General features: G+C 44.0%; 86 protein-coding genes and 1 pseudogene (2 of these 87 cut by a window edge). 65 read left to right on the forward strand and 22 right to left on the reverse strand.

Annotated features, from left to right (window positions below; all coding sequences use genetic code 11):
- Together ACT89M_RS03905 and ACT89M_RS03910 are read right to left on the reverse strand one after the other, a co-directional pair.
- Positions 1-236, reverse strand: the beginning of a protein-coding gene (locus tag ACT89M_RS03905; protein WP_308723319.1) for an MFS transporter. 1,120 nt of this gene lie to the left of the window's left edge; the window shows 236 of its 1,356 coding nt (coding positions 1-236); its start codon is at positions 234-236; its stop codon lies beyond the left edge, outside the window.
- A 507-nt stretch (positions 237-743) separates the two neighbouring features.
- Positions 744-898: pseudogene (locus tag ACT89M_RS03910) on the reverse strand (IS256 family transposase); the annotation flags it as partial.
- A gap of 251 nt (positions 899-1,149) precedes the next feature.
- On the opposite strand from ACT89M_RS03910, the gene ACT89M_RS03915 reads away from it, so the two are divergent.
- The 14 genes from ACT89M_RS03915 (at position 1,150) to ACT89M_RS03980 (ending at position 15,005) form a co-directional block, all read left to right on the forward strand.
- Complete coding sequence (locus ACT89M_RS03915; protein WP_487345000.1) at positions 1,150-1,365, forward strand: phosphopantetheine-binding protein; 216 nt, start codon at positions 1,150-1,152, stop codon at positions 1,363-1,365.
- Positions 1,362-2,855, forward strand: coding sequence for a class I adenylate-forming enzyme family protein (locus ACT89M_RS03920; protein ID WP_308723317.1), 1,494 nt, complete (start codon positions 1,362-1,364; stop codon positions 2,853-2,855). Before ACT89M_RS03915 ends, ACT89M_RS03920 begins: the two co-directional genes overlap by 4 nt.
- A 49-nt stretch (positions 2,856-2,904) precedes the next feature.
- Entirely contained in the window at positions 2,905-3,957 is a 1,053-nt protein-coding gene (locus ACT89M_RS03925; RefSeq protein ID WP_308723316.1) for a hypothetical protein, read from the forward strand.
- A 378-nt stretch (positions 3,958-4,335) separates the two neighbouring features.
- The gene (locus ACT89M_RS03930) at positions 4,336-4,587 is read left to right on the forward strand and encodes an acyl carrier protein (RefSeq protein ID WP_090923305.1); all 252 of its coding nucleotides are present in this window, start codon (positions 4,336-4,338) and stop codon (positions 4,585-4,587) included.
- Positions 4,584-5,942 (forward strand): ATP-grasp domain-containing protein, encoded by a 1,359-nt coding sequence (locus ACT89M_RS03935; protein ID WP_308723315.1) that lies wholly within the window; start codon positions 4,584-4,586, stop codon positions 5,940-5,942. The genes ACT89M_RS03930 and ACT89M_RS03935 overlap by 4 nt, the downstream gene beginning before the upstream one ends.
- Positions 5,942-7,102 (forward strand): UDP-glucuronosyltransferase, encoded by a 1,161-nt coding sequence (locus tag ACT89M_RS03940; RefSeq protein ID WP_308723314.1) that lies wholly within the window; start codon positions 5,942-5,944, stop codon positions 7,100-7,102. Before ACT89M_RS03935 ends, ACT89M_RS03940 begins: the two co-directional genes overlap by 1 nt.
- Before the next feature lie 27 nt (positions 7,103-7,129).
- Positions 7,130-8,218, forward strand: a complete 1,089-nt coding sequence (locus tag ACT89M_RS03945) for a radical SAM/SPASM domain-containing protein (protein WP_154891619.1) — start codon at positions 7,130-7,132, stop codon at positions 8,216-8,218.
- 42 nt (positions 8,219-8,260) lie between these two features.
- Positions 8,261-9,439, forward strand: a complete 1,179-nt coding sequence (locus ACT89M_RS03950; protein ID WP_308723313.1) for a radical SAM/SPASM domain-containing protein — start codon at positions 8,261-8,263, stop codon at positions 9,437-9,439.
- Positions 9,440-9,471: 32 nt separating this feature from the next.
- Positions 9,472-10,476 carry an ABC transporter ATP-binding protein gene (locus tag ACT89M_RS03955; RefSeq protein WP_308723312.1) on the forward strand — a complete coding sequence of 335 codons (1,005 nt, stop codon included), beginning with the start codon at positions 9,472-9,474 and terminating at the stop codon, positions 10,474-10,476.
- The gene (locus ACT89M_RS03960; RefSeq protein ID WP_308723311.1) at positions 10,454-11,263 is read left to right on the forward strand and encodes an ABC transporter permease; all 810 of its coding nucleotides are present in this window, start codon (positions 10,454-10,456) and stop codon (positions 11,261-11,263) included. Before ACT89M_RS03955 ends, ACT89M_RS03960 begins: the two co-directional genes overlap by 23 nt.
- 4 nt (positions 11,264-11,267) lie before the next feature.
- Entirely contained in the window at positions 11,268-12,080 is an 813-nt protein-coding gene (locus ACT89M_RS03965) for an ABC transporter permease (protein WP_154891621.1), read from the forward strand.
- 38 nt (positions 12,081-12,118) lie between these two features.
- On the forward strand, positions 12,119-12,967 hold the full coding sequence (locus tag ACT89M_RS03970) for an FkbM family methyltransferase (RefSeq protein ID WP_308723310.1): 849 nt from the start codon (positions 12,119-12,121) through the stop codon (positions 12,965-12,967).
- Between the two features lie 5 nt (positions 12,968-12,972).
- Positions 12,973-13,926 (forward strand): methyltransferase domain-containing protein, encoded by a 954-nt coding sequence (locus tag ACT89M_RS03975; protein WP_308723309.1) that lies wholly within the window; start codon positions 12,973-12,975, stop codon positions 13,924-13,926.
- A gap of 44 nt (positions 13,927-13,970) precedes the next feature.
- Positions 13,971-15,005 (forward strand): hypothetical protein, encoded by a 1,035-nt coding sequence (locus tag ACT89M_RS03980; RefSeq protein WP_308723308.1) that lies wholly within the window; start codon positions 13,971-13,973, stop codon positions 15,003-15,005.
- Positions 15,006-15,161: 156 nt separating this feature from the next.
- Here ACT89M_RS03980 and ACT89M_RS03985 read toward each other — a convergent pair whose 3' ends face one another.
- Positions 15,162-16,097 carry a ketopantoate reductase family protein gene (locus ACT89M_RS03985; RefSeq protein WP_308723307.1) on the reverse strand — a complete coding sequence of 312 codons (936 nt, stop codon included), beginning with the start codon at positions 16,095-16,097 and terminating at the stop codon, positions 15,162-15,164.
- A gap of 158 nt (positions 16,098-16,255) precedes the next feature.
- Between ACT89M_RS03985 and ACT89M_RS03990 the strand changes: the two genes are divergently transcribed.
- From ACT89M_RS03990 to ACT89M_RS04065, 16 genes are all read left to right on the forward strand, one after another.
- Positions 16,256-16,831, forward strand: coding sequence for a TetR/AcrR family transcriptional regulator (locus tag ACT89M_RS03990; RefSeq protein WP_154891626.1), 576 nt, complete (start codon positions 16,256-16,258; stop codon positions 16,829-16,831).
- A 108-nt stretch (positions 16,832-16,939) separates the two neighbouring features.
- Entirely contained in the window at positions 16,940-17,173 is a 234-nt protein-coding gene (locus ACT89M_RS03995; protein ID WP_261769601.1) for a CPCC family cysteine-rich protein, read from the forward strand.
- A 339-nt stretch (positions 17,174-17,512) separates the two neighbouring features.
- Positions 17,513-20,035 carry an NHL repeat-containing protein gene (locus tag ACT89M_RS04000; RefSeq protein ID WP_154891627.1) on the forward strand — a complete coding sequence of 841 codons (2,523 nt, stop codon included), beginning with the start codon at positions 17,513-17,515 and terminating at the stop codon, positions 20,033-20,035.
- A 17-nt stretch (positions 20,036-20,052) separates the two neighbouring features.
- A complete protein-coding gene (locus ACT89M_RS04005; protein ID WP_154891628.1) occupies positions 20,053-21,390 on the forward strand; it encodes a Gfo/Idh/MocA family oxidoreductase in 1,338 nt (445 codons plus the stop codon).
- An 87-nt stretch (positions 21,391-21,477) separates the two neighbouring features.
- The gene (locus ACT89M_RS04010) at positions 21,478-22,308 is read left to right on the forward strand and encodes a hypothetical protein (RefSeq protein ID WP_308723306.1); all 831 of its coding nucleotides are present in this window, start codon (positions 21,478-21,480) and stop codon (positions 22,306-22,308) included.
- Complete coding sequence (locus ACT89M_RS04015) at positions 22,308-23,456, forward strand: rhamnan synthesis F family protein (RefSeq protein ID WP_308723305.1); 1,149 nt, start codon at positions 22,308-22,310, stop codon at positions 23,454-23,456. The genes ACT89M_RS04010 and ACT89M_RS04015 overlap by 1 nt, the downstream gene beginning before the upstream one ends.
- Positions 23,457-23,483: 27 nt before the next feature.
- On the forward strand, positions 23,484-24,728 hold the full coding sequence (locus ACT89M_RS04020) for a rhamnan synthesis F family protein (RefSeq protein ID WP_186809819.1): 1,245 nt from the start codon (positions 23,484-23,486) through the stop codon (positions 24,726-24,728).
- A gap of 52 nt (positions 24,729-24,780) precedes the next feature.
- Positions 24,781-26,346 carry a CDP-glycerol glycerophosphotransferase family protein gene (locus ACT89M_RS04025; protein WP_154891632.1) on the forward strand — a complete coding sequence of 522 codons (1,566 nt, stop codon included), beginning with the start codon at positions 24,781-24,783 and terminating at the stop codon, positions 26,344-26,346.
- A 5-nt stretch (positions 26,347-26,351) separates the two neighbouring features.
- Positions 26,352-27,719, forward strand: coding sequence for a glycosyltransferase family 2 protein (locus ACT89M_RS04030; RefSeq protein WP_154891633.1), 1,368 nt, complete (start codon positions 26,352-26,354; stop codon positions 27,717-27,719).
- Positions 27,720-27,761: 42 nt separating this feature from the next.
- On the forward strand, positions 27,762-30,170 hold the full coding sequence (locus ACT89M_RS04035; RefSeq protein WP_308723303.1) for an adenylyltransferase/cytidyltransferase family protein: 2,409 nt from the start codon (positions 27,762-27,764) through the stop codon (positions 30,168-30,170).
- Positions 30,171-30,240: 70 nt separating this feature from the next.
- On the forward strand, positions 30,241-31,341 hold the full coding sequence (gene glf / locus ACT89M_RS04040; RefSeq protein WP_154891634.1) for a UDP-galactopyranose mutase: 1,101 nt from the start codon (positions 30,241-30,243) through the stop codon (positions 31,339-31,341).
- Between the two features lie 38 nt (positions 31,342-31,379).
- On the forward strand, positions 31,380-32,693 hold the full coding sequence (locus ACT89M_RS04045; protein ID WP_154891635.1) for a metallophosphoesterase family protein: 1,314 nt from the start codon (positions 31,380-31,382) through the stop codon (positions 32,691-32,693).
- Positions 32,690-33,418: a glycerophosphodiester phosphodiesterase gene (locus tag ACT89M_RS04050; RefSeq protein WP_154891636.1), complete on the forward strand. Its 729-nt coding sequence runs from the start codon at positions 32,690-32,692 to the stop codon at positions 33,416-33,418. Before ACT89M_RS04045 ends, ACT89M_RS04050 begins: the two co-directional genes overlap by 4 nt.
- A complete protein-coding gene (locus tag ACT89M_RS04055; RefSeq protein ID WP_308723302.1) occupies positions 33,408-34,256 on the forward strand; it encodes a LicD family protein in 849 nt (282 codons plus the stop codon). The genes ACT89M_RS04050 and ACT89M_RS04055 overlap by 11 nt, the downstream gene beginning before the upstream one ends.
- A gap of 17 nt (positions 34,257-34,273) precedes the next feature.
- Positions 34,274-35,122, forward strand: coding sequence for a TylF/MycF/NovP-related O-methyltransferase (locus tag ACT89M_RS04060; RefSeq protein ID WP_154891638.1), 849 nt, complete (start codon positions 34,274-34,276; stop codon positions 35,120-35,122).
- A 71-nt stretch (positions 35,123-35,193) separates the two neighbouring features.
- On the forward strand, positions 35,194-36,336 hold the full coding sequence (locus tag ACT89M_RS04065) for a LicD family protein (RefSeq protein WP_154891639.1): 1,143 nt from the start codon (positions 35,194-35,196) through the stop codon (positions 36,334-36,336).
- Between the two features lie 102 nt (positions 36,337-36,438).
- On the opposite strand, the gene ACT89M_RS04070 is transcribed toward ACT89M_RS04065, so the two are convergent.
- Both ACT89M_RS04070 and ACT89M_RS04075 read right to left on the reverse strand, forming a co-directional pair.
- A complete protein-coding gene (locus ACT89M_RS04070) occupies positions 36,439-38,205 on the reverse strand; it encodes a leucine-rich repeat domain-containing protein (RefSeq protein WP_487345001.1) in 1,767 nt (588 codons plus the stop codon).
- A gap of 369 nt (positions 38,206-38,574) precedes the next feature.
- A complete protein-coding gene (locus ACT89M_RS04075) occupies positions 38,575-39,459 on the reverse strand; it encodes a GNAT family N-acetyltransferase (RefSeq protein ID WP_154891641.1) in 885 nt (294 codons plus the stop codon).
- A gap of 245 nt (positions 39,460-39,704) precedes the next feature.
- Here ACT89M_RS04075 and ACT89M_RS04080 point away from each other — a divergent pair, with 245 nt between their 5' ends.
- Positions 39,705-41,669 (forward strand): ABC1 kinase family protein, encoded by a 1,965-nt coding sequence (locus ACT89M_RS04080; RefSeq protein WP_308723300.1) that lies wholly within the window; start codon positions 39,705-39,707, stop codon positions 41,667-41,669.
- 225 nt (positions 41,670-41,894) lie between these two features.
- Here ACT89M_RS04080 and ACT89M_RS04085 read toward each other — a convergent pair whose 3' ends face one another.
- Both ACT89M_RS04085 and ACT89M_RS04090 read right to left on the reverse strand, forming a co-directional pair.
- A complete protein-coding gene (locus ACT89M_RS04085; protein ID WP_154891643.1) occupies positions 41,895-42,101 on the reverse strand; it encodes a DUF2536 family protein in 207 nt (68 codons plus the stop codon).
- A gap of 110 nt (positions 42,102-42,211) precedes the next feature.
- Complete coding sequence (locus ACT89M_RS04090; protein WP_253497336.1) at positions 42,212-42,691, reverse strand: DinB family protein; 480 nt, start codon at positions 42,689-42,691, stop codon at positions 42,212-42,214.
- 209 nt (positions 42,692-42,900) lie between these two features.
- On the opposite strand from ACT89M_RS04090, the gene ACT89M_RS04095 reads away from it, so the two are divergent.
- The 4 genes from ACT89M_RS04095 to ACT89M_RS04110 all read left to right on the forward strand — a co-directional run bounded on the left by ACT89M_RS04095 (position 42,901) and on the right by ACT89M_RS04110 (position 53,734).
- Positions 42,901-43,893: a tRNA dihydrouridine synthase gene (locus tag ACT89M_RS04095; protein ID WP_308723299.1), complete on the forward strand. Its 993-nt coding sequence runs from the start codon at positions 42,901-42,903 to the stop codon at positions 43,891-43,893.
- Positions 43,894-44,207: 314 nt separating this feature from the next.
- A complete protein-coding gene (locus ACT89M_RS04100; RefSeq protein ID WP_308723298.1) occupies positions 44,208-47,288 on the forward strand; it encodes a hybrid sensor histidine kinase/response regulator in 3,081 nt (1,026 codons plus the stop codon).
- A gap of 26 nt (positions 47,289-47,314) precedes the next feature.
- The gene (locus tag ACT89M_RS04105) at positions 47,315-48,439 is read left to right on the forward strand and encodes a response regulator (protein ID WP_186809820.1); all 1,125 of its coding nucleotides are present in this window, start codon (positions 47,315-47,317) and stop codon (positions 48,437-48,439) included.
- Positions 48,440-48,778: 339 nt separating this feature from the next.
- Positions 48,779-53,734 (forward strand): S-layer homology domain-containing protein, encoded by a 4,956-nt coding sequence (locus ACT89M_RS04110; protein ID WP_308723297.1) that lies wholly within the window; start codon positions 48,779-48,781, stop codon positions 53,732-53,734.
- Positions 53,735-53,828: 94 nt separating this feature from the next.
- Here ACT89M_RS04110 and ACT89M_RS04115 read toward each other — a convergent pair whose 3' ends face one another.
- Together ACT89M_RS04115 and ACT89M_RS04120 are read right to left on the reverse strand one after the other, a co-directional pair.
- Positions 53,829-54,515 carry a response regulator transcription factor gene (locus ACT89M_RS04115; protein ID WP_090923222.1) on the reverse strand — a complete coding sequence of 229 codons (687 nt, stop codon included), beginning with the start codon at positions 54,513-54,515 and terminating at the stop codon, positions 53,829-53,831.
- A 4-nt stretch (positions 54,516-54,519) separates the two neighbouring features.
- Positions 54,520-56,670 carry an ATP-binding protein gene (locus tag ACT89M_RS04120; protein ID WP_308723296.1) on the reverse strand — a complete coding sequence of 717 codons (2,151 nt, stop codon included), beginning with the start codon at positions 56,668-56,670 and terminating at the stop codon, positions 54,520-54,522.
- 229 nt (positions 56,671-56,899) lie between these two features.
- Here ACT89M_RS04120 and ACT89M_RS04125 point away from each other — a divergent pair, with 229 nt between their 5' ends.
- The 5 genes from ACT89M_RS04125 to hemG all read left to right on the forward strand — a co-directional run bounded on the left by ACT89M_RS04125 (position 56,900) and on the right by hemG (position 63,342).
- Positions 56,900-57,469: an SF0329 family protein gene (locus tag ACT89M_RS04125; protein ID WP_090923218.1), complete on the forward strand. Its 570-nt coding sequence runs from the start codon at positions 56,900-56,902 to the stop codon at positions 57,467-57,469.
- 496 nt (positions 57,470-57,965) lie between these two features.
- Positions 57,966-59,075 carry a winged helix-turn-helix domain-containing protein gene (locus ACT89M_RS04130; protein ID WP_253497262.1) on the forward strand — a complete coding sequence of 370 codons (1,110 nt, stop codon included), beginning with the start codon at positions 57,966-57,968 and terminating at the stop codon, positions 59,073-59,075.
- A 147-nt stretch (positions 59,076-59,222) separates the two neighbouring features.
- On the forward strand, positions 59,223-60,383 hold the full coding sequence (locus tag ACT89M_RS04135; RefSeq protein ID WP_154891652.1) for a cobalamin-independent methionine synthase II family protein: 1,161 nt from the start codon (positions 59,223-59,225) through the stop codon (positions 60,381-60,383).
- Positions 60,384-60,570: 187 nt separating this feature from the next.
- Positions 60,571-61,761: a TIGR04053 family radical SAM/SPASM domain-containing protein gene (locus tag ACT89M_RS04140; protein ID WP_373323307.1), complete on the forward strand. Its 1,191-nt coding sequence runs from the start codon at positions 60,571-60,573 to the stop codon at positions 61,759-61,761.
- A gap of 24 nt (positions 61,762-61,785) precedes the next feature.
- Complete coding sequence (gene hemG / locus ACT89M_RS04145) at positions 61,786-63,342, forward strand: protoporphyrinogen oxidase (protein ID WP_308723295.1); 1,557 nt, start codon at positions 61,786-61,788, stop codon at positions 63,340-63,342.
- 139 nt (positions 63,343-63,481) lie between these two features.
- Here hemG and ACT89M_RS04150 read toward each other — a convergent pair whose 3' ends face one another.
- Together ACT89M_RS04150 and ACT89M_RS04155 are read right to left on the reverse strand one after the other, a co-directional pair.
- Positions 63,482-64,084: a GNAT family N-acetyltransferase gene (locus ACT89M_RS04150; RefSeq protein ID WP_154891654.1), complete on the reverse strand. Its 603-nt coding sequence runs from the start codon at positions 64,082-64,084 to the stop codon at positions 63,482-63,484.
- 115 nt (positions 64,085-64,199) lie between these two features.
- A complete protein-coding gene (locus ACT89M_RS04155) occupies positions 64,200-65,030 on the reverse strand; it encodes a TVP38/TMEM64 family protein (RefSeq protein WP_308723294.1) in 831 nt (276 codons plus the stop codon).
- Positions 65,031-65,190: 160 nt separating this feature from the next.
- Between ACT89M_RS04155 and ACT89M_RS04160 the strand changes: the two genes are divergently transcribed.
- The 4 genes from ACT89M_RS04160 to ACT89M_RS04175 all read left to right on the forward strand — a co-directional run bounded on the left by ACT89M_RS04160 (position 65,191) and on the right by ACT89M_RS04175 (position 71,421).
- On the forward strand, positions 65,191-65,889 hold the full coding sequence (locus ACT89M_RS04160; protein ID WP_154891656.1) for a response regulator transcription factor: 699 nt from the start codon (positions 65,191-65,193) through the stop codon (positions 65,887-65,889).
- Positions 65,882-67,207, forward strand: a complete 1,326-nt coding sequence (locus tag ACT89M_RS04165) for a sensor histidine kinase (RefSeq protein WP_186809821.1) — start codon at positions 65,882-65,884, stop codon at positions 67,205-67,207. The genes ACT89M_RS04160 and ACT89M_RS04165 overlap by 8 nt, the downstream gene beginning before the upstream one ends.
- Positions 67,208-67,384: 177 nt before the next feature.
- Positions 67,385-70,765, forward strand: coding sequence for a HEAT repeat domain-containing protein (locus ACT89M_RS04170; RefSeq protein WP_308723293.1), 3,381 nt, complete (start codon positions 67,385-67,387; stop codon positions 70,763-70,765).
- A gap of 77 nt (positions 70,766-70,842) precedes the next feature.
- Positions 70,843-71,421, forward strand: coding sequence for a DUF4256 domain-containing protein (locus ACT89M_RS04175; RefSeq protein ID WP_154891659.1), 579 nt, complete (start codon positions 70,843-70,845; stop codon positions 71,419-71,421).
- 121 nt (positions 71,422-71,542) lie between these two features.
- On the opposite strand, the gene ACT89M_RS04180 is transcribed toward ACT89M_RS04175, so the two are convergent.
- Positions 71,543-72,379, reverse strand: coding sequence for a MerR family transcriptional regulator (locus ACT89M_RS04180; RefSeq protein ID WP_090923194.1), 837 nt, complete (start codon positions 72,377-72,379; stop codon positions 71,543-71,545).
- A 130-nt stretch (positions 72,380-72,509) separates the two neighbouring features.
- Here ACT89M_RS04180 and ACT89M_RS04185 point away from each other — a divergent pair, with 130 nt between their 5' ends.
- A complete protein-coding gene (locus tag ACT89M_RS04185; protein WP_308723292.1) occupies positions 72,510-74,246 on the forward strand; it encodes an ABC transporter ATP-binding protein in 1,737 nt (578 codons plus the stop codon).
- Positions 74,239-76,056: an ABC transporter ATP-binding protein gene (locus ACT89M_RS04190; protein ID WP_090923190.1), complete on the forward strand. Its 1,818-nt coding sequence runs from the start codon at positions 74,239-74,241 to the stop codon at positions 76,054-76,056. The genes ACT89M_RS04185 and ACT89M_RS04190 overlap by 8 nt, the downstream gene beginning before the upstream one ends.
- A gap of 215 nt (positions 76,057-76,271) precedes the next feature.
- Here ACT89M_RS04190 and ACT89M_RS04195 read toward each other — a convergent pair whose 3' ends face one another.
- Positions 76,272-77,807 carry a carboxylesterase/lipase family protein gene (locus tag ACT89M_RS04195; RefSeq protein WP_308723291.1) on the reverse strand — a complete coding sequence of 512 codons (1,536 nt, stop codon included), beginning with the start codon at positions 77,805-77,807 and terminating at the stop codon, positions 76,272-76,274.
- Between the two features lie 198 nt (positions 77,808-78,005).
- On the opposite strand from ACT89M_RS04195, the gene ACT89M_RS04200 reads away from it, so the two are divergent.
- Positions 78,006-78,842, forward strand: coding sequence for a helix-turn-helix domain-containing protein (locus ACT89M_RS04200; protein ID WP_308723290.1), 837 nt, complete (start codon positions 78,006-78,008; stop codon positions 78,840-78,842).
- Here ACT89M_RS04200 and ACT89M_RS04205 read toward each other — a convergent pair.
- The gene (locus tag ACT89M_RS04205) at positions 78,839-79,042 is read right to left on the reverse strand and encodes a hypothetical protein (protein ID WP_154985214.1); all 204 of its coding nucleotides are present in this window, start codon (positions 79,040-79,042) and stop codon (positions 78,839-78,841) included. The two genes, ACT89M_RS04200 and ACT89M_RS04205, sit on opposite strands and share 4 nt — an antisense overlap.
- On the reverse strand, positions 79,043-80,212 hold the full coding sequence (locus tag ACT89M_RS04210; RefSeq protein ID WP_308723289.1) for a glycoside hydrolase family 27 protein: 1,170 nt from the start codon (positions 80,210-80,212) through the stop codon (positions 79,043-79,045). It abuts the gene before it with no gap.
- Positions 80,213-80,495: 283 nt separating this feature from the next.
- Between ACT89M_RS04210 and ACT89M_RS04215 the strand changes: the two genes are divergently transcribed.
- A complete protein-coding gene (locus tag ACT89M_RS04215) occupies positions 80,496-81,668 on the forward strand; it encodes a DUF4317 domain-containing protein (RefSeq protein WP_090923180.1) in 1,173 nt (390 codons plus the stop codon).
- 95 nt (positions 81,669-81,763) lie between these two features.
- Here the strand turns inward: ACT89M_RS04215 and ACT89M_RS04220 are convergent, their stop codons facing one another.
- Positions 81,764-82,882, reverse strand: a complete 1,119-nt coding sequence (locus tag ACT89M_RS04220; RefSeq protein ID WP_154891665.1) for a response regulator — start codon at positions 82,880-82,882, stop codon at positions 81,764-81,766.
- Positions 82,879-86,016 (reverse strand): ATP-binding protein, encoded by a 3,138-nt coding sequence (locus ACT89M_RS04225; RefSeq protein ID WP_253497219.1) that lies wholly within the window; start codon positions 86,014-86,016, stop codon positions 82,879-82,881. The genes ACT89M_RS04220 and ACT89M_RS04225 overlap by 4 nt, the downstream gene beginning before the upstream one ends.
- A gap of 276 nt (positions 86,017-86,292) precedes the next feature.
- Between ACT89M_RS04225 and ACT89M_RS04230 the strand changes: the two genes are divergently transcribed.
- Complete coding sequence (locus ACT89M_RS04230) at positions 86,293-90,189, forward strand: S-layer homology domain-containing protein (protein ID WP_308723288.1); 3,897 nt, start codon at positions 86,293-86,295, stop codon at positions 90,187-90,189.
- 101 nt (positions 90,190-90,290) lie between these two features.
- On the opposite strand, the gene ACT89M_RS04235 is transcribed toward ACT89M_RS04230, so the two are convergent.
- Positions 90,291-91,265 (reverse strand): AraC family transcriptional regulator, encoded by a 975-nt coding sequence (locus ACT89M_RS04235; RefSeq protein ID WP_090923168.1) that lies wholly within the window; start codon positions 91,263-91,265, stop codon positions 90,291-90,293.
- A 177-nt stretch (positions 91,266-91,442) separates the two neighbouring features.
- Between ACT89M_RS04235 and ACT89M_RS04240 the strand changes: the two genes are divergently transcribed.
- The 9 genes from ACT89M_RS04240 (at position 91,443) to ACT89M_RS04280 (ending at position 104,659) form a co-directional block, all read left to right on the forward strand.
- Positions 91,443-92,471 (forward strand): glycoside hydrolase family 88/105 protein, encoded by a 1,029-nt coding sequence (locus ACT89M_RS04240; protein WP_090923166.1) that lies wholly within the window; start codon positions 91,443-91,445, stop codon positions 92,469-92,471.
- 2 nt (positions 92,472-92,473) lie between these two features.
- Complete coding sequence (gene gnpA / locus ACT89M_RS04245) at positions 92,474-94,651, forward strand: 1,3-beta-galactosyl-N-acetylhexosamine phosphorylase (protein ID WP_308723287.1); 2,178 nt, start codon at positions 92,474-92,476, stop codon at positions 94,649-94,651.
- Positions 94,652-94,856: 205 nt separating this feature from the next.
- The gene (locus tag ACT89M_RS04250; protein WP_154891668.1) at positions 94,857-95,564 is read left to right on the forward strand and encodes a DNA alkylation repair protein; all 708 of its coding nucleotides are present in this window, start codon (positions 94,857-94,859) and stop codon (positions 95,562-95,564) included.
- Positions 95,565-95,645: 81 nt separating this feature from the next.
- Positions 95,646-97,448 (forward strand): sensor histidine kinase, encoded by a 1,803-nt coding sequence (locus ACT89M_RS04255; protein ID WP_186809824.1) that lies wholly within the window; start codon positions 95,646-95,648, stop codon positions 97,446-97,448.
- An 11-nt stretch (positions 97,449-97,459) separates the two neighbouring features.
- The gene (locus ACT89M_RS04260; RefSeq protein ID WP_154891670.1) at positions 97,460-99,064 is read left to right on the forward strand and encodes a response regulator transcription factor; all 1,605 of its coding nucleotides are present in this window, start codon (positions 97,460-97,462) and stop codon (positions 99,062-99,064) included.
- 152 nt (positions 99,065-99,216) lie between these two features.
- Complete coding sequence (locus ACT89M_RS04265; protein WP_308723286.1) at positions 99,217-100,890, forward strand: extracellular solute-binding protein; 1,674 nt, start codon at positions 99,217-99,219, stop codon at positions 100,888-100,890.
- Between the two features lie 305 nt (positions 100,891-101,195).
- The gene (locus ACT89M_RS04270) at positions 101,196-102,170 is read left to right on the forward strand and encodes an ABC transporter permease (protein WP_308723285.1); all 975 of its coding nucleotides are present in this window, start codon (positions 101,196-101,198) and stop codon (positions 102,168-102,170) included.
- 15 nt (positions 102,171-102,185) lie between these two features.
- Positions 102,186-103,085, forward strand: a complete 900-nt coding sequence (locus ACT89M_RS04275; RefSeq protein WP_186375587.1) for a carbohydrate ABC transporter permease — start codon at positions 102,186-102,188, stop codon at positions 103,083-103,085.
- Positions 103,082-104,659: a glycoside hydrolase family 43 protein gene (locus ACT89M_RS04280; RefSeq protein WP_154891671.1), complete on the forward strand. Its 1,578-nt coding sequence runs from the start codon at positions 103,082-103,084 to the stop codon at positions 104,657-104,659. The genes ACT89M_RS04275 and ACT89M_RS04280 overlap by 4 nt, the downstream gene beginning before the upstream one ends.
- 111 nt (positions 104,660-104,770) lie before the next feature.
- Here the strand turns inward: ACT89M_RS04280 and ACT89M_RS04285 are convergent, their stop codons facing one another.
- Positions 104,771-105,490, reverse strand: a complete 720-nt coding sequence (locus tag ACT89M_RS04285; RefSeq protein WP_154891672.1) for a suppressor of fused domain protein — start codon at positions 105,488-105,490, stop codon at positions 104,771-104,773.
- A 132-nt stretch (positions 105,491-105,622) separates the two neighbouring features.
- Between ACT89M_RS04285 and ACT89M_RS04290 the strand changes: the two genes are divergently transcribed.
- From ACT89M_RS04290 to ACT89M_RS04300, 3 genes are all read left to right on the forward strand, one after another.
- The gene (locus ACT89M_RS04290; RefSeq protein ID WP_154891673.1) at positions 105,623-105,952 is read left to right on the forward strand and encodes an ArsR/SmtB family transcription factor; all 330 of its coding nucleotides are present in this window, start codon (positions 105,623-105,625) and stop codon (positions 105,950-105,952) included.
- 183 nt (positions 105,953-106,135) lie between these two features.
- Positions 106,136-107,908: a SulP family inorganic anion transporter gene (locus ACT89M_RS04295; RefSeq protein WP_308723284.1), complete on the forward strand. Its 1,773-nt coding sequence runs from the start codon at positions 106,136-106,138 to the stop codon at positions 107,906-107,908.
- A 75-nt stretch (positions 107,909-107,983) separates the two neighbouring features.
- Entirely contained in the window at positions 107,984-109,024 is a 1,041-nt protein-coding gene (locus tag ACT89M_RS04300; RefSeq protein WP_154891675.1) for a phosphotransferase, read from the forward strand.
- A 145-nt stretch (positions 109,025-109,169) separates the two neighbouring features.
- Here ACT89M_RS04300 and ACT89M_RS04305 read toward each other — a convergent pair whose 3' ends face one another.
- Both ACT89M_RS04305 and ACT89M_RS04310 read right to left on the reverse strand, forming a co-directional pair.
- Positions 109,170-110,162, reverse strand: coding sequence for a DUF4003 family protein (locus ACT89M_RS04305; protein WP_154891676.1), 993 nt, complete (start codon positions 110,160-110,162; stop codon positions 109,170-109,172).
- Positions 110,163-110,190: 28 nt separating this feature from the next.
- A complete protein-coding gene (locus ACT89M_RS04310; protein ID WP_318294980.1) occupies positions 110,191-110,574 on the reverse strand; it encodes a DUF6713 family protein in 384 nt (127 codons plus the stop codon).
- Positions 110,575-110,862: 288 nt separating this feature from the next.
- Here ACT89M_RS04310 and ACT89M_RS04315 point away from each other — a divergent pair, with 288 nt between their 5' ends.
- Together ACT89M_RS04315 and ACT89M_RS04320 are read left to right on the forward strand one after the other, a co-directional pair.
- Positions 110,863-112,239, forward strand: a complete 1,377-nt coding sequence (locus ACT89M_RS04315; protein ID WP_154891678.1) for an amino acid permease — start codon at positions 110,863-110,865, stop codon at positions 112,237-112,239.
- Between the two features lie 177 nt (positions 112,240-112,416).
- Complete coding sequence (locus ACT89M_RS04320) at positions 112,417-113,319, forward strand: SDR family oxidoreductase (protein WP_090923140.1); 903 nt, start codon at positions 112,417-112,419, stop codon at positions 113,317-113,319.
- Positions 113,320-113,440: 121 nt separating this feature from the next.
- Here the strand turns inward: ACT89M_RS04320 and ACT89M_RS04325 are convergent, their stop codons facing one another.
- Positions 113,441-114,199 (reverse strand): GNAT family N-acetyltransferase, encoded by a 759-nt coding sequence (locus ACT89M_RS04325; protein ID WP_154891679.1) that lies wholly within the window; start codon positions 114,197-114,199, stop codon positions 113,441-113,443.
- 163 nt (positions 114,200-114,362) lie between these two features.
- Here ACT89M_RS04325 and ACT89M_RS04330 point away from each other — a divergent pair, with 163 nt between their 5' ends.
- Positions 114,363-115,022 carry a M48 family metallopeptidase gene (locus tag ACT89M_RS04330; RefSeq protein WP_373323306.1) on the forward strand — a complete coding sequence of 220 codons (660 nt, stop codon included), beginning with the start codon at positions 114,363-114,365 and terminating at the stop codon, positions 115,020-115,022.
- 141 nt (positions 115,023-115,163) lie between these two features.
- Positions 115,164-115,343 carry the beginning of an iron chaperone gene (locus ACT89M_RS04335; RefSeq protein WP_308723283.1) on the forward strand. It continues 195 nt past the right edge of the window, so only the first 180 of its 375 coding nucleotides appear in the window; the start codon lies at positions 115,164-115,166; its stop codon lies beyond the right edge, outside the window.

Genomic DNA, 115,343 nt, shown 5'->3' on the forward strand with positions numbered 1-115,343 from the left:
AACAAAGCTGCGGGAAGACCGGAAAGGCTGTCGCTGCCTAGCATGTCCTGCGCAAGCAGCGCTCCAACAGTAAGCCCGGCAGCCAGCCCCGCTCCTCCGAATATTTGTGATACCACAACAAGCCATAACGTTTTTTTATACAGCTTCTTCTGCTTCTCTGGCGATTTTACATACTCATTTACTCTGTCAGAGCGGCTTTTTTGCCGTTTCGGAGCCACTGATGTGTGGTGATTCATATGCATCCTCCTTTTCGGCACCCCTGCCGCTATCTAGATCATCTTTAATCCAATGTCTGAATTATAGCGATACATGCCATCTCTCTTCAATCCCTCAAAGTTGGGATAGCTATTCCAACCCTTTTAGTGATTCGATCATAGCGATCCGGGACATTTTTCATTTTAACAGCAGGTTAGCACATTATGGTGAGCATAATAGCTTAATAATTTGAGCGTAGCGAGCTCTCGGTTTCTTCGAAGATTTTAATGGAAGATTGTTGTAGATAGTGCCAAACGAAAGAAACACGATTGCATTAACCGAAGGTGATCTCCCATCAAGCAAAGACAAAATTCCTGAGGGCATCAAAGGGCTTTTTCAAAACTGTTGACAATTGGCATATATGTAATTATATTTAATATATCAATCAATTAGTGCTGTAAATCACTAGTGTAAACGCTCTCCAAGCAAAATTTTACGCAATATAATTCGATTCCATCGAGGAAGAAAATGGAGAGGTGATGGGGGACTTAGTCCCCGCTTTGTACTAAACCTATCCATTTACGAATGACATTCCTCTTCGTTTTGTAAAGCATTTTCAGCAACGCTTCATTGCTTGGGAAAATGCTTTTTTTCTTTAGGCCTTGCGATGTTGACGATGGTAACCCTCAATTATTTCCGTCGTTGTACTCTTCGCGGAAGCTTTTTATGTCCTGCATCGTGTCATACTCCGCCTCCAACATGAATTGCAGCATCCCTGCAAACAACTCTGTAAACAACTCTTTCAGTGCAAATTCACCTTGTTTATCGTTATGAACTTATTCTTCTTCACAATCACTCTCATTTGCTCATCACGTATATGATCCTCTTTAATTAGCCTTTTTCTAAAGATTATCTAACGGGGGAAACATGATGTCTAAATCAATAGAATTGATCTTGAAAGACGAAATTTTTCCTGAGCTGGACATCGAGTATCCGGAAGATTATGATACCCGTTTGTTGGACAAAGGAATCGATTCCGTAGGCTTCGTCAAGCTTATTGTTTTAGTGGAATCGAAGTTTAACATCTCGATCCCTGATGAAGATCTGTTATTTGAGAATTTCTCCACGGCTGGATTAATCCTTAATTATTTGTCTGAGAAAACGCTATGATGACGATCATTCAGCGTCTGTTTCTGGAGGCCTCTAATCGCCAAAATCATATTATCCTTGAAGATCTAAAGCAGCAATGGACTTACGCGGAGATGATGACAGAAGCTTACTTGATTGCTTTATATATCCGCAAGAATTTTAAGCTTGAGCCTGGAAGTCATATTGCATTATACACAAATAATGAGCCCTTGTTCATTTTTGCGGCGCTTGGCATTCAATTCTGCGGTTATGTGTTAGTACCGGTGCCTTATTCGGCATCCAATACAGAAATTGAAAATATTTTAAATGCCAGTGACGCGAAATTGGTTATCAGCAAATCTGCACAGCCTGCGCATTTAAATTGCGACATTTCTTGGGTTACCGCTCAGGATTTATCGCAAGAACCCATGCCTTCGTTCGAATCGATCTCGTTAACCAATCAGTCCGATCCCGATCAATGTGCAATTCTCCTTCCTACATCGGGCACAACCGGAAAATCTAAAATCGTTATGTTATCCCATCGGAATGTATTAACGAATGCGCTGGCACATGGCGGAAAGGTGGGGTATACGGATCAAGATTCGTTTCTGGTAACGATGCCCGTTCATTTCAGTTCTACGATTGTCACGCAATTGATTTCTTGCATGTTATATGGAACCCGAATTAAGCTTATCAGCTTGCCCTTGTTGCCGCGCACCGCGTTTAAACTGTTTCAGAATAAGGCGGTCACGGCATTCTCGGCGGTGCCTACGCAATTGATGCACTTTGTTTCCGATTTCCATCAGACAAAGAACTGGAGTGCCTTTGATTCCATTGAATGTATTGTAATTAGCGGTGCGGCGATTCCCGTGAAATTGGTAGACCATCTTCAAACTGTATTTCCTCATGCGGACATTATTCAAACCTATGGATTGACCGAAGCTTCTCCGCGGGTGAGCATGATGGAACGGGGAGAGCGCTACTTATCCTGTGGAACACCCATCAATGACGTTTCGATTCGTCTTGTTGACGAAGAAGAGAATGAGGTTGAAGGAGCAGCGATCGGAGAAATTTGGGTCAAGGGCCCGAATGTGATGCTCGGTTATTACAAAAACCCGGAGTTAACGAACGCTACCATTGTTGAGGGGTGGTTAAAGACAGGGGATCTGGGATATTGGAATGAATCAGGGTGTCTTATACTGACAGGTCGAAAGAAGAATATCATTATATCTGGCGGTATCAATATCTATCCGGAAGAAATCGAGGAATTTTTGTACGGCTTGAAAGAAGTGGAGGAGGTCATGGTTGTTGGTGTAAACGATGATCTGTTAGGCGAGGTTCCTATCGCATTTCTGAAAGTTTTTAATGAATGCCTGATTGATATAGATGCACTGACACGACATTGCAAATTGCATTTGTCTTCTTATAAAGTGCCTAGGCAATGGAGGATTATTGATAACATTCCAAAAACAAAAACAGGAAAACTGGACAGGGCAAGTACGAAGCACTTATTGCTAAATGAGATATACTGATTCGGAATCTTTAAGCCATTTAACCAAATAACCAGGGGTGAACGAAAGGTTGAAAAATTCAACTCAAACGTTAGGCAGAAAAACATTGCCGGTCAGTTATCCAATGATTACAACCTATACGCAACATGCTCATCTCTTGTCCATACTTACCCATTACGAGTGTGCTCACCCATGGATATTTAACAATTACATTCAATTATTCATTAACAAAGATTATAAACATCAGTGGGGAGATTTTTATTTCCCTGTGACTTATGAGCTCCGGCCTTCGGATGCGTGCAAATGGATTACTTCTCAAAAGATACATAGAGATACTGTTACAACAAAATGGGACTCCGTTATTCATTTTATTATAGAAAATATTAATGCGAATAACTATGTCCATACCATGATCAATTATTTCTACGTGCCCCTAAGCGATCGCTACAATAAACTTCAATTACATCATGACATATTTGTATACGGCTATGATTTGGATAGAGAGATATTGTATGTTTCCGATTTTTTTAAGAACGGGGTGTATAGTCAGGCTGAGATATCATTTAATGATTTCAATCTAGCGTTCGACATGAATCATCTAACAACGAATCATGATTATCTAAAAGAAATGGTTTATCTGTATACATTCAATGATCAATATCAGGATAAATTCAGTGCAGATACCCTAGTGAATTCGATAAGAAATTATTTCACTAACAAAACGCCGGAGTATTGGGAGATGTTCAACTATGGGGGCGACTGGCATAATCTTGACTTCGGCATGCAAATATACACAACTCTATTTAATTATGCGAAAGAGATATCCGAACATAAGGCTATGCTTGATATAAGGCCCTTTCATTTACTCTATGATCATAAGAAGATCATGACGCTAAGACTCAAGTACTTGTACGATAATCGGCATTTGATTGAATTAAATCAAGAGCATATAGATGAATTCGCAGCCATTGAACTTAAAGCAAAGATCCTTGTGAATCTAGCGATTAAATATAATTTGACAAGGGATACGAGTATTTCCGAAAACTTACAAACGCTGATTACGAATATAGAAAATGAAGAATCCATATTCTTTGAACGATGGCTGAAGAAGGTAGGCAGTTAGTAATGTTGCGGGAGCCACTGATGTTAATTGTGGATATCTCTTCTGCACTCGAATAGAATCCTTAACCCGAAGCCCGTGGTGAACAGGGCATATTCATGGAGGGAGTGATGCCGGGATTATAATCGTTGCGATACAGCGTACCGAGTAAGCCAAACCTTACGGTTTATGGCGGGGCAGACAGACGAGAAGCTTTCAGACGATTTGCTGGAAGGGATTATAAGCTTCTGGGCGTCACGTAAGAACAGCCTGTCAATTAGGGGGATCTGCAGGAAGTCGCCATCCTTATATTCTCCCAAATTTTGAACGAGCTCCAGGAGGCAATCGCTAGAACGATCCATTATTACCAGGGTCAATATATCCATTAAACGGGAGGTACCTATGCAGGAACAGATCATAGCGATGATAAGCGAAGTCAAGGATGACGCCCAGCTGGAGAACAGCTTGAATGGGCATTCCAGCATCATGGAAGACGGGGGAATGGACTCTTTACAGCTAATTACTTTCTTATTGAAGGTGGAGGAGAACTTCGGCATTGAAATCGATTTTGAACAATTCGACTTCGATTGTATGGAATCGGTTACAATCTTCTGCAATTATATCTCGGAGCTGCAGAAGACGGCATCTGTATGAACGATAGAGGCAAGTCCGAGCTCATTATCGGGATGTTTGACGCGGAACGCTTCTGGCGCGACCCTAATCAAGCCAAACTGCCGTCGGTTCACGATCCTGTAATGGAGAATGTCGTGATGGCCATGGATGAGCTACTCTTCCCATTTTGCGGGGCGCAGGATAGGCTCATTACCCGTTATCGAATGAACGCTTCTCATAAAGCGTATTTGCATGAGATCGGATTCCAATTTCTGTCCAATTCAAGCGATCTTGAGAGTCCTGATGGAGGAAGCGCAGGCAGAACCGCCAATATATTCGACCTGCTCACCTCAACGGATCAAGTGGGTGACATAGATCCAGACTGGCTGAACGGCGCCCGGTTATCGCCCTTCGCGGTCATTCCGGGAGTGGACCGTGCTACTGCGCGTTTCGGGCTGGAACAGGATTGTCCAGCTGTCGAGACGGTTCAGACGGTTAATTCTAAGCTGTATTCAACCGAATTGAACCGTCGCCTTGGGCTTCAGTGTGACAGCCAGACGGTCTATTCCCACGAAGAGTTGCTATCAAGCGGCTTGGCTCTGCTGAAACAAGGCCCCTTTCTGATCAAAGATGAGTTTGGGGTATCCGGGAAGGGGAATTTGCTAATCGAGTCGGAAGCGATTCTGCAACGGGTCACCTCTTATCTCGCCGATCAGTGCAGAAAGGGAAGAACGGTTCGGTTTATTATTGAGCCGTTCCTCCTCAAAGAGCTGGATTTCTCTTGTCAATTCCACATCGATCCGGACGGTACGTACCGGCATGTCTCTGTGCAGCAAGTGGTCAATCACAAATTCGCTTACCAAGGCTCCTATACAGCCGATGACAGGCTGCTTCATAGGCTACACGAAGCGGAGTACTTTGATGTAATGAAGCTGGTAGCCCGCGAGCTTTATCAGTCGGGTTATCACGGCGACGTATGCGTCGATTCGATGCTGCTAAGAGACGGCCGTATCGTTCCGATTGTTGAGGTCAACGCAAGAAAATCAATGAGTCTGATCAAGCATTATGTTGACCGGTATCTCGAGAAGCACGATACGGCCGGCAGTATGACACATGCGACCTTACAGTTTGCAGGGGATGTATCATTTGATCAATTGCTGGAATTGCTGGACCGCGAGGGTGTTCTATATAAGCCTGATCGAGGGTTTGGCATGCTACCGTTAAGCGCGAATACACTCTTTATTAACAAGGTCGTCAGCGAGTGCAAGGGAATCCGGAATAAGCAAGTGAAGGGCAGATTGTATTATTCGCTGATCGAGGGGACAGGGGATAACGAACGATTGTCCGCGAAACTTAAGGAGGTTCTGTTGTCGTTATCCTTCAAGATCGCCCCCTGATGCATTCCGAAGTGCTTGAAACCATGGATGGAGGAAGAGAGTTTATGGGGAAGCGTAAAGTAACGATTCTATGCTCGGGTTTTGGTCTGGGGTTCTATATTCCCGGCCTGTTAGCTGCAAGCGAGTTCGGGAAAAGGGATATCAAGGCGGAAGTGCTCGTGTTCGAAAGCTTTTTGGAGCACGACAAGAGGGAGCATATTGCAGATAGCAGGACGGCTTACCACAGTAATTTCGCACTTGCCAATATTTCGGCTCGAATGCCGATGGATATGCGCAATAGTATAGATTATGCCCAGGTTGAGCTATTGCTGGAGACCTGGAAAGCGGAAGAACGCTACGAATTCATATCGCTATCCGGACACTGGATCTATATTCTGGATTTGTATAGGGAGAAGATGTTGCCGAATCCGATTCATGTAGACCTGCTCTACGTCGATTCAGATCTGGCTCCGTCCTGGAAGAGCCTGAAGAAGTTTCATCCCCGGTATGACGAGCATTATTACAATGCTTGTCTCTATGACACCGATAAGATGGCAATTCGATACGAAATCCCGGTTCTTCCTGGTACGACACTGCCTTTCGAATCAAGGAAGCGGCGGCTTGTTGTTCATGGCGGCGGTTGGGGGATGGGCACTTATCAAAGTACAATTCCAGAGCTTGCCAGTCATAACTATGGGCTTGATATTGTAGCTTACGACTGGAATGAAGCGAAGCCCGATCCCGATCACCGATATTGGATGAACGATCCGGAATGGTGTTCTTGGGTGAAGAGCGCGAACGGTCTGCACGAATTTCCGCCATACATTGAAATAGCAGGAGAAGATACGAATTCATATACCGCTGAGGCTGATCATCATTGGTTATTTGACGTCGCTTCTGAGGCGATGGCTATCGTAGCCAAGCCGGGAGCGGGCACATTGATCGACTCGCTTGCCTCCGAAACCCCTCTTATTCTTCTGGAGCCGTTCGGCAGTCATGAGCTTAGCAATCTGGAATTGTGGGAGTCGCTTGGATTTGGAATACGCTACGAGAAGTGGCGAGAGATGGATTTTTCTGTAGATATCCTTAAGGAGATGCATCAAGCGATCAAGAACAGACCCGGTGAACGGACGAATTATGTGGATCACTATTGTTCAAGGGTTGCGTTAACGAAGAGCTAAGATATCAATGGCAGAAGGGGTAATGCGATGAGCTTAAGTAAATTGAGTGTTGCCAAGGATACGGTGAGCTATCCGAGATGGATCGTCTTGCAGCTGCTAGAGGAGTGCAATTTACGATGTAAGATGTGTTATGAATGGGGACTCGAAGGGCCCTACAAAAGCAAAAAAACATTAGCGCAGCTGGACCCGGAGCTGATCAAAAAGATCATTATCGAGTGCAGCCCCGGCAAGCCATATTACGATTTCTTCGGCGGCGAGCCGCTGATGTACCCTTGGCTGAGCGATATTCTCGCCATGATCAATCATTATGGAAGCATAGCGGACTTCCCCACGAACGGCACACTGCTTGAGAAGCATGCCGAGATGTTAGTCGAGACTCCGCCTAATAAGATCTGGGTGTCGCTCGACGGGCCTGAGGAAATCAACGACAGGCAGAGGGGCAAAGGCGTATTCAAGAAAGTAATCAAAGGAATCGAGAAGCTCTATGAGCTCCGGCAAAGCAAAGGCAAGCAATTTCCGAAGATGGGTGTATCCTTTATCATTACACCCTTGACCTATATGTACGTCGAGGAATTTTTCTTTAAGCATATCGACTTGTCAATGTTGGACCATATCAGCATGGAAGTGCAGCTCTATGCCACGGAAGAGCAGTATGCCCAATATGTGGAGGTTCTTCGTGAGGAATTCGGCGTGCATGAAGCTCCGTATGCCAAGGGGATGGTCTGGAAAGACAATAGTTCGTTCAGCCAGATCGATATTCCCGAATTGACGAGACAGCTCAATAATGTTAAAGAGTATTGCTTGAAAAACAGTATCGATGTGATTACCTATCCGAAGACGATAGATGAACAGAACTTGCACAACTATTTCTCGGGACATTTCCATCAGATGGCGGATAAACGAAACCGTTGCTCTCTTCCATGGACTTATGCGGAGATTACGGCAAGAGGTGATGTTTCGCCCTGCCATGCCTTCTATGATTTGACCTTCGGCAACGTGAACGAAGAGAATTTGCTGGATATCTGGCGCAGTGACAATTACAAAGAGTATCGCGCGTATATGAAAAAAAATATGCTTCCGATTTGTACAGCTTGTTCAAGGTATTATATCTACTGATTCATGTGAATGACCTATTACGTTTAAGAAGGGTGTGTTGATATGAATCCGAAATCTGAGATTAAGCATTCCGCTAAGGATCTGCAAATATTGAAACGTACGATCAAGAATACGGTGGAAACCAAGCGTAACATGGAGAAAATAGCGGGTTACGCGACACCGTTGCCAGAGTCGGTCGGGATTAAACTGACGAACCAATGCAACTTGCGCTGCAAACATTGCTATCAATGGAATGACACCGGCTACCATCACTTCATGACACCGGAGCAGCAACGCGAACAGCTCGACTACGGGCTGCTGGAGAAGCTGATCCTTGAGACGGAACCAGCCAAGTCGAGACTCTATATCTGGGGCGGCGAGCCACTTGTATACAGCCATTTCGACCGTTTGGCCGATTTGCTTGAAGCCCATCCTCGTGAGACGACGATCTGCACGAACGCGGTGCTGATCGAGCGAAAGCTGGACGCCTTGTTGAGAATCTCCGACAACCTGGAGCTGCTCATTGCGCTTGATGGATTCGAAGAAGAGAATGATGCGCTTCGCGGCAAAGGGGTATTCAGCAAGGCGATCGATGCGATCCGGAAGCTGGTCGAGCTGCGCAAGGAAAAAAGGTTCAAGGGCAAAATTACGATCCATACCGTCGTTAACGATGGTATGACTGACAAGCTTTACGATCTGCTGGACTTTCTGGAGGGCGTCGGTGTAGATATGGTCATGGTCTGCTTCCCGTGGTACATCTCGGACGAATGCACGCAGGGAATGGACAATTACTTTGACGAGAAGTTCGACTTCCTCCCGGCGAGCGAGCACAAGGGCGAACGAAGCTGGCACGCCTTTAACTACAAGCTTGATCCGGAGCGTATCCCTGCTTTGATGAGCGAGTTGGACCGGGTGAATAATCGGGTCTGGAAAATGCGTTTACGCTACCAGCCGAATCTGGATCATGACCAGATTGAAGATTTCGTGCTCGGCAAAGAGGTGAGGGGTAAAGGCACGATGAACAAGAAGTGCCTGGCTCTCTCGAACCGGATGGACATTACGCCCGACGGAACAATTATCGCATGCAAATTTTTCAAGGAGTTCGAGATCGGTAAATTACATGATACGTCTGTACAGGAATTATGGCATAGCATGACCTACAGAAGAATAAGGGAAATGATGGATGAACGACTGACACCGGCTTGTTCCAAGTGCAGTGTCTTACATTTGCACGGTGTATAACGATTCTAAATTCACATAAATGAGGTGCGCAAGTGAGTATTATCCAGATGGAGGGGTTATCCAAAAGCTTCAAGTATTACGAGAAAGAACTGGGGCTCAAAAAATCGCTCAAAAATTTAGTGAGGCGAAAATCACTGATCAAAGAAGCGGTTAGCGAAATATCCCTTGTAATCGAGCAGGGTGAGATGGTCGGATTTTTAGGCCCGAACGGTTCTGGCAAAACAACTACGCTTAAGATGCTGTCCGGCATCTTGTATCCGACAAGCGGGCAAGCGACAGTATTAGGTTATGTCCCTTGGGAACGAAAAAAAGAATTCAAGATGCAGTTCTCAATCGTGATGGGGCAGAAATCACAGTTGTGGTGGGATTTACCGGCGAACGAATCGTTGTACCTGAACAAATGCATTTATGAGGTCGAGGATAAGCCCTACAATCTTGTCCTGGATGAGCTTACGGAGATGCTTGACGTTAAAGACCTGCTTAATATTCAGGTGCGGAGACTCTCGCTGGGGGAACGGATGAAGATGGAACTTATTGCGTCGCTCATCCACCGGCCCAAGGTGATTTTCCTGGATGAGCCTACAATCGGACTCGATCTGATCTCGCAGAAACGCATTCGAGAGTTTCTGAAAGATTATAACGAGCAGACGAAGGCAACGGTCATTCTGACAAGCCACTACATGGCGGATATTGAGGATCTATGCAAACGAGCGATTATCATCAATCAGGGGAGGATCGTATACGACGGCGATCTTCGGCGTGTGAACGAGCTGTTGCATGCCAAAAAGATTATCAAGCTGCAATTTACGGATGAAGTGCCGAGGCAAGCGCTAAGCGACTATGGCACGATTACTCAACATGACGGCATGAATGCCGTCATGGAAATTGACAAGCATGACCTCCAGCGGCTTTCCAAAATGATACTGGACCGGTTCCCGATCCTCGATTTCACAGTTGAAGATATACCTGTCGAGCGAGGCATCGAAAGCTTATATCAGAAAGATGGGGTCAGACATGAAAGCCTTGCAGAAATATAAAAGGACGTACATCCTTGCGCTTCAGAACGCGATGGAGTACCGGACCGATTTCCTGATGGGCATTATCAGCGGCGGCTTTATTATACTCGTCCAATGCTTCCTCTGGACAGCTGTGTTCCGCAGTTCGCCGCAAGAGATTATTAACGGCTATACGTATTCACAGATCATCATTTATTCCGTGTTGTCCGGCGTCGTCTCCAAGCTGGTTTCTGCCGGCTTCGAAGGGGAGATCGCGAATGACATCAAGACGGGCGGATTAAGCAAATTTATCGCTCAGCCCATTCATTATTTCAGCTATCGGATATGCAATTTCTTCGGTGAGAAAACGGTTCAGACCGGGGTCGTCCTTGTCTTATTCGTCATACTGATGACCGTGTTTACTCAGATTTGGGGGTTTCAGCTTAGAGTGGGGCAGATCGTTATGTTCCTGGTTAGTATTTTGTTTGGAATGCTCATCAACTTTCTGCTTTTTTATTCGATTAGTGCGCTCGCGTTCATCATTACTGAGGTTTGGGGCGTGTATATCGCGTTCAACCAAGGCGTCTATCTGCTCAGCGGCGCCATCTTTCCGCTTAATATTTTCGGAGATACGTTTGCCACAATCTCCAGCTATTTACCGTTCCAGTATGTCGTATTCTTCCCGGTTAAGATCATCCTCGGGAGCTTGGAGGTTCATGAGATCGTGAGCGGGCTCCTCTTGCAGGCCGTTTGGGTAACGGTACTTTTGCTCATTTCCAAGTTGGCTTGGGATTCCGGGATGAAGAAATATGTAGCCGTTGGAGGTTAGATCTGTGAGTATCCGCTTGAGTGAGATTCGGAAGCACGTACGTATGTTTTTTATTTTCGCAAAGAACAGTTTGGTCGGTTATATGGAATACAAAGCGAATTTCTACTCCGGTTTGATCATGGAGACCGTATTTCTGTTTTCCAAGCTGATCTATGTCATCTTCGTTTTCCAGCTGGGGATCGAAATTAATGGAATTTCTCCCGACCAGATGATGATCTTCACCGGGACCTATACGATTATGATCGCAATCTATACCGGATTGTTTATGGATAACTTTTATAGATTTTCCGGCCATATCCGCAACGGAACGTTGGACTTGTATATGACGAAGCCACTATCACTGCAGTTCATGATTTCATTTCGAAACGTTAACTACGCGTTTCCGATTCCGAACCTGATCGCCGGGATCACGATGATCGTAGTGGCTTGGCGGCGTCTTGGCATTGAGCCAAGTTTCATGCACGTGGCCGGATATATCGGCGTGATCTTGAGCAGCACGATCGTGACCTACTCGGTGCTTCTGCTTCCGCAAATCCTTGCTTTCTGGACGGTGAAGTCCGGTTCGATCTTCGACATAATTGATAAGTGTTGGGATTTCAACAATATGCCAATGTACATATACCCCAAATGGCTACAGAGGATAGGGCTGTATGTCGTGCCTATCTTGTTTATTACCAACATGCCGTCGGTTTATTTGATCGACCGTTTGGACTTCTTCCTTGGGATATGGATTTTTGTAGCTCCTGTGATATCGCTTCTGGTCGTCAGGCTGTTCTGGAAGCTGGCCGTCAGACACTATGAGAGCGCCAGCAGTTAGAGAAATGCTAATAACAAATGGTTGAGAGGGTGAAGTGCATGAGCAAGATGGAGTTCAAGAGCTTTTCGCCGCAGACAGAGACTACTGCCAAGAAGCGGCTGCACAACGGGATCGAAATCTATCAAAACAACGAAGGCGAGACCGAGTTCCTCTACAACGAAATTTTTCAGAAGGAGATGTATTTCAAACACGGGATTACGCTCCCGGATCATGGCACGGTCATGGACGTCGGGGCAAATATCGGCATGTTCACCCTGTATGTCAGCAACAAGAGCAACTGTAGAGTATATGCCTTTGAGCCACTTCCCCCGACGTTTAAGCTCTTGGAGATGAATACGAACTCGCTGCCTCGCGTAACAACAGTTAACGTCGGGCTTTCCAATGAAATCAAGGAAGCGGAGTTTGCCTATTTTCCTACGATGTCCACGGATTCTGTCCAGATCAGATACCGTGAGAACCACGATCAGGATCTCCGATACGGGTTAATCAACCATTACCGGGATCATTTCGACGACCCGCGCATGTTAAACCGGTTTGTGGATCAACTGATGTCGCCGAAGTTTCTGAATGAACAAATCCATCGATGTAAGCTAACTACGATCTCTGAAATGATCCATTATTACGATATGAACGCCATTGATCTGCTCAAAATCGACGTGGAAAAAAGTGAATTTGAGGTCCTGGAAGGAATAGAGCCGGAGGATTGGGGCAAAATCAGGCAAATTGTAATGGAGGTACACGGACTGGACGGAGAGCAGATCAGCAGGCTTGAGAACATCTTCCTAACCAATGGCTTCAATGTTGTGATCGATTACTACGAAGACTTGAATATCCCCAATTACTTCAATGTGTACGCGTTGAATCAGATGCATATATCGGCTGGGTGATAGTCATGATACAGCATCTGCATGCAAAGTTGGTATGCTCCAGCTGTAAGGGTGTGCTTGTCCAGTCGGAGGCGTTGCTGCAATGCTGCAACTGCAACGCAGTATATACGATCGATGATCGTTATGTATCGATGCTTGACCAGCGTGAGCAGGTTACCCACCCTTCCGAATGGAACCGGAAAGAGGCTGAAATTCGGGATTATAGCGAGATTTCGGACTCCCTTGCACTGTCCGGTATAGGCCGATTCGCCACCTTTTTAAACTATGGTTACGTCCCGTACGGGAGTGAGCAATATGCGGTGATCGAGCCGGGCGATGCATGGAATAGAAACTCAGTCAAGCTGCTGCTTGAGACAGTGGGCAGGACGGAGATTCGGGAGCGGCAGGTGATCGACATCGGATGCGGCAGGGGAGGGAACATAGCAGCTCTGTCTAAATATTTCAAGCCGCTGTCTATTGTCGGTCTCGACATCTGCCCAGCGAATATAGCCTATTGTAATGCCAAATCCCGAGGGGGGAAATCTTTGTATCTCGTCGGCGATGCGGAGAATATACCGTTTGCAGACGAGAGCTTCGATGTAGTGTTAAATATAGAATCCGCACATGCCTATCCGAACCGATCACGATTCTATGAAGAGGTGTATCGGATCTTGAGAGTTGGCGGCGTATTTCTGTATACGGAGTTGATGCTGGGAGATCAGGTAGCGCAGAACGTCAGACTGTTAGAGGAAGCAGGCCTGTCTGTAATCCGTAATCAGGATGTGACTTCGAATGTTCTTCTATCATGTGATGAGAGTGCGAAGCAGCGTACTGGCACACAAGGGATTGCGAGCAACGCCAAAGCGAGCACGAATATTGGAGATATTAATGATTTCATCGCATTGCCCGGCTCGAAGAAATATGAAGAGATGAAGGCTGGAACGCGGCAATACCGTATGATGAACCTTGTTAAGAGGTAATAGAGCCGTAATATCAACAATAATCAGTATAGGAGAAATATTGTATGGAAGAAATTATTTCCCTGGACACCTTCCAGCCCTTCGACGGCATGACAAAAATGTTTCCGCATCATAATTTTCCTTATTTTAATTGCGGCTACAATTTGTGGTTAACGCTAGCCAGATATTTCAAAAAAGATGAGTTGCCGATTTTGAATAATGTCATTAGTATTTATAGATTTAATGAACAAAAAATACAAACAAGAGGATATTTCAAGTTAGAAGTGTTGGATCTTGAGGAGGGAGATCAGATCCTTGAGGCGATGGGGATCTCTATTCGTAAAAAATCTCCTGCACTAGATACGTTACAAGATGAGATCATAAGCTCTATTTCTAGTGGTCATCCGATTTCCATATTTATTGATTTATTTTATCAACGCGGGAGAGACTTTTATTATAACAAAAAACATGGACTGCACCCTGTTTTTGTCTATGGCTTCAATGTTATGAACGAGGAAATATATACGGTTGATGATATTACGGAATATAGACAATATTCTCTGCCATTTTCAGAATTTAAATCGTCATGCATGACTTCGGAACACGTAAAGATGCCAGACTACTTTTGGGAATATGCGCTAGTGCCCCCCGGTAATCATGAGATCTTGGACAATAAGAAGTCAGCAGACACAACCATCGATACATTCGTAGAAAATATGTGCAGGTATCAAAATGAAATAACGGAAAGTTTGAATAATATACTGTTGCTCGCAGAAAATTATGAGCTCATTATACAAAATGAAACGATTATAGAAACACTGAGCAGTACGATTTATAGAAAGTGTTCTGAGAAATACAGGTTAAATACTCTCTATAAGTACAACATGGATCATATCCATGCAAAACATACGCTTGATCCGTTATTGGACCAAATTATTCATGACTGGAAGACAGTAAGGATCTATTCGAATAAAGCCATCATGTCCCAAAAGTTCACTGGGGAAATCATAGATAAGTGCATTGGTTTAATTAAAAAAATCTATACGAATGAAGTGCGTTTTCATAATCAATTGTTTTTAATGTTAAAGGCTTTCAGGTAAGGTGAAATCACATCTAATATTGCTAGAAATGAGCCGCATGTACCTGATTAAATAGTTGCCTAGCCCGAAGCTTCTAGCGTTCGGGCCATTGTTATTTTTACCAAAATAATATGTTTAGCGCGAAGTATTGGTTGTGGCCTCTGTTCGTCGGATGGATCAGTTGTCAATAACGTTGTGTCGTTGATTGTTTTCAAGAGTTGCAGTAAGACGGGGTAAAGATATCCCTAACTTTTTGGCTTCTTTCACAACTTCAATTACTGAAAAACCTGCTTTGGTATTGTTGTATTCAATGGAAAGTCGTGCTAAGCTGCCCTTTGCAAAGATAACCTTGTTAAAAAGCATACTGAGAAGTGGTGGTGGAATTTTAGTCAGCAGTAGAGAAATCATATCAATCTGTGCACCTCTTGCTCTAAGTACAGGTACAATTTCCCTCATATTTTTTCCTACATTGGCGAATGAGTCACGATGATTCAAGAGTGCTGGAAAACTTCCCCGTCTCAACACTTCGGTTTCCATAGCTGCATTCATGGCAAAGTGATTCCATAGCCAATTTTGCATATCCTTTATCCAACTAATTTTAAAATGCGCACTTTCAAATAGTTCCTTGACCATGTTGCTTATTTGTTCCGTGCCTGCCCGTGGTTTTTCAAGAAATATCATTTTAAAAAAGCCGCCTCTAAGCCTATTGTCCGTGATGCCGCCTCCTGCTCCTGGGAAGCCAAAGACAACATTGTTCATAACCAAGGGTGAGATAGCTGATTTCAAATCTTGCCAAATATTATTGAATATGAGGACAGGGGTGTTTCCTGTAACAGTCGACAGTAATTGTGCTACCTCTGGAAGTTGTTCCGTACTGACACTTACAATAATGAGATCATAATTTGGACGTATCTCCTCATGAAGTTGAACGTTCCAGCGTTCCTTTATGAACTGTTTCCCCCTTCGTGCGTCCCACATTTCAAGCTCAATATAGCCTCCGAAGGTTGCTTTTCTCCCTTCCCTAACATAGAACTCAACGGTATGCCCTGCCTTTTCCAAAGCCCAAGCATATTGGGTGGATATTAAACCTCTACCAAAGAATAAAATTCTCATATTGCCTCCCTAAAAATATATTTTAGCTCTTGTTGATGATCCAACAACGTGTTGTATAATGTTATTGTATGGATTCATTATATGGTCATCAACCATCAGATTTTTAATATCTGTCGTATCATGGGTTGAACAGATTGAACAGAAAATGGAGGGAAATCATGCATAAGCAACCTGAAATCACGGACAAAACAAGGCAGACGTTTGTAAATGTATTCTGCGATTTATATAGCCGGAAACCAATCGAAAAAATATCCATTCAAGAGATCGCTAACCAATCAGGATATAACCGCAGTACATTTTATCAATACTTTACAGATATCTATGACTTGTTGGACTGGGTTGAAGAACGTATTTTGAATTCCATTAACGAGGAAATGGCAGGCAGAGAGTTCTCTACACATACTTTCCAAGATGCACTTCAGTGCTTGGAAAATGCAGAGGACATTGCAATTCTGAAAGCTCTCTTGGGCGACTATGGCTCTGTTCATTTTGTGGAACGGCTAAAAAGGGAAATTCCCTTTGAACGATTGATTGTGGATTTTCCATCCGATGATGCTTTAGCGCCATATATCATTGAGTTTTACATATCAACATTAATATCTATGTTTCGCCTTTGGATACGAAACGGCAAAGATCTATCGTCAGAAGAGTTGGTCGGACTGATTGATAGCTTATTTACAAAGGGGATAACGCCATATCACATTTTTGGATCGGTCAATCCGCGGCGCCAATGAGGAGTATGGACGGGGCTTGTAACATTTTAATTAAGGCTCTCGAACAATTATAGTGATAGGTGATATCAAAAGGAGCTACTAATATGAACAGATTTAATTGCCCTTGTTGTGGCTATCCCACACTGGAGGAAAGACAAGGGTTGGGAGATTTGTTGTTTATGTAATTGGGAAGACGATGGGCAAGATGATCCGCATGCAGATGAAGTTTGGGGCGGACCTAATCAAGACTATTCACTTGCGGAGGCTCGTGAGAACTTCAAAAAACACTACATTGTCAATCCGCGAGGAAACACAACCAAAGCAGGAGCTGCGGTGTTCCTCTACAGGCTGTATAACAGGTGAGAAATTGGAATGAAGATTGTAAAACCGCGCCAGGGATGTTGACGCGGTTTTTGCTGTAAGTGTCTGTATGAGGTGAGGTAGGGAACATGCTATTGAAATGTGCGTAATAGTGTTGAAATGATAAGAATGAAGCATGAAAAATGAAGCATGTTCTTCTTCATTGTCCAGAAAGTAATAGTTTTATTAATAATATAAAATATATCATTTTTATGATTGGCAATTTTTGCTGACTCTTCATCAATAAGAGCAAAAAACCGATATTATATAAAAGTGTATTTCGCATATGTGAAACAATGATATGATCAATGAAATGATATTCATATAGGGGCGGGAGTATTAATGAGGAAGCACCATCAAGAGCGAATTCGGGAATTTGTAGGAACACTTTATGAGGCTAATGATGAGATGAAGCGACAATTTTTGCAAAGGAACCTCTCGTCAGTTATAGAACTTTTAAGTGGCTGTCAAGACATGGTTGTACATTTAGGTGAGTATATAGAAAAAGTAGAAGGTGAAGGCACACATACGGTTCAGATGCTTACGGATTATCATACAAATCTTTATAATGTTGCCGTTGCAATTGAAACTATTGATGTGAGTTTCGTCGAGCAATTATCCAATGAAATTAGACTGATTGAGAATAACATGAACAACGAGTTTAAGCTTAAATTCGAAGTTGTATTTTTCCCCTACAAGGCCTCCATGTGGGATTCACTTGAAAGTGTATGGATGGCGGCAAATGAAGATGAACAGTGTGAAGTGTATGTTGTTCCTATAGCTTACCGTGATCGCAATCCAGATGGTTCATACGGTGAACTTCATTACGAAGCCGGGGAATTACCTGAGTATGTTCCGATAACTCATTATGATTCTTACGATTTGAGTGTTCGTAGACCTGATGTAGCTTATATCCACAATCCGTATGATAACCATAATTTTATTACTTCCGTTGATCCAAGGTTCTATTCCTATGAAATAAAAAAAAATACCGATAAATTGGTCTATATCCCTTATTATTCTACTTCAGGTAGTATGAGTGAGGGACAGAAGAGTAGCTCCGCGTATTATCATGCGGATTATATTGTTACACAGGCCGAAAGATATCGCGAGTTTTTTGATCCAGCTTTTTCAGAAAAATTGCTGCCATTGGGTTCACCTAAATTTGATAGAGTGATAAGAATATGCAACAATCCACCCGAGCCGCCAGCTGCTTGGAAAGCTAAAATGGCAGGGAAAAAGGTATATTTCTATAACACGAGTATTGGTGGCTTATTAAATAACACTGCACTATTTTTGAAGAAAATGCACTATGTATTTAAAACATTTGCAGCTCATGATGATGTGTGTCTCTTATGGAGGCCGCATCCACTACTAGAGTCATCACTTCATTCTATGAGATCGCAGTATACACAGATTTATTTTGAATTGAAAAGATACTTCATCGAAAATGAGATCGGTATTTACGATGAGACGCCGGATATTACCAATACTATTGCCCTCAGTGATGCTTACATTGGTGATTCAGGAACTTCGGTTGTTTCACTTTTCGGTATCGCAGGAAAACCAATCTTTATTTTAAATAATCAAATTCTTGAGGAACCTACTGAGGACGACTGGCGTGGTGAGATCATTAACAGAGGGTTTAACATTTACTCTGATGATCAATGGTTAATTACACGTGGTAACAAGCTATATCATTCTCCCGATAACAATTATAGATATCAATATTTATGTGATTTATCTGAATATGCTTATGGGGATTATTATTCATATGCAGTGACAGTAAATAATAAAACATACATTTGTCCTAGAAACGCACAGGACATTATCGTTATATTAGACAACAAAATTCACAAACGAGTTAAACTAGAAAGATATATTGAGCGGGCTGGCTCATTTGCTGGAGCCGTACATTGCGGGAAATACATTTTTCTTATACCGAATTTATATCCGGCTATTGTAAGGTTTGACACTGAGAATGGAGAAATTAAATATTTTAAATCTAATCTGGATGTATTTATCGGTACTAGAAACGGCGAACGTTCTATAGGTGGATATTGTGTTCAAAACGGAATTTTATTTATTGCTTCTCCTGTAGATAGTCGAGTGTTGGCAATCGAAGCCGTGAGTGGAAGAGAACAAATTTTAACCACAGGCGTAAATAATAATGCAGGATGTATTTCTTTGACCTCAGACGGTGTTAATTTGTGGTTTATGCCTTTTTCAGGGAAAAACATTACTTGCTGGAACCCGATGAATGGTAATGTCAGGGAATATGTAGATTTTCCTGAGGAACTGAAATGCAGACATATACATCTGGGATTTGAATGCATGGAACGACCATTTAGTCGTCCTACATTTGTTGGGGACTATGTCTATTTAGCACCGTACTGGTCTAATATGTACATTAAACTTAATAGAATTACAGGTGAATCTACTGAATGGAAACCTCCGTTCAAGACTCTTGATAAGATTAAAAACGGATACTATGCCTCATGGGGTGAAAGCTGGTTTCTTGATCGGGCAGAGGAAGTCAATAAGCATTATAATTTATTTTCGCTTTACGATAGAAAGTTATATCATGTTAATTTGGAAACTGGGAGTTATGAAGAAATCAATGTTGAATTCAACGTTGGAGAGCTAAAGGCAAACGAACCTGGCTTTAGTAAAAACTCTGAATGGCTGCAGTACTGTTGTGAGGAAACTGCTTTTAATTCAATTACTAGTTTTCTGGAGGGAAATGTAGTTGGAAATCCCTTCAACCGGGAAGAACAGATTGCTGCTTATAGAGAAATAATCGCTAACAATGATGGGACATGTGGTGAGCAGATTCATGAGTTTATAAAAGAGCGTCTTAATTAAAGGTAGGAGGCATCGGTATGACAAAAGTAATAACCTACGGTACATTCGATTTATTCCATGAAGGTCATTATAGACTGCTACAGAGAGCCAAAGAACTTGGTGATCACCTTATTGTTGGAGTTACCACTGAGGGGTACGACCAGACTAGAGGTAAGCTTAATGTAATAGATTCACTAATGACCCGAGTTGAAAATGTACGAAAAACAGGTTTTGCCGATGAGATTGTCATTGAAGAGTCACCCGGACAGAAGTTCCGAGATATTAAAAAATATAATATTGATATTTTTACTGTAGGTTCAGACTGGACCGGTCATTTTGATTATCTTAATGATTACTGTAAGGTTATATATCTTGAACGAACCAAGGATATTTCTAGTACAATGCTTCGCACTCAAAATAAACATATCCAGAGAATTGGAATAATTGGAACAGGGCGCATCGCGGAGAGGTTTATCCCAGAAGTGAATCTTGTTAGTGGTATAAGCACGCAGGGTGTGTATAATCCGAACATAGAAAGTTCTCGCAGGTTTGCTGAGAAATGGAACATTAATTCATACACGGAACTTGAGAATTTCTTCCTTGCAATTGATGCTGTCTATATTGCATCACCCCATGAAACTCATTACGAATACATTAAAATGTCACTTGAACAAGGTAAGCATGTTCTCTGTGAAAAACCTATGGTTTTGGAAAAAGCACAGGCAGAAGAACTTTTGAGATATGCAAATGAACATAATTTAACACTCTTTGAAGGAATTAAAACAGCCTATTCTCCGGGTTTCAGTAAGCTAATGGGAATTGCGTGTAGTGGAATTATTGGCAGTATAAGAAATGTAGAAGCTTGTTTCACAAAACTTGAAAACCCTTCAAGTCGTGAACTAACTAATTTGAAGTTCGGAGGAAGTTTCACTGAGCTTGGAAGCTACACTTTACTTCCAATTATTAAAATATTCGGCACAGAGTTTGAAGATATACGATTTGATTCAATAAAAGATGAGAATGGTCTTGATATATTTACGAAAGCACATTTCACGTATCCAAGTGGCATTGGAACTGCTACTTGCGGCCTTGGTGTGAAGTCCGAAGGACATCTTATTATTTCAGGAACAAAGGGTTATATCAAAGTTGAATCCCCATGGTGGAAAACAGCCTATTTTGAAGTTCACTTCGAAGATCCAAATGATGTTGAAAAATATTCAGACAGATTCTTGGGTGATGGATTAAGATATGAGATTAATGATTTCCTTTCTGTGATAAATGGGAATTATGAGAGTGGATTTAAGCTTACAACTAGAGAATCCATAGCTATGGCAGAAATTATGGAGCTGTTTATCCAGAAATTTAGAAAAGATTAATAAAGTATTTTAAAACGAAGGTAGTGGCTTTTATATCTAGTATCTGGATACAAACTACGGAAGGAGAAAGGAGCGAGACAAAATTAAGTGGAGACAGAATTAGAAATAATAGAAACTATTATTAATAGTGATAAATTTACAATTTTTGGAACTGGATCCGTTGCTAAACGTTTTGGTGAGCAATTAAAGTATTGTGGATGTTGGGATAATGTGAGTCATTTTTCAGTTTCTTTATTGAAAGATGACATGGTTCTTTTTGAGGGGAAGAAAGTCGTAGAAATCAAGGATGTTACAAATGATAGTATTGTGATGATAGCTGTGCATAACATCTTTGTTGATGAAATTATAGATAAGCTAAAAAAACTAGGCTTTAAAAGGTTTTTCTGGATTTATCCTCATTTATTTGATCTATGTTTTGGAATACCAAAACATAGAGATGTCGTGCTGAAAGTTGATGAAGTTGTCCAAAGAATAAATGGTTTTTATGTGAATGCTATTTATTACCTGGCAATAGAAAATGTACTTGGAAAAAATAAAGTTGGACGTGAAGTTTATTTGAAATTTATGAGTGTTTTTAGTAGTGAAAAAGCAGCAAAGAAGAGATGGGAAGATTTTGTCCAAAAAATATACGAGTATGAACAAGGAAATGTCCAGCAGAATTATAATATTAAGCTGTCACATAATCATGATATTGTTCTTGATGGTTCACATCGCTTGATGTTAGCCTTTTACTTTAACGTGAGTGAAATAACAGCGGATATGTATAGTTGTGATCTAAAACAATATAAAGCTTATGCTCAGGATATGGCCATGACTGACAATCAACTTAATAAATATTTTTCGCATGATGAAATTCTCCTAATCAAAGAGACAGATAATATATTAAAGGCTCAAAATGTTGACCTAGGGGGGGAGTAATGCGCAGACTGGGGATATTTGTATTTTATGATAAGAGTGGTATCGTTGATGGTTACGTTGAATATATCATTACACAATTAAACAAGGTATTGGATGACCTAATCATAGTTGTAAATGGAGATATTAATGAGGCAGGAGAATGTATATTAAAGAATTATAGTACCCAATTTTATAAACGAGACAATACAGGGCTTGATGCTGGAGCTTACGCAGATGTTATTGTTAATTTGTTGGGGGAAGAGAAGTTATCACAATACGATGAACTAGTATTGTGCAATGATACTTTTTATGGACCATTCGTAAGTTTTGAAGAAATATTTACTTCAATGAAAAACGAAAAATATGATTTTTGGGGTATAGACGGGATAAAGAGAAATTTTTTAAGCTATATTGTTATGTATTTTTGTGTGTTTCGTGGGAAGTTACTCAAAAATGGTGATTTATTTAATTATTTTAAAAGTAATGTATTATTCAAAGTAAACGAGATGGCAGATGCCTTTGCTCTATTGCAAGTAGGGTTATATTATACATTAACTCAAAAAGGATATAAGCCTGGGTTATATACGTATTCAAATGGTTACCAAAGTAAAAGGAACCCTGATATTTGTGTTTTAGAATATAATCTTCCTATATGGAAAAAAAAGTTTTTTTTGAAAGATAATTATACTGATGAGATTTGCGATAAGTTGGTTGCACATTTAGAATCCAAGAAATTATATGATACTTCTTTAATGAAGCAAAATGTAAAAAGAGTTTATGGAGTTGAAATTGGTTCAGAAAAAAAGAAATTCATTGGGACTGACAATGTTAATCAGCCAGAGATCAAATACAGTGTCCCACAGATAACATATGATGATATTAATCATTTTGTCTCGAATCACAGACAAATATATATATATGGTGCAGGTTCCTTTGCTAGGGCTACAGCATTTGTATTTCTTGATAAAATCGAGGATTTCTATGGGTTTATTGTCTCAGATGAAAAAAATATTAAGGATAGAGATATATGGGGCTATCCCGTTATACAAGCTTCACAAGTTCCACCCAATAGTTCAATAATTGTTGCCTTAAATTATGAACATAGTGTCGAAGTCTTATCATGGTTGGGTAAGAATGAACATTTTTTTTATTTTTGGGATTTAAAATGAGGCATTACATGACAGGGAGTGGACCTTTTGGATAATACACTTAATATAAATTCTGATAACACACATTGTATTCTTCCAACTCGTCATCTGAATGATAATTATGAAAATGAAATATTGAAAAAGAAAGTTGCTGTAGTCATTCATCTGCATTATTCGGATACCTTCAAAAAATATGAAGAATATTTCCGGAATATACCTGAAGAAATTACTATCTATTTTACTACTTCTAATGATGAGTTAAATAAGAAAATAAAAAACTTCTCTTCATACAGGAAAAATTGCAGATTAATTGAGAAGAAAAATCGCGGTAGAGATATTAGTTCATTTTTAGTAGCCTGTCGTAAAGATATCTTGGATCATGAGTTGGTTTGCTTTTTACATGACAAAAAGGAGAAAAATCCTTCAAGTAAGTTGGATGTAGATAAGTGGATTTATAGTCAATGGGAAAATATGTTGAGTAGTAAGACTTATATTTATAATGTGATTTCTTGTTTTAATAAAAATGACCAACTAGGCTTACTGCTCCCGCCAGTTCCGGCTAGTGAGCGTATCAATTTTGCATACATGAATAATTGGAAAAGCAACTATGAGAACACTGTTAGGTTGGCAAAAGATTTGAACTTGCATTGTGATATCAATAAGGAAATCTCACCTATGGCTATAGGAACTGTATTCTGGGCAAGGGTGACTGCGTTAAGGAAGCTCTTTGAACATGATTGGAAGTACGAAGATTTTGATGTCGAGCCATTAGCAGATGACGGCACATTGAGTCATGCAGTTGAGCGAATTTTGGAATATGTTGCTAAAGATTCTGGTTATGAGTGTAAATGGGTAATGACAGAAAGATATGCTGAAGATAGATTGGGATATTTTACATCTGCTCTATCAAAAGCATTCGAAAGACTTCGAAATTCATTAGGTCTTCGATATCTATACGATTTAGATCAATTTGATACTAAGGCATCAGAATTGAAAAGTTTGTATCAAAGACACAAAAGAACATATATATATGGTGCTGGAATTCTGGGAAGGGATTGCCTCCATTCTATGAATTTCATTGATATCAAAATAGATGGCTTTATTGTTTCAGAAATGAGAGGGAATGAAACATTAGTTGAAAATATTCCAGTATATGCTTTTAATGAAATGGAATTTGATAAAGAAACACTGGTAATTGTGGCTACAAATAAGAAATATCAGGTGGAAATTATTGAGAAATTTAAAACGAATCAGCTGACTGCCAATACTATTTATAATTGGTTTTCATATTAATTAATTTATGAAAAGTTGCCTGGAGCAGTAGCGAAAGGAATGTTAACTTAACATGGATGAGAAAAAGTATAGATTTAGTAATAATAAATTTAATGTTCAGACTTGGGGAGAATTTAATAGTATTAAAACAAATAAATTGATATTTATATTCGGTGCCGGCTATGGCGCTGATTTTTATTTCCAAAATCATTCAGATGATATTGTCGGTATAATTGATAATGACGAAAGTAAGCATGGACATCGAATTGATTTTTTTGTAGATGAAATTTCATTGAAGAGATGTAAAGAAAAGAAAGTTTTAGATGTGTCCGTATTAAAGCAGTATAAGAATGATAATTTAGTTATCCTCATAGCAAATCTTAACGCAGCTGAACAAATTGCAGAGCAACTTGATAGCTTAGGCATAAGTAATTATTACTCGTTGTTAGCCATGGAAGCCATAAAGAGAAAGTCTATTGTTTTAGCTAAAGATCAAATTGTTAACCATTGTTTATTAACAGAATGTACGGATGAAATTGAGTCCAATAAACTTATTTTTTACAGTACGGGTGGTTATTTCGGGCATGGTAAATACATTGCGGAACAGTTGCTAAAGCAGCGTCGTAATCTGGATATTGTTTGGGTTGTTACCGACTTGAAAATAGAAGTTCCTAAAGGCATCCGACTTGTTTACTGGAAAAATAAGAGGAAATATATTCATGAAATGAGAACTGCGAAAATATGGGTGCATGATGATATGGTTCCATTATATATTCAAAAACAATCGGAGCAAATCTATGTACAAGTCAAACATTGGTCCAGTATTACATTAAAAACGTTTGGTTTTGACTTTACAACATTTCGCAAAGACAATGTGGAAATTGAAATGTGCAGACACAATTCAAAAATGATGGATTACATTATAACAGGTAGTAAATTCGACACAGATACTTGCAGAAGTGGATTCGGCTTCAAAGGTGAGATAGTACAGGCTGGATCGTCGCGTTCTGATGTTCTCTTTAATGAGACTAAATACAGACAAAAAGTAAAAAAACACTATGGTTTAGATGATAATAAAAAAATTCTACTATATGCACCGACATTTCGCTACAAACTAGGCGGTTCTAATATACGAGAGCCTTATGAAACAAATATTGATTACGAATTAATAATCGAAAAACTAGTCAATAAATTTTCTGATGAGTGGTGTGTTCTTTTGAGATTACATCCGTTAGTTTCACATGCAAGCAAATCAATAACATTATTGGATTATGTTATTGATGCCAGCGATTATTCAGACAGTCAAGAACTTGTTGCTGCTGCAGATATCATGATTACAGACTATTCAAGTATAATGTTTGAGCCTGCTTATGTTAGGAAGCCTGTATTTTTGTTTGCTCCAGATCGTAAGGAGTATATCAATGGTGAACGTAAGTTGCTAATTGATTATGACACTCTGCCATTCTCAATTGCGGAATCAAATGAAGAGTTAACCAATCATATTGAGAATTTTAATCGAGAAGAATATGTAATTAAAGTCGATGAATTTATGGAAAAGTACGGTGTTCATGAAGATGGACATGCTAGCGAGCGTTCAGCAAAATTTATCCTGGATTTAATTGATGGTACAAGGAGTTAAGTGATATGCCTAAAATTTCTGTAATTATGCCGTCATTAAACGTGGCCAATTATATAGAACAATGTATGGAAAGCGTAATAAACCAAACATTAAGAGATATAGAAATTATTGCTGTAGATGCAGGATCAACAGACGGAACTCTTGAAATATTGGAAAAATATGAATCTACAGACAATAGAGTCCGTGTCATACACTCCTCTAAAAGAAGTTACGGCTACCAATTAAATCTGGGAATATCAATAGCTCATGGAAACTTTATTGGAGTTGTAGAAACAGATGACTATATAGAGTCGAATATGTATGAATCTTTATATAAGCAGGCTTTAAAATCAAAGGCAGATTATGTTAAGGGAGGGGCACTGAAATTTTTTGAAAAGAGCGAAGGAGAAACTTACAGCAGAAAAATAGAGGTTTTCACTGAAAAAGAATTTGCACATGATCAAGGCAGAATTTCTGTTAATCCGAGTGTAACACCTGAGCTTATTCTTAAAGATTATTACTTGTGGACAGGTATATATGAAAAGAATTTTATTAAATCTATAAAATTAAATGAAACTTCTGGGGCTGCTTATCAAGATATCGGTTTTCTTTTTCAAACATTTTGTAAAGCAAAAAAAGCAGTTTATCTAGATGAAATATTATATCATTATCGTCAGGATAATCCAGATGCTTCGGTATATAATCACAAAGCTTACCAATACTTAATTGATGAGTATCAATATGCAGATTTTTTGCTTCAAAATCAAGGACACATGTGGCGTACATTGAGCTACTGCAAACTGTTTCGTCAAACTAATCTACGAATAAGATTAATGGCAATTTCGGGAAGTGTTTGGGATTCCGCAATAATAAACCTGCAAGTTATTTCTGAACGATTGAAACAAGAAATATTTCAAAATAGTACAGCCCCTCAACAATTAACAAGTAATGAATGGTTAGAGTTGAATTTATTGATTAAAAATCCGATAGAACTATATGATTATCATGCGAAGATCGAAACTGAAAGGCGTAATGAATTTTCCTTTTTATTGAGCAAGTTGGCTGTTGCTCAACAAATTGTCGTTTTTGGATCGGGTTACTTAGGAGAATTCGTTCCGTTTTTGCTTGAATTAAATGAAATAGATACTATCGAAGCATACTGTGATAACAATTCTAACTTGTGGGGCAGTTATTTACATGGTAAGCCTATAATCTCACCGGAGCAATCTATTAGGGATTACCCACAGGCAGTATATATTGTTGCCAACAAGGCTCACCGTAAAGAAATAGAGAAACAATTAATAAGCATGGGTATTGCCGATGATCATATTCTTGCATATACCTTAGGTGTAGATAATTTATTATTAAGTAAAGCGTATTTAAAAAATTATTGATTTAATAATGATTTCAAATTTTTCAACGAACGGAGCTACGTTATGATTAACGGCATTCCTCATCCGTTAAATGAGATCGATGCGGATATAGGAGCATACATCCATTCGAATCCTGATAATAATTTTGTAGATGTTATTCGAAAAGATCAGCGTCTGGAGGTAGCACGCTACCTAAGCGATATTCCAAATAGTTTATTCGCATGGTACCCATTTGAGAGCACTTCGAACGTATTGGTGGTCGGAGGTTCATTTGGTGCTTTTTTAACGAACATATGCAGACGAACTCAAAACACTATTGTTGTGGAAAAGGACGGTTACCGTGCGTACTTTCTTCAGAAGCGTATGAAGGATATTATGAATCTCAGTGTAATACATTGCGATGTGATGGATTTTCAAAAAAAGGAATCCGAACAAGTCTTTGATTATATCATTTGGGCTATCGACGAAAGCGTTGATCGTTTACGTGAAAAAGACTATGAAGCTTATTTTTTAGCGATGAAAAGTATGCTTTCTCCAAACGGAAAGATCCTTGCTGTAATTCCCAATCGCTTTGGTGCTCGTTTTTTTTGTGGAGAAAGAGACGCCGAATCAGACTTGCCGTTTGAAGGAATTACTGATAATCACTCTGGTACGTATCGATTTACCCGTAGCGAACTCCTTCATTTTCTTGATGAGCTGAGTTTTAAATCTGTAAAGCTTTATTATCCTTTTCCTGACTATAGAAACCCTCAACTCATCTACACAGATGACCATCCGCCAACAGAGGATATTTCAGAACGTTTGAAGTCATATATCTCCAAAAACGAAGAGAGAGTCCTAAGCGAGAGAATCTTGTATCGTAAGCTCGCTCAAAATAATGTACTGACTACTTTTTCAAATTATTTTATTGCTGAGTGTAGTAACTATATGAATCACACTGATATACTATATTCTGCCATTTCTTCGGAAAGAAGTCGGGATAGAGCTTTTGCGACAGTGATCTGTAATGACGATAAGGTGAAAAAGATACCTATATATAATGAAGGGTTATCCGGGCTTGAAGAGTTGAGACAAAATGCAAAAGAGCAGCATGAGAGAAAAATACCCTCGCTTAATATTACAATTGAGAATGGCATGGCAGTTATGGATCGGATCAAGGCTCCGACATTATCAAACCATTTAAGAAAACTGATCAATGATCGTAATAGACAAGCAATCTTGAATTGCCTCGACATGTTATACAATCACATTCTTAACTCATCGGAGTATACCTTGGAGAATTCTTTTGCAATTATGGCTCCTCATGAGGACTGGGGACCTGTATTAAAGAAGGCCTATATTGAAATGATTCCAGTGAATTGTTTCTTTCTGGATGGGGAATTATTGTTTTTTGATCAGGAATATACCATGAATTATTGTCCGGCAGGATATGTGATGTTCCGGGCTGTACATGATATTTATAATTTTATGCCAGACATTGTTAAACTAATTCCACTTGAAGAAATGAAGGAGAAATATAAGTTAACAAGTCAATGGAATCTATATTTGAAAGCCGAAGACGAGTTGAGCAGAAAGATCGTAAATAAAGATATATATACAGGACGTTCAACATGGATGAATGATCCAGAGTATATTTTTAGAAGCAATAGGAGGACAATCAAATTGAGCAGTGACCGTTCAATTAAACTTTATGATTCCATTTCCGACCTAAACGATAAAAAGCTCATATTATTCGGCTCTGGTAAATATGCAGATTATTTTTTGGATAAGTATGGAGAACAGTATGCAATAGAATTAATAGTGGATAACAATCCCGATTTATGGGGAACTGTCAAACGAGGAATTCCTGTTAAATCCCCCGATGAAGCTGGTCGATTTATATATGGAACATATCGAATTGTTATAGCTGTTGCAAACTATCAACCAATTGTTGAGCAATTAAATGCTATGGGTATTTATGAGGATAGTTATCGTATCTATCAGAAAAGTATGGATGACTTATTGCCATTTTCTATCGCGGATACCCAATCTGACGGGAAATTTAATATAGGATATGTAACAGGAGCGTTTGACTTGTTTCATATTGGTCATCTTAATCTCTTGAAAAGATGCAAGGAGCGTAGTCATTACTTGATTGCAGGCGTCTTAACAGACGAAATTATTGAAAACGAGAAATTCAAGACTCCGTTCATTCCATTTGAAGAGCGTATTGAGATTGTTAAGCAATGCAAATATGTAGATAGAGTTATTCCGATTGATAAGAACAATACCAATAAAATTGATGCTTGGAAAGAGCTTCGTTTCGGTTGTTTGTTTTCGGGAAGCGACCATGAGCTTCATTGGACGAAGCTTCAATCGCAACTTCGTAGTCTAGGATCGGACTTAGAGTTTTTCCCATATACACAGAGTACAAGTTCCTCTATACTGCAAAAAGCAATAAGGCAACAAATCGCAGGTCAGACTCCGTCCTGATGAGGCTATTAGCCCTAGTGAAGTAGGGATGAGTAGCTAGCTATACGAGTTTAATAAGGCGGTGATTTTTATGAAGTATGACTATCTGATTGTTGGTGCTGGCCCCTTTGGTGCAGTATTTGCTTATGAAGCCACAAAGTGTAATAAAACATGTTTAGTTATTGATAAAAGAGATCATATCGGTGGAAATGTGTACACAGAACAAGTGGAAGGTATTAACGTTCATAAATATGGTGCACATATCTTTCATACTAACGATAAGGAAGTATGGGACTATATTAATCTTTTTGCAACATTTAATCGCTATACGAATTCGCCATTAGCCAATTTTAATGGAGAGATTTACAATCTGCCTTTTAATATGAATACATTCTATCGGTTATGGGGAGTTGCTGATCCGTTAGAAGCTGAAAAGATAATAGAGCAGCAACGATTGAAATGTGACGAGCCTAAGAATCTAGAAGAGCAGGCGTTATCCTTGGTTGGCCGTGATATTTATGAAAAGCTGATTAAAGGTTATACGGAAAAACAATGGGGGCGTGCTTGCAAGGATTTGCCCGCGTTCATAATTAAGCGCTTGCCCGTTCGTTTTACATGGGATAACAACTATTTTAACGATCAGTATCAAGGAATACCTATGGGTGGATATACACCAATCATTGAAAAGTTACTGGAAGGTAGCGAAATTAGATTGAATACGGACTATTTTACACAAAGAGAATACTTCGAAGGCATTGCTACAAAGACAGTATACACGGGTATGCTTGATGAGTTCTATAATTATCGATTCGGTGCACTTGAGTATCGTACACTTCATTTTGAATCAGACATATTGAATCAACCTAATTTCCAAGGTAATGCCGTTGTGAATTACACAGATGAGACCACACCCTTTACCCGCATTATTGAACACAAGCACTTTGAGTTTGGTACTCAGCCTAAAACTATAGTTACACGCGAGTATTCCAAAGAGTATAAACCGGGAGACGAGCCTTATTATCCGGTTAATAATCAAAAAAATAATGTAAGTTATTTAAATTATAAGAAGCTGGCTGATCAAGAAGAAGATGTGATTTTTGGTGGCAGGTTAGCTGAATATAAATACTATGACATGTGGCAGATCGTTAGGAATGCTCTGGATACGGTAAGAAAAGAATTAAACGAGGTTTAGAGCTCAACGTTTCGAATAGTACTAGGGGAGTGGATTTCTTGGAGATATCATTAACGGGGGTTGCGGGACTGAAGATAAGAGCCGGTGATGGTTTGCAAGAGTTAGGACATCCTGAAATGCTGAGCACACCTTTTTTTTATATGGCCGCGCCTGGAGACAAATTGCTGCTAAAGGATTGCGAGTATAAATTCAATGTGGCTACTTATGCAGCAGACGTACAGGATCGTTGGATATATACGTATGATTATGCACCGGATGAGAGCTGGACCGTTTACCAAAAAGATTTGAGTGGTAGCAGTTATAGACAAGAAAATTACGAGTTTACGGAACACGTTTATTTTCGTGTGTGTCTTAGGAAAACGAATGGGGCAAATTTCGAAAATTTTGAGGATATCAATCGTATCCTTTCTTTTATAAAAACGGAGATTACTCCACCTGAAACAAAAATGTGGATCAACAATGAAGTTGAACGTGTTTCAAAGTCTGTTAACAATGTAAGGGGAGAAGGGGATATTCCCTTCCTATTACTGACTGATACACACTATACGGTAAATGGTACTTGGAACGACACTTCTGCCTCGATCCAACAACTACATGCAGCCTTAGGCCTCAGAGGGATTATTCACCTCGGAGATTTCACGGATGGCATGACTTCTCGTGAAGTGAGTCGTCATTATGTAGAACAAGTTCTTGGAGACTTGAAGAAGAATGAGATACCTTTATGGGTGACACTAGGGAATCATGACACAAATTATTTTGGGAATAATCCCGAGCCCTTTTCAATTGAAGAACAATGTGATCTTTATTTAGGCCGAAATGAGCCACGTTATTCCGTTGATTTTGAGCATCCCAAACTCCGATTTATATTTTTAGATTCGTTTGACCCCAATGAGACGTTGCGTTACGGATATAACGAAGCGTGCATTCAATGGCTAAAGACACAACTAGATCATACACCGGAAGATTGGAAAACGATCATTTTTTCACATCTTACACCTACTAGACGATTACAGTATTGGGCTAAAGAAATACGAGGCGAGAAAGAGCTAATGGATCTATTAAAATCTAATGCGAATCAAATTTTAGCTTTTATTAATGGGCATAACCATGGTGATTTTCTTGATAATGAGGAAGGTTTCCCTATTATATCCATAGTGAACTCTAAGTGTGAAGCATTTCTGGAATATAAGCCGACTGGCTTCATCACCCCTGATCGAAAACTCGGTAATGCTTCACAAGAAGCTATTGATATCATGCTAGTCAATCCAGAGCAACAGCAGATCCAATTTGTAAGGTTTGGTGCAGGTAAAGATAGGATTGTTGCACATGGAAAGGCAGAGTGGACTAAATGAAAATATGGGGCCATCGTGGAGCTTATTCTTCTGCACCAGAGAATACACTCATTGGTTTTCAAGTTGCAGCCCAACTGGGGATTAATGGAGTAGAACTCGACATCCAGCTTACCAAGGATAACGAGGTTGTTGTCATTCATGACGAAACCGTTGATCGAACTAGCGATGGAAGGGGATGGGTAAAGGACTATACTCTATCTGAAATTAAAAAGTTGAATTTCAATAAATGTCAGAGAAGCAAGCCACTCTTTATGGAAATACCAACACTAGCAGAAGTATTGAAATTATTGTACCCGACAGGATTGACTATTAATATTGAGCTGAAAACAGGCATCATTTATTATAATGACATTGAGCGTATTTCATTAAAACTTGTTGAGAATTACAGCATGTGTGACAGAATAGTATGGTCGTCATTTAATCACTACTCGGTCCAAAAAATAAAACAGCTTGAACCTTTAAGTAGGACAGCGTTGTTATGTGGCGGAGGAGTATTAGTTACAGGAGAACAATGCGAAAAAGTTGGCGCAGAAGCATTGCACCCGAGTGTTCATATGCTACATCATCCATCGCTTGTGAAAGATTGCCACGAACGGGGAATACTAATCCGTCCTTGGACTGTAATAAACAATGAAGAACTACAGCTTGCACGGGATTTAGGTGTAGACGCAGTAATAGTTAATAGAATTGATTGGGCGAAGGATGTTTTAACACATGGAAAATGATAAGCAACCCGATAAGAAAAAAAAGGGGCCACTTTCCCGAGAAGATTTAAGAGCAGTTCAGCTTGTCCAGCTTGAAATGTTAGAGGAAGTGGACAGAATCTGTCGATTGCATCACATTAATTATACGATGATTGGAGGTACCATGCTTGGTGCCATCCGTCATAAGGGTTACATACCTTGGGATGATGATGCAGATATTGGTTTGCTCCGGAAAGAATATGAGAAGTTTTGCAAAATTTGTGAGACAGAATTAGACCATGATCGTTTTTATTTTCAAGATATGAGGACAACCCCAGGATACAGATGGGGATATGGAAAAATCAGACGTAAAAACACTTATTTTTTAAGGGAAGGACAATCCCATATGCCTTATGAGTCGGGTATTTTTATTGATATTTTTCCATTTGATAATGTACCTGACGGGAAGTTTGCTGCAAAATTGCACAATCTTCACTGTAAGATAATCCGTAAAATATTGTGGTCAGAAGTAGGCAAGCTAACAGAAAAAAATCTAATCCTCCGCTGGATCTATAAATTAATTAACAAAATACCACTTAATTACGTAGCTAATCATTTAGAGCATTTCTCAGAGAGCACTAACCGGAGAAATTATGACCGTGTAAGAGTGATAACCTTTCCCTCACCAGATGAGATAAGTGAGGGCAGGCGTGAGTGGTATGAAAAAACGACAATCTATAAATTTGAGAATCTCAATTTATCAGGTATGAATAGTGCAGCTATATATTTAAAACACAAATATGGGGATGATTATTTATCAATTCCTCCCGAAAGCAAAAGAAAGTCACATCCTGTTTCATACTATAAACTTTTAGATTAGGAAGGTGCAGGAACATCATGGAGAGAGCAATTATATATGGTGCAGGTGCCACAGGAATGTCTGTATATGAGCAGATTAAGAAAAAGGGGCTTTCTTGTTTGGCTTTTATTGATAACGATGTAAGTTTACAAGGAAAAACTATCAATGGAATCCCAATTATTTCCCCAGAAGATATTGTCAACTTTGATTATGATAAAATCTATATTGGTACAATTATGGATATTGAATTATTAAAGCTAAAACTTATAAGCATGGGTGTAAATGAAACTCAAATCGACGATAGTTTAGTATCGCTTTCGTATAAGGCTCGAATCGCTTTTTTGAAGTCACAAGCTGAGATATTTAAAGACAGAGGACTAGTAGGCTCCTGTGCGGAGTGTGGCGTGTTGAGTGGTTCTTTCGCGAAAGTAATTAATGAAACGTTTCCTAATCAGTCTTTATATCTGTTTGATACCTTTGAAGGATTTGACCAAAGGGATATAGGAGTAGAATTAACAAACGGTTTTTCCAGTTCGTTAGCGGGTACATTCGGCGGACTTACATCTCTTGAATCTGTAATGAAATCTATGCCTATACCGAATAAAATAATTATTAAAAAGGGATATTTTCCAGAAACTATTGAAGGAATTGAAGATACATTCTTATTTGTAAATTTGGACTTTGATTTATATAAACCAACTTTAGCAGGGTTGGAGTTTTTCTATCAAAATCTCGTGAATGGTGGAATTGTACTGGTCCATGATTACTTTTCCACACGTTTTAAAGGAGTTAAACAAGCAGTTGATGAGTTTTGTGATAAAAATTCTATATTTCCCATTGCTATCGGTGATAATTCCAGTGTAGCAATTATAAAGGGTATTCATTAAAATTTAATTTAGTTAAGTTAGACTATTAAGTCGTATTAGATAAACTTATTCCTTATTTAGGAGATTAATTAGTGAATAAACTTAATGATTTGCAAGTCGTTGAACTGGATATCCTTAGAGAATTCATGAAGGTTGCACAGCGTGAAGAGCTAACGTGGTTCGCCATGTTTGGAACTCTTCTCGGTGCAGTGCGTCATAAAGGATTCATCCCGTGGGACGACGATGTAGATATTGCTTTGCCACGTAAAGAATATGATCGTCTTCGGCTTTCACAAAACTGGTTTGATGAACCTTATTTCTTGCAAACGCCTCAAAATGACCCGGCTGCCGCTCCACATTTTATGAGGCTGAGAAGAAGTGATACGACGGTTCTCTCAGGCTTTCCTAACGGTTATACACGTGGTGGTCACATGGGAGCCTACATTGATATTCTTCCTCTGGATGATATGCCAGGTGGCGATGTCGCAAAGCGTGTTCAAGAAACTGTACTTAAGATGCAAGTTCAGTTATATGCTTCAGCTGCTCTTGATGAATGTCAGGGTGAAGAGATGTCACCGGGTAAAGAGGAATTTTGTTATGCTGCCGGCGGAATAGCTGGTCAATACGATTTTATAGTAGATCGTTATGAACGTTTCTGTTCAAAATATGAAAATCAATTATATTATGCCGTTCCCGTAGTAATGGGTGAGCATGGCAGAAGAGTATACGACAAGCAGTGGTTTTCAAAGAGCATAGAGTTAAATTTTGAAGATTTAATAATTCCAGTGCCTGTGGGCTATAAGGAAATACTTATTGCATCTTATCCTGGGGGATTATACGAGCCAGATGCCAGGGAGCGCAAACCGAAGCATATTGATCATAGTATTGTGAATATGGGCCGGTCTTACAAAGAATATGTTCGTCCCTATACTGACATGCTGCGCGATATTAAAAATAAAAAAGTATATATCTTCGGTGCTGGCGATAGCTTGCGGATGTGGATGGAGCGTTACAGCAAAGGATTGAATGTGGTATGCGCTTTTGATAACCGTAAAGCCGCATGGGGGAGTGTAGCATATGGTGTACCAGTACGGTCTCCTTCCGAATTATGTGCGTTAATGGATGAGAATTCACGGCTGATTATTGCAAGTATCTATCATAAAGAAATAGCCGAGCAGCTTGAAGAAATGAATATATCTGATTACTATTTTTTTATAGATGGCTTAAAATATTAGAAATTGGAATAAGGATTATAAAAAAACTGCACCTCCAATTGGTAGTTGTGTCTAACAATTGGGGTGCAGTTCATATCCTTGGCGCGGTTTTTGCCATAAGTATTAATATACCTTCACGTTTATTCCAAGCACAGACTTGTTCTGCACCGAATTACCAGATAAATATACTTTTTTCAGCTTGGGCAGCTTGCTTAAGGTCTCCGCATCGGAAATGGCATTGTTTTCGAGATGGAGTTCTTCAATGGCTTGCCAGTTGCTCATAAAATCAAGCGAAGCCAGGTTACTGTCTTGTATGGTAAAGGAACGAAGAGCGGATAGCTTGGAAAAGTAAGGCATCATCTGATCCACTTCACTGACAGATGCATTTTTTATGCTAAAATAGGGCTCCTCCAGGGTTAAATGTTCAAGCACCTTGTTCTCCGCTCCTGCCTTTTGTTCGAAATTAAGCCTGCACTCCGAGCATACTAGCGATTTTACCTGCTTCAAGCGAAATAACGCATCACTTTCACTGTACAATGATGAATCATTAATGTTTAGTTTTTGTAAGCGAGATAAACTGTTCAGCGAGCTGAGTTGAGTGATTTCACTGATTTCCCAGAGGGAGAGTTGTTCCAGCTTTGGAAATTTGCCTAGGGCAGCCAGATTTAACCCCCCGCTTCCGCCACGGAGTGTCAGATTGGTTGTGGCAGGTGCCTTCAGCCCGGAGAGGAAGGAGCCAGGGATTTCTACCTTGCCTGCATCGGGTAATGTCAGCGCTTCTGCATTCTCGTAATAACCGGACAACGTTAATTCCCGCAATGAGGATAGACTATTTATGGCCTTTGTTGAACTAAGCTTGCTTAAGGAAGCCAGGCGCAGTTTGGTAATCGAGGTTTTACCAGCTAACGGTTCCAGACTGGAAAAGTTTAAACTCTCGATGTCCAGCTTCTGTAGAGCAGGCATATTTTGCACAAAGTCTATGGATTTCACGTTGTTTAAATAGGAAAGCTGAAGTTCTTGAAGCTGGGTTAACGCATATAACGGCTGCAAATCTGTGGTTTCACTGTAGTTGATGGATAAGGATGTCAGCCCGGTCATGGACGACAACCATCCCAGTTCATTGACAAACGTGAGTGACAGGGACTTGAGCGGCAGTTTGTTTAACAGGTGAAAATCCGTTATAGACTCATCGACATAGGTAATCGATAGAGAGTTCAGGTTAGGAAATTCCAGCAGTAATGCTAATTCCTGATTGCTGCGAAGCTGGGTAGTCAGGTGCGTGATTTTAGACTTGTCACCAAAGTAGTTGGAAAACGAATTAAAGGATTCGTTAAAAGCACCACCATAGCTTTTCAATCCAGACATATGAGCAAACGTGGTTTGATCCGTCTGGGCAATTTCATAGGTTCCCGTCAAGTCGAGCGCTGTAAGTCCTGTGAAGGCTTCAAAATCTCGCTGGTCAATCTCCTGTGTGTTCAATTTCTTGTCCTGAGTAACATAAGTGATCTTCTCAGCCTTTTCATCGCTGAAGGGATCGGAGAAGCTATAGGTAAACTGCCATTGGTCACTATCCAGATAATCTACGGTCAGATAGCGCACACGAGCGAGTTCCTCTTCTGTCGGCGAGGCAGATCCTTTATCAAAGATGTCCCGTAAAAAGGAGAGCAGAACCTCGCTTTCCGGCATCTTGCGTACAGGCAGATTAGCTTCTGTTTTTTGAAGCGTGGAACTCGTACTGGAGTAAAAATAAGCACCGATGGCACCCGATAGGATTAACATCAGTATCAGTAATAGCCTTACGGAGACGTTTGGCTTCGGCGCTGCCTTAGGAGGCGTTCCGTGGTAATGATTAATGGTTTGGTCTACATAATAGACATGGTTTTGCTTCAATAAAAGCTCTGTTTCACAATACGGACATTTTAAAACTTGCCCCTCCTTGTATTCAATTCTTCCGTTGCAATTGGGACAGTTTAACGGAATAAATGCCACGAATGCCTCCCCCTTCATGATGATGTTTGTAAGATCATACTGATCAGTTATCTGATTTAATTTAGAGCTTATATTTGATGAGCCTTCTCTAGAGACTACTGATGTAGCGTGACTGGCTCACACTATAGTTTATCGTTCTGAAGTGTTACGTTCAATAAGATAATGAAGTTTCACATAGAGAAAGAGCAGGGGGGACCTGCTCCTTTATGGTCTATTTTTTAATTTAAACGGGGATAGTTATTATGATGATAGCCATCATTTAATAGTCCACTAAGCAATGGATGTGATTGGATGTTTAACATGTACAGGATAGAGGTTATCGCCATGGGTTTTTACAAAAAGACCTTCGTAGGTCAGCGTACTTTTTAATTCCATATCTTTATTTTCATCCGGTGTAAAATGAAACGTTACCTTCTCGGTATCTGCATCAGCAATTTTATTCAGAATATCTTTCATATTGTTTTCATTTAAGCTGACAACATCGAAGAGGTTGATATTGCTGTTTTCCTTCTGATAAATGACAATGACCTTTTCGTTTTCCAAATAATAAATATCATCATTAAACACATTCAAGCAATAAAACATGAATATGCCGGGAGTGTGGTGGGTAGCCAACCGCTTGGAAACAGGCAGTCGTTGCGACGCGAATTGCCTAATAAGATGTAAATCCTCTGCGTCAGTTACATCTAGTTTCCGCAGGTTTGCAGATTCTAATGGGTTAGCTGAACAATGAAAGTCGATTGAAAATAAATGTTCTTCTAAGGGTTTGAACCCAAACTTAGGGTAGAAATCAAGAACGGAGTCATTGGCGAAGAGGTACATGAGGTCGTACTTGTTCTCGTATTCCTCCAAAATCTTGTTCATTAAACGTGCAGATAGTCCTTGCCCGCGGTAGTCGGGATGTGTCATCACCGTTCCGATTTGAATTGCTTTTTTCTTCTCTCCGTGGATAATCAGTTCAAGTATATTGACAGATGCGTTGGCAACAACCTGATTTTCATCTATAAACGAAAAAGGGATGTATCCTTCGCCCCAGCAACCATGTTGGTACCATTTTTCGAAATGGATATCAAACGTACTCGCAGCGAGTTCGAAAAAACTGTTCCGAAGTGTGTCATTGTTTTTATAATTCTTCATAAAGATTAATTCCTGCATGGTAGGTTCTCCTTAACATTTTCCTTTATGTATATTAATAGGTGCAATTTCACTTACATTTCTACCAGATATTATTCAGCAATAGTTTCTAAATTCCTTCTTTTAACTGATAGAGATATTCAACAACTTTGAAGAAGCGTTAGAACTTCCTGTTTGTAATCACAAAAATCTCAGGCCTTTATGCATGACCAGGTATGTTATAGTGAGGGGGAGTCACTACCATTACATAACAGGTGGGATGTAAGATGTTCTTTTTTGTTATATTACTCGTGTGTTTTATTGTATTTCTGCTACTTACATCGTTCTTCAACAGGAAACATAAAGTGCTGATCTCGTTCGCCAGTGCTCTTGTGGTGAGCATGCTACTTCAGGTGTTGGAGCAATTTTATCTGAGCAGTATTTTGGTGGCAGCGTTTTTGGTGTATTTTATTATTGGAAATATCAGCACGTTCAAAAGTAACCAGTTGAAGCTCAGCTTAGCGATATTATTCAGTACATCAATTGTAACGCTCGTCCTTTCTTTTACATACTTTAATCAAAAGATAGCTCCACCAGATGCCGAGATTCTTAGAGTCATGTTTATCTATTATCCGTTGCTTATTATATTCATCGCGTGTTATGCCTATATGCTTCTTAACCTGTTTAATTTTAAAATATTGCAGGCAACCAATCCGCTCCTGTATATCTTGAATAAAGTTCGTGCGTGGCGGCGGATGATGTACATGTTCTGGATTATTTCACGCAAAGGTTTGGCTCATTTGATTCAGCAGGATCATGCCAAACTGCCATATGTTATTGCTGAGGTACTGGATAGCATGGGTGGTGTATTCGTGAAGTTTGCCCAAGTTTTATCGACCAAAAAGGACATGTTACCTGCAAACTACATCCAAGCCTTCTCCAGTTTACATGATCAGGTGAAACCGCTAAGCCCACAGGAGCTGAAAGCGATTATCGACACCAAGATCGGCAATATGGATGAAACGTATGAATCCTTTGGCATGGAACCCATCGCAGCCGCTTCGATTGGACAAGTTCATCTGGCGAAGCTGAAATTGGCGGGAGAGAAGGTTGTTGTCAAAATTTTAAGACCTGATGTGAAGCAGAAAATGACGGTCGATTTGGATATTTTAATCCAGTTTGTATCATGGCTATCCGAGCGCTCTGTCAAAATCAAAAGCCTTGGATTAATTCAGCTTGCTGAAGGGTTCAAACAGAATTTGATCGAGGAAACGGATTTTGATATCGAAGCCTTGAATACGAATCTGATTCGCAAAGCATTCGAAGAACACAACATTCGTATCCGTGTCCCCGAAATCTATTCGGAGTATTCGACAAAACAGATTTTAACTATGGAATATATCGAAGGAACCAGCTTCACGAGAGCGGTGACAAGCGATGTTTCGGAGAGGGTCATGCACGCATTTTTGGATCAAATTCTAGTGATAGGTATCTTTCATGCAGACCCGCACCCCGGAAATCTGATGCTGACCGTTGATGGAGAGGTTGCGCTGATCGACTTCGGTTCAGTGGGCTACTTAACGGATGAAGAACGAGGTGGGATGTTAAGCTTCCTGATGGGATACAGCAGTCGAGATACGAAAGAGATGGCGGATGGTTTGACACGAGTTTGTGAGGATGGGCATTTGCTGGATGAAAAGTTGATTGAACAGCGTCTGAGCCGACTTTTGTCCGAAGCGTCTTTCTCACCTGACCCGACAAGTGTCATGATGAAACGAATGATGTCCATGATCACAGAGATGGGGATGTCATTAAAACCTACGATTGCCGGAGCATTCAGAGCCATCATTACGTTGGATGGCACGCTCTCATCTGTAGATGATACGTACTCTTTATCCGCAACCAGTCAATCTTACGCAACTTATATGGATAAAGGACAAGTCGTCAAAGAGCGTTTGACAAAGGTCAAAGAGCAGATTACGGACTACATTCCGAAGTTATTGGAACTGCCTATTCTGAAGGACAATAAAATTACGATTGCTCGTGAGGAAAATCATTCACTACATGATTTTATGGGCACATTGACAGTGGGTATATTCACGGTAATCTGTATGGTCGTCATGCTTGCTAGCTTTGTGGTGCAGGGGGAAGCGATGCGATTTTTACTTGCTCCGTTATCCATATCTGGTTTTGGCGTAGGCATGATCATATTGATCATGGCTGTAATTAAACAGTTGAAACCGAAGGTGTAGGAGACGATGGATAGGCTTGAACGCAATCGAAATGAAGATGGCTCTTTAAAGAATCCTAATGCCTCACATAAGTATCCCCGCGAAAAGTGGTTAGTAACTTGTTAATCCTGTATCGATGGCGTTCTATATATAAATGCCATAAAAAAACAGGTCATCTTATAGATGACCTGTTTTTTGTGCGTAATCGGACATCACGTAAAGATATGTTAACTTCACATGAACCCGTTAATCTACAGTAAAATGTACCACAGCACTGTACAACATTTTGTTCCGAACAGGATCAAACGTAACTTGATGCTGAACTAACTTTACACGTAGAAGAAGGGCTTTGTTAACGCCCATCCGTTCATCGATCGCTCGTTCCAATTCCTGAAAGTCATAAGCTTGAAGGCATTCAACCTTGTCCTTCATGATATCTAATGAAATTTCCATATGTGATGTAGACCTCCACTTTATATGAATGTTAATAATGAGTTACCCGAGTTTCATTGTAGTTGAGCCTCTGGGGATCAGCAAGTGAAAATCAGTTAAACCGAATGTGATTATTTTATTTTAGATAAATTCATTTTGGGAGGAATGGTTCCGAGCAGTCTTGCGATTTTCGTAATCTGCCCTCGATGATGGAATTCATGGGTTGTGCAATGGGTGAAAAGCCATAATTCACTTAATTCAGCTGTTTCACTCATCCAACTGGCTTGAATGTCTGCGTCCCAATTGTCTTTGAAATGATGAAGAAATTCATCTACCAGTAAATCTGTCTTCTCAAATAATGCACGCATTTCCTGTACATCTCTGATGAATTCTGGTTTTAACTTGGGAATGGTTCGTCCAAGACCGCGAACGCCTAACCATATGCGATAACAATCTGAGACATGAACATGCAGGTTGCGGATGGATTCCCCACCTAATGCGTCGGCGGTTTGCAAGTATGATTCAGGGGACATCGTCTCACACATTCGGAAGAGGGATTCTCTTGTTCGTTTAATCATCTCATATTGATTCGTTAGTATATTCATTTTCATTCATTAATCTCCTTTATAAGCGAATAACGATTCGCTTTTTAATTAAAGACTAAACATATCTATAATATCTTTGTTGTATATTAATGTCAAATATTTTCAAGTTTACAGGAGAAGTATGCTTCGTTCAGGGGTGTGATATAATTGAGCTACAACTGATTGGCTATTTCGGGATAAATAATTTCCCTAGTATGTATAGAGAGGTTTTGGATATGACGAAAGACAATTTTTGGCGTGAATTGCCACGACCATTTTTTATACTTGCGCCGATGGAAGACGTGACCGATGTTGTATTTCGGCATGTTGTCAGTGAGGCGGGCAGACCGGATGTATTTTTTACCGAGTTTGCGAATACGGAAAGTTACTGTCACCCGGAAGGCAACAAAAGTGTGCGCGGACGGTTGACCTTTACCGAAGACGAACAGCCGATTGTGGCGCATATTTGGGGAGACAAGCCAGAGTTTTTCCGTGAGATGAGCATTGGCATGGCGAAGGAAGGTTTCAAAGGCATCGACATTAATATGGGCTGTCCTGTAGCGAATGTAGCGGAGAATGGCAAAGGAAGCGGTTTGATCTGCCGACCTGCCCTTGCCGCGGAGATCATCCAAGCCGCAAAAGCCGGGGGATTGCCGGTGAGTGTCAAAACAAGACTGGGCTTCACTGAGGTCGATGAGTGGCGCGACTGGTTAACTCATATTTTGCAGCAAGACATCGTGAATCTGTCCATTCACCTGCGCACAAGAGAGGAAATGAGCAAGGTGGATGCCCACTGGGAGTTGATTCCCGAGATCAAAAAACTGAGGGATGAGATCGCACCGAATACATTGCTTACCATTAACGGGGATATCCTCGACCGGGAAGCTGGCTTGAAACTGGCAGAGCAATACGGCGTGGACGGCATAATGATTGGACGGGGCATATTCCAAAATCCGTTTGCGTTTGAGAAGGAGCCAAGGGAGCACTCGACGGAAGAGTTCCTTCATCTGCTTCGGCTACATCTGGATCTGCATGATCAATATGCAGAACTTGAACCTCGTTCGTTCAGTCCTTTGGCGCGTTTTTTCAAAATCTATGTTCGTGGATTCCGCGGTGCAAGTGAGCTGAGAGGTAACTTGATGAACGCCAAAACAACCGCTAAAGTACGTGAGTTGTTGGACGAATTTGCAAGGAACGAGCAGGTAGTTACAGAGGGAAACAGCATATAAAACAGTTGCATGATCACAGTAAAGTTCTGTTAAGTGAATCCTAGATACAAAGTGGAACTTCTTGATTCCTATTTCAGAATGATGATGGCTGAATTGCATGCAAGATAACCATGTCTAGATGAAGAGATATCTAACTCTAAAAGCTCTATAAATCGCTCAAGTGGAACGATCGCTTGGGCTTTTTATATGGTTTAACCATTTGACATGAGACCTTACATCTGCCTTCTGCAGCTTGGGTTAAGCTGATATAATGAACCGGATAGGCTGATCCCACGTGCCTTTACGCTAGGATATGAAACGGAGTAGATGGTTAGATGAGAAGAATGCTCGTGGCATTGGTTGCGGTTAGTCTTGGTTGTTATCTTTTGTTATTTGGATTACAGGAAGCAACGGAGAATAAAGGCATGAAGCCAGAGCCATCCAAGAATGGAATCCTGGATATGACCACATGGAATTTTAATTCCGATGAAGTAGCACCACTGGACGGGCAATGGGAATTTTACTGGAATGAACTACTGAGTCCAGGAGTTCACCCCGTTTCAAGTGCACAATTCATTCATGTACCCGGATTTTGGAGACATACAGCACAAGATGGGACTCTTCAGGCCAAGGGTGGTGGAACCTACCGTTTGAAGGTGAAGCTGGAGCCTTCTTCGAGGGTATATGGTCTAAGAATTTCGAACATCCGAATGGCGAGTACCGTTTATGTAAATGGCGAGAAGGTGGGAGAGAGCGGTGTCCCGACTTTAAATCAACATACATATGAATATGTGAACAGGCCGTATAATGCCTTTTTTACAGTACAAGGGGATACGGCAGAGATTTTGATTCATGTAGCCAATTTTGAAAATACGCAAGGCGGCATTCCCTATAGCCTTTACTTTGGAAGTGCGCAGGGCATTCAAGCTTTTAACATCAATACAACGGTCCTTAATTTAACGCTAATTGTATCCCTGCTGATGCTGGGATGTTATCAATTAAGTGTATACATTATTCGCAAAAAAGAACAAGGTCTTCTCTATTTCGGGTTAAGCTGTATTGTAATCGCATGGTCCTTTGCCAGTAACGGCGAACGGATTATCGTAGAATACTTTGATCTGCCCACCGAGTTTTATTATAAAATTCAGGCCATATCGTTATATCTTTCTTTAATTACGATGGTGATGTTTATCCAATCCATGTGCAAGGGACTGATTGCTCGCTGGTTTACCAGAAGCCTTGTATATGGGATGGCACTATATATTGCATTTGTTCTGGTCACCCCTTTTCAATGGTATTCCGACTTCAATATGATCGCCAGTACCTTTCAACTCGGGGCTTACGTCATTATAATTGGTGTTCTGCTCTATTCCTACCGGAAGGGACGATATGGCGAGTTCAGAAAAAAAAGTCTGGCGCTCTTTATCATGGCCTTATGTAGCTACCTGGTGGGTCTATTCGATTATGCTCTATATTTGAGCAGCCTGACGACAAGTTACCAGTTGGGGTATTACGCGATTTTAGCTTTTTGTTTCTTGGCATCCTTCATTATGTCTTACCGCTTTTCTGAAGCGTATAACACTATCGAGAATATGGCAGCCAAGCTTCAAAAGGCGGACAAGCAGAAGGATGAGTTTCTGCTTCAGACTTCGCACGAGTTCCAAACACCACTGCACGGCATCATCAATTTGTCCCAGAACATGCTGGAGGCAGGCGCAGAAGAACTGAACGACATTCAGATGCAAAATCTGTCCTTAATCCGGGATACGTCCAGAAGGTTGTCCGCGCTGGTTCATGATATTTTGGATATGGAGAAAATTAAACGTAACGAATTGACTGTCCTTCCTGCAAAAGTGGATGTACGCGTCACGGTATCTCTCGTGTTCCATTTGTTCGAATATCTCATTACAGGGAAAAAAATTAGGCTGGTTAACGCCGTACCCGATAGGCTGCCTCTCGTTTCTGCAGATGAGAACAGGTTGAAACAGATCATCTACAACCTGGTGGGCAATGCGGCCAAGTTCACTCAGGAAGGCGTCATCACCGTGAGTGCCCGGGTAACAGCAGATCGAGTGACCATTTTGATTGAAGACAGCGGTGTGGGAATTGCCAGGTCGGAATGGGATACGATCTTTCAACCTTTCGAGCAAGCCCACTCCCCGTATGAGTATAGTGGAACGGGCTTGGGATTGTTTATTTGCAAGAAGCTGCTGCATCTGATGGATGGAGACATTTATATTGATTGGTCCGAGCAGGGCAAAGGAACAGGGATTGCTTTTACACTCCCGCTAGCGGATGAGAATGGGGATGGCAGTACGGAAGCTGCTGCGACTTATGAGAATGATATAGTAGAGCAGAAGCAGATTTCGATAGTTCCATCCATTCCGGAACATTCGGTTAATCAGTCTCCGTCTGCTGAAAGCCGGTTCACTATATTGGCAGTGGATGACGAAATGTCGAATCTCCATGTTCTGTCCAGGCTGTTTGCGAGTGAGCCCTATCATATCGTGTGGGCAAATAACGGAGTAGAGGCACTGGAGTTGCTTCATAGCCGCTCGGATATCGACTTAGTTCTACTGGATGTGATGATGCCCAGAATGTCCGGGTTTGAGGTCTGCAGAGAGATACGAAAGCAGTTCAGTCTGTTTGAGCTTCCAATTATTTTACTGACGGTGCTTCATTCTCCCAGCGATATTGAGGGAGGGTTAAAGGCAGGAGCGAACGATTTTATAGTCAAACCCTTTGACGCTTCCGAAATAAGGGCCAGAACAGAAACGCTACTACGGTTAAAGACGTCCGTTGAGGATGCCATGAGGTCAGAGCTTGATTTTCTCCAGTCACAGATTAAGCCGCACTTTTTGTTTAATTCATTGAATTCCATTATGGCTTTATGCCGTATAGATCCGATACAAGCAGAGAATCTCATTACACATCTTAGTCATTATTTAAGAAGGAGCTTTGATCCCAGACCGGATCGTTATGTGTCGCTACGAGACGAGCTTCAGCTGGTTGAGGCCTATGTGGCGATTGAACAAGCCCGATTCGAGGATCGACTGACGGTTATATATGATGTACAGCCAGCAACGCTGGAGAAAAAAATCCTTCCGTTAACGATACAGCCTTTGGTGGAGAATGCGATCCGGCACGGTGTCATGAGAAGGGTCGTTGGAGGAACGGTTCGTTTGTCCATTACTCTGCATGAGGATACGGTTCAGATCGAAGTATGGGATGATGGCGTCGGCATGACCCCGGATCAATTACAACAATTATGGGTAGCAAGTAACTCTTCATCTCAACGAAGGGGAGTAGGTCTGATGAATATCTGCCGGAGATTGGCACACTTCTGTAAAGAAGAATTAAAGGTAACGAGTGTAGCAGGCGAATGGACAAGTGTCAGGTTCCAGTTCAAAATATAAACTCTTGTAACCGTGGAGAGAAGGGGATGATATTCGTGAGAGTTGTCATCGTGGATGATGAGCGACTGGCTATTATGCGGCTGCAGCACATCCTAAAGGGCATAGAGGAAGTGGAGGTCGTTGGCACATACACGAATGTTTCGGAGTTGCTGAATGATTTCCCCCGTCTGCAGCCGGATGCAGCTTTTTTGGATATTGATATGCCCGGTATGAACGGTCTGGAACTGGCTGCTAACTTGCAGGGCATGGAACTGGATACGGAGATTGTATTTATTACAGCTTACGATCAGTATGCACTGGATGCATTCCGGGTGAATGCGCTTGACTATCTCTTGAAACCTGTAGATGAAGTGGCGTTGCGTGATACCATTCGGCGAATTCTCAAGCGTAAAAGACGGGCTCCTATGAGGAAAAAAGAAACGCATGCCCGTATCCAATGTTTCGGTCAGTATATTGTCTCTCGTTTAAACGATGGGAGCCCGGTCGATTTCCCGACGGCAAAGACAGAAGAGCTTCTCGCATATTTTCTGATTCACAGGGATACGAGTCTTTCTAAATGGAGTATATGTGAAAGTCTATGGCCGGAGCATGAGCCGCAGAAAGCAGAACAAAATCTGCATACAACCGTATTTCGCATGAAGAAAACCTTGCTGGATAACGGCATCCATATTCAATTAAGCTCCAAAAAGGGTTTTTATCATTTTCAACTCCTCGAATCCTGTGATTATGTGCGCTTCGAAGAGCTGAGGAGGGGAGGATCTGCCCAGATTGATAGATATCCTGCGGATGCAGAAGAGGTTTTAAGGCAGTATAAGGGGGCACTTTTTGGCTGGAAAGATTACGCCTGGTGTGAAGCGGATAAGGAACGGGCTAATCAAAGCTTTCGAGATATGTCCAAAACGCTGGCTCGCTTATATATGAAAAGAGGAGAGTATCGGCAAGCACAGGATTTTCTGCAATTCTTTCTCTCCATCGTTCCTTACGATGAAGAAGGTCATGAAATGATGCTAAGGATCTTTATGCACCGGCAGGATCGAACTTCCTTTTCCATGCATTTTAACAAAATGAAAGAGGTGTTCCAGCAGGAAATGGGAATGGAACCGCCTGCCTTCATGGAGCAGATGTATGTGGAAATGATGGGAAAATCATAGTTAGAAGAAGCTTTGCGGTACTCCCTGATAAATGGGATTCTGCGGAGCTTTTTTTGTGGCGTTTTCTGAGGTTCTTTGTAAGTGTTTTGTAAGCGTACGTAAGTAAAATTAGTTCTCGGGACCCACGAATGTCGAAAGAAGGGGAATTACGCGACTTATTGGTGTTGAGGTGAATACAGCGATATTGAGAGGAGAGCACCTGCGGTGAGAGCAGGGAAAGGCCGGAGAAGGACGGGCTTGAGATGTTTGACTGTGTACCTGTACATAGATGGCACCGGAAAAATTAGATAGTAATGATATGAAGAAGATTACGAATGTTTAATCAGGGAGGAATACAGAATGATGCAACATGTTATGGGCAGGAACAAGCTTCGATCCTTGTTTTCTGTTGTTCTTGTTTTCAGTTTACTTTTGAGTTCGTTTCCATCCATTGCTTTTGCGGATGATCCAGCATCACTTGAGATCGGAACTGCTTCCGGATCTCCTGGTGATATAGTAGACGTTCCTGTATATATCTATCCGGGGGATTATAGTATATATGGCTATCAGCTTAATTTTACCTATAATCCTAATAAACTTGAGCCGATGCCAGGGGTAGCAAGTACGAAATGGAACACATCTACCTTTGATAAAGGTGAAATTCCAGCCAGTACTGAAGTTTATGTGAACTCCAGTTTCGGAGAAGAACACCCCATTAAGGATGGGAAGCAAGAGATATTTGTTTTACATTTTAGAATAAAGGAAACAGCGAGTGAGGGTTCAGCCCATGTGATTTGGAATTCAGGTACATACATTGGATCTAATGAATCCATAGTAGGTATTGACCATAATACTCCGGGTTCTGTCACAATAAATCCTGCCTCTGGAACAGGCACGGGGGACGTGGAACCAAAGGATGCACAATCACCTCAAATTAACCAGCAACCTTTGGATAAAGAAGTGAATTTGAATGATAGTGTGCAGTTGAGTGTAAATGCAACGGTAAGTGACGGCGGAGTGTTAAGCTATCAATGGTACAGTTTAATTACGACTGGAGAGAGGGCCATTGATGGGGCTACGGATAGTAGCTTTGATGTGCCGACAACGACGGCAGGAACAACGTTTTATTTCGTTAAGGTAAAGAACACACTCGGTGCCAGTTCCAAAATAGAGTCTAGCCAAGTAGTCAGTGTAACGGTGAAACCCCCATTGGCTGAAGGGCATTGGCAAGATATAACGGGGCCAGAGATACCTGTTAATGGACCAATTGATATCGCAGTTGATCCGAATGGTACGGTGTACGTGGCTAGTTCCACAACAATTAAGATGCGGTCCAACAATGGTAACTGGATCGATATAACACCAGAAGAAGGTCTCGAATATATCTCGGGTATGGCTGCAGATAGCACAGGGGCAATCTATGTGTCGCGGAGCCGCAGTAGTTCTATTTTGAAATATATGGATGGTACTTGGGGAGTTGTTAATGGCACTAATGAAGGTCTCTCCACGCCAGTTGATGTGGCAGTGGATGAGAATAACCAGATTTTTGTAGCAGATAGAGAGTTCAGAAACGTTAAAAGACTGGTCGATGGAACCTGGGAAAGTATCAGTGAATTCAATGTCTCTACTCCTGTTGGATTAGCAGTAGGTAATGGGAATGTTTATGTAACATATGATAACTTTGTTGAATTTGGAGTTAAAACATTAATGGATGGTAGCTGGGAAGGTATCACAGCTGGCACAAAATTTAATATGCCACAAGGAATTGCAGCCGATGCAAGTGGGGATGTGTATGTAGCAGACTCATATAATCATGTTGTAAGGAAGCGGTCTGCAGGCGTATGGACAACGGTCAGTGAAGTAAGTGATTTCAGCCTTCCATATGGTGTAGCCATAAGTCACAATGGAGACGTGTATGTCACAGATTATGAGAGCGGACATATTAAAAGGCTGATTGTTAATGCAGCAATTCCGGTTATTCATGCACAGCCCATTGGCGATATGGTAGATCAGGGAGCTGAGCAACCGAAATTGAGCATTAATGCCACAGTTAACGATGGTGGTACATTGAGCTATCAATGGTACAGCAACACGAAAAATAGCGTGGAAGGAGCCTCATTGATTGAGGGTGCAACGGAGAGCAGTTATTCCGCACCGACAACTCAACCTGGCATTCTCTACTATTACGTGAATGTGAAAAATATGAATACTTCTGCTGCCCAAAATCAAGCCGCATCAGTCAATAGTTCCCTTGCGCTAGTGACGGTGAGTAGCGGCGGCAACAATGGTGGTGGAACAGGACCAGTGATTACGGAACCAGCAAAGGCACAATCCCCTCAAATTACCCGACAACCTGTGGATAGAAGTGTAAGCCTGAATGATCCAAGTCCGCAGTTGAAAGTCGTTGCAAACGTAAATGATGGTGGTCAGCTATCCTATCAATGGTATCGCAATACGAAGAAAAGTGTCGAGAGTGGAAACATTGAAAAGATCGCAGGAGCAACGGAAAGCAGGTATGATGCGCCCGCATCAACTGTGGGAATAACGTATTATTTTGTTGAGGTAACCAATACGTTAGGTGAAACTTCTACAACAACGCCGAGCACTGTAGCTACAGTACTTGTAAGTAAGGGGAGCTGGCAAGATATCACGGGGCCAGAGGCATCTTTTGTTGGTGCAAATGGTATTGCAGTCGATCCGAATGGTACGGTGTATGTAATAAGTGGAATGAAAATTGTTAAGCGTACTATAGACAGTGACTGGCAGGATATCACTCCTGCTGATGGAGAGGAAAGAGAAGATTTTTATACAGGGATTGCAACAGATAGCAAAGGTACGATTTATGTATCCAGATACAATAACAGCTCTATCTTGAAATACGCTGGAGATGCTTGGGAATCCGTTGATAGTATTGGACTTATCAATCCATCGCATTTGGCAGTTGATGAGCAAGATCAGATCTATGTGGTAGATCGAGGCGACGTAATTAAAAAACTGGTTAATGGTACTTGGGAGAACTTCGGTTCAATTAATAGTTACATTTCTAGTTTAGTAGTGACTGGTGGGAAAATGTATGCTAGTCATAGTAATGGAGTTACGGTCAAAACGTTGTGGAACGATAGTTCGGAGGAAGTCGTATCTGGCGTACAGTTTATCATGTTAATAGGAATGACAGCGGATGCGAACGGTAATGTGTATGTTGCAGACAGTGAAGGCGTGAAAAAACTGTCAAATGGTGAAGCGACGCCAATTAGTACAAAAGCCGATTTCAGTATTCCGTATGGGCTCGCTTTAGATTCCATTGGCAATTTGTATGCTGTTGATAATCAGCTCGGCAAGGTTAAGAAGCTCATCATCAACGCAGCAACTCCGGTAATTCATACGGACCTGGTGGACTTAAAGGTAGATCAGGGAAGCGAGAGCCCGCAATTGAGCGTGAATGCCACGGTAAGTGACAGTGGTACATTGAGCTATCAATGGTACAGTAACACAAATGATAGCGTTGAAGGCGCTACATTGATTGAGGGTGCAACAGAGAGTAGTTATTCCTTACCTACAGATCAAGCAGGTAAGGTGTACTATTATGTGAAAGTGAAGAACACAAACGATTTGGCTGCTCAGAATCAAACGTCAACGGTCAATAGTTTGGTTGTGGCGGTGACTGTCAATTCAGCTAATCTTCCGGCTTACAATGTATTCTTTAATCGGCAGGATGGAACTGCTCCATTCTCAATGGGGGTAACACAAGGCTCCAAGATTCCAGTAATGATTGTTAAGGAAAGAGCAGGTTACACCTTTGAAGGGTGGTACAAGGATGCAGCAGGAACATTAAAATGGAATAACGATACAGATGTTGTGAATAGCGATGTTACTTTATATGCAAAATGGACTGCCACTAGCAACGGCGGTGGAACAGATCAAGGTGGCAACACTGGCGGCAACGGTAGTGGAACTGGCAATGGCAACGCTGGTGGAAACAGTGGAAGTGCTGGCAATGCAGGAAGCAACAACAGTGTTAGCGCAGGAGCAACTCCTGCAGGCACGCCAGCCCCGACCAATGATGCGGTTGTAGTACTGGTGAATGGCAAAGAGGAGCGCATTGGTAAGTCTGTAGCTTCTAAAGAAGGTGAGCGTACGATAACGACGATTACTGTCGATCAGCAGCAACTGGACACCAAGCTGAATGCAGAAGGGCAAGGTGCGGTTGTGACAATCCCTGTTTCTGCGGAGTCTAATATCATCATTGGTGAACTCACTGGACAGATGATCAAGAAGATGGAAGACAAACAGGCGATGCTGGTTGTGAAAACAGGAAATGCAAGCTACTCGATTCCTGCGCAGCAGCTTGATATTGATTCAATCTCCAAGCAACTGGGTGAGGTGGCAACACTGGAGGACATCAAGCTGTCATTGCGTATCGCTTCTCCGGAAGCAACAATGATGAAGGTTGCCGAAGATGCGGCGAAACAAAATGCACTTTCGCTGGTAGCACCTTCAATTGACTTTACAGTCAAAGCAGAATATGCAGGAAAGATTGTGGATATAAACAAGTTTAATGTATACGTGGAACGGTCCATTGCTCTGCCGGGAGGCATTGATCCAAGCAAAATTACAACAGGGATCGTAACAGATCCAGATGGATCTGTACGTCATGTTCCAACCAAAGTGACACTGGAGAATGGCAAGTATTTTGCCCACATTAACAGCTTGACCAATAGCTTGTACTCGGTAGTTTGGCATCCGCTGACGTTCAAAGATGTAGAAAGTCACTGGGCCAAGGATGCTGTTAATGACATGGGTTCCCGTTTAATTGTAAATGGCAGTGGTAATGATCTTTACAATCCGAATGTGGATATGACACGTGCTGAATTCGCAGCTATCATGATGCGGGGCTTGGGATTGAAACCGATTGAAGGAAATTCACCTTTTGCAGATGTAAAAGCTTCCGATTGGTATCATTCGGCTGTGCTGACGGCTTATGATTACAAGCTGATCGATGGCTTCGAGGACGGGACTTTCCGTCCGCAAGAGAAGATTACCCGTGAACAAGCGATGGTGATTCTGTCCAAAGCGATGGCAATTACCGGGCTAACAGAGAAGCTTGCACTTGCAGGTAAGGGCAGCGATGAAATGCTGAAACCTTACACGGATGCTTCACTTGTTGCGGCATGGGCGAAAGCTGGTGTAGAAGCAAGCTTGGAAGCAGGTGTCGTGAGCGGCAGAGGAGCAGAACAACTGGCTCCGAGGGCGAATATTACCCGTGCTGAAGTTGCGACGATTGTACAACGGTTACTGAAGGTATCCGGTTTAATTTAATGCAATTCAAAGGGTTGCTCCGTGCAGAACTAACTGCATCAGGGGCAACCCTTTTTTTGTATTTTGCATAATAAAAAAGACGTTACCGGAATGGCTATGACGAAGCCAGCATGTATCCTGCTCCCCGAATCGTAATAATTCTCTCCGGATGGAGAGGGTCATCCTCTATCTTTTTGCGTAAATTACTGATGTGTACAGCGACCGTTCTCGTATCCTCCAGACTTTCCATGCCCCAGACAAGATTGAATAACGTATCGACCGAGATCACCCGGTTCACATTCTGTGCCATATAGGACAGGAGACTGAATTCTTTTTTGGATAAAAAAATGGTTTTACTACCTATGTTGACGGACTGAGCATAGAAATCCAGTTGCAACCCTGGTAACTCCAGCAGTTGTTCCCGCCTGCTTGACGATACTCTGCGAAGATGAGCCTTGATTTTGGCCATGAGTACGCCTGGACTGAACGGCTTGGTCACATAATCGTCGCCGCCATCCGTTAATGCACTGATCTTCACCTCATCTTCCTCATGGCTGCTCAGAAACAAGATCGGCGCATCAGTGTAGCCTCTTGCGTTCCTGCACCAGTCAATGCCGTTTTCATTGGCTAGCATCACATCCAGTACAATCAAATCAGGATTAAACGATGTAAGCAGCTGCATGGCTTCTGTCCCGGTATGACTATAAGTGCAATTAAAACCTTCACGTTCGCAATACGCCTGAACAATCTCACATATATGGGGATCATCATCGACGATCATAATTTTGTACGAGTCCTTCATGTGGTCACCTTCCTGCTATTGAATAGAGCGGCAGCGATATATAAAATATCGATCCCGTCTCGCCGTCGCTGTCTGCATGAACGCTTCCCCCATGTGCCTGAACAATTTCCCTGCAAATCGCGAGTCCGAGTCCACTGCCCTCCACTTTCATGTCCGTGCTTGGCCGATCATATCGGTAATTGCGATCAAAGATTTGCTCGAGTTGATCCGGGGGAATACCCATGCCAGAGTCTTGTACACTAATGATCACAATAGAGGGATCTTCTGTCTCATCCACGGCTAGAGCAAGACGTATGATTCCACCAGTAGAGGTGAACTTCATCGCGTTGGATACGAGATTAAACAAAGCCTGCTCTATTCTTTGCTCATCAATCTCAATGTGCGGAAAGTCAGCCCGTTGATCTTCCCCTCTGCCGATGTCCAGTGTGAAATCCAATCCTGCGTCAAGCACAACCAGCTCATATTGTTCATAAAATCGATGTAAGAAGTCGGCTGCATGAACCGGCTCCATGTGGTATTCCACTTGTCCTGTCTCCAGATGAGACAAGAAGGACAACTCCCCGATCATATGATTAATCCGTATCGTGTTATCACGAATATATTTTAGGTACTGTTCATTGCGTTCTGGCTTTACCATGTCTTTTACCGCCTCGACATAACCAAGCATGCTGGACAGCGGCAGACGCAAATCATGCGTAATGTAGGCAAGTAGCTTCTTTCTTCCATGCTCTGAGCGGAGTAACTGCTCATACGACGTACGCAGGTCTTCGTGAGCCGCAGATAATGCATGTGTACGTTCCTTCACCAGTTGCTCCAGATTGGTATTCATATCGGTAAGCCTGTCATTCGCTTCCTGAAGCTCACGGGCAATCCGCACCTCGTTTGTTGCTGCCCTTGTAAATCTGGAAGAAAGCAGAATCAGCTGTGCAATCGTGAATATCAACAGACCTGCCGGAGAAGTATTTCCGATTGGCGACCACTCATTGAAGTATAAGAAGTCGTTAATCACCGTAACCAAAGCAACCACGGATACGAGCAGGAAAATCAGAGCTCCCTCCATATGCTGCATAGCCGCTTTGGCTAGCCCAACCATCAGATATGCCATATGAAGAACAACGACCGCACCAATCAACATTAACATTTTGGTATAGATCAGTGCAGGGGTTATGACAACAACCAGGCAGAGTAATCCCGTTACGATTCGGCTGCCAAGACGGAACCATCGTGAGACATAATTCGGGAAAATACATTCATAATACTTGGTAATGACATACCCACCAAGACAAAGAGTCAGATATTCCATTTTAAACTGCAATTCCCACGGGAAATCAGGAAAAAATTGTGTAAACATCAGCTCGCCATTCAGCATGGATCGGATGCCAAACAACAAGGTAAACAGACCAAAGTATAACGGTGCTCTGTCCTGACGGCGGAGCAAGAACAACATCAGATTATACAAGCCAATGACGAGCAGACTTGCTGTTACAAACATGTCTGTGGCAACCTTCAGTTTAGTCTGGACCGTTAATACGTTACTGCCACCTAGTTCTATTTCTTTGGTGATACCGCCACGATTATGATAGAAATTGGATACTTGCATCACGAGTTCTACCGTATCGCTCTCGGGCTGGAAGAACACCAGTTTTGTTGCCAATTGCGGTGTCATGTTACTTTTGTCCTGACCAACCCTACCTGCTTCTGCAAGCAGTTCTCCATTCACCCATAGTTTATAAGCATGGAAAATGGTAGGTAACCGCAGCGCAAGTCGCTCATTTCTGTCCTGCTCGCTAAGCTTAATGAGCAGACGAAAAGTGGCAAAGCCTTCTCCTGTCAGTTCTTGACCATCCAATCGGTAGCCTAGCCATGATCCAGGTATATTGATATATCGGTCAGACTGTCCACCCATTTCCATACGACTTCGTATATCCTCAGGCGAAAGCAACTGATGCCAGTAGAATGTCCATTCTCCCTCTAACTGTACAGGATTTGTACGAATATGACCCTGAGTTAAATCGAGTATGCCTTGTTCGCTTCTAACGGGAGGGGAATCTGGTGCAGACATCACGGCGTAGCTTATGACCAAACCGATAACAACGACAAAAATGATGTGAAGCAAGATCGTACGAGAACTGACTCGCAGAATATCCCTGAACATGAAGTTGACCCCAATCTACAAAATTCGCTATAAATATCTGAATATCTTCATGATAGCATCAACAAAAGAAAATGTGTGAGTCATGGAGATAAAAACTTCAAGAAAGACCCAGATGACTTCAAAGGTGAACTATTCTTTTGTGCTGTAGCTATTAGAGGGGCGTATCGTTGTGCTGTGCTATACTTTATGTAAATGTTCTGTTGAAGCTTTTCTGAGAATAGGAGGAACTATGTCCTGGAGTAAATTAAAACAACAATTAGAGAGTTTCCTTAGCCCCGCACTGGCCGGCACAGTAGCGTACCGGGCAACCAGTTACCGCTATTCACCGGATAAATCAGGGAGTGGTTATCTGACCGTGGATCAGAAGAATATCCTTAATATGGCGGATACGACGACACCCATACGGTGGTATCAGACCGATCAGGAGATCAAGAATGATCCCAATATCGTAATTCCTGTAAGTATGGAAGAGATTGAAGCCATTCGTAAAGAAACGAAAGGGGCTGTACCGGAAGAACGACTTGAGATCATGGTGCGAGGTAGAAAAAGCACATCTCATGCTAAGGAACTGTTAGCGGCTCAAGCCGCATTGAGCAAATCGAATTTTACGTCGGTAGCAACAACGTTTCTGGCCACTTCAATCGAGGACAATCTGGAGAGCAATGACATTCTGCTCAATATTTTGGCGCTGATCGACAGACGGGTGGGCAAAAAGCGGATTCTGAACATGTCGGATTCGATTAAAATGAAGCATTCTGCCGTGCAGTATTTTTACGAACTGCGCCGCAGGACAGTGTGAAATCGTTATTTCGCATGTTAAATCAAGCTTACAAACAGCTTATAAAGCAAAGAGAGCCGTGCTGTAACACGACTCTTTGCCGAAATAGCCGCTTCTAAGAGCGGTGGGCTTCAAACAAGAGCATACACGACCAAGTAGACCGCGACCTTTGTAAGGGGGCGGTCTACTTGTGTTTATCGGACCGCAACGCTGGAACTTAGCCAACCAAAGGTTATTATCGGCAAGCTCAAAGGGTAGAGAATCTAATGTAGAGCGGTTTAGAACAAAATATGTTGTACTACATATTGTTTTTATACTTCAACAAAGATAAGATATAATAAGAACATACGTTTTGTTCATGCTATATTTTATACATATTCGGGGGATTACTGTGGTTGAACTTGTTAAGGGGTGAATACGTCCAATGATACAATTAACCAGACGGCAAGCCAGGCGGTTTTTATTGTTAAAGCATGGGTTATTGGGGGAGCATCAATATGTCGGAAAGTCAGGGGTCATGGAATTTACAAGACAGGTTGGTTGCCTTCAATATGATCCTATCGATATCTGTGGAAAAAATGCCGAGTTAGTATTGCAGTCACGCATTCGTGGGTTTAGCAAGAACATGCTTGAAGAGTTATTGTATGAAGATCGATTACTGATGGATTATCCCGATAAGAATCTCGCTATAATCTCTATTGAGGACTGGCCTTATTTCGAACGGTACAGACAAGCGGCCAGGCAACATGCCGAAAGCTATCCCCAGATGGAGACGCTCACAAGGCAAGTACGGGATTATATACAGCGAGTTGGTCCGGTAAGTTCGAATGAATTAAATGCATTGCAACTAGAAGGAGATTTCACTTGGCGTTCAGCCATTCACTGGAGTAGTGGGAACAATGTTTCGCGCTCGGTGTTGGAGCAGATGTATTCGACAGGTGAACTGGTTATCCATCATAAAAAAGGAACACGTAAATATTATGATCTGGCTGAGAAGCACATACAATCTGATTTATTGCACGCCCCGGAACCGTTATTGAATGAATTAGATCATCACAAGTGGAGAGTATTGCGCCGAATCGGTGCGGTTGGTTTACTGTGGAATCGTGCATCCGATGCCTGGCTTAATATATGGGGGTTAAAAACAGAGCAGCGGAACAGGGCTTTTCATGAGCTATTGCTGGAGGATCGCATTATTGCTGTTGAGGTAGAACAAATCAAGGAACGTTTATACTGCCGGACAGAAGACTTACCTATGATTGAACACATACTGCAAAATCCGGAGTTACAAGAGCGTTGCGAATTAATTGCTCCACTGGATAATTTAATGTGGGATAGAAAGCTTATTTATGCATTGTTTGAGTTCGACTATAAATGGGAGATCTATACGCCAGCTCTCAAACGGAAATTTGGCTATTATGTGTTGCCCTTACTGTATGGAGACCGGTTCATTGGGAGAGCCGAGATTATCGTGGAACGGAAATCTGGAAGGCTTGTTGTTAAACATGTCTGGTACGAAAAAGGCATGCAGCCAACCGAAGAACTTGTAGCCGTGGTGAAGGAATGTTTCGAGCGGTTTGCAATATTCAATGACTGTGAGACGATTTCAATAGAGGGAAAAGACTAAAAACTAAACATCAAAATTGAAGAGCATACATGTGTTTGTTCCCCAGTTGTTATAGCCTGAAGCTATAACCAGTCATACATTTTTGGTATCTCTTCTAACCCCGCTCCGCGTGATATGATAATCATATACAACGAGGGGGTTATTTACATGACTGACAAGTTCCAGATCGTAGGGAGTTTATTGCGGCCGGAAGAGCTGCTGACATATAAAACACAGATTGAACACCGGGATGATATCCAGTATCCATTCTATGAAAACTTTCAAGGATACCAGCAATGTGAGACGAAAGCGATTGAACAAGTGATCCAAAAAGAGATTGAGAACGACTTGTCTGTTATCACGGACGGCGAATTTTCCAAATCGATGTGGCATCTCGATTTTGTGTGGGGATTCGGCGGAGTGGAGCGGTATATTGCGGATCATGGGTATTTTTTCCGGGATGTGGACGGCACTTCTAAATATGAAACACGTAAAGATATCGGGCTGCGTATTACGGGGCAACTGAGCGGCAAGAATCATCATTTCATTCAACTGTTCAAGCAGTTGCAAGACCAAGCGGGTGACCAGCAGACCAAACTCTGCATTCCATCGCCGTCCCATATTTTCGGTGAATTATCGTGGTCGGACAACATTGGGGGCAAGGATGCCGTATACCAGAATACACAGGAGCTGAAAGCCGGCTTGGTAAGTGCTTATAAGGAATTTGTGCAGGAGTTTGCAACTGCGGGTGGTAAAATTCTGCAAATGGATGACTGTCTCTGGGAGCTGTTTGCCGATGACAATCCGAACTCGCCTTTTACCGGAGAGCATATTAATCAAGAGGAAGTACAGGGTCTCGCCACGGAGTTTATTGATATCAACAATACGGTCATTGACTTCGGTCATAGTCTGGGTCTGAAAATGTGGACACATAACTGCCGCGGCAACTATGACTCCCGTAACATGGGCGGCGGATCGTATGTGAAGATTGCGAATCTGTTCCTGAAGCAATTGAAGTATGATCGTTTCTTCCTGGAGTGGGATGATGATCGTGCGGGTTCCATCGAAGCGCTGGAAGTGTTCAAAGACAGACCGGATACAGAAATTGTACTGGGTCTGCTGTCCTCCAAAACAAGTACGCTCGATGATGAGGAGCGCGTGGTTCGTCTGCTGGACGAAGCCTCCAAGATCATTGACAAAGATAGGCTACTGCTGTCTCACCAATGTGGTTTTGCGTCCTGTGATGGCGGGAACGAACTGAGCGAAGCCCAGCAGTGGGCGAAGATTCATCAGGGTCAGCAGATTGCGAAGCAATACTGGGGCAACTAATTTCTATAACATATAGATATTTTCATAGGGCGATCTTTTCCGAGCAGGATTCGGGAGAGATCGCTTTTTATTTTGCCTGATTCGTTACCGTGTGATCGTTATGTCTGTTTTGTGATTCTTCTCACTTTCCTGACCCGACATCTGCTCTACACTTAATGGCATGTAGATAGGGGGAGAATGGATGACGATGCCACAGATCAAGGCGCAAATGCAGCAGTTAAGGCCGCAGATGAAGCCACGTGATTATACCCAATATCCGTTCATCGTGATCTGGGAAGTGACCCGGGCATGTGCGCTGAAATGTGTACATTGTCGGGCAGAGGCCCAGTATCGGGCTGATCCACGTCAACTGACCACCGAACAGGGAAAAAGGCTGATAGATGATATCGCCGCTATGCAGGAACAACCGTTATTTGTTTTCACGGGGGGTGACCCGCTAATGCGGCCAGATCTGTTTGAACTGGCGGAGTATGCGATTCGGGAGAAGGGGTTACCCGTGTCCATGACGCCTAGTGCCACGCCGAAGGTCACTCAAGCGGCAATTATGCAAGCGAAGGAAATCGGTTTATCCCGCTGGGCGTTTAGTCTGGACGGGTCAACGGCCGAGATTCATGATCATTTTCGCGGAACCAGAGGTTCTTATGATATGACGATGAGGGGCATTCGATTTTTGCAGGAAGCAGCCATTCCGATTCAAATCAACACGACCGTTTCCCGTTATAACCTACACGATCTGGAGGCCATCAGCCTTAAGGTGAAAGAGATGGGCGTTGTGTTGTGGAGTCTGTTTTTCCTCATTCCGACAGGCAGAGCTCAGCAGAAAGATATGATCACAGCGGAAGAGCATGAACAGGTCATGAAGTGGATGGTGCAGCTTGCTCATGAGATGCCTTACGGCGTGAAATCAACGGAGGCGCCTCACTACAGACGGGTAATGATACAGCAACGGACAGCAGGAGCAGAGCAGGCCTCAGAGCAGAACTCCAAGCAAGGCTTAGAACTTCAATCCGAGCAGAGCGCAGGAAATCATGCAGATCTTGCCAAGGGTCTCGCCAAAAGCAAAGATATGCTGGGACGTGCACCGCAAGGGGTCAATGATGGGGACGGGTTTGTGTTTATCAGTCACACGGGGGACGTCTATCCTAGCGGTTTCTTGCCCGTGGTGTGCGGTAATGTGAAGAATGAGTCGCTAATTGAGGTGTACCGGAATTCACCGGTGATGCAGACCTTGCGGGATAAGTCGAAATTGAACGGAAAATGTGCAGTCTGCGAGTACAAAACGATGTGTGGTGGCTCCAGAGCAAGAGCGTATGCAATGACGGGAGATTACATGGACAGTGATCCTTCCTGTGCCTATATCCCGGCGGCGCTGCGTTAAAGTTTATATGGCGGGAAGTGTAGCATGGATAATCAACGCACGAAACAAGTTGTCATCGCTGGCGGTGGCATTACCGGATTGAGCGCAGCTTATTATATCGAACAGTTTTGTAGAGCGAATGATGTTGCAGCAGAACTTATTATTGTTGAAAAAAATGATCGATTCGGTGGACATGTGCACACCGGTAAAAGGGATGGATTCGTGATCGAACGGGGGCCCGATTCTTTTCTCGCACGGAAAACCTCCATCATTGAGCTTATGCAGGAGCTCGGTATGGGTGAAGAACTCGTTGGTACGCGTCCAGGGGTGTCGCATAGCTATATCGCGTATCGGAATAAACTGCATCCGATTCCGGATGGCTTTATGCTCGGAGTGCCTACGAAGTGGAAACCCTTCGTAACAACTCGTTTATTGTCCCTTCGGGGCAAGGTGCGAGCAGCGGCAGATCTTGTTTTGCCGCGGAGGTCGAGCAGGGAGGATGAGTCCCTGGGGCAACTGCTACGCAGACGCCTTGGCGATGAAGTACTGGAGCAGATCGCCGAGCCGCTCTTGGCAGGCATATATGCTGGCAATGCGGACGGACTGAGTGTACAAGCAACGTTTCCAATGCTACAGGAAACGGAGCAAAAACACCGTAGCCTGATCGTGGGCATGCTGGGTGTGAGAAAAAGCCGCGCCCCGAAGCAAACAGTCAAGCCTACGGCTCAAACCACAACGGAGTCTACGTCACAACCTACAACTATATCGGCAACCCGTCCAGCTCCCAAACCCGCATCAAAACCATCGGGCACGGCCACTCGAAGCATGTTTTTGAGTGCACGGGGCGGACTGGAAGGTGTGGTAACGCAACTTGAACAGACACTTTCTTCCACAGCGCATTTGATCAGGAACACGGAAATTTCCCGTGTGTCGAAAGCAGAACAAGAGCAAGGAAAAGACACTATACGTTATACGGTTCAGTTTAACAATGGAACGACGCTTGCGGCGGATGCGGTAGTGATTGCGACTCCAGCGTATGCAGCAGCGGATATGCTTGCACATGAGCATGAGGCGATTACAGAACACCTGCGTGCGATCCCGTATGCTTCGGTGATGAACGTCGTACTTGCTTATCGCGAGCAGGATGTGGGTGTTTCCCTGAATGCATCCGGCTTTGTTGTACCGCGCAAGGAAGAACGCAAAATTACAGCCTGCACCTGGACATCATCTAAGTGGGAGCATACAGCGCCGAAAGGTCACATTCTTTTGCGAGCATATGTGGGGAAATACGGCCGTGAACCGATGAGTCATCAGCTTACCGATGAAGAAATCATTGCTGAAGTACGCCGCGAATTACAGGATACCATGGGGATCTCCGCAGAGCCTGTTTTTACAGAGATCAACCGATTACCGTTATCCATGCCCCAATATCAAGTCGGGCATCTAAAACGAATCGCAGAGGTTGAGAAGTTACTGGAAGATGTTATGCCTGGAGTGTACGTTGGTGGCGGAGGTTACCGCGGAATTGGCGTTCCGGATTGTATCTCTCAGGGCAAGGCTATGGCGGAGAAAGTCATTGGCACGTTGTTGGGAACTAGATAAACATAAAGAAGCGGCAGCCTGTCCCGAAATTCAATCGGGGGAAGCTGCCGCTTTTTTTATTGGCAGGGCGCTGAATTTACTTACGCTGTAATGATCGGCTCAAGGAATATATTCACACGATCCGGGGATTTGGATCACGCTATTTCGCAGTAGCATGCTGCGCCAGCCATTCTTTTTTTAATATCGCATATTGATACGTGTTCTCGTATTTCGGCGTACCGTCTTCATTTTTGACAAAAGAAATAAATTCAAGAAACAGCCCTTCCCGGCGCATGCCCAGTTTCTCACACAGCTTCTGAGACCGGAAGTTATCGTCTTCCACGTAAGCGTAAATTCTCCGAATTCCCTGCTCCATAAAGAGGTATTCCATGAAGGCACGAGCACTCTCGCTGGCGTATCCTTTTCCCTCAAACCTCCCGTTAAAATTCCAGCCGACACTATACGTATCTGGGTCTGATTTTGAGTCTGAATTCGATTTCGAGTCCGAATCTGAATCTGGATCATGGCCTTCTGTCATCCCAAACAGCTCTCCAATGATCTCATTGCTGTCTTTCAGACAGACGGCGATATGGGAGTCGTCCTTGCTTCGTTTCTCTACCTCAGCGACTGCTTCCTCAAGTGTCGACATCTGATGATCCATAAAGCAGTTCACTCGTGGATTCGCGGTATACTCGAGCAATCCGGCCGCATCCGTTGCGGCAAAATTACGTAAAATCAATCGATCCGTTACAATGTTTTGCATATATGATTCCTCCAATGATGACGGAAATAGATCATGCATATCTAATTCATATTCCGTATTTCGTATTTTGTTGTGTGTGTGATGGCATCGTACATATTCAACTCTTCTGTCATCTTTATCCTTTTTTCGGTGCCAAGTCTCTCGGCTTAACTAAAGCAGGCGCAGTTTTTGTTTTTAACGTCGTGTTGAGTCCCTTTGTCTCGTTTATCTCCTTGATCTCACTATCTTCATTGTTCTCCATATTCTCAATTGTCGGATTCGTTTTATCCGCTTTGGAGAACAGATTCATTAATTTGTCCTTGTAGATGTATCCGAATATAAATCCAACGACAGCAATAACCGATATGATGATGGCGATGGTATATTGTTGCATATGAAGGTTGGAACCTACCACGGCCGAAGCGATAATCCAGGGCAAACGTCCAACCAGCAGAATAGTGAAGAAGCGTAAAGAGCTGATGGATGTCAGCGCAGCGACAAAGACAAGCATGTCTTTGGGCAACCCGGGAACGAGGAAAAAGATAAACAAAAAGGCAGCAAATTTTCGCTCATCATGCATGAATGACATCCATTTCATATTTTGCTTCCGTAGCAGGCGCGATACAAAATCACGGCCGATGAAACGGGTAAAGTAGAAGGCAATGGCTGAACCTAAGACCAGACCAACGGTTGTATAGAAAGAACCGAGTGCAGTACCGTAGATATAACCACCGGCAATTTGCACGATTTCTCCTGGAATCGGCGCAACGACGATCTGCAGAATCTGGAATAAAATAAACATGATCGGGCCCCAGTGTCCCGTGGAATGAATATAAGCTCTGAAATTGTCCATCGACGACATGATTTTAATGATGGCAGGCGCATAATAAACCAGCAGGCCCATGGATAAGGCAGCGAACAAGCCCAACAGTATTTTCATCACCATACGTTTTGAGATTTTCGGCATAACGTAAGACCCCTTTTTGTAATGACATTCACTATTAACAGTATAAATCGAAATCATGAAGAGATACCTACTTAACTTCTTAAGAATTCTTAAGGCGATCCTGATCCGCTGGCTCTGTTAAAACACGCAGACTATACTGGAATGAACGGAGGGATTTCGAATGAACAACAATAAGCAGATTTTAATTGCAGATGATAATAGTGAGATTCGTGAGATCGTGAAGATTTTACTAGAAAGTGAAAATTACGAAGTTATTGAAGCCGTCGACGGCCAAGACGCGGTCGATAAAGTAACGGAAGAGACAGATCTTATTATTCTGGATATGATGATGCCCAATAAGTCTGGACTGAAGGCATGTCTGGAGATTCGTGAAAAAACGAGTGCGCCGATCCTGTTCCTGACAGCAAAAACACAGGATTCGGATAAACAACTAGCCTTTTCGTCGGGGAGCGATGACTTTTTGTCCAAGCCATTCTCGTATACCGAACTGGTGGCAAGGGTCAAAGCGCTGCTTCGCCGATATTATGTCTACCGGGGCAAGGAGAAGATCGAAGAGGCTGAGAACATTGCGGTGAAGGATCTGACCATTCACAAGGATGCCAAATCGGTGTATATCGGTGAGAAAGAAATCTCGCTCACGGAAATTGAGTATCAGATTCTGTTGCTCTTGGCGTCCAAACGAAGAAAGGTTTTCTCAGCCGAAAATATCTATGAGAGCGTGTGGCAGCAGCCTTATTTTTATACTTGTAATAACACGGTAATGGTTCACATTCGGAATTTGAGAAACAAGCTGGAAGACGACCCGCAGCATCCTAAATATGTGCAGACCGTTTGGGGGAAGGGGTACAAAATTGAATAAACTGCTTATCGGAAAAAAACTGAAGCTCAAGCTGGTACTTGCCATTATTCTCTCGCTGTTCGTTGCCGTAGGTACATTCATCGTCTTGCAGGTGGTTGGTGAGACGGCACTGGACAGTTATCTCAGCAAATCGACGTTTATCGAAAACAGGCAGCAGGATGCGCTGAAACGATTCCAGACCATGGTAAGCAGTGAGCACTTGTCCACGCAGGATCATCAGAGACTCTCGGAATGGATTCGTGGGGAGCGGTACTTGGAGCTATTCATATTTGGACAGGATAAATTGATTTATGCATCCAACACGGAAGCGGATCCTGCGATAAATAAAGAGCTAATAACTCAGTTCTTACCGTCCAGAACACCGATTACAACCGTCCAGTTTGCAGATCAGCCGGCTCAGATTTATTTGGTTGGTTTCTATGAATATCAGTACTATAACTTGCTTTTGATTTTGACGGTATTCGCAGCTTTGATTGTGTTTATTGTTGCATTCTTGCTCATGATTAATCGGAAAATATCCTATATTGGCAAGCTTGAGCGGGAGATCAAAATACTGGAAGGCGGCAATCTGGATTATAAGATTACGGTGTCTGGTAAAGACGAGCTGTCATCGCTGGCATGGAGTATCGATGAGATGCGAAAATCTTTTGTGGAACGGCTCGGTAGCGAGGAGAGGGTGAGAAGTGCGAATCGAGAGTTGATTACGGCGATTTCTCATGATTTGCGCACACCGCTCACGATTCTGCTTGGATACATGGACATCATTGAACTGGGTAAATACAAGACACAGGAGGATCTGCACCAGTATATTCACAATAGCCGAGAGAAGGCGTATCAGATCAAGATTCTATCAGATAAGCTGTTTGAGTACTTCACGGTCTCTTCTGCATCAGAGGAAGAGGATGTGGAATCCGAAATCTATGATGGGCGAGAGTTGTTTGATCAGCTTCTGGATGAGCAACTGGCCTTAATGGAAAATTTCGATGTTGAGTTGAAGCAGAAATACGGGGAACAGGCCTTTTTGATCGAGTTGAATCTTGTAGCGATCCGTCGTGTGTTTGACAATATTTTCTCGAATATAAAGAAATATGCGGATCGTTCTCATCCAGTGGATATCGATTTATCTATCGAGCAACACACTTTAATCATGACCGCTCGGAACCGGATTAAACCTGTGGACAAAACGAAGGACAGTAACGAGATCGGACTCGTCAGTTGCCAGAAAATCATCGAACAGCATAACGGAACATTGAAGATATCTGAACAAGAGGAAACATTTATCCTACAGATCGAACTGCCCGTTATTCTCAGTAAATGAGATCGGAAGTCGTATGGTTTCAAGACACGCCCTAGGCAGAAATAATACATTTTTGCTTATTCGATGTAACTTCCAAGTGTTAGGAAGGGTTATATAAGAGAGTAGCAAAAGGGGAAAAAGTGTAAATAAGAATGAAGTGAAAGCAAGGGCCACAATGTGATTGAGGGGAGAGGCTTCATGAAGAACAATCATACTCCACTGAGTAAAACTCGGGTTTTAGAAGAACTGGACTCGCTTGGTTATTCGAACCGAATGAAAGAGATTGCGCGGCTGGGACGGCATCATCTGGCTGTGGGCGCGAAAGATTACGCTACGCTTCTGATTGAGCTACTGGACAGCGGGACAGCGTACGAGGCACATCTGGCGTTAACCGGAGCTGGCGCGGTAAAGGATGCACAAGCTGTTATACATGCGTTAAATCATCCCAAGGCTGGGGTCAGGAGCCGGGCTGCCTGGATGCTCGCAGAGGTGGTCACTGATCCGGGGTATGACATTGAAACCGAGATCGTTTCGATGTCGCACCATTGTCGTCAGCAACTGTTGCGGAGCATTGTGAAGTATACCAGACAGGACTGGGCAGAACGGCTGTTGCCGGTCGTATTGGAACGTTGGGGCGCAGATGACGCTATTTTCCTGCTATCCATGTGTGGTGAAGCAACGGTTCGCACACGATTGCCACAGCTTGGATATGCAATTGATAATTGGCGAACCATAACAACCCGGAACCCGGACCTGGTCGCTGCTTACTTAGAAAATGCCTTGAATCAAGTATCGGAGAGCGACAGGTCCAGTGTGTGGTATGAGATGGGCACGGCGGTAGAGAAGCTGAGTATATTGAGACCCGCAGCAGTCCTGGAATATGCATTGTCTTATGGTCCAAAAGAACAGATTCATCCCGTGATTAAAAATCAACTGGGTATCCTGATTCGGACCGGCCCTGAGCAAGTATTTGAACTGCTCGCGAGGCAGGAGACAAGGGCATATCTGCTGAATAACGGAGTTCCGGCGGGTGTGTTGAAAAAGAGAAGATACTTCACCACTGCACAATGGACTGCACTGGTGACCATGCTTGCCGAAGCACCTTTTCAAGTGGCAAAGGTGCTGGATACGCTCGCGCCTTCAAGCCGTGAAGCGTTATTTGATGCAGCGTACCCGGTGCAGGAGCGAACGAATCGAATGTTCCCTATGGCCCTGCTCGATGTACTGCCGCATCAGTTACGCGACAAAGAAGCGGTTCGCATGCTCACCCTGCGAGAAGTCCGGGAAGACCGGGGCAGAACGTTCGAAATGACAACACGTCGTCTGATTGCACAAGTTAGAGAAACGCTGGAGCAGGCTGTTCAGGTATCGAACGCGGATGAGCGTGCTATGGCTTATTCCCGGCTGATTCAAAGCACGGCTCTGTCCCGTAGTGGTATGGAGGACACGTTACGGTTCCTGACGAGAGTGAAAAACGATCAGGACCCGGTACGTTTTATGGTAATGGCAGAACTATCGAGATGTCCGGTCACGTTGTTTAAGGAAGAGCATTTGCCACATCTGACGATCCTGGTGGACAGTGTCATTGAGGCCAGAGATACTTCGTATGGAACCAGAACGGGAGTCGAGCAATTGGCTTTTGACATGCTGCTGGAGCATGCAAGTGAACCTGGGCGTCGCTTGTTCCAATTTGCGCTTAGAGCGATCAAGCGCATGGCGATGCGTGATGGGCAGTTTATGTTATTTTCCAGAGAGTGGAACAGTCTGCCGCAGGCCGCACTCGAAACCCTATTTGACGAGATCTATGCTATAGGTGTAGAAGCGAACAAGCGGGAGAGTGACTACGTCGTTCTACAGATGGCTAGTGCATTTGGCAAAGCGATTGATCGACTGCCCAAACTGCACGACCTGCTCGAGGAATTGGTGAAGAGTAAAAAGTCAGCGGCTCAAGCCGTCAGGTACTGGCTCGCTCCCTACAAGACCAGGGATAAACGGGTTAGGGAACTGCTGGATCTTGATCCGACATTCATCTCATTTTATGAAGTGTTTGAGCATTTACACCGGAAACGTCAGGAGTGGCTCGATCCGTTTATCTCTGGCAAAGTCCTCAAAGGCAAGCATTTAACGGGGAAAACCATCTATCTGGTTCCAGCATATCATGGCTTTTATCGCTGGTTGCCTCGTCAGCAACAAGCGCTGGCTTCGCTACTTGACCGCATGGCACAAGACAACAAGCGAAGCTTCTATGAGCGTGCAAATGCGATGCGGAGTTTGGCGGGTATGCCGGATTATCGCTCGAATCCATTGCTAGAGAAGCTACTAACTGATCCGGAAGTACATATCGTGGAGGCTGCCCTGCATGCTTTTTCGTTAACGGAGGAACCGGAAGACGCCCTACCTGTGTTGTTAAATAATCTGGATGGAGATCGTGCACGAGTAGCGATGTACTCCATTCCGAGGTGCGCACGCAGGGTGAACCCGGTGTTGCTCACGTCCATGCTTTCGAGCCTGTTGGACCGGGAAAAACTCAAGATTACGGTGCGGAAAGAAGCGGTTCGGTTGCTGGGAACTTATAAAAGTAGTGAAAGTGTGACCTTACTCATCCGTGAATTTGAGAAGCCGAAGCGGCACAAGGATGTCATTATTGCCATTGGTCATGCGGCCAGGCAATGTCTGGACGATGAGCGAAGCTGGACAATGATGAGTATCATGGCGTCCTCTTCGGATCGAGACATCGCGCGCAGTTTGCTGAATCAGCGTCCGGATGAACTTCCGGTGGAAGCGCGACTGCGATATTTACAGTGGATTACCGAAATTGCGGGGCATGATGACCCGATTGTATCGATGGAAGCCTTTCATGCGATGTCACGCTGGGGACATGTAAGTGCAGAGGTCATTTCACAATGTGCTGGCAAAGCACTAATCGATCTACAGGATGGTACGCGCTGGAAAGCCGCGATTCTTGCCTTGGTCACGGTTAGCAGGGACGGGAAAGTGAATGATGAGGTCGTACAAGTCATCCGGCAGTTGGCTGAAGTGGAGGCCCAGGACGACTGGAACGCAGGTAGAGAGCGGGATTTACCTCATCGTCAACGTTTGCTGGAGTTAATTGATCAGCTTGTCTCGGGTTCTATATCGGTGAAAAGGCGACTTGCTCCATTATATGCATCCATTATCAGGACTCTTCAGCATCATGAATCGCTGAAGCTCACGGCGATTCGTCTGCACCTGGCTGCAATGGATTGGAGCCAGCCGGATCAGGCGGTCGAAGGGTTACACCCTGTTATTGATATCGTTAATGCGCATCCGTATGTACTTGAATCGGTCGATCGGCAGATTAAGCGTACGGTGCTTGATGGGAAAGGATATTGGAAACCGGAGCAGCTACTCCACATCGTAGATGTGTTGAGAACGCGGACGGATATTGCTTCTTCATGGATTGGACTATCTTTGCTCAAGGTCGCTGGTGAGGACTTACTATGGAATCAGGATTGCCGCAATCGCTTAAGAGCTTACCGACAGCATGAACAAGAAGCGGTTCGTCTGCTGGCGTTGGACAGTTGGACAATACTTGAATAACATCATAGTTTTCACTACAATCGAGTAGAATAAGTGCGCTGCACCACTATATGCTAATGAACCGGGGGAGAATGAGGATGACCATGAACTCCATTGAAAATGAAAAAGATCTGTCACCGGAACAACGTGATGAATTGTTCAAGGCATTAAAGACCCGTTTTGAAAAGAATATGAGTCGTCATTCCGATCTGGAATGGGCTAACGTAGAGGCTAAACTGGAAGCAAACCCGGACAAACTATGGTCACTGCACGAGATGGAGAAGACGGGCGGCGAACCGGATGTTGTGGAGTTGGACAGTGAGGCAAGTGAATATATCTTTATAGACTGTTCACCAGAGAGTCCCAAGGGTCGCCGTAGTGTATGTTATGATCAGGCTGCACTGGATGCACGTAAAGAGAACAAACCTAAGCATAGCGCTGTTCAAATGTGCATCGAGATGGGCATTGAGCTTTTGGATGAGACCCAGTATCGTGAACTTCAGCAACTGGGGAACTTTGATCTGAAAACATCCAGCTGGGTGGTGACACCTGAACATATTAGACAGCGGGGTGGAGCCATTTTTTGCGACCGCCGTTACGATACCGTGTTTATGTACCATAACGGGGCAGAGTCCTATTACGCTGCAAGAGGTTTCCGTGGTTTGTTAAGGGTGTAAATGAAATATAGTTTGGATTAGGTTAGATGAAATAGGGCAGTCCCAACAGGGATAGAGAGGAACAATTCGGCAGGTTGCGAATTGTTCCTTTTTTGGTTTTAATTAAGCCAAGTTAAGTGAGTTAAGCTATATCTCCTTTGTCATTTGGCTCCTCAATATGCACCATAACCCGAACCAGATAATCTTCCGCATGTTGCAGCACAATCTCATCCTGCATGTAATCCTCGTAAGCATCACCCTTAATGACATACTGTTTCTTCTCTATATGATCAAAGATTTGCGGAAAAAACCTCTCGGTATCTCCATAGTCGGCTCTGGCATAAGAAACAAGATAATATCCCTCCGGCATATACGCCTGTTCATGATGCTCTGTGGTCATATAGCTATACATATGGGAGATCATATCTCCATCCTTGCGTAGCAGATCCGCTTTAGGAATGATGACGCCGCCGGGATAACCAAGCGGGGCATGTTCCTTGTTCAAACGTACTCGAAAATCCTCCCAAAGTTCCTCAGGGAACTCCTTTTTGGATGAGTAGATACGGCGGCTCAGCAGCAAGGGGGTTTCAGGTTGCCAGATGACATGCATTTGGCTGGTGTCGAGGTGCATGGATTGCTCTATATTTTCCGCACGTTGAATAATCATTTGTTTGGCCTGAGTCAGTTTTGCAATCTGCAACTGTAGATTCTCCTCCTGTTTGCGCAAAAGTTGAAGAGTCGTTTCTGGAGAACGCTCACCGAGATGTTGCTGAATTTCCTCCAGGGACATGCCGAGCTCTTTGAAAATATGAATAACGCCGATTGTTTCAAACTGGCTGTGGCTGTAATAGCGATAACCGTTATCCGCCACATAGGCAGGTTTGAACAGACCGATCCGGTCGTAGTAAATGAGGGTTTTACGCGAAACCTCGGATAGCTTGGAAAAAGCACTAATGGACAACATTTCATTGGAATGCATAAGTACCTCCAGGTCGAAAATAATAGATTGACTGTATAGTTACTATACAGTTTATAATACAGCTGTTCTGACCGCCGATCTACCTTTAGATCGTAGATCAGGGTGTTTATTTTAGATGAGGAGAATGCTTATGGTCAGGAAATTACTGCAAAGTGTACGCGAATATAAAAAGGATACGTGGCTGACGCCCTTGTTTTTACTTGGTGAAGTGGCCATGGAAGTCATTATTCCGCTGTTTATGGCTGAATTGATCGATCAGGGGATCACGGGGGGCCAGATGAATCAGGTGACCAAGTATGGCTTGATTCTGGTGTTGTTTGCCCTGGTGTCTCTGGTCTTTGGAGCGCTGGCGGGTAAGCATTCTGCGATTGCGATGTCGGGGTTCGGAAAAAACTTGCGTTACGACCTGTTCCGTCATGTGCAGCAGCTGTCGTACTCCAATATGGATAAATTCTCGACCTCAGGGATCGTCACCAGGCTGACTACGGATATTACGCATGTGCAAAATGCATTTCTGATGATTATCCGGATTGCCTTCCGCAGCCCGGTCATGATGATTTTTGCAACGATTATGACGTATCGTATCAGCCCGTCCATCGCTACATGGTTCGTGATTGTTATACCCGTGCTGGCAATTGGCATGATGATTATCATGAAGTATTCTTTTCCGATATTTGAGCGTGCCTTTGACAGTTACGATGATCTCAATAAAGTTGTGCAGGAAAACGTACGCGGTATCCGGGTTGTGAAATCCTATGTGCGAGAAGAGCGTGAGGTATCCAAGTTTCAGGTCGTATCCCAGCGAATATTTGCACAGATGGCTAAGGCAGAACGCATTCTGTCGTATGAACTTCCACTGATGCAAGTTGTGATGTATGCCGTGATGCTGATGATCTCATGGATTGGAGCCAAACTGGTTGTGGGCGGAAACATGACTACCGGGGAGCTTACGAGTGTATTCGCGTATTCCATGCAAATTCTAATGAGTTTGATGACGCTGGGTATTGTTGTCATTATGGTTGCCATTGCTCGGGCTTCGGCGGGAAGGATTAATGACCTGTTAAGTGAACAGCCGGACATTACCAGTCCGGAGTCACCCGTTACAGAGCTACACAACGGGGAGATCGAATTCCGCAATGTGTCCTTCCGTTACTCAGGCAAAGCCGAGAATTATGCCCTGTCTGGCATCAATCTGCAAATTTCTTCGGGACAGACGATTGGTATTATTGGAGCTGCGGGCAGTGCAAAATCTACCTTGGTACAGTTGATTCCACGTCTATATGATGCCAGTGAGGGTGAAGTGCTTGTCAGTGGTGTCAATGTGAAGAAGTACGATCTAAGTTTGCTTCGCAGCCAGGTCGCGATGGTATTGCAAAAAAACGTCCTGTTTGAAGGCACGATTAAGGAGAATCTGCGTTGGGGCAATGAACATGCTACCGATGAAGAGTTGATTGAAGCGTGCAAAGCAGCACAGGCACACGAGTTTATTTCCACGTTTCCGGATGGATATGACACTCATTTGGCACAAGGCGGTACGAACGTTTCGGGAGGTCAGAAGCAGAGACTATGTATTGCCAGAGCTTTGCTCAAAAAACCGAAGATTCTGATTCTGGATGATTCCACCAGCGCAGTAGATACACGGACCGACGCGTTAATCCGCAACATTTTCAAAGAAAGCATACCGGATACAACCAAAATTATCATTGCCCAGCGTATTGCATCTGTGGAAGATGCCGATCAGATTGTCGTGCTGGATGAAGGCAAGATGGTAGATATCGGAACCCATGAGGAACTGCTGGGTCGAAATACAATTTATCAAGAGGCTTATTATACACAGACGAAAGGCGGTGAAGCACTGGATGGATAACATTCAATATGGCCGGACGATAAAACGTCTGCTAACCTACTTTAAGTATTACAAATTCAGAACGACACTAGCGCTGATCCTGGTGCTGGTGAGTTCTGCCGTCTCTGTTGCTTCAGCGGCCTTTCTGCGATTGCTGATCGACGACTTTATTACGCCGCTACTTGGAAATCAAAATCCAGTATTTGATGCCTTGTTACAGGCTTTAATCATTCTGGCTGTGATCTATGCTGCTGGAGTCATCAGTACATTTGTCTCGAAACGGCTGATGATTACCGTCTCACAGCAGATTATGAAGAGGATTCGTGACCGCTTATTCGATCACATGCAGAAGTTGCCAATTAAATATTTTGACCGTAAAGCCCACGGGGATATTATGAGTCATTACACGAACGATGTGGATACGCTGAACATGATGCTGACGGATGGATTGCCCCAGCTGTTGTCCACTGCCGTGACAGTGGTGGTCGTTCTCGGTACGATGTTGTTTCTTGATGTGCCTTTAACGATCGTGGTTGTGCTAGGTGCACTCGCGATGCTTTGGGTTACCAAAACCGTCGGTACCAAGGCAACCGAGCATTTTTTTCAGCAACAGGAGTCTATCGGGGTTGTGGATGGATATATCGAGGAGATCATTCATGGGCAAAAGGTAGTGCAAGTGTTTGGTCGCGAGCAAAAAGCGATGGAACAATTCGCACATCTGAATGATAAATTGTTTGACGACTCGGCGACAGCTAACAAATATTCGAATATTCTCATGCCAATCAATGAGAATCTGTCGACATTAATCTACGTGCTTGTGGCTATTGCGGGCGGAGCTATGTCCATATCGGGCTGGAACGCCGGTCTGAGTCTGGGGATTATTGCAGCTTTTTTGAGTTTATCCCGTAATTTCACAATGCCGATTGCCGAAATCTCCTCGCAGGTCAGCATGTTTGTCGTAGCTGTTGCAGGGGCTCAGCGGATATTTAACATGATGGATGAACAGCTTGAAGCAGATGAAGGCCGCGTGACCTTAGAGAAAAACAAGGATCAGGCCGGATGGGTCTGGAAACTGGAGGACGGAACAAGCGTTGTTCTGAAAGGCAAAGTGGAGTTTAAGGATGTCAGTTTTACGTATGACGGAAAGAAACAAGTGCTCCAGAATATTACGTTATATGCCAAGCCTGGACAGAAGCTTGCGTTCGTGGGTGCAACGGGTGCAGGCAAGACTACTGTAGCCAACCTGCTCAATCGTTTCTACGATATAACTGAAGGTGAGATCATCTATGATGGCATCAACATTCAGCGTATTCGCAAAGCAGATTTGCGGCGTTCCTTGGGAATTGTACTGCAGGATACCCATCTGTTCTCGGGTACGGTCGCTGAGAATATTCGCTACGGAAGGCTGGAGGCCAGTGACGATGAGGTCATTCAGGCGGCAAAGCTGTCGTATGCGGCGAGTTTTATTGAACGTCTGCCTGACGGGTATGAGACCCGGCTGGATGGTAACGGCAATGGACTGTCACAGGGACAGAGTCAGTTGCTAGCGATTGCCAGAGCAGCGATTGCGAGTCCGCCGGTCATGATTCTGGATGAAGCCACTTCATCTATCGATACACGTACCGAAGCGCTGGTTCAGAAGGGGATGGATAATCTGATGCAGGGCAGAACGGTATTTGTCATTGCCCACCGTTTGTCTACCGTGCGGAATTCCGATGCCATTATGGTGCTGGAGCATGGTAAGATCAAGGAACGTGGCGACCATGAACAGCTGTTAGCAGCGAAAGGTACGTATTATCAATTGTATACTGGAGCTTTTGAGTGGGATTAATGGGACTGATCCAGAGAGTGCTCGTAAAACAGTAAAACAGCTAAATGGTAAGATAGAAAAATAGCGAAATATAAGATAGACAAGACCAAAAGAGCCGTGCATATTGCATGGCTCTTTTTTGTCGGACGGATACTTGCTGAAGGAAGAAGCAGATATGCGTTTAGGACGGATATTCTGAAGTTTGCTCAAGAACGATGTGGTGTACAGCAACTACATCAAACTACAGGTTCAGTCTGCTTTTTAAAATACTGCTCAATGATCAATTCAAGCACAGGTTCCGGTACGGCACGCTGCAATTGGGCCAGATCACCAAATTCCATGCGATACGGCTGCTCGGTGCTGCTCGGAATCCAGTAGGGAAGTGGTTTACCGGTGGAGTCCAAGCCGTTGGGATCACCTGTTGCAATGAAGTTCGAGAGATAGTTACACATCTGGCGTGCCAGATCATAATGTTTACCCGTGAAAGGACGCCAGCATTTGGCGAGTGTTTCAAAAAAGAACCACAGATCGACCGAATGGAACGTGCCTGGTTGATCCCAGCCCGGAATGTCTGCGTCGAAATTATAATAATAGAGCGGTGTTTCCGACGGATGACCGCTATTAGAACGGATTACAAGCTGAATCGCATGTTCAATCATGCGCACAGAAGCCAGCTGTAAGGCATGATCCAGATCGCCAGTATCGGCTTTACATCGTTCTAAAAAGGCAGGAGCATCCTCGCCAAATAGCTCTGTAGCCATCTGTTTCAGTTCCTCCACACTGTTTACCGCAGGCCGGGTCCAGAACTCGGAGGACGTATGCCCAAGCATGACGGGAACAAGTTCACGCTTATGTTGCATGAAACGAGTGAACGGATCACCTATACAGAACTGATCATCAATGACCGTTCCCCAGAAGCTTCGATATTCCAGAATTTTATCCCGTAGTGTGACGGCATCCAGCTGTCTGGCTTCATCCAGAGAAGATACACCAAGGAAACGAAAAAATTCAACGCCTTTCTGCTCGGCATCTCGCAGCGTACTGCGAACAGCGGGTACAGGAACGTTTGGATATAACTCTGTTGCAATACCGCTCATGATGACAGCTCGCTGAAATAGGCCTTTATTTTGCGGAGAGGTCATCTGACTAAGAACACTGCCACCGCCAGCAGACTGTCCCCCAATTGTAATTTGATCCGGGTCACCGCCGAACGCGGCAATATTACGCTTCACCCAGGCTGTTCCTGCCTGCTGATCCAGATGTCCAAAATTCGCCGGTGCGTGAGGTGACTCCGCACTGATTTCTGGATGGCACAGAAAACCAAATGCATTCAAGCGGTAATTGATGGTCACGACCACAATGCCTCTGCGCGCAATGCGTTCACCGTCAAATTCCATCTCGGCCGTGTGACCGACTTGGAGCCCCCCACCAAAGTACCAGACAAAGACCGGTAGTTTCTCATCGGTTCGTTTGGCAGGTGTCCACACATTTAGATACAGACAGTCCTCATTCATCGGCAGATCAGGATCAACCGCCCATTCTCGCGTATAGATGTTATTATCATCAATGACGGTTGGTGCCTGCATGGAGGTCGGTGCAAAATCAAAGGCTTGCAGTACACCATCCCAATCGGAAGCAGGCTGTGGCGCACGCCAGCGATTCCGGCCTACAGGGGGCGCGGCGAACGGAATACCTTTAAAGCTTGTAATACGTGGATCTGCGGCAGGCAGTCCCTGAACTTGACCATTTTCGACCGTAACAGTTCTAAGCACACAACATTCTCCTCTCTGAATTGAACATCGTTCATGTATGTCGATCCAAGATGTTTGGTTGCGCTTACAAATCTGCTGGGCGATATGCCCTCTGTTTCTATCATAAGCAACTTGAAGCGTTGTTTCCAGCATCGAAATTAAACCAATAACCCCTCATAATGATATATAATGACTGGGATCACGAAAGGAGTTGCTGACGTGGACACATTATGGCGAGACGGGAGCAGGGCGAACCAGATTTTTTTTATCAGCGGCGGACACAAACCTGTAAACCTTCATCAGTGGGGACCAGGTGTACGTGACGTCTATGCGCTACACTACATCATTCGAGGGCAGGGTACACTGGAAACCGGAGGCAAGCATTATCGGCTGGGTGCCGGAGAGAGCTTTATCATTTTTCCGCAAAAAGAAATCTATTACTACCCCGATCCGGCGAACCCGTGGGAGTACGTATGGATTGAGTTCGACGGACGAAACGCAGGGCGAATCGTAGATTTGACACAACTATCGGTTAAGCACCCTGTACTGCCGGCCGCACCGGAAACGATGGAGATGTGGTTTCATTTGGCCTGGAATGCAGGTGCATCACCAAGTGAAGTATTAAGAGCGGATGCACGTTTGCAGCTGTTACTGTCCTATTACATTGAATTTTTTCCGAGCGAGAAGCAGACAGAAACCAGAGATGAGGTATGGATGGCGAAAACTTATATCGAGCAAAACTACTGGCAATCATCCTTGACGGTAGCAGAGATTGTACAGGCCGTAAATCTGGAGCGAAGTTACCTGTTCCGCAGGTTCAAAGAAGCTACAGGTGAATCGGTGTCAACGTACATAACGGCATGTCGTATCCGGCGTGCCTGCGAGCTCCTTGAGTCATCTCAATTGTCCATTCAATCCATAGCATATTCGGTAGGATATAATGATCCGCTTTATTTTTCTAGGGTATTCAAAAAGGCAACATCATACACGCCATCTGCATATATGATGTTGCACCAGAAAAAAATAACTAGTAAGACATTTACAAGTAACGTTTAGCGAAAAAGTGCACAGTTCCCGGACTCACGGAAGTAACGAATGAGCTTCTCAATCGGCTCCCGCCCGCAATTCAGCTTCACCCCAAGACAATCAATGCAGACAAATTGCCGGGCTGTTAATGAGACTAATTTCAGATAGATGCCGACATCGTCGGAAGTGAGCGGAACCTGACAGATGGTGCACAGCCGGCTTTGTGCCATTTATTTCACCAGTTTGGCTCGCACGACGAGACAATCATGGGCCGCTATGACGGGAGCATAACGCTCGCGGAATACACCGAGTTCCTTGTGCTCCCAGCAGTCATAGAGAGACAGGGAGTAGCCTGATGCGTAAGGCAGTCCCATATCCCAAAATTGCAGGGATAGTTCGCGCTGGCTGTCGCTCAGATTGAAGAAACCAATCGCCAGATCACCGTCCGTAAGCACCTTCACCAGCATGAATACATCATCGGTATGGAACCATTGCGGCTCAGGTTTGATGCGGTAAGCCCCGCGTGCCTCTGCGTCCTGATTAATGGCAAGCAGATCGGGGTTCAGCAAAATGTCCTTGGTGACCTGATTGGCCTTGCGTACATCACATCCAATCATAAGCGGTGAACCCATCATCGACCAGAGGGAGAAATGGGTTTTGTACTCAATATCGTTGCAGCCGCCAATGCTACCGATAAAGTCATTGTTACTTCCGCCGTACATGCCTACGATGAGCATATCCATATCATTGTGGCAGAAGGAGCCCGTATAGCTTTGTTTTCCGAGCTGTGAAAGAGCAAGCTCTTTGACCGAATCCCAGTTATCACGGATATCCCCGGTGGAACGGTACATATGGGCCCCTGATTCACGAATCCATTCGTAGACATTGTCCTCTCCCCAGTTGCAGGCGGAGAAAAGAATATCGCGGCCGCAGTTTTTGAGCGCAAGACTCATGCGTTTGTATAACAATTCGCCAGAGATATGGCGCGGCTTGAAGCAGTAGTCATATTTTAAATAATCCACGCCCCACTCGGCGAATAATGCCGCATCCTGAAATTCATGCTCGAAGCTGCCTGGATACCCGGCACAAGTATGTGTTCCGACACAGGAGTACATGCCAAACTTCAAACCTTTGTCGTGAATATAATCTGCAAGCGCCTTCATTCCACTCGGGAATTTGGCAGGGTCTACGACCAGATTGCCGTCCGCATCCCGCTCCTTCAGGCTCCAGCAATCGTCAATGACAATGTACTCGTACCCGGCGTCACGATATCCTTCCGTTACAAACACATCGGCAACATCCCGAATCAATTGCTCATTGATGTCCCACGTAAACGTATTCCATGAATTCCAGCCCAGCGCAGGGGCAAATCCCATCATTGCATTGGTGTTAATACTCATGATCTGACTCGCTTCCTTCCTTGTCCTGATTCCTAAATTTTTTGAAAAAAACCTAATGCCATCTTCTCCATGTTACAAATAGGGGGATTAATTATCATGTATAACTATCATGAACTTAACGGATTAAGGGCATTTCAACCATAGTCTGACGTTGCTTGGACATGGACAAATGTTGTTTAGTGAGTCGTCCAAAACCACTAACATTAAACCTCCTTCTGGCGAAGCTTTTTTTTATCGTTTATACTTGTAAAGCCAATTTACTTGAGGAGTTGTCTAACGAATCATGAATAAAAAAGAAGTCGCGCACATTCGCAAACAATTCAAGCTGGATCATGACCTGCTGAACATTTACGACATCCTGAATGTCTATATTACGAAAGAAACCAATGAAGTCTATCACTGGGAACGTCATCCGTTTGAACTGGTGGATCGGGAGAAGCAAGAGTTATACATGGGTAATTTCAAAAAATTGCTGACAGGTGAACTGGATCAGAAACTGTTCGAACTGAAGTTCCAAGAAGAAGCGGAGGAGCCGGCACAGGTGATGCTTCACCAGGCACTCGTCACAGGTGACCCGGATGAGTGGCAGGATCTGATGCTGTTGCTTGTCGATCGTATGATGGCTGATGCCAAGTATGAACGGGATATGGTGGTTACGTTTATTAAAGGGCAGTATTATCTGCCAACGAAGGCGAGAAATGAGGCAACAGAGGAAAGCGAGAAAAATGAGGTCTTTGCTCATCCCTTCATCCTGTGTAGTGTGAATTCCACGGAGAAACAGCGGAAGACGCTGCTCTTTGACTATGTAGAGCGGGAATTCAAGTATAACATCATCGTTGATCCGATCATCAAATTAAGCACGCCGGAGCAGGGTTTCCTATATCCAAGCGTTACGGACAACTATTCCGACGTAAATCGTGTGCTGTACTGCACGGGCAAATCCAATTTCCCGGACCCTCATTTTGTTGAAAATGTGCTGAATGGGGAACGTTCTGTGACGGCCTTGGAGGAGCGCGCAATATTCGAGGATATCGTCAAAGAGATCACGGGTGAGCAGATGGATGCCACAACCCTGGCTCATGTATATGAAGAGATCAACCGGGTTATTGAAGTGAACGAGGAATCCCATGAGGAAGAGCCACCGAAGTTGGATTACAAAGACGTAGAACGTCTGCTTACAGCCAGCGGCGTAGAAGAACTGACCACCGAGAAAGTGGAACGTGCATTCGAAACAATCGTCGACAATAAAAACTATGAACTGAAGGCGAACAGCGTGATGCCGAAGTACACTTCCAAATCAATCAAGATTGATACCAAGGTGGCGACCATCTCGATCAGTCCGCAGGATCTCAAATATGTGAGACAAGTCAACTATCAGGGAAGACGCTGTATTATGATTGAAGTGGATGAAGATGCGGTGATTGAGGGATTCACACTGGCTACGGAGAATCTGTAAATAAACTTCAGCTTAAACATTCACAAAGCCCAAGCTTGCGGTCATTCCGCCAGGCTTGGGCTTTGTTGTCTTAGGTCTGTTTGTCTCTGTCTCAGCTAAGATTGACGTAACAACAGCTGAATATCGGCTGCTGGGCGGGAGCCAAGCTCCTCGTGAAGCGATTCCTCGAGTAACTGGTATTGCCACTGGGCTTCAGTCCGCCGACCCAGCGAAAGATAGATCACGATTTTTTCACGGTGAATATCTTCCCGAATCGAATCGATCTGCAGAATTCGATCCAAATAATGCAGTGTACGCAGGGGTTGCTTTTGCTGGATATGATATTGAGCAGCCGTTTCCATCATTGTGATGAAGTCCCTCTCGAGCTGTCTTGACCATGCAAGTGCCCATTCATAATGCCGTCCTTTCAAAAGCTCACCACGATACAAGGTGTCTATTCTTTCGAACATCTCAGGTGAATAGGTTGAAGTTTGACGGATCTGGCGAAATAACGCTTCAAACTCATACAGATCACAATCGATGGAATCCCGGTCAATCCGAATCCCGTTGCGATCCTTCTGGATAAGTGGAACATCGCTGTTATCTCCAACCGCACGCCGGACGTAGTAAAGTGTTGAGTTGATATTAGTCCAGGCTTTCTGCGGACTGAGATCCTTCCATAACGTATCAGCGAGTACATCACGGCTAGTCGACTTCGCACATAAAAGAAATGCGAGTAACTCCTCTGTTTTCGGCGTTCGTAGCTTCACAGGGATGTCCACATTCGCTCCATCAAGCACGGTAAATTCGCCTAACATCCGCACAGTCAGACGTGGGGATGGGGATACCGGCTCCGATGAGATAGCTGTGTCTCGGAGAAGTTGCTGCAAGCGCTGAATCGTACGACTTACACGCTCGGCTGTCACAGGTTTGATGATATAGTCGATGACTTCTTTTTCAAAAGCCTGTACGGCATATTCCTCATATCCTGTCACCAGCACGATCGGCAGGGAGGGGTGATGCTTGCGCAATTCGCCGATCAGTTGCATCCCGGAGATTCGTGGCATGGTAATATCCAGGAAAGCAGCATCAAAACTGTGATTTGCTGCATATTCGCAAGCTTTCTCGGGATCATGGAATACTTCGCATACCTCAATGGCTCCACTTTCAGTCAAAATCCGTTTTAGTCGTTTGAGCGATAGATCCTCATCGTCTACGATGATTACTTTTATCATGTAATGTACCCCCCGTTACCCTTCATACTCTGGTGTTGAATGGGAAGATCGAGCGTAATACGGGTTCCTTCACCATCATGACTTTCCATCCGAAAATCCCTGTTATACAGCAGTTTGAGTCTGCTGGATATATTCCATAAACCGACACCTGTGCTACCATCGGCGACCTGGCGGAGCTCTTTCATTTTCTGTTTTGTCATACCTATGCCGTTGTCTTCAATGGTAAATCTGGTTTCTGTTTCGCTGAGATTGCGAATAGATAGCATAACACGGCCGCCGCCAACACGGGACATTAGACCGTGCCGAATAGCATTTTCGATCAAGGGCTGCAGAATCAGCGGCGGAATCTGCATAGTTCGATCCACATCAGCATCTACATCGATAATGACTTCGAGTCTTGATCCGAAGCGTGCCTGTTCAATGGCTACATAGGCCTCGATCATACCCAGTTCGTTCTCCAGACTGGTCTTGGAATCCAGATGTTTGAAGTGAACACTGCCCCGCAAATAACTGGATAATTGTAAAATCAATCGTTCTGCCTCATCTGGCGCATCCACACATAATTCGGCAATGGCATTCAAGGCGTTATACAGAAAATGCGGGTTAATCTGGGACCGCAAAAAGGAAATTTCGGCATTACGTGCAGCCTGAACAGATGTTTTCATCCGGGTTAGACCACCGATCCGTGCAAGCAATTCCTCCGACTCAAAAGGCTTGGATACAAAATCGTTGGCACCTTTCTCCAGCGCAAGCTTTAATTGATGAGCTTTATTGCCTGCGGTTAGCATGAGCACAGGGAGTTCGGAAGGGGAGAAGCGCTCCCGAATCCGATCGAGCAGTTCATACCCTGACATGCCTGGCATCATGATATCGGCAATCACCAGATGCACGGCAGGAAGTTTGTCCATCAGCATCATTACCGATTGGGAACGGGATGTAACGGCATAACTGTATCCTTCTAGCTTCAGCAGACCCACGATTGTCTGCAGATTGGCCGCATCATCGTCAACCACGAGAATCCACTCATTCCGTACCCCTTGCATAATGACAGGTTCTTCATACCTCAGTTCTCGATTTCCCGAAACCGTAGGCGCCATGCTGAAAGGCGTCACGTTGGCACGTTTCTCTTTTTTACCTTCAGCCAGTGGGAACGTCAAAATAAATGTGGCGCCTTGACCCAGCGTTGATTCGGCGTGAATGGTTCCTCCGTGCATCTCAACAAGTTTGCGCGTGATGCTTAGACCCAAACCTGTGCCTCCGGCAACCATTGGCCCCGCGTCTGCTTCCTGTTCGAAAGGCAGGAAGATATGCTCCAACTTGTGGGGGCTGATGCCGCGTCCCGTATCGGTAATGCGCAGTGCTGCTTTTCCCTGAACGAGTGTAGCACTTATCCGGACAGAACCCTGTTCCGTGAATTTGATGGCATTGCCGATCAGGTTGTGCAGAATCTGAACAAGACGATTCCCGTCTGCATAAATTGCCGGGAAATAGGCTGGGATGTCATTGATCAGTTCCACCTTTTTGGTACCAAGCAGGAAGGAGTGCATGCGCAACACCGATTCGACATAGGAGGACAGGTCTGTAGCTGAACGGTGCAGCGAGATGTCCCCATGCTTCATTTTGGAATAGTCCAGCAGCTCATCCACTAGGTACGTCAAACGTCTTCCACTGCCCGTCACAATCGCCAGATTATGTGCTTGTTCATCGGTGAGCGGGCCTTCCGAACCCTTGAGCAGACTTTCACTAATATTAACGATGGCGTTGAGCGGTGTTTTGAGCTCATGCGATGTGTTGGATAGAAAATCATCCTTAACCTGATCGAGCAGGAGAAGCTGATCCTTCAGAGATCGAACGGTAAGGTAGGCCTCGAAGAGCCGCAGGACGGCTAGAAATAACATCAGGATGCTGAACAGTACGATACATACCTGTCCGATATTAACGTTTTCCTTTAGTGAGATCGAGAACAGGTTGATGTCCAGACAGTACAGCGTGATACAGAGCATGGCTGCGTACCATAGAAAGCTTGATAATCGTTCTCCCTTCTCGCTGAGCACAAACCGCAAAGCACATTGCACCAGAAGCCATAGCAGAATCAATGTGTACAGTCCGATAACATAAGGTGCGGTTAACACGTATACGGAGATAGGAAAGAGTACGAGCAAACTGACATATGCGCCAAAAATAAATAGGGTTACAGAGGTAACTACCCCCGAGAACATGCCTGTCCTGAAACGGTAGAAATAAAAGATCAACAAGCCGAGACAGGCAACGGAGCAAAAATCTTTTAATTTATATAACGTACTAAATGTAAGATCTGTGCTTGCTGTTGCTAATACTCGTTCACTGATCATGCCATTGTAGAGGGCATACAATAGGCATACCAGGCCGAGCAGTAACAGAGAGTCATCCCGGTTTCGATATAGCGCAGATCCCAAATAACTGATGAGAAAAATGATGGATATGGTAGCCAATACAGCCATAGTTGCCAGTTCAATGGCCGTGCGGTTCTGATGGCTTTTTAGCATGGCAGCCTGTTCTCCAAAAAAAAGCGGACCCGAGATGCCTGCATTCGGATAGTCATAGTTGGCGACCCGAACCAGTATCTCAATATCACCGCCATGATACGGGAAAAATGCGATTTGTGGTGAATTGCCTGCCTTGTACCCTGCATTTTTTTCCACGGCTTGTCCGTCTTCCATCAGTTTGGTTCCATTGACGTAAATTTCGCTGGCAAAGCGAATGTTGCTTTTCTTGATGGCAAGAGTGCCTTCAACGGGTGTATTTTTTAGGACAAGCCGGTATGTAGCAAAACCGTAGGACGGTAATCGTTCATCCCCTATCTGAACGGGTCCCCAAGTACCAGGAACCTCTGCATAAGCATCAGGTGATGCTGGTGATCCTTGTTGTTTTTGATCCGCGATATGAGCTGAAGCCGGCAGTAGCTTCTTCCAATAAAATTCCCATTCACCGTCCAGCCTGATGCGATTCTCAAGTTTCGGATTCCAGGTCGATAGATCCAGAATGCCTTGACGGGCATGGAGAGCGGCGGCTTGCGGTTCTCTAGCCGTGGATAGAACCAGCAGCGTAACAGCAAGTATCACGGTGAGAACAACACCTGAAATTCGTATGAACACGTTTTGCTGCTCCTTTGGGAGATTACCAATCATCTCTAGTATTCTATCGGCATTGTAGCGGATATCCCCAGAGGGTGCAATTCAATATCGACAAAATTCTTTGTTTATTTTTTGTTTATTGTGATTTTGTATAATTCGAATGTGTGATATGTCGAAAGGATCTAGTGAAAGTATCCAAAGACCTATCTTTGCGCAACTCTGGACTTATGGGTCTGAGAGTATGTACAAATCTTTAAGTATTTTGATTTACAAATTAAATAAGAAAGGAAGTAAAAAATGAGCAAGAATATACTGAATGCAAAAACAGCTTTATCTATGATACTCACCTGTCTATTAGTCCTGAGCGGTATCCCGGGATTCCACACTTGGGGAGGAGACCGTGCTCACGCAGCTGCCGAGACTTGGACAACTTTAGGTGCCCCAGGTATTAGTACTGGACGGGCTGAATACAACTCCGTAGCTTTAGACCCACAAAATACTCCTTATGTTGCTTTTAAAGATTCCGGGAACTCTGGTAAAGCAGTAGTAAAGAAATTTGTGAACGGCCAGTGGCAAAATGTAGGAAGCACTGGAGTCTCATCGGGAGAAGCCAATGAGTTGTTCCTAAGCATTGATAAGCAAGGTACACCATATCTTGTTTACCAAGATGCGGCCAACAACTATAAGCTGGCAGTTAAGAGATTCGTTGCTGGTCAGTGGGAGTATGTAGGAGATAACAACATCTCACCAGGAGCAGCGAACATGATGCAGATCGTCTTCGACTCAGCGAATAATCCTTATGTTCTCTATAGAGATCATCCCAACAAGACTGTAGCTAAAGTTGTAAAGTTCACGAATAATGTATGGTCTAACGTGGGAGCGTCAGTGACTTCAGGCTTCGCGAATGAAATGGCTCTCGCTCTGGATTCAAATAATACCCCTTATGTGGTCTACAGTGACGGGACAGACAACTATAGGTTGTCTGTTAAGAAGTTCGACGGATCTGCGTGGAGTTACGTGGGAGCTACCAAGCTCACAGCGGGTCAATCATCGAACCATGCAATCGCAATCGCTCCCAACAACGTTCCTTATATTGCTTTTACAACTCAAGACAATTCTTATAAAACTACCGTACTAAAGTTCACAGGTACGCAATGGGAGAACGTTGGAAATAGTGGTGGCATTTCTGTTGGCTCGACCAGAGAAAATACACTGGTTTTCGATTCTAAAGGAACTCCATATGTTGCTTATAGTGACAATGGAGGCATGTTCACAGAGCAACCTTTTGGAGCTGTCAAAAAGTTCGTCCAGAATCAGTGGCAACCTGTTGGAGGAAGTAACTTCACAGGACCTGATACTCTTAATCAAGTGCAGTATGTATCGTTTGCGCTAAGCTCCAACGACATTCCATATGTCGCTTACCAGGATCAATCCGCTAGTCAGAAAACAACTGTGAAATCATTGGTTAATCAGTATAACGTCAGCTACAACGGCAATGGCCATGAGTCAGGAAGTGTGCCTGTAGACAAGCAGGGCTACTCTATGCTGTCTCCCGTCGTCACAGTAGCTGGAAACACCGGAAATATGGAGAAGGAAGGCTACACCTTTTCACGCTGGAATACAGCAGCAGATGGAACAGGCACGGACTACAGTCCGAATGACACCTTCAACATTAACGGCGCTGACGTTACACTCTATGCGCAATGGGTAAATGGGAATTCGGATGTTACCTTCGTCACGAACGGAGGCACCCCAATCTTGTCGCAGTCAGTCGGCCATAATCTTATGGCAACAGAGCCATCGCCACCGAGTAAAGCTGGATACAAGTTTTTAGGCTGGTATACAGATATCGAGCTGACACAAGCTTATGATTTTCAGTCACCTGTGACTAGTAATCTGACTCTATATGCCAAGTGGCAGTCCGAGAATGCTACACTGTCCAGCCTGAGTGTAGGTCAAGGCACTCTGGATCGAGCCTTCTCGCCAGCAGAGATGAATTACCAAGTGGAAGTAGCTCCTGAAGTAACCAGTCTGGACTTCTCCTTTTCCAAGGCAGAGACCAGTCAGACAATCAGTGTCACTGGAGCAACCGAGCAATCCGTTACCGATGATGTATATTCCTATACGGCTTCTAACCTGATAACAGGCTTGAACCCTGTACAGATCAAAGTGACGGCCGAGGATGGCAACAGCAATACGTATAACCTGAGCGTCAAACGTCTCGGCGAACCTAGTACCAATACCCAGCTGGGTGGTCTTACACTGAATAGCGGTACATTATCTCCAACCTTCTCGCCAGAAGAGCGGAATTACCAAGTGGAAGTAGCTCCCGAAGTAACCAGTCTGGACTTCTCCTTCTCCAAGGCAGAGACCAGCCAGACAATAAGCGTCACTGGAGCAACCGAGCAATCCGTGACCAATGATGTGTATTCCTATACGGCTTCTAATCTGGTGACAGGATTGAATCCTGTACAGATCAAGGTGACGGGAGAGGACGGCAACAGCAACAGTTACAATCTGATCGTAAAACGTCTCAGCGAGCCTAGTAACAATGCCGACCTGGGTGGTCTGACATTGACTAGTGGTATATTATCTCCGGTCTTTAGCCCGGATGTGGAACATTATACAGCAACTGTGAGCAGTTCAATCCGCTCGTTAGTGGTTAGTGTCACTTCTGTTCAAGAAGGTGCGAGCGTTAAAATTAATGGTACGAGTGGAAAAATTGCAGATATTTCGCTCGCAAACGGACTGAATACAGTAACAATCGAGGTGACTGCACCGAATGGCAGCACCAAGAAGACTTATACGTTACTCATTACTCGCAGTAATGAAGATAACGCTACTGGCAATACTGGAAATTCTGGAACTGGTGGAGCAAGTAACGGAGGTGGAGGCGTTACCTCACCAGTGACCAATAATAATACCAGCAGTAACGTAAAGGTACTGGTGAACGGCCAGGCACAATCTGCGGGAACCTTAATGACTTCGACAGTGAATGGGCAACAGGTCGTGACGATTTCTGTGAATGCGGAAGCGATCGCCCAAAAGCTGAATACCGAAGCCGCTGGCAGCGTAATCACGATTCCAGTTACGGGCAGTAATAGTGCGAATACAGGTGTAATTATCGGTGAGCTGAATGGACAGACGGTGAAGCTTATGGAAGATAAGCAAGCGGTGTTGGTACTCCAGACAGATACAGCAAGCTACACTTTGCCAGCAAGTCAGATTCGGATTGGCAGCGTGGCTGAACAGCTTAAGTTGAATAGTAACGACTCCCTTGAGAGCATCAAGCTTCAAGTAGAGATTGCCCAAGTAGATCCAACTACGGTACAAGCAGCGAATTCCGTTTCACAGCAAGCTGGATATACGCTGGTCGGAATACCTGTGGAATTCAACGTAATTGCCAGCTATAACGGTAAGACTACACCTGTAAATGAATTCAGTAGCTACGTAGAGCGTACGATTGCTCTTCCGGCAAACATTGCTCCAGACCAAATGACAACAGGTGTCGTCATTGATAAAGATGGCAGCGTTCGTCATGTACCAACGAAGATTACAATAATAAACGGAGCATATTATGCGAAGATTAACAGCTTGACCAACAGTGCATATAGCATTGTGTACTCTCCTAAATCCTTCACGGATGTGGCTAACCACTGGAGTAATATAGCAGTGAACGATATGAGCTCACGTATGATCGTGAGCGGCGTATCAAACAGCAATTTCGAACCAGATCGTAGCATTACACGAGCCGAATTTGCAGCCATCGTCGTACGTGCACTGGGTTTGAAGCCGGGTGAAGGAAACAATGGCTTCCGAGATTTGAATGATAAAGACTGGTTTGCAGATGTCGTGAAGACTGCTTCTAAATATGGTTTGATCGGCGGCTATGAAGACGGCACATTCCGTCCACAAGAGCAGATTACCCGTCAGGAAGCGATGACCCTGATTGCACGAGCCATGAAAGTTACAGGACTGGACAGTCAGGTGCCTGCTGATGCGGTGCAGCAGTTGTCCAGCTTCGCAGATGCAAAACAAATAGCCGACTGGGCGAAGGAATCCGCTGCAGCAATTGTACACACGGGGCTAGTAACGGGTCGCGGTTCGAACACGATTGCACCATTGCAGTCGATAACAAGAGCCGAGACAGCGACCCTCCTGAGAAGACTATTGCAACAGTCTGACCTGATCTAAAGATTCGTTTGCATATTTGAGTTGCGAAATGGAGTCAGTCATAAGAACAAATTAAAAAATCCCGGAAGTCTCCAATGACTTTCGGGATTTTTTTATGTAGCTTAGACCCAGCCTGTGAATGCCAAAATAGATGCTTTGGCTGATTGAGCTTCCATGTGAGTACCTGTGCGCCAAGCCTTCGGCGACTCACCCATTAATCTGGCGAAGCAACGGTTGAAGCTGGAAATGGACCTGAACCCGACTTGCTCAGAGATCGAGAGCACCGAGGCATCGGTACTTTTTAAACGTTTGCAAGCCTCTTCTACGCGTGTACTGTTTAGAAAATCAAGAGGGGTCGTACCCATAATCTCATGGAACTTGCGGCGAAAATGGGTGGTGCTTAGATGACACAGTTCTGCAAGCTCATCAATCGTCACCGGCATCATGTAATTCCTCGTGATAAATTCCAGAGCAGGGGATATAACCAGATCAGGCTGACGGCTCTGCCTTTCCGTTTCCCGCATCTGTTCTAGTTCCAGCTTCTGCTCTCGGCTAAGCCCGTTCTCATCGCTCGCATGAATTCGTAGCAACTCAATATACAGCGACATTAATAATCCATACGCACTCTCTCGATAGAATGGGGTTTGCCGCTGGATTTCCTCTACAATCGATGTGGCTAGCATATACACCTTCGGATATTGATCTTTATGTAACACACAACGACCTGCTTGAATAGCTCGGAGATTGGGCTCCATGTTACTCTGCGGTGTTTTTAATGAATGCTGGAACAGTTCCTCTGGCGAAAAAAAGAGATAGGCCCACCTGCTTGCCGTATTAGGTGAACTGTATGTTGTATGGGGCAGGTAACGAGGTAGGAATGTAACATCTCCGGCTCGAAAAGGAACGTTTTCTCCCTTGATCTCCATTACACCTCCATCGGAGTAACAGATGCCAATCTCCATATGATTATGGAAATGTAGGTGCTCACTCTTCATATCAGAGATTTTCCAGCGTTCCCCGCTGAGTAGCAGAACAGGAAAGTCTATGGGCAGGCTGTAATGGCGGTATTCAATGACAGGTTTTTTCGGTTTGGGCATGTCCGGCTGCTCCTATTCGTCGGATTATAAATGATCGAAATTGCGCAGTTTTGTTACGAATATGCTTAGATGCAAACTATTTTACTGCGTACAATGAAATAAGTAAAGCGTTTACATCACAGGACGGTCACTTCTTAAACTCAATTTGAGGAGTGTGCGCAGGAGAGGGGAATTTCAATGCTGCAAGTGAAATACGACCGTGAACAAATTTTAAACGTTATTCAGAACGTAACGAGAAAAACACTGGATATGGACTTGACTTGGGATTGGCCCTGCGGCGTAGCCTATTACGGAGTAGCGAGAGCTTACCAAACGACAGGTGATCCGGAGATTTTGGACAGGCTGGTGAAGTGGGCGGATGAATATATAGAGCTAGGCTTGCCAAGCTGGACGGTGAATACATGTGCAATGGGACATGTATTGATCACGTTATACGAAGAGACAGGCGATCAGAAGTATTGGGATACCGTCATGAGTAAAGTGGATTATTTGCAAAATCATGCGCTCCGCTTTGGCGATCGGGTGTTACAGCACACGGTATCAACAGCGAATGATTTTCCTGAACAGGCCTGGGCAGATACGCTGTTTATGGCGGCTTTTTTCCTGCTCCGAGTGGGTAGCAAGCTGAAGGACGAAGCGATGATTCAGGATGCGCTGAATCAGTATTACTGGCATATCAAATACCTGCAAGATCCAAGCACCGGCCTGTGGTATCACGGTTATAACAACGTGAACAAGGATCACATGTCCGGCTTTTACTGGGGACGAGCGAATGCATGGGGAGCTTATACGATGTCACAGGTCAAACCGCAACTCAAAGAGTGGTACTTGTATCCGCAATGTATGGACGTTGAATGTTCCTTGCGTGATCAGCTTGCGGCTATCAAGTTGCTGCAGACGGAAGATGGCTTATGGCGTACCGTGCTGGATGATGCGGAATCTTATGAGGAAGTTTCCGCATCATGCGGTATTGCAGCGGCTATGATTAATAACGGCAACCCATTGCATACGAAATATGTACAAAAGGCCCTTAGCGGCATTTTGCACCATATCAGCGAGGATGGACGTGTACTCGGGGTCTCCGGCGGAACAGCTGTGATGAAGGATCGCGATGGGTACCGCAACATTCCGAAAGACTGGATTCAAGGATGGGGTCAGGGACTGGCACTGGCATTTCTGTCGGATATGTTACGACAAGGAGAGTGAACATGTTGCCGAAATCAACTAAAGGCTCTTTCACGTTACCAGGAGAATCCGGTTATGAAGCACTGACGCTGGAGCTGGCTGAGCGGTGGGGAGCCGATGTGATCAGAGATAGTGACGGGACAAAGTTGTCGGGTGAGATCATTCAGGCCGGATACGGCATTTATTCGACGATCTGTATCATTCGGGATCATAATGAGTGGGCATCAAGGAATAAGGATAAGCTCCAGCAATGTTTTCTTATTACTCAGCCGAAGGTAGCCGTTCAGGATTATATCTCCATCTATCTGATGGAGGACTTTTTTGCCGAACAATTCAAGGTGAACGATTCGAAGGAAGCGTTGAAGTATTGGCAGGTGTACGACCGGACGACCGGACAGGAAGTACCGAGAACACAGTGGAATTACGAAAGAGAATCCGGCAACGTGGTCATTACTGGCATCACCCCTTGGCATAAATACACGGTAAGTTTCATGGTCTATCGTATCTGGGAAGAAATATCTATGTATAATCACACAACCAACAACTGGGACAAAGAACACCTGATGCAGATCGACCCCATGTATGTGGATACACAAACGTATCTATTGGATTGGATGGAAAAATGGTGCCTTGCTCATCCCGAAACAACGGTTGTTCGATTCACGTCGCTCTTCTATAACTTTGCCTGGATTTGGGGTAGTGATGAGCGTAACCGCCATCTTTTCTCGGATTGGGGTTCCTACGATTTTACGGTGAGTTCAAGAGGGCTTGATTTATTTGCCGAAAAATATGGCTATGCACTCACCGCAGAGGATTTTGTGAATGGCGGAAAGTACCAGGTCAGCCATATGCCTGCGGGGCAGCGCAAGCTGGACTGGATGGCATTTATCAATGATTTTGTCATTGATTTTGGCAGAAAGTTGATTGATATCGTTCATCGCCATGGCAAGCTGGCTTATGTATTCTATGACGATAGCTGGGTGGGCATGGAGCCTTACAATGACCGCTTTGAAGAGTTTGGCTTCGATGGCATGATCAAATGTGTGTTCTCTGGCTATGAGGCCAGAATGTGTTCGGGCGTCAAGGCTGAAACACATGAAATTCGCCTGCATCCCTATCTGTTCCCCGTTGGGTTAGGTGGATTACCTACCTTTAAGGAGGGTGGGAACCCAACGCTTGATGCCAAAAATTACTGGATCAACATTCGGCGCGCGTTATTGCGCGAGAAAATCGACCGGATTGGCCTGGGCGGATACCTGCATTTGGTAGAGCCTTATCCTGATTTTGTGGAATATATCGAGAAGGTCGCAGATGAGTTCAGGGAGATCAAAGCATTGCACCAGGCAGGCAAACCTGCGCAGCTTCAAACGCGTGTGGCTGTGCTTCATAGCTGGGGCCGATTGAGATCCTGGACGTTGTCGGGACATTTTCATGAGACTTACATGCATGACTTGATTCATGTGAATGAGGCGTTAGCCGGGTTGCCGGTTGATGTACGCTTTATCGATTTTGAAGATATTCGCCAAGGCGTGCTGAACGAGGTGGATGTCGTCATTAATGCTGGAAGAGCCGGTTCTGCATGGAGCGGTGGCGAGCACTGGAATGACACGGCTTGTGTGGATCAGCTCACCCGTTGGGTGCACGAAGGAGGCACATTTATTGGCATCAACCAGCCGTCGGCTGTGGAAGGTTATGATACCTTTTTCCGAATGGCTCATGTGCTTGGGATGGATGAGGATACAGGTGCGCGTGTAGTGCATGGAAAATGGGCCTATGACGTGCAGGATCGGCATGAGCTTGTGCCAGAAGGTGCAACAGTGAAAGGCAAGCCGCAACGTTATCTGACCGATGGAACGGCCGAGGTGGTGCTGGAAACGGAAGGGAACATTGCACTGTCTGTACATGCGTTTGGCAAAGGAAAGGGAATCTATCTGTCTTCGTTCGAATTCAACTGGGCGAATGCCAGACTGCTGCTGAATCTGATCCGCTTTGCAGGTAATGAGCAACACAATACCAAGTATATTACGGATAATGTGTATACCGAGTGTGCGTATTATCCCGAGAGCGGCAAGCTGGTTGTAATCAACAACAGTGATCAGGCGCAGACGACGACGATTGACACGGAGCAGGGGATGCAGAGGTTTGATATCGCACCATTTGATACAATGATTACCCAGATTGGAGCGCAGGCTTCGGTATAACATAAGCTACTCTCCAGGTTGTAATGTTATCGGAGTAGTCATGTAAATGATTCGTTTGACACAAGAAAGCTCAGGGTTCGTAGCACATACGCTATAAGCCTTGGGCTTTTTGTGGAGCAAACAAATTTATAATGATGTCATACGTTACATGTATGGACATACGACCTGATGTGCTAGACTATTGAAAAACAAAGGAGCTGCTCACATGAATGTAAACGAGGTTATGCAAGAGCTTGAGGCTCTGGGCAAAGAACGTACAAAAAAGATCTATATATCCAACGGTGCGCATGAACCCTTGTTTGGAGTTGCGACAGGGGCGATGAAACCGATGGCGAAGCAGATCAAGAAAAATCAGCCGCTCGCTGAGCAATTGTATGCAACAGGCAACTATGATGCCATGTATTTTGCAGGTGTGATTGCTGACCCGAAAGTGATGACCCACGCCGATTTTGATCGCTGGATGGATGCGGCGTATTTCTATATGGTGTCCGATTATATCGTTGCTGTAACTTTAGCGGAGACGGATATTGCCCAGGAGGTTGCAGACACCTGGATTGCGAGCGGAGAAGAGTTGCGAATGTCCGGCGGATGGAGTTGTTACTGCTGGCTTTTGGGCAGCCGCAAGGATACCGAGTTTGAGGAAAGTAAACTTAGACAGATGCTTGAGCAGGTAGAACAAACGATTCACAGTGCGCCTGAACGGGCCAAAATAGCCATGAATCTATTTATCTATACGGTCGCCATGTCTTACGTTCCGTTGCATGAGCTAGCGGTGGAAACGGCCAAAAGGGTTGGCCCACTTGAAGTAGGTCTGGACAAGCCGAAAAGCAAGCAGATCAGTGCTTTCGACAATATTCAAAAGGCACTGGACCGCAATCAGCTTGGTTTTAAACGCAAATATGTAAGATGTTAGTCCGAAACGTGTATTCCATTATCACCATGGCTCGTTATAATGGTGGTAATGGATGACACGGGTGGGGGAGACAACAACGACATGAAACGCAAGTTAAAGTGTAAGCGTATTCAGTTACTGGATGATTGGAGTCTTAGAACGAAGTTATACATAATGTTTATTTTTTGTGTGCTGGTTCCTGTGGTGGCAACTAATGCCGTGTTTTATCAAAGCATCAAAGGACAGATTGAAGCCAAAGAACAGAGCCGGATCAACGAAATGCAGCAACGGATTCGCTTTAATCTGCGGAACAGCTTGGATAACAGCCTGTACGTATCCAATTTTTTATATACGGATGCTACGCTGAATCGGTTTATGGAGTCCAAATACAACAATCAGGAAGACTATTATTTTGCATATTATGATATGCTGAGCGGCAACAATCTGGTTCGGTATTATTACAGTTATCAGCAAGTGAATCAGGTGACGTTTTATGTAGATAACGATACGTTTGTAAATGGCGGCAACTTTATCAAGCTGAATGATGACATAAGGAAAAGTGAATGGTATCAGGCGCTCATGAACACAGACGACCAGATGATGATTTATTCCTATTTTGACAAGCAGCAGGCAGAGATGTCGCAAACTCAAGGCGGCCGTAAGGTTAGCATTATACGCAAACTCAATTATTTCGGGAAACAGCAGGTGGAAAAAGTATTGAAGGTAGATCTCGACTACGCCTTCATTAACAAATCGTTCAAAAATGAGGGAGCGGGCGGCAAAATCTATATCGTTTCGAATGATCGGATTATTTTCTCTAATGATGCACAGATGAATCAGGCAAGGAAGCCGTTCCATCTCATGTCTGGCATGTCGAAGGATGAGGGACAGTCCACAGAATTGATTCCTGTCGTATCGGAAAATTGGCAGATTATTGTGCGTGGAGAGAAGCTGGATTTTCTGACGGAGATCGTGGATTCCAGATTCAATCTGCTTCTGCTGATTATTGTTAATCTGCTGGTACCAACACTACTTATCTGGCTTATTTCCAGATCCCTTGTTCACAGGGTAGGCCGAATTGCAACGCATTTGGATCAAGTTAAACAGGAAAAATTTGAAGTGATTGTAGAACCTGCGGGCAAGGATGAGATCGGTAGCTTAACCCATAGTTACAATATGATGGTCATCAAAATCAGGAATCTGATCGAGATCGTATTTAAAGGGCAGGTCGAACGGCAGGCGCTTGAACTTTCCAAGAAACAGGCTGAATTAAAGGCGCTACAGAGTCAGGTCAATCCACACTTTATGTTTAATACACTAGAAACCATTCGCATGCGTAGTCTGATCAAGGATGAACATGAGACCTCTGATATCATTCAGAAGCTGGCGTTGCTGCTCAGGCAAACGATTAATTGGGGCAATGATCTCGTAAGCATTCAAGATGAGATTCGTTTTGTCGAAAGTTATCTGGTGATCCAGCAATATCGGTTTGGCGAGAAGTTACAGTTCGTTATTGACGTTACCGATGCTGAGATATTGGAGATGAAGATTCCGAAGCTGACCGTGTTAACGTTTGTCGAAAATGCTTGTATCCATGGTATTGAAGGTGGTTTGAATGATGGAGTCGTGGAAGTCAGATTCCAGAAGTATAACGAGCAACTACATATTGTGATCCAAGATACCGGAGTTGGCATGGAGAAGGACAAGCTGGAACTCATTCGAACGATGTTGCTTGATCCGAGTCTGGAACGGCTTAGCGAACTGAGCAGCATTGGAGTGATGAATGCATATATTCGGCTTCGAATGTATTTCGATGAACGTGTGCAAGTAAGCATTGACAGTGAAAGGTACAAGGGGACTACGATTCGCATACAAATTCCGCTTGTACAAGCATCTCAGGGATAAGGAGCGAGAATATGATCAACGTGCTGATTGTGGACGATGAGCCATTTATTCGCCAAGGACTGCTTTTGCTGATCGATTGGAATTCACTTGGGTTTCAAGTTTGTGGTCAGGCTTCTAATGGGGTACAGGCACTCGAATGTATCCGAACAATGCGGCCCGACCTCATCATATCCGACATTAAAATGCCGGAAATGGATGGCATGCAACTCGCGAAAATCATCTACGAACAATACGGCGGCGAGATGAAGATGGTGTTACTTAGCGGTTTCTATGAGTTTGAGTACGCCAAACAAGCGATCAAATATCAGGTGAACGATTATATACTCAAACCGATTGTGAAGGATGAGTTGTTGCAAGTGCTGGTGGCCTTCCGCAAGGCTTTCATGGAAAGAACGGAAGAAAAGCGGCATCAGGAAAAACAGGAACATATCGTTATGACTCAACAGGTGCAATCGATTTTGCTTGGAACGGCAGATGAAGATACACTCGCCAGTATCCAGGTCTCATATGGGGATGTAATGACGAAGTTGCGATGCTTGATGATTGAAACGGAATCGGAGCGAGAACAACAGCAGAACGATGGGAGTCTGCTCGTGGAAGCCCATATCAATCAGAATCATGTAGGCTATGTCCTGAAATCTTTTACAGGTGAGAAAAACCGAGTGCTGCATATTGTGACCGACCTGTTGCTGAAGCGTGAGGCATTATCACTGGAACAATACGTTACAAGGCTGTATACAGAGCTAAGTCAGATACAGGGTGCAGCCATAGCCATCTATGTCGGCAAGGAAGTGCACAGGCTGGAGGAACTGCACGAGTCCTATTATTCTTGCGGTAAGATTAAAAGTTTACGTTTCTTTAGTGCGTACGGGCCGATTTATTATTTTGAACATATGGACACAAGTGTATTTACCAATCAACCAGCCGGACGGGAAAAACAGCTCTTTGACGGACTGATTCAAGCGATCGAGGAGCAACAGACTGAAGATATACGCGGTCATGCGCAGGCCATTTTTCAATTTTTTCTGGAGCAACGCATTGAGCCGGGCATCGTGGGCATTCATCTTCATTATTTGGCGTACACGTTGCTTGGATTAGTGAACAGGGACGATACGGATCTGAATTCAGATGAGGAATGGATGCAGTCCACATTTCTGCAGACGAACTATGCCATGCTGTCCATGGAAGAGAATATCGAGAATCTCTGCGACTTTTCATACACATGTGCGGAGAAGCTGAAAGAGCGTCAGAAGTGGAATGCAATGGGTGTACTGGCGCGAGTCGAGGCTTACATTCATGAGCACTATATGGAAAATGTCAGCTTGAAGCTGCTTGGAGAGCATTTTTTCATGAATAGCGCCTATCTGGGCCAGATTTTTAAAAAGCATTATGGCGTGAGTTTCAGTGATTACCTGAATCAGATTCGTATTGACGAGGCCATTCGATTGTTACGCAGAACGGATTATAGAGTCTATGAGATTGCAACGAAGGTCGGGTATCGGGACTCCGATTATTTCATTAACCGGTTTGAGAAAATCAGGGGAGAGACGCCTGCCCAGTATCGAAAAAGGGCACAAACGATGCATAACTCGGATTCATCATCCTGCGCGCCTTGAGGGGGAGCAGGATTTTTTGTATATCTGGAATTATTGGGATGAGGTCTATAATTTGTCCCGTTGAGGAGAGCAAGTAACAATGATAATTTTAAATCAACCTTTGGAAAGCGCTTTCTAAAGAGTGTCTCTCAACATACTTCGCTGGAGGGGTCATGATGAAAAAGGATGTCAGAAAAAGATTAAGGCAACTCGTTCTACTCACGTTGATGTTTACGGTTGTGCTCGCCGGTTGTACACCAGGGGCTTCCAAACCGGAAGAGAAGACGGCAGACGGCAAAGAACTGAAGCAGTTTTCCGCATTTTTTGCTGTACCAGGCAAGCTCGCACCTGATGATAACCGCGTAATGAAGGCTATTGAGGAAAAAACAGGCGTGCGTGTCACGATGGATTGGCTCACAGGCCAGACCGCCAAAGAACGAATTGGAGTAATGATTGCAGGCGGAGAGTATCCGGATTTTATTGATGGCAGTGATGGTACACAGCAATTAGTATCTGCCGGTGCGCTTGTGCCACTCGAAGACTACATCGACAAATATCCGAATATCAAAAACTATCTCGGTGACAATTGGAAGAAAATGAAGAATTCAACGGATGGTCATATCTACTTCATTCCGCAATTCGGGAATTTACAAGGCGAGTCTATGAAAGTATCCCATGACGGGGAAGCGTTCTGGATTCAAAAAGCGGTGCTGGAGTGGGCGAATTATCCAACGATCAAAACGCTGGATCAGTACTTTGACTTGATCGAAAAGTACAAAGCAGCGAATCCAACGATTAACGGCCAGCCGACCATCGGATTCGAGATCATTTCTTACGACTGGCGTTACTTCGCCTTGGAGAACCCGCCGCTGTTCCTGGCCGGCTATCCGAATGAAGGAGCCGCAATTGTTGATAAGGCTACGTTAACAGCGAAAAACTACAATACGATTCCGGAAGCCAAGGCTTATTTTAAAAAGATCAATGAGGTCTACAATAAAGGGCTCGTCGACAATGAAACGTTCACAGCCAACTACGATCAGTACATTTCCAAAATTTCAACGGGACGCGTACTGGGAATGGTCGACCAGGGATGGCAGTTCCTCGACGCAGAGGCTTCTCTGGTCAAACAAAAGCTGTATGAAAGAACGTATGTACCACTGTCCATTACGTTGTCCGAAGATGTAAAAGGACGTTATCAGCATAAGCCGATTCTGAACGTCAACGGCGGACTAGCGATCACGAAGAGCTGTAAAGATGTTGAAGGAGCGCTTCAATACATTAACGACCTGCTTGATCCGGAGACGGAAGTTCTGAGAACGTGGGGACAGAAAGATGTAGATTATCAGGTGGATGACAAAGGTGTATTCTCCCGTAACGAGGAGCAACGTGCCAATTCGAAAGATCCGGACTGGGTACTTGCCAACACTGGAAGCCCGCTGGTATATTTCCCTCACCATGAAGGCATGACAGCAGACGGTAAAAACGCGATGGACCCGAAAGAACAGCCTGAAGAATACCTTGCTACATTGAATGACATTGATAAAAAAGTGCTCAAGGCCTACGGATACACCAAATTCACGGATTTCCTGGAGCCTGCAGAAGAGAACGAACCATGGTTCCCGATCTACACGTTCAATTTTGAACCGAATAAGCCAGAAACAATTGCCAGACAGAAGATGGACGATGTGAAACGCAAATGGTTGCCTAAAGTGATCATGACCTCACCAGCAGAGTTTGATCAGGCGTGGGAAGAATATCAATCCACACTGAAAGAAAGTGCGGATATCAAAGCCTATGAGGATGCACTGACCGAAGAGGTTCGCAGACGTGTAGAGCTATGGGGTTAAACAGGTGAAACAGATGCAAGTAGTAAGACAGGTTATACGATAAGAAGCAAGATAAGCAATACGATAAGCCTTACGAAAAGTACTACGGTAAGAGAAATATGACAAATAGCATGATAAGTGGTGTGAAGAGTAATACGAGAAGCGGTATCAGTAGGTAATAGCTAAGGTCAAGGCAGAGAGGCTATAGGACATCCTGTAGCCTTTCTTAATCCACACATAAACGTGTACCCATTGGACAGGAATGGATTCGAATCATCCGCTTCGGATGATATAGATAAAACTCGGAATCAAGGAGAGAGAAAAGCATGGCTAAAAAGGAGCTACAGTCCTCGGTCAACACCAGTCATATTCCTTCGGGGAAGAGCTGGATCGGGTATAACTTGTCCAGAATGAAAAGTCAGCGCCAATTGATGTGGATGTCATTCCCCTTCATTGCGTTTATTGCTATTTTTGCGTATGGGCCTTTATGGGGCTGGCTCATGGCTTTTCAAAACTATAGACCAGGCCTTGGTTTTATGGAGCAGGATTGGGCAGGACTGGATCATTTCCGAACGTTATTTACAGACCCGACTTTCTTGCGTGTCATTCGCAATACACTGGCGATGAGTCTGATCAGTCTGTTTCTTGGATTTGTCGGTTCAATTGGTCTGGCACTCTTGCTCAACGAACTAAGGCTGGTTTTATTTAAACGTGTCGTGCAGACCGTTTCTTATCTTCCGCACTTTCTATCGTGGATCATCGTGACAGGCATTGTTGCGAATGTATTGTCGACGGAAAACGGGATTGTGAATGTGCTGATGAGCAAGCTGGGGCTGATTGATGCGCCGATTAATTTCTTTGCCGAACCCAAATACTTCTGGGGCATCGTTGGTCTGTCGAGCATGTGGAAAGAGATTGGATGGGGCACGATTATCTATCTCGCATCCATGGCTTCCATTAATCCAAGTCTGTATGAGGCAGCATCCATTGATGGAGCAGGTCGTTTCCGTAAAATGTGGAATGTCACTCTGCCGAGCATCAAACCAACGATTATTATCCTGCTGATTATCAACGTCGGTAACGTACTGAATGCAGGCTTTGAGATTCAATATTTGCTGGGGAACGGACTGGTGCAGGATGTATCCGAGACGATTGATATCTTTGTTCTAAAATACGGGATTAATCTTGGAAACTACTCACTTGCCACCGCGGCAGGAATCTTCAAAAGTGTGGTCAGTCTGGTGCTCATCTTTATCGCCAACGGGATTGCCAAATCTCTTGGGGAAGAGCGGTTGATATGATAAGGGGGCAGCGCTGTGAATCGAATTAGCGGAAAACGAAGCCTGGGTGACTCAATTTTCTCTATCACCAACGGCATATTTATGTTGCTTGTTATGGTTGTTACGTTATATCCTTTTTTAAACACCATTGCCGTATCTTTCAATAACGGTCTGGATACGATTCGCGGGGGAATCTATCTCTGGCCGAGAGAGTGGACGCTGCAAAACTATGTTTCTGTGTTCCAAAATCCACATCTGACCCAAGCGGCATTTATTTCAGTTGCCAGAACGGTCATTGGAACCGTGGTACAGCTCTTCTGTACAGCCATGCTGGCTTATGTACTGAGCCGCAAGGAATACATGTTCAACAAGTTTGTAACGACACTCTTTGTGATTACGATGTATTTCAGCGGCGGCTTGATTCCTGGATACATGCTGATCAAACAAGTGGGGCTACTGAACAGCTTCTGGGTTTACATTATTCCCGGACTCATCGGGGTATTCAACATGATTGTCATCCGTACCTATATTCAGGGGTTATCCGAAGGGCTGATTGAATCGGCGAAAATGGATGGTGCAGGAGATTTCCGCATCTTTATGCGCATTGTGCTTCCGCTCTCTAAACCGGTGCTGGCTACGGTGGCTCTCTTTATTGCTGTAGGTCAGTGGAACTCCTGGTTTGACTCCATGCTCTATACGGCAGGTAACCGCAATTTGACCACCTTGCAATATGAACTGATGAAGCTGTTATCTTCGGCAACGTCACAAGGGGGAACGGTCAATGTGGATCAATACAAAAATGTGACGAATATGGTCACCCCCGTATCCATTCGGGCAGCCATCACTATTGTGACAGCCATGCCTATTGTCGTGCTTTATCCATTCTTGCAAAAATACTTTGTCACTGGACTCACCATTGGAGGGGTAAAAGAATGAACAATGTTAATCAAGGCGAGCAATGCACGTTTAACAATCCGATCATGCCAGGATTTTATCCAGATCCGTCTGTCTGCCGGGTAGGGGAAGATTTTTATCTGGTCACATCCACGTTTGCCTATTTTCCTGGCGTTCCGATCTTTCACAGCCGTGATCTGGTTCATTGGAAACAGATCGGCAATGTGCTGGATCGTGAGTCTCAGCTTAATCTGGAGGGCGCAGGGCATTCGCAAGGGATCTTTGCACCGACGCTTCGGCATCATGATGGACTCTTTTATATGATCACAACGAATGTATCTCATGGTGGGAACTTTGTTGTAACCGCTACCGATCCGGCTGGGCCATGGTCTGATCCTTATTTTATTGAAGGTGCGGAAGGTATCGATCCAACCATATTCTTCGATGAAGACGGCAAAGCATACTATTTAGGTACACGGCCTTGCTCGGAAGGCGTCCGTTACAACGGAAACTGGGAAGTGTGGCTTCGTGAACTGGATTTGGGTAGCATGAAGCTGGTCGGAGACAGCTATGTTCTGTGGCGTGGGGCGATGGTAGATGTGATTTGGCCGGAAGGACCGCATCTGTACAAAATGGGTGAGTATTATTACCTGATGATTGCCGAAGGTGGCACAGGTCTGAACCATGCGGTTACGATTGCACGTAGCAACAGTCTGACCGAAGGTTACGTCGGCAATCCGAATAATCCGATTATTACGCATCGTCATATGGGCAAGCATTATCCGGTTATTAATGTTGGACATGCTGACCTGGTACAGGCACCTAACGGTCAATGGTTCATGGTGATGCTGGCTTCCAGACCATATGGTGGGGCTTTCAGTAATCTTGGTCGTGAGACATTCATTGCTTCAGTGGAATGGGAAGATGGCTGGCCTGTCGTCAATCAAGGGCTGGGCAAACTGGAGGAGCAGGGGGTATTGAATCTGCCAGCAGTACCTGTGGAACCAGATCTGCGCTGTGAAAATTTTGACAATGATGAATTGGGCCTGCAGTGGATGTTCCTGCGTAATCCTCAGGAGAACCTGTACTCGTTGACTGAACGCAAAGGTTACCTGCGCTTGAAGCTGAAACCGCAAACATTGAAGGAACTTGAGAATTCCAGCTTTGTCTGTGTACGGCAGCGGCATATGGATTATGTTGCAGCGACTGCGATGGAATTTGTGCCGCAACATGAATATGAGACGGCGGGTCTGGTGGTTATCCAGAATGACCAGTATCACGTGCGAATCGAACGTGCATGTGAAGGCGAGCAGCAGGTGCTGCGGGTAATGACGTGGCTTGGTGGTGAGGAATCACAGGTTGGCCAAGTTGTGCTGGATGGAGAAACTCCGCGTGTTTACATTAAAATGGTGGCGCTAGGACAACAACTCAGCTTCTACTACAGCATCGATGGAAGTAAGTATCATCTGGTTGCAGGGCAAGTGGATACGACCAGCTTGAGCACGGAGGTGGCTGGTGGTTTTGTTGGGTGCTGTATCGGCATGTTTAGTAGCAGTAATGGTAAGTCTTCCGATCAGGTGGCGGACTTTGACTGGTTCGAATATGGTTCGTACTGATATGTAACGGCGAATAACAAAATATCAATCCAAGAAAGCTCAGTCCAGTAGCAGAGGCGCACAGGATTGAGCTTTTTTGATGTTCGTTGTGAACATATCTGGATGAGGATGCTACGTTTCCCCGCAGGTATTGACCCGGTTTACATCCAAAATTTCGTTCACGTCATGTGCTTCAAATTGATCAAGCAGAGCGTCTAAGCCATACTCCAGCTTGTGTTCAAGCTCCTCCGGATAAATTGGAAGGATCGCATAGAAGTGCACAGTTTGCCCACCCCCCATGTCCAGTGTGAGGAAATCCTCTTCAACCTCAAGTGGAGGCAACACGATTAAGGCGCACATATCTGTATTGTTGGAAAATGGCGTTGCCGGGTCGCCATTGGGTACTGTATGACCCCAACTCAGCCAGGTATCATAGTCATGTGGCAGTCGAGCCATCGTTTTCAACCATCGGATCGGCCAGTAATTATCGGATTCTTCTAATTCTTCTTCTAATAGAGGCCAATCCGGAGGTAAACATATCATCAGTTCTGCATACTCATAGTCCTCTGCATCTTCAGGCGTATTCATTGGCAAGGCACTCATACCTGTGGTATACAACGTATAATAATTACGTTCTGGTGTTGGACGAATGATATGGACATCGATATGAACTCTATCGGACACCAGCTCATGGAACACAGAGTCGGCTTCGCCAAGATATGTATCCGCGTGTTTCTCAATCCGCTGCAGCCATTCGGTTGTTGCATAAGAAGTAGATTGCCACTCGCGATCCAAATCTTTATGACGAATAATAGGAACGCCAGAAGGCGAATATTCAGATGAATTAGACATGTTTACTGCTCCTTTGCACCAAATAATGTATTCGCTTTTTCATCATATCATATCGTGTGAATGGAAGCCCTCACTTCGTTCTATGGTATGATAGGGTCAGGTTGATGAGTTCGATTGAAGGAGCAAAAGGGTATGAATCAGAACGTACAACAGTTCAAAGCCGATTTCTTCAAAGCACTGGCACATCCGATGCGAATTCGCATTCTGGAACTGCTGAGTGAAGGAGATAAAAGCGTCAATGAACTGCAAAGCATTCTTGGAACGGAAGGATCTGCGGTATCCCAGCAACTGGCTGTGTTGCGTAGCAAAAATGTAGTACAGGGCATGAAAGAAGGTACTACAGTCACCTACTCCCTTCGTGATCCGCTGATTAAGGAACTGCTTGCCGTTGCCAAGCAGATTTTTGATAACCATCTAGTCGATGCGATTTCGATGCTTGAGGATATGCGTAAAGACAGCTGACACAGGAAACAAGAGCAACCGGAAGTTAGCAGGGAGCTCTTGTTTTGATGTTTGCAAGATCAGGTAGCGGAAGCACAATTTTATAGGATTGTGATATTTGCGATTGACAGAGCATATATCAAGGAGTAGTGTTCACTTTATATTCAAATATTCAAATATATGAAGAAAAGAAGGTCATGGAGCATGAGAGGCATCGGGAGATATGCGGGGTATCGAATAGCTGATTTTCGCAAGGATCTGATATCGGGGCTGATTGTAGGTATTATTGCGATTCCTCTGGGTATGGCTTTTGCCATCGCCTCTGGAGTCAAGCCGGGATATGGATTGTATACCACCATTATTGCAGGTATTTTGATTTCACTGCTGGGCGGTTCAAAATTTCAGATCGGTGGGCCGACAGGGGCATTTATTCCAATTCTTTTTGCTATAGTCATGCAGTATGGTTATGAAAATTTGCTTATTGCTGGCATGATGGCTGGACTGATGCTCATTGTTATGGGGGTATTCAAACTCGGAGCATTAATTAAATTCATTCCAAGACCCGTGACGATTGGCTTTACAGCAGGCATCGCTGTTTTGATTTTTAGTGGACAGATCGTTAATGTGCTGGGACTTACGGGTGTCACGAAACATGAGGATTTCTACTCCAATATGAAAGAGATCGGGATGCACATCGGGACGATTAATATATACAGTTTGCTGACAGCGGGGGTGTGCCTGGCTGTTCTTCTGCTTGTGCCGAAGTTTGCACCCAAAGTGCCTGCTTCCCTGCTGGGTCTGATATGCTCGACCGTTGTTGCAGCCGTCTTCTTCAAAGATCAGGTGGCTACGATTGGCTCATCTTTCGGTACTATTCCTGGAACTTTACCTGGATTCCACTTGCCGGAGATCACATGGGAGCGTATCGTGAATCTGCTGCAACCTGCTTTTGTCATTGCTATGCTCGGTGGTATTGAATCGCTGTTGTCCGCTGTTGTCGCTGATGGTATGACGGGCAGCCGCCATAACAGCAACCGGGAACTGATTGGGCAGGGGATTGCCAACCTTGTCACACCATTGTTCGGTGGAATCCCGGCGACAGGAGCCATTGCTCGTACAGCAACAAATATTAAATCGGGTGCAGTGTCTCCATTATCGGGCGTAATTCATGGTGTTGTTGTTTTGCTTGTTCTGATTTTATTTGCACCGTATGCATCCCATATACCGCTTGCCAGTATGGCGCCGGTTCTGATGTTGGTAGCCTGGAATATGAGTGAACGAAAATCCTTTGCTTATGTACTGCGAACCAGAACGGGGGATTCGCTTGTACTGCTTTTGACCTTTCTTCTTACTGTATTCACGAGCCTTACGACTGCGGTGGAGGTGGGGTTGATTCTGGCGGTCATTCTATTTGTGAAACGAATGAGCGAGATGCTGAAAGTGGCCAAGGTACTGCCTGATCCGGATCATAAACATGAGAAGGTCATGGCTCACATGGTACGGGAGGGACATGATTGTCCACAGATCAGCCTGTACACGATCGAAGGGCCATTATTTTTTGGTGCAGCGGATATGTTTGAAAAATCGGTTATGGATTCACTTCCGGAGCGTCCAGGTATGCTCTTGTTACGCATGGGGAAAGTTCCTTTTATCGATACAACAGGAGAGGCTAACCTGGCTAGTTTAATCAAGCATTTTGAACGTACTGGCGGGATCGTACTATTGTCGGGACTTCAGGAGCAGCCGCTCGAAATGCTGAAACGAACAGGTTTGCTGGAACGATTAGATCCGGCCCATCGGTTTGAACATACGGGAGAAGCTATAACCTATGCATTAAGGCATCTGAACCAAGAGAAGTGTAAGGGATGCAAACATTTTGCGTTTCGGGAGTGTGCAGCTTTGTCTGGTTGTGGGTTGGATTCTAAGTCTGAGGAACATAAAAAGTGGAAAGTGATTACAGGGAAAACAGCTCTATAATAAGCGTTCCAATAAATCCCTGCATGGTATATATTAAGTATATTAACAAAATATCAGACAAGAAGGGACTTGACTATGTTTAATCATCCAACAGCTTTGCGTTCGGTGCTCAGTCCGGCATATCTGGAGTGGGCATTAAAGGCACATTATGATATCGGTACTTGGAAAGAATGTAGATTTTGGCTGCGAGGTTTGAATGATACTTACCGGGTACAGACAAGTACAGGAGTATATATCTTGCGTGTATATCGTACTGAGGTGGCGGAAGCAGATGTTCGTTATGAACTGAGTGTTCTGACTGCACTAAAAGAAGGTCTAAGTTCAAGTGAGTATACAGAGGTGGGAGACTTTATCCCAACGAAAGATCAGACCGGGTATACAATGCTGGATGCGGCTGAAGGAAAGCGGGCAGCTGTGATCTTTCACTATATTGAAGGGACAGAAAATAATCTGGAAGATGAGGATTCCTGCTACGCTTTTGGCCGTTCTGCTGCTGAACTGCACCAAGCTATGGATGGGATTAAGTTGGAACAGGAGCGAGAACTTGCTTCAGCATCAGTAACGGAGTTGGAGTCAGTAAATACAAGGTTTAAGCTGGATACGAAATTTCTCATCGATGAGCCACTGGAGCGAATCATTCGTTACATTGGAGAAAGTCATAAGGAAACAGCATTTTTGCAAACGTTTACCACCGTGTTAAAAGAAAAGATCTCTACCATCTCCAGTTCAGGTCTGGACTACGGCTTATGTCATGGCGATATGCATGGAAACAACAATGTGTTTGAGCAGCAAGAACGCTTCATCCATTATGATTTCGAATGGGCTGCTATGGGATGGCGTGCGTATGATCTGGCTCAAGTGAAAGTTCGGAAACGGCAGTCGGGTGATGCGGAGAAGAAGCAGCAGTTATGGGATGCGTTGATGAAAGGATATCGATCTGTTCGGAGCTTTACAGATGCAGATGAACAGGCGGTCGACTTGTTTATTATCGCTCGCAGGTTCTGGGTGATGGGTCTGGATGTGGCCTTTATTGATAGTGATATGGGCGCCCTGGATTATGGCGAAGATTGGTTGAATGACTTTATTGAGGAGTTTCGTGATACAGGTATTGTATAGGGAACTAATTCATATGAAATAAAAAGTAACTGTTCTTAAAAAACGATTATGCAGGTTTACTCGCATAATCGTTTTTTATTTACTTGTTGATGCTTAATATAATCAATTATTATAGCAATATTCAATTTTGCACTACCGATATCAACTATGATTGCGTGGAAGAGACAGCAGTCGCAGCAGCAGCAGCAGCTGCTGCCGACATGGCGGCTTGCTGAGCGACGATAATGTTAGTAATCGTTGTAGACATAGAAGAAGTGAGGATCTCATTCTGTAGACTCTCCACATGTTGAAGTGCAGTCAATGCAGATGAGAACAGCAGCAACTCCTGTTTGTTTATAGACCACGCCCCAAAACCATTTTGAGTTCTTAACCAGTCATATGTCTCAATAACCTGATCCACCAGCAAGTCGATCTCTGCTGGCAATAGCGCAAAGAGTGCGAGTGAAGGCAATGTGTACGTTTTATCCATCCGAAGATTCCTTGAACGGAAAGCCTCGCCTAAAGCCAGCAAACGTTCACTGACCTGAGATCCGCCATCCCCGATAACGAGAATGTGTGTTAAGGTCTGCACGCTGTTTTTCGCGGAAAAATGAGGTTTTAACTCCCGATAGAGCTGCTCCATATGCGCGACAGCAGTGTCCACATCCAGATTCGAGAGGGCTAACATCGCTGTGAAAATATAGTCATCATGTCCTGTGAGGAAGGGATGCTCTTGTTTCATACGGTCATAGAATGCTTTGGCACGTTCCACGGTATGCTGATATTGATCAGGCGGCACTTGAGCAGCGATCTGATAGGCAGCCATCACCAGGTAATCGGAGTTGCGGAACTTGATTTGTTTCATCAAGTCATGGACTTGAATCGTATGTTGCAGTCTTGTAAGTTGATCCGTTGTCAGAGAAAGCATAGCTGCAAAATGAAAGGAAGAAGGGCCCCTAAATGCAGAGAAACGTTTGGTGTGCTGCTTCATCAAGTCGTTGCTTTGTTGAATGGCTTCTGGATCTATACTTTTATTCTCCACTACATATAGCAACGCCGCCAAACGGCGCATGATGGGGTTCTGCCATTTGAATGGTTTCTTGAGCATCAGGGTGTTAGAAACGAATAATTCGGCTTTTTCCAGCAGTTTTGGTTGCATGTGCAACCCTCCTAATGATTAGTAATGTTTATTTCAACATAAGAAATATTAAATGAATCAGTGCAATGCATCCCATTGGATAGATCAACGATCTGGAAAACCTATTTTTAAATTCGTTCTGAGGATGCTTTTCGAAAAAGAAGTGTAACACGGTATGTATGATAAAAAATACATCTAGTACCCAGAATGTTATGGTCTGATAGGAACTGAAAAGAAGTGAGAAGATGATCGTATACAGTGGAAGATGAATCCATGTGAAATATGTATATGCTTTTTCTGCTTCCATATCTTTTAATACGATAAACAATTTCCATTCGGATCGTCGGATCGCATCCATTTCATGTAGTAGAAATAGGGAAAGATTAAACAGAAATAAGATCAATAACAAGCTTGGCATCTTTATCCTCCTCATTTAATTTTCATGGATCGGTTGGCAAAGGCATTAAAAATCATACGTGACTCACACTGGAAAAATTCCGGTAACATGAACAAAAGCGCTATTCACATCACAAAGAAATGATTAGATATTTGAGCAAATTTTGACATATGTACCTGTGAGTGCTTACTTCCTCATAATCCATATTGTATTTCTGCTTCACATCTCGTACAATTTGATGAAGTAATTCTGCATTGCGTTAATGTGAGCGGATTGAAATGGAATGATAATTGGAAGCTGTTTATGAGAAAAGGGGAGAATCACTTGGAATCAAAGGAACTATCGAGAGGGCTAAAACCCCGCCATGTTGAGCTGATTGCGCTCGGCGGTACGATTGGCGTGGGGTTGTTCATGGGATCGGCAAGCACGATCAAATGGGCAGGTCCGTCCGTATTACTGGCCTATTTACTTGCCGGGATTATTATCTTTTTTGTGATGCGTATTATGGGTGAGATGTTGATTCAGGAGCCGGTGACCGGTTCGTTTGCAACATTTGCTCACAAATATATCAGCCCGCTTGCCGGTTTCCTCACGGCCTGGAGCTATTGGTTCCTGTGGGTTACGGTGGGCATGGCGGAAGTTACGGCGATTGGAATTTACGTGGGATACTGGTTCCCGGATATTCCACAGTGGCTTCCAGCACTGGCAGGTGTTCTCATTATTGCGGCAGCCAATCTGGCAGCGGTCAAGTTCTACGGCGAATTCGAGTTCTGGTTTGCGATGATCAAGGTAACCGCCATTGTGGCGATGATTGTTATCGGAACAGGTCTTATTTTCTTCGGATGGGGTAATGGAGGACAACCGATCGGTTTGTCTAATCTGATTAGTCACGGAGGATTTTTCCCAGGAGGCATTAAAGGATTCCTGTTTGCACTATGTATCGTAACGGCTGCTTATCAGGGCGTTGAAATGGTCGGAATTACGGCTGGAGAAGCAGAAAATCCGAAACATACACTGCGCAAAGCGATCAAAAATATTGTGTGGCGTATTCTCATTTTCTACGTAGGTGCGATATTTGTGATCGTTACGTTGTATCCGTGGAACGAGGTAGGAGAGACCGGAAGTCCATTCGTGCTCACCTTTGCCAAAGTCGGCATTGTTGCAGCGGCAGGAATTATTAACTTCGTGGTCCTGACAGCAGCGATGTCGGGATGTAACAGCGGGATCTACAGCGCAGGACGGATGCTATACACACTGGCAGAGAACGGACAAGCACCTGCTTTTTTCAAAAAGCTGTCCAAAGGTGGGGTTCCCCGCAACAGTATCGTGGTAACCATCTCGCTTCTTCTGATCGGGGTTGTACTTAACTATCTGATGCCAGATTCGAAGCTGTTCCTGTACATTTACAGCGCAAGCGTGTTGCCAGGAATGGTGCCTTGGTTTGCACTGGCGTTCAGTCAGTTCAGATTCAGAAAGCGTTGGGGGCAGGACCTTGCCGAGCATAACTTCAAGTCGAAATGGTTCCCCATCAGCAATTACATTATTATTGTGTATCTTATTCTGGTCATTATCGGTATGGCCTTTAACCCAGATACACGTCTGCCGCTGATTGTGGGTGCAACGTTTATGGCGATTGTAGTGGTTGGCTATTACGTATTTGGCATCGGCGGGCGTCAGTCCAAAGCTAACGATTCCAAATAAAAGGCAACAATGATGACGCACTTCTTGAACATACCCTGTGACTCGCAAAGAGTCCGTATGTTGAAGGAGTGTTTTTTTTCAGTTTAAATACCGGGCAACTCGGTTACAAAGGAAAGAGTGAACCTTTACACAGATGAAATTCACAACACATATATTTGAACCGAGGAGGAACCAAACATGGCTACGCAAAATCAGCATTCGATTCAAGATCCAACGACACAATATCCGAAGGCAACGAAAGAGTGGAAGCAACAGCAGGATGAGCCGGGATTGCAGCGTGAGATGACTCCTGTTCCAGATTGCGGTGAAAAAACGTATAAAGGAAGCGGGCGTCTCACTGGTCGTAAAGCGGTCGTTACCGGTGCAGATAGCGGGATTGGTCGAGCGGTGGCAATCGCCTATGCACGTGAAGGTGCGGACGTTGTACTTTCCTATCTGCCGGAAGAGGAAGCAGATGCCAAGGAAGTGGTGCAACTGATTGAGGAAGCTGGCCGAAGAGCTATTGCCATTCCAGGCGATTTGAAGGATGAGAAATACTGTGAACAGTTGATTGAAACGGCAGTCAAAGAACTCGGTGGCCTTGATATTCTTGCTAATGTGGCGGGGAAGCAGCAGTTTGTCGAGCAGATTGCAGACCTGACGACAGAACAATTCGATGCGACGTTCAAAACAAATGTCTATTCCATGTTCTGGCTCAACAAAGCAGCAATTAAACATATGAAAGCAGGCGGTTCGATTATCAACACTTCGTCGATTCAGGCGTATAAACCGTCTCCGATTTTGCTGGATTATGCAACAACAAAAGCTTCGATCAATACGTTCAGCAAAGCGCTCGCACAGCAGGTAGGGAGCAAAGGTATTCGCGTGAATGTTGTCGCGCCAGGTCCAGTTTGGACACCGCTACAGATTGTTGGTGGACAACCTGTAGAGAAACTGGCTGAATTCGGAAACAACACACCGCTAGGCCGGGCAGGGCAGCCTGCCGAGATGGCTCCAGCATACGTATTCCTGGCGAGTCAGGAATCCAGTTATGTGAGCGGAGAGACATTGAATGCCAATGGTGGTACGGTTAGTCCGTAATAGGGTGAACGCTATATATGATATAGTGATAACTTCGTTATTTGAATTGGATGTCAATCCATTCGATGAAGATTTCAAATAAACAGGCCAAGGCAGAGTCCCTCTGCTTTGGCCTGTTTGACTATGTATAATTCTTAACCCGGTACCAATACGAATAGGCGTCGGTATATCCCAATTTTGCATATAGTCGCCGTGCCGCCGCATTGCCCTCGACCACTTGCAGATAGCTTGAAGTAGCACCATGGCTTTTTCCCCAATGCAACAAATGCAAAATCATCTGCTCCGCCAGACCGCGGTTACGGTAGTCCGGATCTGTAATGATGTCATGCAGTCCAATGAATCCACGTTCAACCACACCTAGCCCACAGGCCACTATACAGCCGTCAACAGACAGTGTGATGAATCCCGTCATTGCGCGGACATTGAATAACATCTGTGTCATGGTTGCCCGAAACTCTTCACTGACCGCATTTAAACGGCAAAAATGATCTAACCATTCCTCCGTTAACTGTTCATTGATATGCGCCTCCAAATGTTCAGGAACTTTCAGATCCTTCAGATCTCGAAGTTGTACAAGCGTTTTATCTACAACGAAATAACCTTTATCTTGTAAAAGTTGATCCAATTGTTCAGGTTGAATGAACGGCGTAATTTTAAAAATGGTATTTAATTGGTTCGAACTGTAGATATTCTCACATGTCTTGATCTTTTCATGCACATCCAGAGTAGAAGGGTAGAGCGGTTGAACGGAGTTGGCGCGTTTGGAATATCCTTCGGCAAAACGTAGCACCCAACCGTCATACAATGAGGTTGATAAAGGTTGCCAGTGGTTGAGCGTTAGTTCTTCAATCAGACGAAGTTTGTTTTCTGTTGCATACATGTGGCTTATCCTCCTCACATAGGATATAGACGATATAACATCGAATTAAATAATAATACATAATAATGTATAAAAATTCAATATAGATTGTTCGGATGTTATTCCTCTGAATGGTATAATCGATAAAGAGATCAATTTGTGGAATGGAGTACAAATAAACATGATTAACATAGAGATTCAGGGACACATGATTACATGTCATATCGAATTCGGTAAACGAAAAAAAGCCTCGATCACCATGGAACTGCCCTACATGGTCACCATTAAGGCTCCGAATGGCACGAGTGAGGAAGTGATCCGGCAACTGGTTATGCAACATGGAACTGAGATTGTACAAAAATCAGCTCGCATGCAGCAAGTCCTGGATGGTCCCCAAGCTAAGGAATATGAGAATGAGGGTAAGGGGGCATTTTTGCTCTTTGGCAAAGCCCATGCCTTGCATCAATTAATTCCGGTGGAGGGGTTAACAGAAGAAGAACTGCGTGCGAATTTGAAAAAGTTTTATTTTGCAGAATGCAAACGCATGATTGGGCAGCGAATTATACGTTATCAGCAGGAACTGAAGGTGAAGCCGAAGTCTATTGATATCGTAGATTCTCCTACGAAATGGGGGAGCTGTAGCTGGGACAAAAAGTTGACGTTTAATTACCGCCTTGCCATGGCGCCACCAGAGGTCATTGATTACGTTATCATCCATGAGCTGTGCCATATTCATCATATGAATCATGATCGCTCGTTCTGGCGGCGGGTAGGTAGTATTATGCCGGATTACAAGGACAAAGAAGATTATCTGATGCGTAATGGAAGGGCCATGACGTTGTAGTATAAAGACACTCAGACGAGTGTCCTTTTTTGTTAGAATCTTTTCAACTTCAGCAGAAGAATATGGTCTGATGTAGTACAATAGAGCCAATATTACTCGCCGCGAACGACACTGAAACAAACGTGGTGGAAGGAGCACAAGATGGATCAAAACGGACAGCACTCGGAACTAGTGAATGAATATATTGCTGCATTTCCAGCGGATGTGCAACTAAAATTACAGAGGTTACGGCAGATCATTCGGGAAGCGGCTCCGCTCGCTGAAGAAAAGATTAGTTACAAAATGCCTACATATGCGCAGCATGGGAATCTGGTTCATTTT

The organism is Paenibacillus sp. NN59 (genome assembly GCF_057597225.1).

Coding starts and splice junctions, on each gene's coding strand:
- ACT89M_RS04235 (WP_090923168.1), bottom strand. CDS start 91,265: ATGCCCAAACCGAAAAAACCTGTCATTGAATACCGCCATTACAGCCTG.
- ACT89M_RS04205 (WP_154985214.1), bottom strand. CDS start 79,042: ATGGCACAAAGCCGGCTGTGCACCATCTGTCAGGTTCCGCTCACTTCC.
- ACT89M_RS04025 (WP_154891632.1), top strand. CDS start 24,781: ATGGATGAGAAAAAGTATAGATTTAGTAATAATAAATTTAATGTTCAG.
- ACT89M_RS04120 (WP_308723296.1), bottom strand. CDS start 56,670: ATGTTCAGGGATATTCTGCGAGTCAGTTCTCGTACGATCTTGCTTCAC.
- ACT89M_RS04265 (WP_308723286.1), top strand. CDS start 99,217: ATGATGAAAAAGGATGTCAGAAAAAGATTAAGGCAACTCGTTCTACTC.
- ACT89M_RS04135 (WP_154891652.1), top strand. CDS start 59,223: ATGACTGACAAGTTCCAGATCGTAGGGAGTTTATTGCGGCCGGAAGAG.
- ACT89M_RS04210 (WP_308723289.1), bottom strand. CDS start 80,212: ATGAGTATTAACACCAATGCAATGATGGGATTTGCCCCTGCGCTGGGC.
- ACT89M_RS03990 (WP_154891626.1), top strand. CDS start 16,256: ATGCATAAGCAACCTGAAATCACGGACAAAACAAGGCAGACGTTTGTA.
- ACT89M_RS04220 (WP_154891665.1), bottom strand. CDS start 82,882: ATGATAAAAGTAATCATCGTAGACGATGAGGATCTATCGCTCAAACGA.
- ACT89M_RS04105 (WP_186809820.1), top strand. CDS start 47,315: ATGATATTCGTGAGAGTTGTCATCGTGGATGATGAGCGACTGGCTATT.
- ACT89M_RS04110 (WP_308723297.1), top strand. CDS start 48,779: ATGATGCAACATGTTATGGGCAGGAACAAGCTTCGATCCTTGTTTTCT.
- ACT89M_RS04090 (WP_253497336.1), bottom strand. CDS start 42,691: ATGAAAATGAATATACTAACGAATCAATATGAGATGATTAAACGAACA.
- gnpA (WP_308723287.1), top strand. CDS start 92,474: ATGTTGCCGAAATCAACTAAAGGCTCTTTCACGTTACCAGGAGAATCC.
- ACT89M_RS04000 (WP_154891627.1), top strand. CDS start 17,513: ATGAGGAAGCACCATCAAGAGCGAATTCGGGAATTTGTAGGAACACTT.
- ACT89M_RS04290 (WP_154891673.1), top strand. CDS start 105,623: ATGAATCAGAACGTACAACAGTTCAAAGCCGATTTCTTCAAAGCACTG.
- ACT89M_RS04240 (WP_090923166.1), top strand. CDS start 91,443: ATGCTGCAAGTGAAATACGACCGTGAACAAATTTTAAACGTTATTCAG.
- ACT89M_RS04095 (WP_308723299.1), top strand. CDS start 42,901: ATGACGAAAGACAATTTTTGGCGTGAATTGCCACGACCATTTTTTATA.
- ACT89M_RS04035 (WP_308723303.1), top strand. CDS start 27,762: ATGATTAACGGCATTCCTCATCCGTTAAATGAGATCGATGCGGATATA.
- ACT89M_RS04190 (WP_090923190.1), top strand. CDS start 74,239: ATGGATAACATTCAATATGGCCGGACGATAAAACGTCTGCTAACCTAC.
- ACT89M_RS03980 (WP_308723308.1), top strand. CDS start 13,971: ATGGAAGAAATTATTTCCCTGGACACCTTCCAGCCCTTCGACGGCATG.
- ACT89M_RS04230 (WP_308723288.1), top strand. CDS start 86,293: ATGAGCAAGAATATACTGAATGCAAAAACAGCTTTATCTATGATACTC.
- ACT89M_RS04140 (WP_373323307.1), top strand. CDS start 60,571: ATGCCACAGATCAAGGCGCAAATGCAGCAGTTAAGGCCGCAGATGAAG.
- ACT89M_RS04250 (WP_154891668.1), top strand. CDS start 94,857: ATGAATGTAAACGAGGTTATGCAAGAGCTTGAGGCTCTGGGCAAAGAA.
- ACT89M_RS04030 (WP_154891633.1), top strand. CDS start 26,352: ATGCCTAAAATTTCTGTAATTATGCCGTCATTAAACGTGGCCAATTAT.
- ACT89M_RS03970 (WP_308723310.1), top strand. CDS start 12,119: ATGAGCAAGATGGAGTTCAAGAGCTTTTCGCCGCAGACAGAGACTACT.
- ACT89M_RS03945 (WP_154891619.1), top strand. CDS start 7,130: ATGAGCTTAAGTAAATTGAGTGTTGCCAAGGATACGGTGAGCTATCCG.
- ACT89M_RS04050 (WP_154891636.1), top strand. CDS start 32,690: ATGAAAATATGGGGCCATCGTGGAGCTTATTCTTCTGCACCAGAGAAT.
- hemG (WP_308723295.1), top strand. CDS start 61,786: ATGGATAATCAACGCACGAAACAAGTTGTCATCGCTGGCGGTGGCATT.
- ACT89M_RS04295 (WP_308723284.1), top strand. CDS start 106,136: ATGAGAGGCATCGGGAGATATGCGGGGTATCGAATAGCTGATTTTCGC.
- ACT89M_RS04180 (WP_090923194.1), bottom strand. CDS start 72,379: ATGCATTCCAATGAAATGTTGTCCATTAGTGCTTTTTCCAAGCTATCC.
- ACT89M_RS04055 (WP_308723302.1), top strand. CDS start 33,408: ATGGAAAATGATAAGCAACCCGATAAGAAAAAAAAGGGGCCACTTTCC.
- ACT89M_RS04005 (WP_154891628.1), top strand. CDS start 20,053: ATGACAAAAGTAATAACCTACGGTACATTCGATTTATTCCATGAAGGT.
- ACT89M_RS04155 (WP_308723294.1), bottom strand. CDS start 65,030: ATGCCGAAAATCTCAAAACGTATGGTGATGAAAATACTGTTGGGCTTG.
- glf (WP_154891634.1), top strand. CDS start 30,241: ATGAAGTATGACTATCTGATTGTTGGTGCTGGCCCCTTTGGTGCAGTA.
- ACT89M_RS04170 (WP_308723293.1), top strand. CDS start 67,385: ATGAAGAACAATCATACTCCACTGAGTAAAACTCGGGTTTTAGAAGAA.
- ACT89M_RS04150 (WP_154891654.1), bottom strand. CDS start 64,084: ATGCAAAACATTGTAACGGATCGATTGATTTTACGTAATTTTGCCGCA.
- ACT89M_RS04130 (WP_253497262.1), top strand. CDS start 57,966: ATGGAATTTACAAGACAGGTTGGTTGCCTTCAATATGATCCTATCGAT.
- ACT89M_RS04160 (WP_154891656.1), top strand. CDS start 65,191: ATGAACAACAATAAGCAGATTTTAATTGCAGATGATAATAGTGAGATT.
- ACT89M_RS04305 (WP_154891676.1), bottom strand. CDS start 110,162: ATGCAACCAAAACTGCTGGAAAAAGCCGAATTATTCGTTTCTAACACC.
- ACT89M_RS04185 (WP_308723292.1), top strand. CDS start 72,510: ATGGTCAGGAAATTACTGCAAAGTGTACGCGAATATAAAAAGGATACG.
- ACT89M_RS04075 (WP_154891641.1), bottom strand. CDS start 39,459: ATGCAGGAATTAATCTTTATGAAGAATTATAAAAACAATGACACACTT.
- ACT89M_RS04310 (WP_318294980.1), bottom strand. CDS start 110,574: ATGAGGAGGATAAAGATGCCAAGCTTGTTATTGATCTTATTTCTGTTT.
- ACT89M_RS04080 (WP_308723300.1), top strand. CDS start 39,705: ATGTTCTTTTTTGTTATATTACTCGTGTGTTTTATTGTATTTCTGCTA.
- ACT89M_RS04125 (WP_090923218.1), top strand. CDS start 56,900: ATGTCCTGGAGTAAATTAAAACAACAATTAGAGAGTTTCCTTAGCCCC.
- ACT89M_RS03975 (WP_308723309.1), top strand. CDS start 12,973: ATGATACAGCATCTGCATGCAAAGTTGGTATGCTCCAGCTGTAAGGGT.
- ACT89M_RS04260 (WP_154891670.1), top strand. CDS start 97,460: ATGATCAACGTGCTGATTGTGGACGATGAGCCATTTATTCGCCAAGGA.
- ACT89M_RS04325 (WP_154891679.1), bottom strand. CDS start 114,199: ATGTATGCAACAGAAAACAAACTTCGTCTGATTGAAGAACTAACGCTC.
- ACT89M_RS04175 (WP_154891659.1), top strand. CDS start 70,843: ATGACCATGAACTCCATTGAAAATGAAAAAGATCTGTCACCGGAACAA.
- ACT89M_RS03940 (WP_308723314.1), top strand. CDS start 5,942: ATGCATTCCGAAGTGCTTGAAACCATGGATGGAGGAAGAGAGTTTATG.
- ACT89M_RS04060 (WP_154891638.1), top strand. CDS start 34,274: ATGGAGAGAGCAATTATATATGGTGCAGGTGCCACAGGAATGTCTGTA.
- ACT89M_RS04085 (WP_154891643.1), bottom strand. CDS start 42,101: ATGGAAATTTCATTAGATATCATGAAGGACAAGGTTGAATGCCTTCAA.
- ACT89M_RS04215 (WP_090923180.1), top strand. CDS start 80,496: ATGAATAAAAAAGAAGTCGCGCACATTCGCAAACAATTCAAGCTGGAT.
- ACT89M_RS03920 (WP_308723317.1), top strand. CDS start 1,362: ATGATGACGATCATTCAGCGTCTGTTTCTGGAGGCCTCTAATCGCCAA.
- ACT89M_RS03950 (WP_308723313.1), top strand. CDS start 8,261: ATGAATCCGAAATCTGAGATTAAGCATTCCGCTAAGGATCTGCAAATA.
- ACT89M_RS03930 (WP_090923305.1), top strand. CDS start 4,336: ATGCAGGAACAGATCATAGCGATGATAAGCGAAGTCAAGGATGACGCC.
- ACT89M_RS03960 (WP_308723311.1), top strand. CDS start 10,454: ATGAAAGCCTTGCAGAAATATAAAAGGACGTACATCCTTGCGCTTCAG.
- ACT89M_RS04015 (WP_308723305.1), top strand. CDS start 22,308: ATGCGCAGACTGGGGATATTTGTATTTTATGATAAGAGTGGTATCGTT.
- ACT89M_RS04320 (WP_090923140.1), top strand. CDS start 112,417: ATGGCTACGCAAAATCAGCATTCGATTCAAGATCCAACGACACAATAT.
- ACT89M_RS04300 (WP_154891675.1), top strand. CDS start 107,984: ATGTTTAATCATCCAACAGCTTTGCGTTCGGTGCTCAGTCCGGCATAT.
- ACT89M_RS03935 (WP_308723315.1), top strand. CDS start 4,584: ATGAACGATAGAGGCAAGTCCGAGCTCATTATCGGGATGTTTGACGCG.
- ACT89M_RS03985 (WP_308723307.1), bottom strand. CDS start 16,097: ATGAGAATTTTATTCTTTGGTAGAGGTTTAATATCCACCCAATATGCT.
- ACT89M_RS04115 (WP_090923222.1), bottom strand. CDS start 54,515: ATGAAGGACTCGTACAAAATTATGATCGTCGATGATGATCCCCATATA.
- ACT89M_RS04280 (WP_154891671.1), top strand. CDS start 103,082: ATGAACAATGTTAATCAAGGCGAGCAATGCACGTTTAACAATCCGATC.
- ACT89M_RS04270 (WP_308723285.1), top strand. CDS start 101,196: ATGGCTAAAAAGGAGCTACAGTCCTCGGTCAACACCAGTCATATTCCT.
- ACT89M_RS04285 (WP_154891672.1), bottom strand. CDS start 105,490: ATGTCTAATTCATCTGAATATTCGCCTTCTGGCGTTCCTATTATTCGT.
- ACT89M_RS04100 (WP_308723298.1), top strand. CDS start 44,208: ATGAGAAGAATGCTCGTGGCATTGGTTGCGGTTAGTCTTGGTTGTTAT.
- ACT89M_RS04255 (WP_186809824.1), top strand. CDS start 95,646: ATGAAACGCAAGTTAAAGTGTAAGCGTATTCAGTTACTGGATGATTGG.